A 110,629-nucleotide genomic window follows, 5' to 3' on the forward strand; every position below is an offset into this window, starting at 1 on the left:
TTTGCGGGCAGCTGTAGCCGCACCAGACGCGCCCGGCGAACACGGTGATGGCGAACAGGCCGAAGGCGCAGATGATCAGCAGCGCCGACAGCAGGATGAAGTCCTGCGGCCAGAAGGTGGTGCCAAAGATGTGGAACTTGCTTTCAGCCAAGTCCCACAGCACCGCCTGGCGACCGTTCCAGTTCAGCCAGGCTGTGCCAAAGAACAGGGCGAACAGCAAGCCGGCAAAACCGATACGCAGGTTGCGGTACAGGCCGGTGAAGCTGCGGGTGTGGATAGCGCCGTCGCTGTGGCTTTTGCTCTTGTCGACGGCGGGCGGGGTCACTTCGATAACTCGGTAGGCAATTTTCTCGCTCATGTCGCGTTGCTCATCAGGCTTCATCGGACCTGGGCACTATGGCCCTCGGTCTGTTTTCAGCACAGACTCAGCTAGCGTGATAAAAACCGTATCAGATTACCGATAGTAGCTCTCCAGCCCTTAGATTACCGAGCCTGGCTCGCTGGCTTTCAGATGCCTGCGGCTATCCACCGCACCTACCACCGTCAACGCATCGGCCTCCGCTTCGGTGATCGGCACGCGCTCTCCGGCGAGCACCGCGACCGACATGCGCAGCTGCTCATCCGTGAAGATCTCAACTTCCGGCCCTGTGCCTTCAATGCGCACATGATCGCCAATCAGGGTGCAATGGCCGGTACTTTCGTTCACTTCGACAGGCATGGTGCGTTCCTCCAGGTGGGGTCATTGGTTGTGACCGCAGCGGCACGCCGGTTGCTGCATCGTTCCGTCCAGCGGAGCGCATTGCACTTAGTCAGGTGCGCGCTGGTCAACCTTTTAGTGGATTGGCAGTGGAGCGTGTCGATGGACAGTGGCTGGGAAAAGATCTGGCAAACCGTGCAGGCCGAGTTCGCCGATGTCACCAACGAAGAAGAAGTGACGCGGATCCTCCTGCGCTTGCTGATGGCGGCGCTGCTCGGCGCGGTGCTGGGTTTCGAGCGTGAGCACAAGGGCAAGTCGGCTGGGGTACGTACGCACATGCTGGTGTCGATGGGCGCGGCGTTGTTCGTGCTGGCGCCGAGCATGGCCGGGGCTGATGAACAGGCCTTGAGCCGGGTGATTCAGGGCATCGTTGCGGGGATTGGGTTTCTTGGCGCGGGGACCATTCTCAAGGGCAATGGCAAGGACCCCAGCCATGTCAAAGGGCTGACCACCGCAGCGGGTTTATGGATGACCGCAGCGATTGGCACGGCGGCCGGGATGGGGCGTGAAGCGACGGCGCTGATTAGCACGGTGCTGGCGCTGCTGGTGTTGGCGACGATGCCGATCTTGGTAGACAAGGTCGAGGGCGAGAACGACGAGAAGCAGCAGGAGGAGGGCAGTGAGAAGCACTGAGGGGAGCCGAAGCTCCCCTCAAATCGTTGCTGCCTGCTCTTTTTTTATTATTGGAGACTGACTTTTTGTTGTTTTTGTAAGCCTGTCTTGGTGTTGCGAGCCGACCCCCATCCGGGGTCAAGAGCAAACGTATTTTTTTGAGCGCTGACCTGCTTTCATCATGACTGATCCGATCCTGACCGTTGCTACCTGAAGGTAGTTTTATTGTTCTGTGTCAGGCCGCGGGGCAACCCCCTGGAAGGCACGTCTACTCCAAAAAAATCTGCTTGCTACGCCTCTGCCGTGTTGTTCTTGTTATGTCAGAGCCGTTACCTGTTGTTTTTATTGGGTGTCACATTTTTGTTCTTGTTATGCCAGAGATAAAGCAGGTGCCGTGCCAACTTTGTAAAACCCTTTAAAATCAATGATTTGATGTTTTTCGAGATGAGCGGCGCTCGGGAAAATCTGTCGAAATGTTTCCCTGTTACCCGATTTATTGCTGGCAAGTGTGGGGGCGGTAACACCAGGCCCACACATTGATGACATTAGTGTGACTCATTGTGCGCTGCGTGCCCGGGCCACCCGCGAGCCGTTGGCACGGCCCAGCACCTGGCTGATGCGTTGACCGGCGGCGATCAGCTTGTCCAGGTCGATACCGGTTTCGATGCCCAGGCCCTGCAACAGGTACAACACGTCTTCAGTGGCGATGTTGCCGGTCGCGCCCTTGGCATAAGGGCAGCCGCCAAGGCCGGCCACGGAGCTGTCGAACACCCCGATGCCTTCGAGCAGGCTGGCGTAGACGTTGGCCAGGGCTTGGCCGTAGGTGTCATGGAAGTGTCCGGCCAGTTGCTCACGCGGCACCTGGGCGGCGACCACTTCGAACAGACGCCGAGTGTCACCGGCGGTGCCGGTACCGATGGTGTCACCCAGCGACACCTCATAGCAGCCCATGTCGTGCAGTGCCTTGGCCACCGGAGCGACCTGTTCGGCGCTGACCTTGCCTTCATAAGGGCAGCCAAGTACGCAGGAAACATAGCCGCGCACGCGCACGCCGTGGCTGCGCGCTGCCTCCATGATCGGTTCGAAACGCTGCAGGCTTGCGCTGATCGAGCAGTTGATGTTGCGTTGAGAGAACGCCTCGGAAGCGGCGGCAAACACCGCTACCTCTTTCACGCCAGCCGCCAGCGCATCTTCAAAACCGCGCAAGTTCGGCGCCAGGGCCGCGTAGGTGACACCTGGATGCTGGCGGATGGCGGCGAACACCTCGGCCGAACCTGCCATTTGCGGCACCCATTTGGGCGAGACGAAACTGCCCACTTCAATGTAGCGAAGGCCAGCCTCGGTCAAGTCATCGACCAGGCGTACCTTGTCGGCGACGCTGATCGGCTGGGCTTCGTTTTGCAGGCCGTCACGCGGGCCGACTTCGACCAGGCGGACGTACTTGGGCAATGACATGGCAAGGTTCCTGTGGCGGATCAACGGTTGGCGTTGTGCGGGTTATTGAGGGTGGCGGCCAGGGCCTGTTCGCAGCGCTCTTGAGCGGTGTCCAGCTCAAGGTGCATCTGCTGGATGTCGAGCATCTGCTGCTCAAGCTGGGCGCGCCGTTCGGCGATTTTGGCGAGCATGCTGTTGAGCTGTTTGAAGTTGCCGCCGCTGGGGTCGTACAGCTCGATCAGTTCGCGACACTCGGCCAGGGAGAAGCCGATGCGCTTGCCGCGCAGGATGAGCTTGAGGGTGACCTTATCGCGCGCCGTGTAGATGCGCTCGAGGCCACGACGCTCGGGGCTGAGCAGACCCTGCTCCTCGTAGAAGCGGATGGCGCGGGTGGTGATGTCCAGCTCGCGGGACAGGTCGGAGATGCTGTAGGTCTGGCTGCTCATGCTCGGGCTCGGAAGAGGAATAGCGGTAAGCTAAAGGCAGGTTGACGTTTACGTCAAGCCATCACCCATTCAGTGGCCCTGCAACGAGCGTCTGTAGCCATTAGGCGTTTCGCCGCTCAAGCGCTTGAAGAACCGCGCAAAGTAGGTTGGATCACTGAACCCCAGGCTGTCCGACAGCTGGCCAATGCTCATGCGCGTGTACACCAGACTGCGCCGCGCCTCGAGCAGCAGGCGTTGATGAATCACTTGCAAGGCGCTCTGGCCAGTAAGCTCGCGACACAGCTGATTGAGCTGCAGGCTGGTAATGCCCATGCGCGTGGCAAACGTCTCCACCGACAAATGCTCGCGATAATGCGCTTCGACCAGGCGCAGATACCGGCCGAGCAACTGCTGGTCACGCTCGTCACGATTGCGTGGTACCTGGCCCAGTTGCTGGCGGCGGCTGATCCACACCATCAGCGCGGTGACCAGCGCCTGCAACATCGCCCCGCGGGCCGGCGCAGTGCCCTGGTACTCCTGTTGCAGCGTGGAGATCAGCGCGTGCACGTGATGACGGTCCCTGCCCAGCGGGTAGCACCCGGCCGCGGTCAGTACGGCCAGTGGCGCCCCCAGGCGCAGTTCCACATCTGCCACCAGGGCCGGGCCAAAGGTCAGCACGTGCCCTTGGATATCGGCACTGAAGCGAAAGCCATGCACGGTCAGTGGCGGTACCACTTGCAGCGCCGCCTCGCTGATCTGGCGGCGCTGGCCTTCGATCTCGACCTGCGCCTGACCGCGCTGGACATACAGCAACTGAAACAGGTCGGCATGCCGGTGCGGCTTGATTTCCCAATGGTGCAGGCGGCTACGCGCGGGAATCGACTCGCAGTGCAACAGGTCCGTGCCGGGCCAGGCCTGGTTTTCGCCATAGAGCTGAAACAGCGGCACGCCGCCAAGGCTGGATTTCATCGAAATGCCTGTCCGGTAATCGAACGAATTTTGTAAAAGTGCAGGTTATTCACTGGATATCACACTTTTTACCCGTTTCTAGCGAGTAAAAATGCAGGGGCACACCCTAACAGCAGATGCGCGATCCCTGCCACTAGCGGTTCGGCATCTTTATCATGAGATAAAAACAATGAAAACTCAGGTTGCAATCATCGGCGCAGGTCCGTCTGGCTTGCTGCTCGGTCAGTTGCTGCACAACGCTGGCATCGACACCCTGATCGTCGAGCGCCAGACTCCGCAATACGTGCTCGGGCGGATTCGCGCAGGCGTACTGGAACAGGGCACCGTCGACTTGCTGCGCGAGGCCGGTGTCGCCGAGCGCATGGAGCGCGAGGGGCTGGTGCACGATGGCGTCGAACTACTGGTGGGCGGTCGCCGCCAGCGCCTGGACCTCAAGGCGCTGACCGGCGGCAAGACGGTCATGGTCTATGGCCAGACCGAAGTCACCCGTGACCTGATGCAAGCGCGGCAAGACTGCGGCGCGCCGATCATCTATTGCGCCAACAATGTACAACCCCATGAGCTCAAGGGCGAAAAGCCTTACCTGACCTTCGAGAAGGACGGCCAGGTGCAGCGCATCGACTGCGACTACATTGCCGGGTGCGACGGCTTTCACGGCGTCTCGCGCCAGAGCATTCCGCAGGAGGTCATCAAACAGTACGAGCGGGTCTATCCGTTCGGCTGGCTGGGGCTGTTGTCGGATACCCCGCCGGTCAATCATGAACTGATCTACGCCCACCACGAACGGGGGTTCGCCTTGTGCAGCCAACGCTCGGCAACCCGCAGCCGCTATTACCTGCAGGTGCCGCTGGATGAGCGTGTCGAAGCGTGGAGCGATCAGCGCTTCTGGAACGAGCTCAAGGCGCGCCTGCCGCAGGATGTTGCAGATCGGCTAGTCACTGGCCCTGCCCTGGAAAAAAGCATCGCGCCGCTGCGCAGTCTGGTGGTTGAGCCCATGCAGTATGGGCACTTGTTCCTGGTCGGCGATGCCGCGCACATCGTCCCGCCGACTGGCGCCAAAGGCCTCAACCTGGCCGCCTCGGACGTCAATTACATGTACCGGATTCTGCTCAAGGTGTACCGCGAGGGGCGTACCGATCTGCTGGAACAATACTCGCCGCTGGCGTTACGGCGGGTATGGAAGGGCGAGCGCTTCAGCTGGTTCATGACCCAACTGCTGCATGATTTTGGCGAGCACAAGGATGATTGGGATCGCAAGATGCAGGAGGCGGACCGCGAGTACTTCCTCAACTCGCCGGCGGGGTTGGTAAACATTGCCGAGAACTATGTGGGACTGCCGTTTGAGGCGGTGGAGTAATACTGCTGCCTGAATTGTCAGTGTTGGGCCGCTTTGCGGTCCTTCACGGCGCATCGGCGTCCCGGCAGGTCCACTTGCGCAGCGCTATGGATCGTTCGTTGTCAGCTGCGCTGCGTCGATGACGCCAACACCCGGATAAAACACTGCATTACAAAATTGTAATGTTGCCGCCACCGCGCCGATAACCGCGCCTCCCTACAGTCCCTCGCCACTGCTTGCCGACGAGGACCTGTACCGTGCCGTGGATCCGTGCCACCCCCCACAAGCGCCTTTTGCTCTGCCTGCTGCTGAGCGGCTTCGCCGCCACGGCGGTACAGGCGCAGAGCCTGAGCCTGTCGCAGGCGCTCGATGCTGCCTTCGCGCAGAACCCGGATTTAGCTGCCGCTGGGCGCGAGATCGGCATCGCCGAGGGTGAGCGCCGCCAGGCCGGCTTGCTGCCCAACCCGGAACTGTCCTGGGAAGTCGAGGACACCCGTCGCGACACCAGCACCACCACCGTCACCCTCAGCCAGCCCCTGGAATTGGGCGGCAAGCGCGGCGCGCGCATCGATGTCGCCAGCGCCGGGCAAAACCTTGCCCAACTGGAGCTCGAACGCCAGCGCAACGGCTTGCGCGCCGATGTGGTGCAGGCGTTTCATGCGGCCCTGCGGGCGCAGACAGCGCTGGAGTTGGCGCAGCAATCGCAGCGCCTGACCGAGCGTGGCCTGCGGGTAGTCGAGGGGCGCGTCAAGGCGGGCCAGTCATCGCCGGTCGAAGCCACCCGCGCACAGGTTCAGCTCGCCCAGGCGCAGGCCCAGGTACGCCGCGCCGAGTCCGAGCAGCGGGTGGCCTACCAGTCGCTGGCGCGGTTGATCGGCAGCCCGCTGGCCAACTTCGATGAGCTCGATGCCGCGAGCCTATCGCCGGGGCCCGCACCCCAGGCCGAAGCCTTGCTCGCAACACTCGAGCAAACCGCCGAATGGCGCCAGGCCCAGGCCCAAATCAGTCGCGGTGATGCCGCGCTCGGCTCGGAAAAGGCCCAGCGCATTCCCAACCTCACCGTCAGCGTCGGCAGCCAGTACAGCCGCGAGGACCGCGAGCGGGTCAACGTGGTGGGGCTGTCGATGCCGCTGCCATTGTTCGACCGCAACCAAGGCAATGTCCTCGCCGCGGCACGCCGTGCCGACCAAGCCCGCGACCTACGCAACGCCACCGAGCTGCGCCTGCGTAGCGATACGCGTAACGCGCTGAGCCAGTGGGCCATCGCCATGCATGAGGTGCAGGCCTACGACCGCACCATCCTGCCCTCGGCCCAACAAGCGGTAGACACCGCGACCCGGGGCTTTGAGATGGGCAAGTTCGCCTTCCTCGATGTGCTCGATGCCCAGCGCACGCTGATCGAAGCGCGCGGCTTGTACCTGGATGCGCTGGCGGCGGCCACCGATGCGCGGGCCCAGGTCGAGCGCATCTATGGCGACCTCGATGCGCTTGGCCGATCGGCACAGCCCTGAACGATTGAATCAATGCCTTGGGAGTGACAATGGACAATACACGCAAGATCGCCATCCTGGTCGCCACCGTCGCTGTGCTCGGCATCGGCGGCCTGGCCTGGACCGGTAACCTCAGCCCGGCAGCCAGCAGCCAGGCTGGCCACGATGAGCATGGCGAACAGGGCCATGGCCACGAGGAAGAGGCGGGCCATGCCCACGGCGAGGAAGGCGGCGAAGGGCATGAGCAGGAGGGCACGTTGCACCTCAGCGCGGCGCAGATCAGCGCAGCCGGCGTGCAATTGGTTGACGCCGGCCCACGCGCGCTGGGCACGGCGATCAGCTTCCCCGGAGAGATTCGCTTCGATGAAGATCGTACTGCCCACGTGGTACCCAGGGTGGCGGGGGTGGTGGAGTCGGTGCATGCCAATCTGGGCCAGGCAGTCAAGCGTGGCCAGGTCTTGGCGGTGATCGCCAGCCAGCAGATTTCCGAACTGCGTAGCGAACAGCAAGCCGCACAACGCCGACTGGAGCTGGCGCAGCTGACCTTCAAGCGTGAGCAGCAGCTGTGGCAGGAACGCATCAGTGCCGAGCAGGACTACCTGCAAGCGCGTCAAGCGCTGCAAGAGGCGCAGATTGCCCTGGCCAATGCCCGGCAGAAAGTCGCCGCAGTGGCTCCGGCCGGCGCCGGTAATCGGTATGAACTGCGCGCACCCTTCGATGCGATGGTGGTGGAAAAGCACCTGACCATGGGTGAGGTGGTCGACGAGACCAGCAATGCTTTCACCCTGTCCGACCTGAGCCGCGTCTGGGCCACCTTTGCCGTGGCGCCGCGTGATCTGGACAAGGTCGTCAGCGGCCGCACGGTCACGGTCAGCGCGCCTGACCTGGGCGCCCAGGTCGAAGGCACGGTCAATTACGTGGGCAGCCTGCTCGGCGAGCAGAACCGCGCCGCCACTGTCCGCGCCACCCTGGCCAACCCCAATGGCGCCTGGCGCCCAGGGTTGTTCGTCAACATCGCGGTCAACGTCGAGCGCTTCGACGCAGCCGTGGTGGTTCCGGACAGCGCCTTGCAAACCTGGGAGGCGCAGACCGTGGTGTTTGCCCGCACTGAAGAAGGCTTCGAGGCCCGCCCGGTGAAGACCGGCCGACGCGACGCCGGCCAGGTGGAAATCACCGAGGGGCTGAGCGCAGGGACCCAAGTGGCCGCCGCTGGCAGCTTCGTTCTGAAGTCCGAACTCGGCAAGGGTTCGGCCGAGCACAGCCATTGATTCGGGGACGCCAGCATGTTTGAACGCATCATCCAATTCGCCATCGAGCAGCGCTTGGTGGTGATGCTCGCCGTGCTGCTGATGGCGGCGGTAGGCATCCACAGCTACCAGAAGCTGCCGATCGACGCTGTACCCGATATCACCAACGTCCAGGTGCAGATCAATACCGCTGCCCCCGGTTATTCGCCGCTGGAAACCGAGCAGCGCATCACCTTTGCCATCGAGACGGCCATGGCCGGCTTGCCGGGGCTCAAGCAGACCCGTTCGCTGTCGCGCTCGGGCCTGTCGCAGGTGACGGTGATCTTCGCTGACAACACCGATATCTTCTTCGCCCGGCAATTGGTCAACGAGCGCCTGCAAGTGGCTCGCGCACAGTTGCCCGAGGGCATCGAGGCAGCCATGGGCCCAATCTCCACCGGCTTAGGCGAGATCTTCCTGTGGACGGTCGAGGTTCAGGAGGGCGCGCTCAAGGACGACGGTACGCCTTACAGCGCCACCGACCTGCGGGTGATCCAGGATTGGATCATCAAGCCGCAATTGCGCAACGTGCCAGGGGTGGCCGAAGTCAACAGTATTGGTGGGCATGCCAAGCAGTACCTGATTGCCCCGGACCTCAAGCGCCTGGCCACCTACAAGCTGACCCTCAATGACCTGATCGGTGCCCTGGAGCGCAACAATGCCAACGTCGGTGCAGGCTACATCGAGCGCAACGGTGAGCAACTGCTGATTCGTGCGCCGGGGCAAGTGGCCTCGGCCGAGGACATCGCCAATGTGGTGATCTCCAGCGCCGATGGCGCGCCCATCCGCGTCAGCCACGTCGCCGAAGTTGGCTTGGGCCAGGAGCTGCGCTCAGGCGCGGCTACCGAGAATGGCCGCGAAGTGGTGCTGGGCACGGTGTTCATGCTGATCGGCGAAAACAGCCGGGCGGTGTCCCAGGCCGTGGCAGCCAAGCTGGTAGAAATCAACCGCAGCCTGCCCAAGGGCGTGGTCGCAGTGACGGTTTACGATCGCACCAACCTGGTCGAGAAGGCTATCGCCACGGTCAAGAAAAACCTGGTCGAAGGCGCGATCCTGGTGATCGCCGTGCTGTTCCTGTTCCTGGGCAACATCCGCGCCGCGCTGATCACCGCCATGGTCATCCCGCTGTCGATGCTGTTCACCTTCACTGGCATGTTCAGCAACAAGGTCAGTGCCAACCTGATGAGCCTGGGCGCGCTGGACTTCGGCATCATCGTCGATGGCGCCGTGGTGATCGTCGAGAACGCCATTCGCCGCCTGGCCCATGCCCAGCAGCGCCATGGCCGCATGCTGAGCCGCAGCGAGCGCTTCCATGAAGTGTTCGCCGCCGCCCGCGAGGCGCGTCGGCCGCTGATCTTCGGCCAGTTGATCATCATGGTGGTGTACCTGCCGATCTTTGCCCTGACCGGGGTCGAGGGCAAGATGTTCCACCCCATGGCGTTCACCGTGGTATTGGCGCTGCTCGGGGCGATGATCCTCTCGGTGACCTTCGTGCCGGCGGCCATCGCGCTGTTCGTCACCGGCAAGGTCAAGGAAGAAGAGGGCGTGCTGATGCGCACTGCGCGCTTGCGCTATGCCCCGGTGCTGAGTTGGGTACTGGGCCATCGCAACCTGGCGTTTGCTGGCGCTGCGACCTTGGTGCTGCTGTCGGGGGTGATGGCTGGCCGCATGGGCAGCGAGTTCATCCCCAGCCTTAGCGAGGGCGACTTCGCCCTGCAAGCCCTGCGCGTGCCGGGGACCAGCTTGAGCGAGTCAGTGCAGATGCAGCAGCGTCTGGAAAAAGCCATCATCCAGCAGGTGCCGGAGGTTGAGCGCGTGTTCGCCCGTACCGGTACCGCCGAAATTGCCTCCGACCCGATGCCGCCGAACATCTCCGATGCCTATGTGATGCTCAAGCCGCGTGAGCAGTGGGCCGACCCTGGCAAGCCGCGAGATGAACTGATCGCCCAGGTACAACGTGCCGCTGCCGGTATCCCGGGCAGTAACTACGAGCTGTCCCAGCCCATCCAGCTGCGCTTCAACGAGCTGATCTCCGGGGTGCGCAGCGATGTCGCGGTGAAGGTCTACGGCGACGACATGGACACCCTCAACCGTACCGCCGCGCAGATTGCCGCGACCCTGCAACAGGTGCCCGGCGCATCGGAAGTGAAGACCGAGCAGACCACCGGCTTGCCGGTGCTGACCATCGCTATCGACCGCGACAAGGCCGCACGTTATGGCTTGAACGTCGGCGATGTGCAGGACGCCATCGCCATCGCCGTGGGTGGGCGTACGGCCGGCACGTTGTATGAAGGCGACCGCCGTTTCGACATGGTGGTGCGCTTAGCGGAAACCTTGCGCACCGATGTCGATGGCCTGCAGGACCTGCTTATTCCGGTGCCGGCGAGCGCGGCGGCGGGGCAGATTGGCTTCATTGCGCTGTCGCAGGTGGCGAGCCTGAACCTGGAACTGGGACCGAACCAGATCAGCCGCGAAGATGGCAAGCGGGTGGTGGTAGTCAGCGCCAATGTGCGTGGGCGTGACCTGGGCTCGTTCGTCGAGCAAGCCCAGCAGACCCTGATCGACAAGGTGCAGATTCCGCCCGGCTACTGGACCCGCTGGGGCGGGCAGTTCGAGCAGTTGCAGTCGGCTGCCGAGCGGTTGCAAGTGGTGGTGCCAGTGGCGCTGCTGCTGGTGATGGCACTGCTGCTGATGATGTTCAGCAACCTCAAGGACGGCCTGATCGTGTTCACCGGGATTCCGTTTGCCTTGACCGGTGGGGTGTTGGCGCTGTGGCTTAGGGATATCCCGCTGTCGATCTCGGCTGGGGTCGGTTTTATCGCCTTGTCTGGGGTGGCAGTGCTCAATGGCCTGGTGATGATAGCCTTCATCCGCAGCCTGCGCGAGGAAGGCCGCCCCCTGCGCGTGGCCATCGAAGAAGGCGCGCTGACCCGCTTGCGGCCAGTGTTGATGACTGCGCTGGTGGCGTCGCTGGGGTTCATTCCGATGGCCTTGGCGACCGGCACGGGTGCCGAGGTGCAGCGACCGCTGGCGACCGTGGTGATTGGCGGGATCCTGTCGTCCACCGCGTTGACCCTGCTGGTGTTGCCAGCGCTGTATCAGTGGGTGCATCGACGCGAAGAGTAAGACTGTCTGTTTGTGCTGTTTGATCTGGCCTCATCGCGGGACACGTCGCTGCTACGTGTCCTGCGATGAGGCCACAGCATTTTGCAACTACAGCGCAGGGCTGGGCTGTGCGCACGGTACTTCATCATGCAACGAGATGCGTGATGTTTCCGGCAACGCCAACCCGCCTAGCAACGCAATCAAGGCAATCACCACCAAGTAGAAGGCTGGCGCCAGGCTGCTGCCGGTCTGGCCGATCAGCCAGGTTGCCACCAGGGGTGCGGTCCCGCCGAACAAGGTGTAGGCCACGTTGTAGGTGATCGCCGAGGCGGTATAGCGGGTGCGAGTGGGGAAGCTCTCCGACAGCAGTGCGGCGGTTACCACGCCGCTCATCAGCGCGCCGATGGCCAGTAGAATCACCCCAAGCAACGCCCCCGTCATCGACCCGGAACTGGCCAGCCAGTAGGCCGGGAACACCGCAATCATCACCCACAGGCAGGTAAAGCCGATGGTCTTGCGCCGCCCCACGCGGTCGGAGAAGGCACCGGCCAGCGGGCATCCGGCAGCGGCGAACAGCAACGCGACGGTGGACACCAGCAGCGACTGGGCGCGGGTCAGGTTGCCAACCATCTGCAGGTAGGTGGCGAAGTAGGTGGTGAACATGTAGAACGACAGCGCCGTCAGCGAGATGAACGCGCCGAGGTTGCGAATGGCCCGGCCATGATTGCGCAGCGTCTGTTTGAGTGGCGAATGGGCGTGCTCCTTACCCTCGGCCATGGCCGCGCGAAAGGCTGGGGTTTCTTCCATGCGCCAGCGCAGGTAGAGGCCGACCAGGCCCAGCGGCGCGGCCACCAGAAACGGCACACGCCAACCCCAGGCATTCATCGCTGCTGCGCTCAGGCTGGCTTCCAGGGAGTAGGCGATCACGGCGGCGCAAGCAAATGCGGAGAAGGTCGAAACCGGCACGAAGCTGCCATAGAAGGCGCGTTTGTCGTTGGGTGCGTGCTCCATCAGGTAGGCGCAGGCACCGGCATATTCACCGCCCGCTGAGAAGCCTTGCAAGCAGCGCGCCAGGGTCAGCAAGATCGGCGCCGCCAGGCCAATGCTGGCGTAGGTGGGTAACAGGCCGATCAGGGTGGTGGAGCCGGCCATCAGCAAAATGGTCATCGACAATACGCGCTTGCGGCCTAGTCGGTCACCCAGTGCGCCGAACACGATGCCGCCTAGTGGCCGCAGGGCAAATGCCACGGCGAACACGGCAAAGGTCTTGAGTAGGCCGGCGCTGGGGTCGGAGCTGTCGAAGAACTGGCTGGCGATGAGGGTGGCGAGAAAGCCATAGACGGCGAAGTCGAACCACTCGACGAAATTGCCGACGGCCGATGCGGCGATTACCCGGCGCAAGGTGGCGGGGGAGACCTCATGGGGTGTGGACATACCGATACGCTCCGGTTTCCATTGGCAGCCTGGATGAGAGTGCCGCGGTCGCGCCGCGTCATCGTTATTGTGGCTGCCAGTAGACCGAGAGGTGGCTCGGTGCGCTTGGTTGTGGGCGACATTGAGATATCTATTTCCACCATTGCTGCTCTGGTGACAGCACCGGCCTCTTCGCGGGCAAGCCCGCTCCGACAGGGTTAGCGGTGATCTTAGGCATTTGTGTATTCAGCGCCATGCGCCATAGGCCTTGGCATAGCAAAGCTCTACCTGTCCACGCCGCCCCTGTGGAGATATCTATTTCCATCATTGCTGCTCTGGTGACAGCACCGGCCTCTTCGCGGGCAAGCCCGCTCCCACAGAGTTAGCGGTGATCTTAGGCATTTGTGTATTCAGAGCCATGCGCCATAGGCCTTGGCATAGCAAAGCTCTACCTGTCCACGCGGCCCCTGTGGAGATATCTATTTCCATCATTGCTGCTCTGGCGACAGCACCGGCGTCTTCGCGGGCAAGCCCGCTCCCACAGGGTTAGCGGTGATCTTAGGCATGTGTGTATTCAGCGCCATGCGCCATAGGCCTTGGCATAGCAAAGCTCTACCTGTCCACGCGGCCCCTGTGGAGATATCTATTTCCATCATTGCTGCTCTGGTGACAGCACCGGCCTCTTCGCGGGTAAGCCCGCTCCCACAGGGTTAGCGGTGATCTTAGGCATTTGTGTATTCAGAGCCATGAGCCATGAGCCATGAGCCATGAGCCATAGGCCTTGGCATAGCAAAGCTCTACCTGTCTACGCGGCCCCTGTGGAGATATCTATTTCCACCATTGCTGCTCTGGTGACAGCACCGGCGTCTTCGCGGGCAAGCCCGCTCCCACAGGGTTAGCGGTGATCTTAGGCATTTGTGTATTCAGAGCCATGAGCCATGAGCCATGAGCCATGCGCCATAGGCCTTGGCATAGCAAAGCCCTACCTGTCCACGCGGCCCCTGTGGGAGCGGGCTTGCCCGCGAAGAGGCCGGGACAGGCTCACCGCTGTCTTAAACGCAAAACACCACCCCGGTGCGCGACGCAGCATTGCGAATGTGCTCCTGCATCGCTCGCTGTGCCCCCACCTGCGAGCGTCGCGCCAGGGCGCGCAGGATCTTGTTGTGCTCCTGCCAGGTCTCCATCGCACGCTCAGGCCGTATGAACGGCAGCTTCTGGCTTTCCAGGAAAATATCCTGGCTGGCGGTGATCACATGCAGCATCGCGCGGTTGCCGCTGGCCTGCAGCAGCGCCTGGTGAAAGGCGAAATCAAGCCGCGCCGCTGCTTCGAAATTGCCTGCGCGTAACTCCTGGCGCATGGCGTCGACATTGTCTTGCAGGCGGTCGATGTCATCGGCGGTCAGGTTCAGCGCTGCTTGCCCGGCAGCGAAGCCTTCCAGGGCATAACGCAACTGGAAGGTATCGGCGGCCGAGACCTGTTCGGCATAGGGCCAGCTAAAGCCAGTTGGCGTCTGCGGTGCAGGTTCCTGAACGAAGACGCCCTTGCCCGGCTGGACACTGACCAAGCCCAAGGCACTCAGCGATGACAAGGCCTCGCGCAAGGACGCGCGGCTCACCCCCAGCTGCTCGGAGAGATCGCGCTGCGAGGGCAGGGCGTCGCCAGGCAGGTAGCCGCCGTCCTCGATCAGTTTGCGGATCGCCTGCAGGGCGATCTCCGGGACGGCGCGGGGGAGGGTGTCGAGCATGCTGTTCAGACCGGTAGGGGCGATGTCCGATCCTTTTACGGGCTCTGAGGCGCGCTGGCAAGCCTTGCCCCGGCCTGGCGCAAAGGCTGTGCCGGTTGCACGAATGCGGGGCGTCCGCTGACGCCGATAGGGCGTATGACGGTGCAACTGTTCAGACCAGTAAGACCGTGTCGCGCCGCGGCTTTTGCGTGTTTCAACTGGTTTTTCTTCATTCTGGCATGCCCCGTGCACTGCTCATCCGGACTGATCACCCCGGACCCACGCGAGGCTATTGCATGACCACCTTCCGCTCCCTGTTCCTGGCTTCCCTGTTCTGCGCCAGTGCCCTGGCTGTGACCCAGGCCCAGGCCGACGCCCTCGCTGACATCACCGCCCGTGGCGTGCTGAAAGTGGCCGTGCCGCAAGACTTTCCGCCATTCGGCTCGGTAGGCCCAGACCTCAAGCCGCGCGGCCTGGACATCGACACCGCGCAGCTGCTGGCTGACAAACTGGGCGTCAAGCTGGCGCTGACCCCGGTCAACAGCACCAACCGTATTCCGTTCCTCACCACCGGCAAGGTCGACCTGGTCATCTCAAGCCTGGGCAAGAACCCCGAGCGCGCTGCAGTGATCGATTTCTCCCGGCCGTATGCGCCGTTCTACCTGGCCGTGTTCGGGCCGGCCGAGGCGAACATCGACGGCATCGAGGCCATTGCCGGCAAGACCATCAGCGTCACCCGTGGCTCGATCGAAGACATGGAGCTCTCCGCCGTGGCCCCCAAGGGCGCCACCATCAAGCGCTTCGAGGACAACAACTCGACGATTGCCGCTTACCTGGCCGGCCAGGTCGAGCTGATCGCCAGCGGCAGCGTGGTGATGTCGGCGATCGCTGAGAAGAACCCGGCCAAAGTGCCGGTAATGAAGGTCAAGCTCAAGGACTCGCCGGTGTATGTCGGCCTGGCCAAGCAAGAGCCGGCGCTGTTGGACAAGGTCAACGCCACCCTGGATGCGGCCAAGGCCGATGGCAGCCTCAATCGCAATGCCGAGAAATGGCTCAAGCAGCCACTGCCGGCCGATCTTTGAGCGGCGCCTGGAGTGGTTGATCGATGGCTTACCAATTTGATTTCGCCCCGGTCTTGGCCCAGGCCGACCTGTTGCTCAAAGGGGCGCTGTTCACCCTGCAACTGACCGTGGTCGGCACCGTGCTCGGGCTGGCCATCGGGGTGCTTGGCGCGGTGGTGCGCGCCTGGCGGCTGCGGCCGTTCGATGCACTGTTTGGGATGTATGTGGAGCTGATCCGCAACACGCCGTTCATTGTGCAATTGTTCTTCATTTTCTTCGGCCTGCCGGCGCTGGGCGTACGCCTGACGGAATGGCAGGCAGCGGTGCTGGCGATGGTGATCAACCTGGGTGCCTACTCCACCGAGATCATCCGCGCAGGTATCGTGGCAATCCCCAAGGGCCAGCTGGAAGCGGCCGCGGCACTGGCCATGAGCCGCTTCGAAGCGTTCCGCCATGTGGTGCTGCAGCCCGCGCTGGCCAAGGTTTGGCCAGCGCTGAGCAGTCAGATCGTGATCGTCATGCTCGGCTCGGCGGTGTGTTCGCAGATCGCCACCGAAGAGCTGTCGTTTGCCGCCAACTTCATCCAGTCGCGCAACTTTCGCGCCTTCGAGACTTACCTGCTGACCACGCTGCTGTACCTGGTCATGGCGATTGTCGTGCGCCAATTGCTGGCCTGGCTCGGTCAGCGCTTGCTGATGGGGAGACGCTGAATGGATTTCACCTTGTGGGACATCGTGCGCAACCTGCTGATCGGCTTGCAGTGGACAGTGCTGCTGTCGCTGGTGGCGTTTGTCTGCGGCGGGATCGCCGGACTGTTATTGCTGGTGGCGCGGATCTCCGATAACGGCTTCTTGCGCGGTCTGGCCAGGGGCTATATCGAATTGTTCCAGGGCACGCCACTGCTGATGCAGCTGTTCATGGTGTTCTTTGGCATCGCCCTGTTCGGTATCGACGTTTCAGCCTGGATGGCCGCAGCGATTGCCCTGACCTTGTTCACCAGTGCGTTTCTTGCCGAGATCTGGCGCGGCTGCGTCGAATCGATCCCGCGTGGGCAGTGGGAGGCCTCGGGCAGCCTGGCGTTAAACCGGCTTGAACAATTGCGCCATGTGATCCTGCCGCAGGCCTTGCGCATTGCCATTGCGCCGACGGTGGGTTTCTCGGTGCAGGTGGTCAAGGGCACGGCGGTGACCTCGATCATCGGCTTCACCGAGCTGACCAAGACCGGCGGCATGCTGGCCAACGCCACCTTCGAACCGTTCCTGACCTACGGCCTGGTGGCCTTGGGTTACTTCATCCTGTGTTATCCGCTCTCGCTGAGCGCCCGTTATCTGGAAAGGAGGCTGCATGCCCCTGCTTAGAGTGTCCGCGCTGCACAAGTACTACGGCGACAACCATGTGCTCAAGGGCGTCGACCTGAGCATCGAGGAAGGCGAGGTGGTTGCCATCATCGGCCGCAGCGGCTCTGGCAAGAGCACCTTCCTGCGCACCCTCAATGGCCTGGAGTCGATCAGCGATGGGGTGATCGAGGTTGATGGCGAATACCTCGATGCCGCCCGCGCCGACCTGCGCTCGTTGCGCCAGAAGGTCGGTATGGTGTTCCAGCAGTTCAACCTGTTCCCGCATCTGACTGTGGGCGAAAACGTCATGCTGGCGCCGCAAGTGGTGAAAAAGACCAGCAAGGCCGAGGCCCGGCAACTGGCTCGACAGATGCTCGAACGGGTCGGTCTGGGGGAGAAGTTCGATGCCTACCCGGATCGTTTGTCGGGTGGCCAGCAGCAGCGCGTGGCGATCGCCCGCGCCTTGGCGATGTCGCCCAAAGTGCTGCTGTGCGACGAGATCACCTCGGCGCTCGACCCAGAATTGGTCAACGAAGTGCTCGGCGTAGTGCGTCAGCTGGCCAAGGAGGGCATGACCTTGATCATGGTCACCCATGAGATGCGCTTTGCCCGCGAGGTGGGGGACAAACTGGTGTTCATGCACCAGGGCAAGGTGCATGAAATGGGCAATCCACGCGAGGTGTTCGCCGCGCCGCAGACGCCGGAGTTGGCCAACTTCATTGGTGCGGTGGCCGAGGCTGGCTAGCGGTCGCGCACCAGGCAGCAGAGCGTGCTAGACCGAGCCGTGGCGAAAATGCGCTAGAGTTTGCCTTCCACCAGCACGGAGCAGGTTCATGGCGCAGAACATCTACGATAACGCCGATTTCTTCGCAGGTTACAGTCAATTGCCGCGTCAGGTGCTCGGCCTGGACGGTGCACCTGAGTGGCCGGCGATCCGCGCTTTGCTGCCTGAGCTTGGCGGCAAGCGGGTGGTCGACCTGGGTTGCGGCTTTGGCTGGGCCTCGCGCTGGTTGCGTGAGCATGGTGCGGCTTCGGTGCTGGGCTTGGACATTTCAAACAATATGATCGAGCGAGCCCGTCGTGACACCCAGGACAGGGCTATCGAGTACCGCATTGCCGATCTGGAAACGCTGCAATTGCCGCCTGCCGCATTCGAGCTGGCCTACAGCGCGCTGACCTTCCACTACATCGAGGACTTCGCCCGCTTGCTGCGCACCCTCTACCAGTCCCTCACCCCGGATGGGCACCTGGTGTTTACCTGTGACCACCCGATCTACATGGCTGCCGCGCATGCGCATTTCAGCCTTGACCAAGACGGGCGCAAGACCTGGCCGGTCAATGGCTACGCGCAAGAGGGCGAGCGGCGTACCGACTGGTTCGCCAAAGGCGTGCTGAAGTACCACAGGACCCTGGCCAGTACCCTCAATGCCCTGATCGAAACGGGGTTCCAGATCAGCCGGATAGAGGAATTCGCCCCCAGCAGTGAACAGGTCCTGGCCATGCCGGCGCTGGCCGAAGAGCTGGAGCGGCCAATGATGTTGCTGGTTGCAGCCCAGCGCGGATGACGGGCAGCAGGTGTGGTGGTGGCAACACGGGCCTCTTCGCGGGCAAGCCGGCTCCTACAGGCACCCCGTTGACCTCCAAGCCAGCGCGGTACCTGTGGGAGCGGTCTTGTCGGGGCGCCGAACCGCCGCGAAGGGCTGCACAGCAGCCCCATAACAGCTGGTCCCGCGATGAGGGCAGATGAAACCCTACCAACAACCAGCACTCAGAAACGCATATCCATCGCCACCTCGAATGTGCGCGGCGCACCCATGTAGTACTGCAAGCCATAGGCCTGCTTGGCATACACCTCATCGGTCAGGTTGCGCACCCGCGCAGTGATCGCCGTGTGCTCATCCAGGCGGTAGCGGGCAAACGCGCCGAACAAGGTGTAGGCCGGCGCCTTGAGGGTGTTGGCGTTATCGGCATACACCGAGTCGACATAGCGGCCATCCACCCCGGCCGACCACGCCGGACTGAAGCTGTAGGTCAGCCACAGGTTGGCAACGTTGGCCGGCACGTTTACTGGCGCGTTGCCTTTGCGCGAGACCGACACGCGGTTGACCGCTTCGTTGAACTCATCGTACTGCGCATCGACATAGGCATAGTTGGCCTCGGCGAGCAGCTTGGGCGTAACTTGCAAGCGGCCGGACAACTCGATGCCACGCGAGGTCTGTTGGCCAGCTTGCACGGTCAGGTTGGGATTGCTCGAGTCGCGCACGGCAAAGTCCTTGCGCACGATCTGGTACAGCGCCACGGTTGCCGCGCCGCGCCCGTCGAGGAAGTCGAACTTGCTGCCCGCTTCCCATTGCTCGCCTTTGGACAGGTCGAACAGACCGACGTTGGAATAGGTCGCCCCGGCCAGTGAACCGGCCGGCAGGTCGGCGGCGGTGCTGTACTGCACGTAGACGCTGGCGCTTGGGGTCAGTTCGTAGGTCAGGCCAATGCGCCCGCTCAGTGGCTCCCAGCGGCGTTCGAAGTAGGCCGGGCTGGTTGGCGTGACGGCGCCATAGTTGGTTACCTGCATATCCAGGTAGTCGTAACGCAGGCCAGTCAGCAGGGCCAGGCGATCGGTCAGTTGCAGACGGTTCTCGGCGAACAGGGCGCGGTTGGTGACCTGGTGGTGACGCTGTTTGGCCAAGCCGGCGTTGACCCCAGGAATATCCTCGAAGCTGCCGGGGTCGAAGTGGTCCGGGTCGACCACATCACTCCAGCTGCCGGAGGTTGGGTAGAGGTCCTGGCGCATGCGTGAGTAGTCCAGACCAACTGCCCATTGGCTGGCCAGGCCGAACAGGCTGTTGTCGTGCCGCAGTTCGATACGATCGCCTAGCACGGTTTGCTCGTGGCGCTGTAGATAAGGGCTTGAGCGCAGTACGTTGCCGTCTGCGTTGTAGCTGTAGCGCTCGAGGTTGCGGTAGTCGCGTTGGGCGTCGTAGTGATAAAGGGTGTTCTGCACGCTGGTGCTGTCGCTGATCTGATAGTCGAGGATCGAACGCAGCCAGCGCACACGCTGCTCATAGCGCCCGTCGGCGACGTTGTAGTTCTCGAAGCGGCGGCTGTTGTCGATCTTCATGGTGCTGCGACCTGGCAGAATCGGCGTGCCCCAGTAGGGGCTGCGTTCCTTGTCCTGCTGGTACTCGAAGGCGAGGGTGTGGGTCAGGTTAGGGGTCAGGTCGCTGAGCAGGGAGATCGCCAGGCTGTCGGTGTCGCGCTCATTGCGGTCGATGTAGCCGTTGCTGTGGCCACGGCTGAAATCCAGGCGCAGGAAGTGATGGGCGTCTGCCGGGTTGCTGGCCAGCGCCTGATTGATGCCAAAAGCGACTTCCGCCTCATCGAAGCTGCCATAGCGAATCCGCCCATCGATGATCTGCTCATCGCGGCTGGCCAGCTTGGTGATGTAGTTGATCGAGCCGCCCACGGCGCCTGCGCCATGCAGGAACGATGACGGCCCGCCGATCAGCTCGACCCGGTCGATCACCCAGGCGTCCACCGGCCGGGTGGCGCTGCTGTAGCCCAGGTTGATGCCGTTGTAGAGCTGAGTGACCTGGTTCTGGGTAAAGCCGCGGTAGGCGACGAAACCGCCGTAACCGGGGTTGGCCGAGGCGTTCACGCCGGTCATGGTGTTGATCACGTCCTGGGTGTCCTTGGCACCACGCTCTTCGATCACGCGCCGGTCCGAGACACTCACCGAGGCCGGCGTTTGCCGGGCGGTCAGGCCCAGCTTGGAACCGGTGCGGATCGGCTCGTCCAGTTGCACCCCGGAAGGCGCGGCGCGCTCGGCATCGATGGTGGTGGCGCTGAGTTCAACGGGCGAGTGGTCCGCCCAGGCGACGGTGCAGGTGCTTGCCAGAAGCACCAGGGAGGTATTACGGATCATGTTGTTGTAGGTTCCACGCAAAGGTCATGGCTGACCGCACGCGCACGGGCAAGCGTACCCGAACGGGGTCAGACGAAGGTTGCAGCTGCGGGGAACACGGCGGGGGAGGCGCGGGGGTTGATGGCAGGGCGTAGGTAGCGCGGTGGCGGTTGTGCCCAGCTGCGCACGACGATGGGTGAAGGGGCATTGCCCTGCACTCGGCTGAACGACCAGCCGCTGCTGGTCAGCGGCACGGCGAGGGCGAACGAGGAGCACACCGGGCAGTCGAGCTGGGCCATGTGCTGATCGCCGCCGGCGTGATCCAGGTCGATGGCCGGGCCATGTTCGCTTGTGATCGAGCAGAATCCACCTTCCAGCCCAGCCAGGCGCAATCCGCTCATCTGGCCGTGGTGCAGGCCACACAGCAATAGGCTGAACAGAACGCTGGCATACAGCGCCCAGGCAGTCAGCGAACGCGTCTGGCGGGTGGTTTTCATGGCGAGGAATCTACCACTTGGGTGGATTCTATGGGCGCTGCAATGGATGTGGTCGATTGTCGCAGTTGCTGCGCTGCCTGCGCTGGCCCAATCGCGGGACAAGCGCGGATCAATCCATCAGGCGGCCCGCTCCAGCACATCCAGCAAATCGACGAACTCGCGCGACAACTTGTGCCCCGGCGCCAGGTGCACCAATGGCACTGAGGCCTGGTGCGACTCACGCATCTTGATCGTAGTGCTCAAGTACACCGGCAGCACCGGCAGGCCTTCAGCGCGCAGCTGGTCGACCAGCGTCTGGTGCAACGCCGTGCGTGCGGCGAACTGGTTGACCACGATCCCTTCGACGTGCAACGCGGCGTTGTGGTCCTGGCGCAGCTCCTCAACCTCGGCCATGACGCTGAGCAGCGCCTGGCGCGAGAAGCTGTCGCAGTCGAACGGGATCAGTAGCCGCTCGGCCGCCAGCATGGCGCTGAAGGTGTAGAAGTTAAGCGCAGGCGGGGTGTCGATGTAGATCCGCTCGTAGTCCTCTGACAGCGCCACCAGCAACTTGCGCAGCTTGTTGATCTTGTACTTGCTCTCAAGCTTGCTCTGTAGCTCGGCAAGGTCAGGGCTGGCGGTGATCAGGTGCAGGTTGGCGTAGCGCGTTTCGGTGATCGCGACGCGGTTCTTCTTGCCTTCTGGCGTGGCGCACAAGGTTTGGCGGAAGAAGTCGGCGATGCCGGCTGGAATGTCGTCGTTGGCCAGCCCGGTCAGGTAGTAGGTGGCATTGGCCTGGGGGTCGAGATCGACCAGCAACGTCCGGTAACCTTCGCCAGCGCTGGCCGCAGCCAGGTTGCAGGCGATGCTGGACTTGCCGACGCCACCTTTCTGATTGAATACGACACGACGCATGGTGCAGTTCATCCCTGAGATGCGCCGCTCGGGCGGCGCGCTGAAAATGTCAGATCAGGGACAATCCTATGAAGGAAACATGACAGTATTAAGACAAGCCTTGTTACATTGTGCTGCGCCGTGGTCAGTCGCCAGCTTGACTTACGCTCACCTGATTTCGCCCAGCACGTTTGGCTGCGTAAAGCGCTCGATCGGCCTTGCTTAGGGTAGTTGCAGGTTGCTCAGCGCCACTGGCCTGCCACTGCGCCACACCCAGCGAAACGGTCACCCCGCCAACGGGTGCAATTGCGCTGTCTTGTACGCAGATTCGCAACCGCTGGGCGACGGTACTGGCGATTTCCAGCGGCGCGCCGGGCAGCAGTATCAGGAACTCTTCACCGCCTGTGCGGCACAGCACATCACCTTCGCGGCAGCAGCGGCGCATCAGCTCGGCCAAGCGGCGCAGCACCTGATCGCCAACATCGTGGCCAAAACCATCGTTGATCCGTTTGAAGTGGTCGACATCCATCACGATGACCGAGAAATCACGCCCCTCAGCCTCCAGCAGCGACAAGCTGAACTCCAGGCTGCGGCGGTTGCCCAGCCCGGTCAGCGGGTCGGTTTGGACGTCGCGGTTGAGTCGGCCGATGCGCTCTTGGAGCAGATTGAGGCCAAACAATAAGGCGCGCTTGAGCTCGGCAGCTTCGAAGTACCAAGCCTTGACCCGGTGCAGCCGCTCTGCGGTTTCGGCGCGGTCCAGTGCCCGCGCGCCGGCGGCCAACTGCCACAGCGGGCGGGTGATGGTCAGCGCCAGCCACCACAGCAACAGGCTGCCGACCAGCGCCAGCGGGACAGAGATAAAGATCACATTGAGGATCAGCTGGCGCAGCGGCGCTATGGTTTGCGCCAACGGCTGTTGCGCCACCACGCCCCAACCAGTGCTGGGCACTGTGGCAAAACCGGCCAGCATCTGCACGCCGACGCTGTTAGTCAGCTGACGGGTACCGTCCTTGAGGGTGGCGAGCTGATCGATCAGTTCATTGCCGTTGACTACCGTGCCCACCCGCTGCGCATCAGGGTGATAGAGCAGGCGCCGGTTGCGGTCGACGACATACAGGTAGGAGCCGTCCTGGTAATAGTGCCGGCCGAGCAAGCTATTGAGAATGTTGTGCTCGCGCAGGTACAGGCTGCCGCCGACATAGCCCAGGTAATTGCCCTGGCTGTCGAACATCGGCTGCGACAGCGCCACCACCAGATTGTTGGCGGATGACAGGAACGGCGTGGAGACCAGCGCCCGGCGTTCACGCAATGCCTCTTGCGAGCCTGGAGAATGAACCTTGGAGCCGAGCAAGTGGCGCAGTGAGGCGGGCGAAACCGCGCGCAGCACGCCTTGGGCATCGATGACGAACGTTGAGTTGAAGGCGCTGCTTTGGCGCAGCAAACGTTCGGTTTCTTCCAGCAGCGCTGCCTGGTGGTTCAGTTGCAACGCTTGAACCCCGGCGCTGAAACTCAGCTGTTGTAGGCCATTGCCCAGGAAGGTGTCGGTAATCGCCGCAAGCTTTGCGGCATACACCCGGTTGGACTCCAGTGAGTGGTCGATCAACAGCTGGCGCTGCACCCTGTAGCTGGCGAAGTAACTGGTCAGCAACATGAGCACGGCGGTAAGCGCCGAGAGCACGAGGATGAGTGTGCGCAGATCCAGGCGCAGTCCTTTTTTGGCGTGTGGCAATCCTGACCTCACTGACAGGCAGAGCGAGCAATAACCTTACTCGCTCTGCGCCATCGCAGCTACGTGGACGGTGAAACAAGAAAAAACTGATGGGGCGCGTGAGCAGCGGTTTCCAGAGAGCTCCGAAGTCACTGGCTCTGGTTCAATTCATCTTCCACTTGCTGCATGCGCTCCTGCGCCAGCGCTTGGACCTTTTCATCCCGGGCACTTTCGCGCATCAGCCCGGTGAGCTTCTCGCTCAGCCGCTTGCCCTCGGCAGTTTCCCCCAGTGCCTTGGCCTTGGCTGGATCCTGGGTGGCCTGGACGATGGTGTCGAACTCGGCATCGCTGAAGTTCTTTTCGCTGTACAGCTTGAACAGGTCGTTGCGTTGGTCTTCGACGGTCAGGTGTTTGCGCAGCACGACCTTGATCTGCTCTTGCGGCACCTGCGGATGGGTCATGGCGAGCAACGCGGCCATGCGCCCGATGTTGTGCTCATAGGCCTCCTGCAGTGGCAGCTTGGCAAGGATCTGCGCTTCACGAGTCGGTTTCTGGTCGCAAGCGGCGAGGGCGCCGAGCAGGAGCAGGGGCAGCAGCAGTTTGGGCAGGCGGATCATCGACAGGCAGGCCTTGGGCGCGGGAGAGGCGGCCAGTTTACCGGTTTTTTCCTCGCTAGCAGCACACGCCAGGCTGTCGGAATCAGGCCTTTTTTTCGGCTTGGATTAAACGCATGGTTTTTGACACGACCTGCCCGTATCCACCTGAATAGGCCGGAATCAGGGGGTTAGGCCCTCTTTGGCAATCGGGGAGAGACGCGATGAAAAGGTGCATGGTGCAGGGCGACATGCTTGCTGATCGGACATCGGAGCAGTATCCGATGGTCATACTGTGCGAGGCGTGCATTCGCGAGGACGAGCAGTCAGGGCCAAACCGGCAAATTCTTGTAGTCGAAGGCGCCAGCGACTGCGTGCTCGATGACACCTGTGAATGGTGCGGCACCGAAGCATGAAGCAAACCATTCTCGGTGGCGCTGACGGTGCGCGGCTGATTGCCAGACAGGGCCGCCAGCGCTCTGTGCTGTTTGTTTCTGCCGGCCTGCTGCAGCCAAAAAAACGCGATCACCCGTTGGCGCGACGGCAACTGTACTTGAACTACGGTGCCCTGGGCTTGGCCACGCTGTGTGAAGTCAATGGCCTGGATACGCTGATGGTGCATGGCGAGCATGAACACCCCTTGGCGCTGGTACAGCGCCTGTACCAGCAGGGACGGATCAGTGCTGATACCCAGGTGCTGCTGTCGATCCCAAGTTTCTATGCCCTGCAGTGGTCGCGTCTTTTCTGTGAGGCAGTCAAGCGTGCCGACCGGGGTGCACGGATTGTGGTCGGTGGACGCTGGGTTACAGGTCCGGACAAGGCTTGGCTGGAGGGATTGCTGCCGCACGCGGATCTGATCGTTCAGGGGGTGGGCGAGCCGCTCCTGTCCGAGCTGCTGGACTTCCAGGGGCGTTGGCAGGCGCCCGCTGATTGCGGGCTGAATCATCGCCTGGTCGAGGGCTACGCACGCTACCAGCCAAGCATTGAAACCTCTCGCGGCTGTGGCCGCGGCTGCGCGTTCTGCGAAGAGCGAGCGATACCCCTGGAAGACCTCAAGGCGCCAGCGCTGATCGTCAAGGAGCTGCAACGCATCATCGCCGACTATGGTGATCAAACGGTGCGCCCGTACTTTCAATCATCCTACTTGGTGCCCAAGCGAAGCTGGGCCGAGCGGCTTGCCGAGCAGGTACAACGCGCGGGCATCGATGTCGCCTGGCGCTGCGAAAGCCGGGTCGACAGCGTCAAGCCCAACGCCGTGGCCGCTCTGGCGTCCGCGGGCATGAAAGTGATCGACCTGGGGCTTGAGTCGGCTTCGCTGCAGCAGCTCAGGCACATGAACAAGGCTCCGGAGCCAAAGCGCTATCTCGACGCAGCCAGCGAGCTGCTCGAAACCTGCGCCAGCCACGGCATCTGGGTCAAGCTCAACGTGCTGCTGTATGCCGGTGAAACGGCGCGCACGCTGGATGAAACGCGGCGCTGGCTGGATGCCCATGCCCAGTACTTCAAAGGCCTGTCGGTGGGGCCGGTGGTGGTCTATGGGCCGAACAGCCATTGCGCAGATTTTCTACAAGAGTTGCGTGTGCTCGGCGCATCGCCGGTTGACCCTGCCAGTGCCCAGGCTGGTGGCGTGACCCAGATGCACCTGAGCGCTGAGCTCAGTTCCGAGCAGGCCGAGCTTGAGAGCCTGGCATTGTCCAGGCGCTACATGACGCAAACCGACTACTTTGATCTGAAGTGTTTTTCCTACTACCCACGCGATTACAGCCAAGCGCAGTTCGAACGTGATGTGGCCGCCTGTGATGCATCGCGGCTGCCTTTTCGCATGCCAGCGTGATTGGCACGCTACGGTTTGATTGATTAGCTAAGGATGAGCCCATGTACGAGAAAGATGTCAAAGACTATGCCCGCGAGCAGGAACAGCGGGTATCGCGGCTGGAATACCGGGTGGTTTCACACAACGATGGCCGTTCTGGCGGTCGCCAGGGTCTGATGCGCGACTATGCAAGGATTCTCTATTCTTCGTCGTTCCGTCGCCTGCAAGGCAAGATGCAGCTGCTGTGGATCGACGCCGGGCGCTTCAATCGCAATCGCTTGACCCACAGCCTTGAGGTCGCGCAGATCGCCCGCTCGATCGCCAGCGACCTGGAGCTCAAGGACACGGTGGTTGCCGAAGCCGCAGCGCTTGCCCACGATATCGGCAACCCGCCGTTTGGCCATCACGGTGAAACCGTGCTCAATGAGCTGTGCCAGAGCTGCGGCGGCTATGAAGGCAACGCCCAGGCGTTTCGCATCCTGCGCACCTTGGAGCGCAAGCACCATGCCTACGACGGATTGAACCTGAATGTGCGCACCCTGATGGGGGTGACCAAGTACTTCCATCTGCGCCAAGACGACCCGAAGAAATTTCTCTATGACGACGATCATGCGTTTTTGACTGGCGAGCTGGCCAAGCACGATGTGCAGATCGTCAAAAGCATCGATGCCGAAATCATGGACCTGGCCGACGAGATCGCCTACGCCGCGCATGATCTGGAAGATGCCTTGAGTTTCGGGTTGATCAGCCTTGGCGAGATCTTGCACGAGTTCAAGATCAGCGAAGACTTCTGCGGCGCCTACAGCACGTTTCAGGACCTGGCGGACGAGGTCGTGAAAGATGCCATGCAAGCCCATCGCTCGGGCTCGTCGGAAGAGTACGCGATGGTGCTGAAAAAGGAACTGACCTCCAAGATCGTCAATATCCTCTGCGAAGACATCGGCCTGGTCGGCGGCAAGCTGGGCTACAAGCAGCACGCCAAGCTGGCCGAAGGCCTGAAGAAACTGCTGTTCAAAGCCATCTTGCGCAAGAAGGATGTCCAGCTCTACGAAAAGCGTGGCGAGCAGGTCATCCGCAAGCTGTTCGAGGTATACACCGACAAGACCTACAACAAGGACAACATGCTCCTGCCTCCAGAGTTGCGCTGCGTGAAGGGCGATAGCAAGCGCCTGGTCACCGACTACATTGCCGGCATGATGGATCTGTATGCTGTGCAGGAGTACGAGCGCTACTTCGGCAAAGGCAGCCTCGACCGCTGTTACTTCGGCCCAAAGGAGAAGTGAACTCAGGTGAAGTATGAAAATGTCGAGCGGCCGTTGCTGGACTTTCTCCACAACCCGATGAAGCAACTTGACGCGATGACGGCTGCGCGTCCGGCGATACGCTGGTCGACCCGGTTGTTGTACCAGGTGCCCTGCCTGCGTCGGCTGATCTGCGCCGAGCAAGTGGCGGGGCTTGTGCTGGAAAAGCTGCTGCACGGGCTGCGAGCCGCCAGGCAATCGCTACCTGCCACGCTGTTCGAGGATCACTCGGTCGCCGACCAGCACGTGCTCGAAAGGTACATTGTCGAGGTAGAAAAGTACTTCTCGCTGGTCCATGTCAATATTGACCCGCAGGCCTTGAGCCCCGAGCAGCGCCAGGGCCTTGATCAGGTGCGAAAGGCGCATACCTTCGCCAAGCTCGAGTACACCTGCAACCGGGTCGCCGAAAGCCTGGAACTGCGTGAGGAACATAACCTGGCTATCTTGCGTAATGGTGGCTTGTGGCTTTCCTACTATGTGAGCGAGCTGTACTTTTTGATCGCCCACGGCATGATGCAAGCCCAGTTGCGCGGCAAGGTGCTGTACATCACCCCGACCCTTGAACTGCAACGCCGTCTGAAGGCCTATTGGCTTTCTGAGATCACTGAGGAAAACACCAAGTTCAGCGACATGCGCATGCTGATGGATGTCGCTCAGGTGCTGCAGCTGCGCAAGTACCTGCCTGCACCATTGAAGCAGCAGCTGATCAACGTGGTGATGGACAAGTGCCTGTCCCTGCATGTCGATTACGTATCGCCATCGATGCAGGCTGACCCGCAGTATGGCTTGATGCGCGAGGTGGTCTATTTTGCTGCGCACCTGGAGCTCAATGCGATGTTGGGGCGAGCCTCTACGCCGGTTCAGGAGATTCGCCAGCATGTGAGCGCTGCGACGCTGGACTTGATCAACGGCTGTCTGCAGGGTCGCCACGCCACCCTTGACAGCGCCAACAGCTTCGTCGAGTTACGCGGTGAGCAGTATCAGCGAGGGCCGGTGAAACTCAAGTATGGCGTGAAAAAGCTGATCGGCCAGCTGCTGCACAAACGCTTTGCCGGTGATCTGGGTAAGCGCTTTGAGGTCGATTATGTCCTCAATTACCTGCGTGACCTTGATGATCCGCGCTACGCCATCCATGCGGGATTCAAGGCCGAGACCGGGGCAAAGGTATTGGGCTATGACATCGATCTGGTTTTGCAGGATCTGGAAGAGGACATGTATTACTTCATTCAGGTCAAGTACAAGGTGTCCGAGCTGCCGGTGTACTTCTCCGAACAGTGTCGATTGATGGCTAATCCTGCGTTTCGTAATGGTTTTGACAGGCAGCTGGCGGTGCTCAGGGAAAACCTTGGCGAACCCAGCATTCGCCAAAAGCTTACCCAGCTAGGTCTTGGTGCCGCTCATGCGAGCAACAGCCACTTCGTCTTGCTGCACAACCTGCCGTTCCTGAATTTCTATGAACTGGACGGCATTTATTTCTACGAATGGAATCTGCTGCGCAACATCCTGCGTAACGGCAGGGTGCAGTACCGAAACAACGACGACATCGCCGAACGCTACGTGCTGAACAAAGCACGGCTGCATCGCCCGCAGGAAATGGTCGAGGCGTACTTCGAAGATGGCCAGGATGCGGCGCAGATGGAGCAGGCCTATCAGCTGTACCTAAGGACGCACTCGGTGTTCGCGTATGATGACCTGCAATTTGTCTGCAAGGTCCTCTGAGTCATGCCTAGCTGGAAAATCCACGCGCCGCAGCCGGCGTCTGTCGAGGAGGTGGTGGCCTTCGTCAATCAGGCGCGCCGCGAGCTGTTCCCGATGCTCAGCAGTGCGCCACTGCCCACCGATCTGGCCAGGTTCGCCGAGACCTATCTGCACGGCGAAGGGCAATTTCTCATTGCCCGTGATCAAGGCCGGTTGGTCGCAGCCATTGGCTATCTGCCTTACGACCAGCGCTTTGCCCAACTCGATTATCGCGGGGTGAAAACGGTGGAGATCGTCAGGTTGTTCGTCCTGCCGGACTATCGCCGCTGTGGTCTTGCTCAGGCGCTGTTCCAGGCGTTGCGCGAATGCGCGGTGAACGCCGGGGTCGAGCTGCTGTACCTGCATACTCATCCGTTCCTGCCGGGGGCGATCAGCTTCTGGGAGCGCCAGGGGTTCGAGATAATCGATATCGAACAGGATCCCCTTTGGCGTACCACCCATATGCAGTTGTCGCTAAGCTAGCGCTGCTTCAGAACCCACCCGTCAAAGGGAACTCGACCGCCAAGCGAATCTGATCGGCATCCAGCTCGGCCTGCGCGGTATTGCCCCGATGCACGTTGTGACGCAGCGAGAACGCAGTGCCTTTGGCCTTGCCGCTTTGCACCACGTAGCGTGCTTCCAGATCACGCTCCCAGTGCTTGCCGCCCCTGCCATAGCCCAGGTATGCATAGCCGCCCCGCTGATCGACATGGCTGCCATCGATATCGAAGCCACGTACATACAGCGCGGTCAGGTTCAGCCCGGGCACGCCATAGGCGCCCATGTTCAGGTCATAGCGCGCCTGCCACGACTTCTCGTTGGGGGCGTTGAAGTCGGACAGCTGCACCGCGTTGCTGATGAAAATCGCGCCGCGGGTGACATAGTCGAACGGGGTATTGCCATCGACCTGCTGCCAACCGAGGCTGAAGCCGTGCGGGCCGTGGTTGTAGCGCGAGACCAGGCTCCAGGTGGTGTTGTCGATCTGCCCGGAGAGGGCCTTGCCGGTGTCGGTGGTGCGGTACAGGTTGAGATCCAGGCTCAGGCTGCGCCGGTCATCCAGGGCGTGGCTGAGGGTGCTGCCCAGGTAGTGCTGGTTCCAGCTGTCTTCATAGCGCGAAGTGTAGAGACTGGCGCTGACTGCGCTGCTTGGGTTCCACACCGCACCAGCCAGGTCGAAGGCGTTGCCCTTGCGTGCATTGGAGTAATTCACCACGAAGCCTTGATCGTGACTGGAGGCGTTGCGGTCGGTGCTTTCAGTGAAATGCCCGGCGACCAGCTTGAGGGTTTCGATCTCGTTGCTGGTAAGGAACAGTCCGGTGGCGGTCTCGGGCAGCAGGCGGCTGTCGGAGGAGCTGAAAACGGGTGTCTTGACTCGCTGCTCACCGTAGGACAGCACTGTGTTGGACAGGCGCAGCTTGAGCGCCGCGCCGCCACGGCTATACTCGTTCTTCGGGTGGCCCTGGTTGTCCACGCCCAGCAGGCGCGCTTTGCCGGCGCGACCGCCGCCGCTGTCGAGCTGCACGCCGAGGTAGGCATGGGCGTCGACGCCGACGCCGATCAAACCTTGGGTGAAGCCGGACTGCACGCTGCCCATCAGGCCGTAGGCCCATTCCTCGGCTTTACCGCTGCGTTCGCTGCGCGGCTTGTAGGCGTTGCGCGCGCTGCTGTTGCTGGCGCCATGACGATAGTCGCGCTGGTCGAACACGCTGCGGTTGAGCAGGCTCCAGGTGCTGTCTTGGACAAAGCCGTTGGACTGCGACTGGGCAGACTCAGCCGCGGCCAGGGCGCTGAAGCCCAGCCAGGGCAGGGCCAGGGTCATGCGTAGCAAAGGGCTCATTGACCGGCCTCCAGTTTCGCCAGTTGCACCTGCAGGCGGGCTTTGGCGCGGGCGGGGAGGTTGTCTGGCAGCGACTGGGTGTGCCCGGTCGGCTTGCCGACCTGGATCAGCATGACCATGCCCATGGCCAGGTGTGGAATGCACTGGATGCCGTACAGCCCCGGTACCCTGAAGGTCTGCTCGACGGGCTGGTTGAGCTTGCTCTTGAACGGCTCGGCACCGGTGGGCAGCAGGGTGGCGATGCTGGCTGCGTTGTGCCCGTTCTGGGTAGGCAAGAAGCGCACGCTGTCGCCCGGCGCGATGTGCAGATGGTCTGGCTCGTAGACCATTGCGCCGTCGGCGCCACGGTTGAGCATTTTCACTTCATGGACTTCAGCCAAGGCCTGCGGGGCGAGCAGGGCGCTGGACAGCAGCAGGGCAAACGGGCGCAACAGCATGGCGAGAACTTCCAGGTTCAGGGGGCGCGAAAGCGCAGGATGCGCGCGCCGTCGTAAGGGTCGGTGAGGTAGTGGGCGTGCACGCCAAAGGTGCTCAGCAGACGCTCAGGGGTGAGCACCTCGAATGGCTTGCCAAGCGCGACCAGACGGCCCTGATCGAGCACTGCCAGCCGGTCGCAGGTCAGTGCCTGGTTGAGATCGTGCAGCGCGACCAGGGTGGTCACCGGCAGCGCCTGCACCTGTTGCAGCAGGCTCAACTGGTGTTGGATATCCAGGTGGTTGGTCGGCTCGTCGAGCAATAGCACCTGCGGTCGTTGCGCCAAGGCGCGGGCGATGTGCACGCGCTGGCGCTCGCCGCCCGACAGGCTATGCCAGAGGCGCTCGCGCAAGTGCAGCGCATCGAGGTTGAGCAAAGCCTGTTCGACGATGCTGCGGTCGTCTTTAGAGAACGGCGCGAGGGCCGACAACCACGGCGTGCGGCCGAGGGCCACAGCATCGTAGACGCTGATGGCGTCGCTGGTGTCGGCTTGTTGCTCGACCAGGGCCAGGCCCTGTGCAACCCGGCGCCGCGGCATGTGCGCCAGTGGCTCGCCGAGCAATTGCACCGTGCCGCTAGTGGGTTTGAGCAAGCCGGCCAGAAGCTTGAGCAGGGTCGACTTGCCCGAACCGTTGGGGCCGACCACGCCTAAGGTTTCGCCGGGGATCACTGCCAGGTCGATGTCTTGCAGCACCGTGCGCCCGCCCAGGCGCAAACTGAGGCCCAGGCAGGACAACGGCGCCACCTGCAAGGCTGTCATTACCGTCATGGGCGCCCCCTGCGGCTGACCAGAATCAACGCGAACACCGGCGCGCCAATCAGCGCCGTGACCACGCCCACCGGAATCACCTGGCCGCTGATCAGCGTGCGCGAGAGGATATCGGCGCTGATCAGGAACAGCGCCCCGCCCAGGGCACTGGCCGGCAGCAGGCGGTTATGCCCGGGGCCAAGCAGCAGGCGCAGGGCATGCGGGATGACCAGCCCGACAAAGCCGATGGCGCCGACGATCGACACCATCACGGCGGTCACCAGTGCTGCGCAGCTGATCAGCAGCAATTGCGTGCGCCGGACCGGGACGCCCAGCGAGGCAGCCGAGTCGGCGCCGAAGGTGAACGCGTCCAAGGCGCGCCGATGCCACAAGCACACCGCCAGCCCCAGCAGGGCGACTGGCAACGCCAGCCACACCGAAGGCCAGCGCACTCCGCTTAAGTTGCCCAGCAGCCAGAACAGAATGCCCCGCGCCTGTTCAGCGGTTGCCGACTTGGTAATGAGAAATGCTGTCAGCGCGCTGAACAGCTGCGAGCCTGCGATACCGGCAAGAATCACCTGGGCGTTGCTGCTACTGGGGCCACTGGCACGCGACAGCAGCAAGACCAGGCCAAAGGCGGCGAGGGCGCCGATAAAGGCGCCACCGGACATCGTCAGCGCCGCACCGCCCAGACCGAGCAGGCCGACTGCCACCGCGCCGGTCGAGGCCCCGGCCGATAGCCCCAGCAAATAGGGTTCGGCCAGCGGGTTGCGCAGCAATGCCTGGAGAATCACCCCGCAGGTTGCCAGCCCGGCGCCGCACGCCGCGGCGACCAGGGTGCGGGTGAGGCGATAGTTCCAGATGATGCCGGCATCGATCGGGTCGACCGGGTAGCCCGCGCTCCACAACTGGTTGGCCAGCACCTGATAGACCACGCTTGGCGACAGTGGCGTCTCACCGATGGCGATGCCCGCCAACAGGGCCGCGAACAGCGCGGCCAGGGCCAGGGCGGTGTAGGGCAGCAGGCGGATCATGGTTGCGCGGCTTTACCGGAGGCGAAGGCGCTGGACAGGGTTTCCAGGCCACGGAACAGGCGAATACCGGCCTGCATGGCGTCGGCGTCGAGAACGACGATACGCCCTTGCTTGACCGCATCCATGTTCTGCGTGACCGGGTCGTTGCGCAGGAACTCCAGCTTTTTCTGGTAGTCATCGGCTGGGAAGCGGCGACGGTCCATGCGCGCGATGATCAGCCAGGTCGGGTTGGCCTTGGCCAGGGTTTCCCAGCCGACCGTGGGCCACTCTTCGGTGGACTCGACCACGTTGCGCACCCCCAGGGTTTGCAGCATGAAGTCGGCCACGCCTTGGCGACCGGCGACGTACGGGTCGATATCCAGGTCGGCACTGGAGAACCAGAACAGCGCCGAGGTGTGCGACAGGTCCTTACCGGCCAACTGCTGCTTGGCGTTGTCCAGGCGCGCCTTGAGTTCGGCATTCAGTGCGCTGCCGCGCGCTTGCACGTCGAAGATCTCGGCCAGCTGGCTGACGCTCTTGTAGATGCTGTCGATCTGGAACGGTTGCAGGCGGGTGCCGTCGGCGCCGACCAGGTTGTCCTTGCCTTCGCAATCGGAGGGCAGCAGGTAGGTGGGAATGTTCAGTTCAGCAAATTGCTCACGGGTGCCGACCACGCCCTGGGCGCCGACCATCCACTCGAATTGTACCGCCACCAGTTGCGGGCGCTTGCCGACCACGGCCTCGAAGCTTGGGTCGTTGTCAGCCAGGCGTTCGACCTTGTCGTTCTGCGCTTTGTACTCAGGCAGGACATTGTTGAACCACAGCGAAGTGCCGGCCAATTTGTCGCCCAAGCCCAATGCGTAGAGCATCTCGGTGCCCGCCTGGCCGATGGTCACGGCGCGCTCGGGGGCCTGGGCAAAGGTCTGCGGTGCGCCACAGTTGTCGACCGTCAACGGGTAGTGGGTGGCGGCGGCTTGGGCCAGGCCGGTCAGACTCAGGCCGGCGAGCAGGGCGGCGAAACGAGGCAGCATGATGGGGCGATCTCCTATCGAACAGTTCACGGAATGAACGCACGGACAGGCATCGCCAAGCCCGTTGCGCAAGGCAACAGGCCACACCCTGGCCAGGGTGGAGATGACCATCCCGGACACCCCGCCGGTTGGAATATGTAGGCCGGCAGGTCTCCTGACTGATGCGTCTGCGCCCGGCTCCAGCCTTCCCGGATCAGCGGATCCAGTGGCATCGATGGAGCGGGCTCGGCACCTACAGTTGCGGGGGCAGTTCCAGTTGACCTGCGTGAGGGCAGGCCGGGGATTCCCTATTATTTCCGTGGTGGAAACCGGCGGGCGGCATGGTAGACCATCAGGCCGCCGGGTGAAACGCTTTTCACAGGTACTTGAGCCAGGCGATGTCGCGTCGGCGTGCCTTGAGCCGGGCGAACCAGCGCACTGGCAAGTACAGCGAGACCGCCAGCAGCAGCGCTGCCAGCCACACCGCGCCGATGCTGTCGAAGCCGAAGTAATCGCCGTGGTTCAGGCCAAACAGGGCCACACTGGCCAGGTACAGCAGCTTGAGCACGTACAGGTGCAGCAGGTAGAAGAACATCGGTGCGGCGCCGAACACCGCCAGCACGCTGATCCAGCGTGCCTGCCCGGCGCGCTCGAAACCACGCAACAGCAGCAGGCCGGCGCCCAGGGTCAGGGTCAGGAACAGCAGCGACGGCGGGTACTTGGTGATGTTGAAGAAGCTCATCAGCGTTTGCGTCAGCGTCGGGTAACTGCTCCAGGGCGCTTCGCCATAGCCGTTGAGCATGCGCAGTACGAGGAAACCCAACAGGGCCAACGCACCGGCCAGCAACAACCGGTGCTGTCGCTCGCCAGCATCGCTGCTGCGGGCAAACCATGGCCCCAGGCCATAGCCGAGCGCGATGACTCCAATCCACGGCAGAACCGGGTACGAGGTGCGCAGGCGCAGGCTGTCAGAAAACTCCAGCCAGCCGCGATCATGCAGGATCGCCCACGGCACATGCATCCACGACCCAGGCGCGAAGTGCAGGCCGTCGAGCAGGTTGTGCCCGGCGACGATCAGCGCGCCCAGGGCGATCAGGGCAGGGCGTGGCAGCCAGACCAGCAGCGACAGGGCGATCATGCTCACGCCAATGGCCCAGATCACTTGCATGTAGATCACGCTGGGTGGCAGTTGGAAGGTCCAGGCGAAGTTGACCAGGGTGAACTCCAGCACCACCAGAAACAGCCCACGCTTGAACAGGAACGCCGAGACAGCGCCACGGCCCTGGTATTTTTCGCCATACAGCCAGGCTGAAAGACCGGTCAGCAGGACGAACACCGGCGCGCACAGATGAGCCAGGGTCCGGCTGAAGAACAGCGATGGGTCGGTGGCGTCGATGGCCATTGGGTCGCTGACCTGGCGATGCAGGAAGAAGGTTTCACGCACGTGATCCAGGAGCATGAACACGATTACCAGGCCGCGCAGGGCATCGATGCTTTGCAGGCGCTGGGTGAGCAGGGTGGGGGTGGCGCTGGCGCTTGTCATGGGAGGGGTCGCAGGCAGGAATGGATATCAAATGAAACATTATCTTATAACTATTCGATTTGCGAGTGATAGGGATTTTTGTGCGGGTCTGGTGTTGGTGAGATGCGACAGGCGCTATCGCCCGCAAGCCCGCTCCTACAGGGCCAATGGCGCCCTCTGTAGGAGCGGGCTTGCCCGCGATGACGTCAGCACTGTCTCAAACGATCAGAAGCAGTAGTCCACCGTCGCAAAGTACGACCGCGGCGCCCCCAGCAACCACTGCTCGCCACTGTACGCCGACACTACATAATCGCGATTGAGCAGGTTGTTCAACTGTAGCCCCAGGCGCACATCTGGCAGCACCTGCCAGCCCAGGTTGGCATCGACCACGGTATACCCCGGGATGCGCTTGCTATTGGCCGTGTCGGCATACCGCGCATCGACATAACGCAGGCCAACACCGGCATCCAGCGCCTGACCAAAGCCTTTGCTCAACCACACATTGGCAGTGCGCCGTGGCACGTTGTCGGGACGGTTGCCACTGCGGTCCACCGCCACCCCTGCGACCACTTCATCGAAGTCATCGAACTTGGCGCGCACCAGCGAGGCGTTGGCCGAGACATGCCATTGGTTGGCCAAGGCCAGTTCCACGCTGGCTTCCAGGCCGTTTGAGCTTTGCCGGCCTGCCTGTTGTGGCTCGTGGGTGATCGGGTTGTCGACCAACAGCTTCTTCTTGACGATGTGATACGCCGCCAGGGTCCACTCACCGCGGCCGTCCCAGAAGCGCTGCTTGAGGCCCAGCTCGGTTTGCTTGGACTCGGTCAGGTCGTAGTCCATCTGCGTCGGGCTGAGGCTGACCAGGTTGTTCACGCCGTCCTCGCTGGTGGAGTACTGGCCATACAGCGACAGGTCGTCGGTCACGGCGAACACCAGGCCTGCGCGCCAGTTGCCGCCATTGAGGCTGCGGTCGCTGCGGCTGCCGTCGAGCAGGTTGTCGCGGTCGATGTGGTTCTGGTCGCGGCGAATCCCGGTGACCAACGACAGGCGCTCGGTCAGCTGGGTGCGGTTCTCGGCGAACAGGGCGAAGGTATGGGTAGTGCTGTGGGTGCGCGGGCGCAGCGGACTTTGGCTGTCGAACCAGCCGGGCGCTGGGGCCCACGGGTCGATGTAGTCGCCGCCGATGTCATTGTAGGGCGCATTGTTGGTGAGCTTGAAGCGGATCTTGTTGTACTCGGCGCCGACCACAGTCTTGCTGGCCAGGCCGAACAGCGAGTGATCGAAGGTGAAGCTCTGGCGATCGCCGATCTGCTCCTGATTGTGCTTGATCTCAAGGAAGCCATTGCGCAGCAGCTGGCCTTGGGCTGCGTCCCAGTTGTAGTTCTCGGCATTGCGCCAGTGTCGACGGCTCTTGATGTAGTACAGCTGGTTGCTGGCGTTGACGCTGTCGCTGAGGGTCCAGTCGGTGTTCAGGCGCGTCCACTCATCGTGGTAGCGCAGCACGTCGTTGCGCACGTTGTAGTTTTTCTTGCGCAGGCTGTCGCGGTAATGACCGTCGATCAATGGCGTGCCGAAGTAGTTCATCGGCTCGGCATCGCCGCGCTCGTGGGCGACGGTGAAGCTCAAATCGTCCGTGGCATCGAAGCGCAGTGCGGCGCTCAGGGCCAGGTTGCGCGAGTCGCCGCGGTCGACGTAACCGTTGCCCTGCTGTTGGTTCAGGGTCATCCGATAGCTCAGGCGTTGGCTCAGGCTGCCGCCGCTGTCCAGGCCAAGCTGGGTGCGGTCCCAGGAGCCATAGCCCAGGCGCAGGTGATTGCGGATCTTGCCTGCCAAGGGTTTTTTCGGCATCACGTTGACCACCGCACCGGTGGCGCCTTCACCGTACAGCACCGAGGCAGGGCCACGAATCACGTCGATACGCTCGACCATCCACGGATCGACCGGGAAGGTCTGGGTGCCTGCGCCGGTATACAGCCGGGCACCGTCGAACAGGGTCATTACCGAGCCGTGGCCGGTAAAGCCGCGTGCCGAGAGCGCGGTGCCGCCATCGCCTGGGTTGCCGATGAAGGTGATGCCGGGCGAACGGCTGACGGCGTCTTGCACGGTGAGGTTGCTGCGTTGCTGGATCTGTTCGGCGCTGATGCTGCTGGTGCTGGCCGGGGTTTCCAGGGCGCTCAGGCCCAGGCGTGAGCCTGCTTGGGTCGGCGTGGCCAGGTCGACGCGCGGTTCGTCGCGCACATCGGTGATCGCTGTCGAAGGCAGGGCCAGCACTGCGCGTTCAGGTTCATCGGCCAGGGCCGGAAGGGAAACGGCCAGGCAGGCCGCCAGGGTGTGAAGCTTGCTTGTACGGGACATGTCGTTCCACTGCTGCAGGAAGAAATGGTTCCCGGTGGAAACAACGCAAAGACGAGCACGCACGGGCGCAGGCGCGCACGCGCAAACCGGCCTGCGCCCGCCCACCGCGGGTTTGCCAACTGAAGCTTCAGGCCGGTCTCCGGGCTTGCGAGGATCAAGAAACCTTCACCTTCCCATGCATACGCACAGTGGTCTGTCGAAGATTTCGCTCGCTTACCGTTGCGGGGGCAGCGCCGGACTTGTCGTGAACACGACGCACCGGCTTCCCGTTTCACCCTGCGCACGGCGGCGCAGGACACCTGAAACTGGCGCGCATCTGACCACCGAATGCAGGGGGCGTCAACGCAACGCAGTAGGAAATTTCTGTGATGGGACGCAGGCTTACGAGTTTTTACTGTTTTTTTTTCGAACTTTTCACATTCAGCGTGCCTCGAAGCGAGCGATTCCCATCAACATTCACGTCATGGAGACTTCCGCGAATGTCCACCCGTAATCTGCTGCGTCACTCTTGCCTGCTTGCCCTGTTGGGCGCTCCCCTGGCGGCCTCTGCCGCGCCAAGCACCGATCCACTGTTCACCTTCGGTGTGCTGGGTAGCTACGACAAGTTCAAGTATGAGGGCGGCTCGCAGTCCGAGACCGATCACCTGGGCCAGGGCGGTGTGTTCGCCAACTTCGGCAACAAGATGACCGCTGAATCCGGCTTGATCTATCAGGTTGGCGCCGAGGCCAAATATGGCAAGAAGAACGACAACAAGCTCAAGGAAGCCCAGATCGACCTCGACCTGGGTTGGCGTGCTGCGCTGGATGCGCGCAACTTCGTCGACATCACCGTCGGCGGTGGCTATGACTGGTCGCGCTTTGAGCCTGAGCTCAACGACCTGGACACCGAGCTGACCTACAAGTCGCCGTTCGCCAAGGCTGCGCTGGGCTACAACCATCAGTTCGATGCCGCGACCCTGCGCGTTGAAGTGGGCGCACGGCACACGATCGATGGCCGCGCCAAGCTCAAGGTGGATGATTTTGGCAGCGACACTGTCGACATGAAGGACCGCACCAACCCGTATGCCGAGGTCAGCCTGCTGATGAACCAGCAAGGCGGCATGCCGATCTATGCCGGGGTTTACTACACCCGCACCGAGTACAAGCTCGATGAGGATTCGCCGGTAGCCGATAACACCAAGCTCAAGCGCGATGAGTTTGGTGTCAAGGTTGGTCTGGCGTTCTGAGTTAGGCGTCAGGTAGCTGTTGCCTGTACCGGCCTCTTCGCGGGCAAGCCCGCTCCCACAGGGTTCACCGCAAGCCCTGTGGAAGTGGGCTAACCGGAGAAGAGGCCAGACCCACAAGGTTCACAAGCCCTGTGGAAGTGGGCTAACCCAAGAAGAGGCCAGACCCACAAGGTTCACAAGCCCTGTGGAAGTAGGCTAATCCGAGAAGAGGCCAGACCCACAAGGTTCACAAGCCCTGTGGAAGTAGGTTAATCCGAGAAGAGGCCAGACCCACAAGGTTCAAAAGCCCTGTGGAAGTAGGCTAACTCGATAAGAGGCCACACCCACAAGATTCACCGCAAGCCCTGTGGAAGTAGGCTAACCCGAGAAGAGGCCAGACCCACAAGGTTCACAAGCCCTGTGGAAGTGGGCTAACCCAAGAAGAGGCCAGACCCACAAGGTTCACCACCAACCCTGTGGGAGCGGGCTTGCCCGCGAAGAGGCCGGTACAGACGGCGCAAATGCTGTTGTTAGCGTCCGCGCCGCCGCGACACCCGCGCCTCGATATTCTTGCGCCCGATCAACAGCGCAGGCTTCTCCACCACCGGCTCATCGGCCAGCCATTTGTACATCACCAAACAATCCACCAACCCTAGCCGGGCATGCCGATAGGCCTTTGGCAGGCGCCCGACCGTTTCGAACCCCAGCGTGTGCCAGAGCGCCACGGCCACCTCGTTAGTGGCCACCACCGAGTTGAACTGCAGGGCGAGAAAACCTTCCTGGCGCGCCAGTTTCTGCGAGTGCTCGCACATCAGCTTGGCCACCCCGCGCCCGCGTGCTGCCGGGCAGACCATGTAGCCGCAATTGCCCACGTGCGCGCCAGGGCCAGCGGCGTTGGCCTTGAGAAAATATGATCCGAGCAACTCACCGTCCTGCTCTGCCACCAACGTGCGCAGGGGCAGTTCCAGCCACAACTGGCGAGCCTGCTCGGCGCTCAGCTGCGGGTCGTAGGCATAGGTCTCGCGGGCTTGGACGATGCTCTGGAACGTCGGCCAGAAGCGCTCGAAGTCTTCCGGGGTCATGGGGCGGATGTGAATCATGGCGGTTCCTGCGCAGGCTTGGCCGCCAAGTCTGGTGTGCGCAGCGTCGCCGCGCAAGGGCGACGACGCTCGCTGTGGCTTAGTCGCTAAGCTTGCCCACCGCATCCAGCGCGCGCGCCGAGTAGACCAGCGCTGCACCTGCGTTCATCGCCACCGCCACCCCCAGCGCCTCGGCAATCTCCTCGCGGCTGGCGCCGTGCTTGACGGCCTGTTGCGAATGCACGGCGATACAGCCGTCGCAGCGGGTAGTCACGGCCACGGCCAGGGAGATCAGTTCGCGGGTCTTGGCGTCCAGGTGGTTGGTCTTGGCGCCGGCGCCGCTGGCGGTCATGTAGCCGGCCACAGTATCGGGCGACAGTTGCTTGAGATCGCCGATGCCGGCCATCAGCTGCTTACGGTAGGCGTCCCAGTCCATCATGCTCATTGTCTTCACCTTGTGGGGTTTACGGCAGGAGCTTTGAGGCTAGTCGAATGTGCGCGGCGAAGAGGGGGGAAGATGGTCGGAAAAAACTACGACTTACGAACCTGTCGACACCGTGGGAGCGGCTGAGTTGGCTCCCACGTTGCCCAGCAGGGGTTCAGATGTAGATGAACAGCAACAGCAATGCTGCCACCACTGCCCATTTCTCCAGGTAGTAGCGCATGCGATTACGCTTTTTCAGCGCCTTGCCGCGTTCACGGATCTTGTAGATGCGGGTGAACAGGCGGTTGATGCCGCCAGTCTTGTCATTGGCATTGTTGGGCGCCGCAGCAGCGGCCATGACGTTGCGGCTGAACCAGCGATTGAACGCGGTCGCCCAACGGTACTTGAGCGGCCGCTCGACGTCGCAGAACAGGATGATCCGGTTGTGCTCGGTGGTGTTGGCGGCGTAGTGGATGTAGGTCTCGTCGAACACCACGGCCTCGCCATCGCGCCAGGAATATTTCTCGCCGTCCACGTCGATGTAGCAGCCATCGTCGTTCGGCGTGTCCAGGCCCAGGTGGTAGCGGTACGAGCCGGCATACGGGTCGCGGTGACGCACCAGCTTGGCGCCGGGCGGCAGGGTGGCGAACATCGCCGCTTTAACCGTGCCGATACCCTGCAGCAGCTCGGTGGTGCGTGGGCACAGGTTCATAGCCGAGGGGTGGCTTTCGCCATACCACTTCAGGTAGAAGCGCTTCCAGCCGGTCTTGAAGAACGAGTTGAAACCGACATCGTCATAGTTATCGGATTTCTTGATCTCGCCCACGTGCAGCAACTGCTGGGCTTCCTCGCGGATTTCCTGCCAATGGTCCTTGAGCGGTTGCAGCTCGGGGAAAGACTCCACCGGCAGGTAAGGCTTGGCCGGGTGCTTGGAGAACAGGTACAGGAAGCTGTTGACCGGAGCCAGGAAACTTGAGTGATCGCCCAGTTGGCGAGTCAGCTTGTGTCGTACCCGACCGCGTAGGTGAACATAGGCGATCGAGAGAACGAAGATCAGTACGAGTGCAATTTTCATGAACGGATACTTGTCGAAAATGGCCATGCGCCATGGCGTAAGCGCGCCAGCATAAACAATCGTCGTAGGACTTTGTACCTCTTGTTACATCCAGTCGGGGTGACTTTGGTGCAATGGCCTACCGATTGCGCAAACGTTTCAACTGGTTTTTTGCCGATTGAGAGACTAGGGAAGCGGTACACTCAGGTTGCCTTCACCCATCAGGAATGCCCATGGCCAAGGACGCACGCCCCACTGGCAGCCCATTCAAACGTCTGTTTTTCGCCCTGTCACTGAGCGAGGCACAGCATCGCGCGATCGCGCAATGGCGACGTGAGCTGGGCTTGCGCAGCGGAAAACCGGTGCCGGCAGAAAACTTCCACCTGACCTTGCTGTTCCTGGGGGATGTCGACGCGGCGCAGCTGCCGGCGTTGTGTGCGGCAGTCGATAGCATTGCCCGTCCCCAGGCGCCGCTGCGCCTGGTGCTGGATCGGTTGCAGGTGTGGCCGCGCCCCGGCGTGTTGGTGCTCGAAGCTGAGCAAACCCCACCCGCACTGCGCCAATTGGTCTATGCGCTGGAGCAGGCGGCGTTAGCGCTGGGGATTGCCCGCGAGTCGCGCGAATACCGCCCGCACCTGACCTTGGCACGGGAGTTCCGCGGCCAGCTGCCAGAGGCCGCCAGCGCGCCGGAGTTTTTCCTCAGTACTCGCCACTTCACCTTGTACGAGTCGCGCAAGGGCCGCTACTGGCCACTGGCGCAGTGGCCCTTGCTGGACTGACCCAGGCCTCAGAACTGCGGCGTGTACTTGACCGTCAGCATGAAGTTGCGCGGCTCGCCGTAGTTGTTGCTGCCATTGAGCTGGTTGAAGCCCGCTACCCAGTACTTTTTGTCGAACAGGTTGTTGGCGTTGACCGCCAGGTTCACTTCCGGGGTCAGCTGATAGGCAACGCGTGCGCTCCACACGGTGTAGCCGGCCACGCTGTAGGTACGTTCGTAACCGAGGGTGTGGCTTTGCGTGGTGAAGCCCAGGCCGGTGCTCCAGCGCTGGTCATCCACCGGTAGCTGGTAGTCGGCCCAGGCGCGCAGCATGTGCTTGGGCGTCCACTGGCTGAACACGCGGCCTTCTTCGTCCGGGTCGTCAAGGAATTTGGTGGTGTTGTAGGTGTAGCCGGCAAACAACTGCAGGCCGCTGAGCACTTCGCCGCTGATCTCGGCTTCTACGCCCTGGCTGCGGACCTTGCCGGCGGCTGTGGAGCAGTACCAGTCGTCACAGGCAAAACCCGAGGCGGTATCGGTGACTGCGCGGTTTTCCTGATCGTAACGGAACAGCGCGATCGATGCGTTGACCCGTCCGTCGAGCAGCTCGGCCTTCAGGCCGGTTTCATAGTTACTGCCGATCACAGGCTTGAGCGGGGTATTGCCGACCGCGCGTTCGGTTTGCGGGATAAACACGTCGGTGTAGCTGGTGTACCAGGCCCACTCGCGAGTCAGGTCGTAGACAAAGCCCGCGTACGGGGTGACTTGCCCGGTTTCGGTCATGCGGCTGGTGGGATAACGATTGCCCGGATCGTTCGGGCCATTGAAGTCGATCGAGTCCCAGCTGTAGTCGAACCAGCTCACGCGGGTGCCCAGTACCAAGGTCAGGTCCTCGACTGGCTTGACTCGCCAGGCGCCGTACAGGCCCTTCTGACGGATGTCGTAACTGGCCTTGTTGGCGCGGCCCATGTTGCCTGCCAGCAAGCTGTCACGGCTGGGTTCCGGGCGGCCATGGTCGAGGTCGAAGATGCTGTCATCGGGGTCGGCAGCAAAATTGCGCCAGTAGGCATCGTCCGAGGTCAGCTTGGAGTAGTTGCCACCGACGGTCACTTCGTGTGCCACGGAGCCTGTGTCAAAGTGGCCGACCAGGTTCATGTCCAGGCCGATCTTGGTGTTGTGAAAGTCGGTGATCCAGTCGGCATAGGTGATGCCGGTGCCATCGGGGTTCAGGCCCTGGCCGGTGGTCTGTACGCGCTGATGGGTCGAGGTGTTGGTCTCGTCCATGCGAATGGCCGCGGCCTTGTAGGTCCAATCGTCGTTGAAGCGGTGCTCAAGGTCCAGGTAGTAGGTGGTGACGTCGGTCTCGGCGCGGCTCCAGCGGGCGCCGGTGTAGGTCGAACGCGACACGTTGGCCGGCTTGCCGTCGGCGTAGCGGGGAATGCCACGCAGCATCGGCCGGGATTGCTCGCGGCTGTAGCTGATACCGCCGCCAATGGTAGTGGCATCGTTCAGGTCGATGTCCAGGGCGCCATACAGCGAGTGGGTCTTGCCCCACTGGTAATCGATGAAACTGTCGCTCTGGTCTTCATCGAGCACCATCCGCCCGCGCACCTTGCCGTCGCTGGTCAACGGCCCGCCGGCGTCCAGCTGTAGGCCATAGTGATCCCAGGAACCGGCCTTGCCGGTAATCGCCACGGTGGGTTTGGCCTGGCCGCGCTTGCGTACCAGGTTGATCGCGCCACCGGGGCTGCCGGTGCCTTGCAGCAGGCCGGAGGCGCCGCGCAGGACTTCGACGCGGTCGAAGAACACCAGGTCCTGGGTCGCCCAGTTGCCCAGCGAGTAGTTGTTGCGCGGGATGGGTACGCCGTCGTACTGCCAGTCATCGATCTGGAAGCCGCGCGAGGTGATGACCATGCCCGGGCCGATGCCCTGGGCGCCGACCAGGCCGGTGGTGTGGTTGAGCGCGTCCTTGAGGTCGGTGATGCCCTGATCGTCGAGCTGCTTGCGGGTGATCACCGTCACCGACTGAGGGATTTCTTTAAGGGTGTGCGTGCCTTTGCCGAGGGTCACTGCGCGGGCCGCATAAGAGCCACTGCCTTCGCTGGTGGCGTCTAGATAGTGGTCGGTGACACTGGTCGCGCCCAGTTCCATCACGTCCTCGCCAGCGCTGGCCGGGGCCACGCTGAAGTGGCCACTGCCACTCACCCGCAACTGCAAGCCGCTACCGGCCAGGGCCGCCTGCATGGCCTGTTCGGCGCTCATCTGGCCGACCACGGCTGGGGCCTGCTTGCCGCGCACCAGCGCCGGTTCCAGGGCAATGATGTGGCCGCTCTGGCTGGCGATGCGATTGAGCGTGGTGGCCAGGCTCGCGGGCGGCAGGTTGAACGACAGGGTCTGCGCCTGGACCAAGGCACTGAAGCTGCTCATGGCGACGACGAGGGGCAGGGCGCGGGGCCAGTTGTTGTGCACGGTGTTCTCCCGATTAGAGGTTGGCTGTCAGGAGATAGGTGGGACGAGAATTGAAAACCGGACACCATTACGAATGATTTTCAAAAATATTTTCATTATTGGCGTTTTGGCCCGATCAAGGTCAGCCACGGACCATAGCGCTTGACCTCGATCGGCAAGGCCTCGCTGAGTGCGGCCAAGGCTTGTTGCGGCTGGTCCAGGGCGAATACCCCTTGTACGCGCAAGGTGGCGATATCCGGGGCCACGCGAATGTAGCCTCGCTGATAGGGGCGCAGCGCATCGACCACCGCCTGCAGCGGCTCGTCGAGCACTTCCAGGCGGCCATCGAGCCAGGCGGCGCGCTGCTGTTGCTCACTGGCCAGGGGTTCGATGCCGGTGGCGCGCAGCAGCGCAGCCTGGCCCTGTTGCACGTCCAGCTGACGGCCATCGACAAGGCTGGCGCGCACGCTGTGTTCAAGCACTACCACCCGCGTGGCGTCGAGCTCTTGGCTGACCAAAAAGCGTGTGCCAAGGGCCTGCACCTGGCCTTGCGCAGTGCGTACGCGCAGCGGCCGCTTAGGATCGGGCGCCACCTGGATCACCAGTTCACCGTGGCGCAGCACCAGCAGACGTTGTTCGGCGTCGAACAGCAGGTCGACGGCACTGGCGCTGTTCAGGCTCAGGCGGCTGCCATCGTCCAGGATGAAGCTGCGCCGTTCGCCCGCGCCGGTATGCAGATCGGCCATCCAGTCCTGGGCGGTGTCACTGCGCCAGCCGGCCCACAGGCCGCCACCCAGCAGGCCAAGGCCGGCCAGACCGCGCAGTACTTCGCGCCGCGACTGGGTGGGTTGCAGCAGCAGGCTACGTGCGGCACTGGCTTGGCCCGGCGCGCGTTGATCGAGCGTTCGCAGCGCCGCGCACGGGCGAGCCAGGCGCTGTTGCAGGCGATCCCAGGCCTGCTGGTGGCGTGGGTCCTGCTCCAGCCACTGCTGCAGGCGCAGCAGCAGGGCGGCATCGGGGCTGCGCGCATTGAGCTCGACCATCCAGTCGATGGCTTGTTCGCTGATGCTGTCCAGCGTGCGCGCGCTCATGGTTGCAGCTCGCACAGGTAGCACTGGCGCAGGGCCTGTTTCATGTAGCGGCTGACGGTACGCTCGGACAGCTGCAGCTTGCTGGCGATCTCGACGTAGCTCATGCCATCGAGTTGGCTGTAGAGGAAGGCGGTCTTGACGATCGCAGGCAGGCCATCGAGCACTTGGTCAATGGTCAGCAAGGCTTCGATCAAGAGCAGTTGCTCTTCGGCCGAAGGGGCGACCTGTTCGGGCAGCAGGGCCAGGCGTTCGAGGTAGGCCTGTTCCAGTTGCCGGCGGCGGTGGCGGTCGAAGATCAGCCGCCGGGCGATGGTCGAGAGGTAGGCGCGTGGTTGCTCGATGCTGTCCGGATCGACCCGCGCCCCGAGCATCTGGCAGAACGCTTCGGCCGCAGTGTCTTCGGCATCGGCGCGATTGCGCAGGCGCTTGTGGATGTGTTGGAGCAGCCAGCGGTGATGGTCGCTGAAAAAGAAGCCCAGCTTGCGGGTCGAGGAGCTGTCCAACGATTGATATCCGATCGTGAGTGTGAATCGTTCTCAATGGTAGCTGGGGAGGTTGTGCTCTCGCAATGGGAATCAATAGGGGCCGCAAAGCGGCCCCAGCGCTCCTGCGCTCAAGCCGCTGCCTCGACCCCCTCGAACAGCCGCAGCCCCAACTGACGCGCCCGCTGCAGATTGCCCGCATTGTCCCCGCTCTCACTGTCCGCCAACAGCGTCGAACCCAGCACCCGCGCGCCGCAGTAATCGAAAATGCCGTGCTCGATCTGGGTAACCATCGCCGGCCCATAACCATGGCGCTCGAAGGTCGCCGCATCGGCCCCGGCGACCCCAACCAGTTGCACCGGCAGCCCGCCCAGTTTCTTGATCAATTTGCCGTCGGGGTGATAGTCGAACGCCCAGCCATTGCTGAACACCCGTTCGACCCAGCCCTTGAGCAGCGCGGGTAGCGACCACCAGTAGATCGGGTACGCCAGCACCAGTGCATCCGCGCGCTCGATCCGCGCTTGCTCGAGCAGCACATCGGCCGGTGGCCCAGCCAAGCGGCGGTGCACCGCATGGTCAGCCAGGCCGAAGCGTGGATCGAAACCTTCCCTGGCCAGGTCGGCGATTTCACTGCAGTGTCCGGCGCGGGCCAGGCCTTCGGCGATCTGCCCGGCGAGGGCGTGGGTCAGCGAGGCGGGGTCGTGGTGGCCGATGACGATCAAGGCTTTCATGCTCGATTCTCCAGGATAGGGGTGCGCGCTAGCCACAGGGGCTATATACTCAAGGTAAGTTACGACTAGTAAGTTACTTTTGGTAGGTAAGCGATGTCAAGCGCCGAAAAAACCTCGCCGCGTAAACGCCTGTCGCGTGACGAACGTCGCCGCCAGTTGCTGGAGATGGCCTGGCAGTTGGTCCGCGAGGAGGGCACCGATGCGCTGAGCCTGGGCCGCCTGGCCGAGCAGGCGGGGGTCACCAAGCCGGTGGTGTATGACCATTTCGAAACCCGTACCGGCTTGTTGGCGGCGCTGTATCAGGAGTACGACGCGCGCCAGACGGCCATGCTCGATGCGGCATTGGCGCATTGCGAGCCGAACGTGCACAGTCGAGCGGCGGTGATTGCCCAGGCCTATGTCGATTGTGTGCTGAGCCAAGGGCGAGAGATTCCGGGCGTCAGCGCGGCCTTGGCGGGCTCGCCGGAAATGGAAGCGTTGAAGCGCGTCTATGAAGGGCCGTTTCTGGAGAAGTGTCGCCTGGCCCTGGTGCCGTTTGCCCCAGGTGGGGATGTTGGCGTGGCGGGGTTGCGGGTGTTGGTCGGTGCGGCAGATGCGCTGGCGCTGGCGGCAGCGGCGGGCGAGTTGACGGCGCAGCAGGCCAGGCAGGAGCTGCAGGCGACCATTGTGGCGATGGTGGGGCGTCAGTGAGCGTAGTTATGCCCCTGGGACCGCTGCGCGCTCCAACACAGGCTTTTGTAGGAGCGGGCTTGCCTGCGATGGAGCGCGCAGCGGTCCCAGGATCGATCACGCCACCGGAATCAACGGATCCGCCGCCGCCAACGCCGCAACCTTGTCTGCCGCTGGCGGATAGATCCACACCGAGTTGATCTGCTGCTTGAGTTGCTTGGCCTCGAATCGGTCCTCAGGCGGCGCCACCTGGCGATCCCAGCCCTCGGTATACACCGCGCCCCAGGCGCCCAGGTCCAGACAGGTCACGTACTTGGGCTGGCTGTAGGTCATCGGCGCCACGCCGATCAATTCGGCGGCGGCATTGTTGCCGGCATAACGCCCCAGCGGAATCGCGTGCTGGCAGGACATCACCGCATAGTTGCCGAACTCGTCGCACGCGGCATAGGCGACATCACCGGCGGCATAGACCGCGCCATTGCCCTTGACCTTGAGGTTGCCGTCGACATGCAGGCGGCCCTGGAGGTCGCGTTCGCCACGGATCTGCTCGGTGAGCGGGTTGGCCTTGAAGCCCACGGTCCAGATCACGGTCTTGGCCGGGATGCGCTGGCCATTGTCCAGCAGCACCCCATCGCCATCGACTGAGGCCACGGTGGCGCCGCAGATCCATTCGATGCCCAACTCGGTTGAAGCCGCCTCGATGGCCGGGCTGATCCCCGCGCCCAGCGCTGCGCCAATTTTCGCGCCGCGATCGACCACGACAATGCGCGGGGTGACCTGCTCACCGAAAATGGCGCGCAGCCGGGTCGGCAATTCGGTCGCGGTCTCGATGCCGGTAAAGCCGCCGCCGGCGACTACCACGGTATTGCGCGCTGGGCTGTCAGGCTGGGAGGCGAGCGACTTGAGGTGCTCTTCCAGGCGCGTCGCCGAGTCGATCTTGTCGACGTCGAAGGCGTGTTGATCGAAACCCTCCAGCGCGGGGCGGTTAAGCAGGCTGCCACAGGCCATGATCAGCCGGTCATAGCCAATGCTCAGCTCAGCCCCGGAAGGATCACGATAGGCCACCGACTGGCGGCCCTCATCGATGCGGTAGGCGGTGCCTTTGATGAAGCGCACGTTGACCGCGTCGAACAGCGCTTGCAGGGGGGCGGCCATGGTGTGCACGTCGGGCTCATAGAACCGCGGGCGCACGTGCAGCTCGGCTTTGGGCGCAAGTACGCTGATCTGCACATCGTCGCGGCCCTGCAGGTCAAGCAGGCGCGCGGCACCCAGGGCGCTCCATAGGCCGGCGAAGCCTGCGCCAATGACAAGAATCTGTTTCATCGTTGTGCTCCAGGTGATTATTGGAATTATCAGTGCGGGCACGGCACGTGAACGGCGCGCATAAAGCTCGCTCGAAACGCAGAGGGGGCGCCTTTCCAGTTGGCTGGCCGATGGAAATCATAGGCCCTCCTGGCAAGTGCGTGCCGTGCTCCGACAAACGCAGCAGCCCACGCAGGTGTTGAGTTTGTTGCGCTGGATGCTAGGCGCGCAGGGCGTTTGGCCCTAGGCCAAAGAACCCTGGATTTCGGCCAGGGGCACGCTGCGGGCGAAACGTGCGCGGTAGTCGCGTGGGGTCACTGCCAAGTGGCGCTGGAACGCCAGGCGCAGGCGTTCTTCGCTGCCGAACCCGCACTGACGGGCGATTTGCTCGATCTGCAGGTCAGTGTTTTCCAGCAGGCGCCGGGCCGCTTCCAGACGAAACACTTCAATGGCCTTGGCCGGAGTGCGTCCGGTTTTTTGTTTGTACACCCGCGTGAAGTTACGCAGGCTCATGCACGCTTGCCCAGCCAGGCGCTCGACACTCAGCTGTGGATCGTGCAAATGCTCATTGAGCCACAGGTGCAGTTCATCGAAGGCGGCGCTGTGCTCGCCCTGGGCCTTGAGCAACTCGCTGAACTGCGCCTGGCCGCCAGGGCGCTTGAGGAAAACCACCAGCTCGCGGGCCACCTGCATCGCCACCTCACGGCCGCAATCAGCCTCGACCAGGGCCAACGCCAAGTCGATGCCGGCGCTAACCCCGGCCGAGGTCCAGACCTGCTCTTGCTGCACGAAGATCGCCTCGGCATCCACCTCGATGGCAGGAAAGCGCTGGCGCAGGGCATCGCACATGGCCCAATGGGTGGCGGCCCGGCGTCCGTCGAGCAGGCCGGCGGCCGCCAGCAGGAAGGTGCCGCTGCACACCGAGGCGGTGCGCCGCGCCTTGGCGGCGACCTGACGCAGCCAACTGACCAGTTCGACGTGCTCAGGCAGGGTGCGCACGATCTCCGGCGCACCGGGCACCACCAGGGTGTCGATCTGTTCGAGCAGTAGTGGTTCAAGGGTCTCGGTGTGCACCCGCAGACCTTCGGCGGTTGCGATCAATCCACCCGGCACGCTGGCCGTACACACCCGATAACCGGCCAGGCCACGTTCGGCGCAGGCCTTGTTGGCGGCCCAGAACACCGTTTGTGCGCCGGTCAGGTCGAGCAGGCCCATGTGCGCATAGGCCAGAAACAGCACCAGGCGTGGTTGGCTCACGGACGTGGCGACAGTGTCGGGAACGTTGGCTGCGTGGGTCATGCTCAGGTGTCCGGAGCGGGTATCAGGGTGAGTGCGTATGTTACTCCAGGCTCGGGCTGTCGGGCCTTGCGCTTATCGCGTGTTGCACCAGCGCTAACAGCAGGCGCTTCGCCTAGCGCGGTGAGGGTGCAACGTGTCCAGTCGCTGGCCTAGCGGTCAGATCGACAAACGCACCAGGCGGTTATCCAGCGGTTGCTCCTGATTGCGGCGTTTGTTGACCACCAACTCGCCAATGGCGATCAGCCGGGTGCGGGTGACATTGCGTGATAAGCCGAGCAACTGCGCGGTGTGCACCTGGTTGTAATGGCAGAAGCGATAGGCCGAGCGCAGTAGGGCGTTCTCGACTTTCTCGTAAAGCTCGCCTGGCTGCTCTTCGTAGAGTCGACTGAAGGCCAGCTGCAACAGATCTTCGACCGCATCGCCGCTGGATGCGCGCGCGGTGCTCTCGTCCTGTCGTTCCAGGCGCAGGTTCGACAGACGCAGGTCTTGCGCCTGGATCTCGCCATTGCCGCAGGTCAGCAGGCTGTGGTGAATGACGTTTTCCAGCTCGCGAATATTGCCCGGCCAGCTGTATTCGACCAGCTTGGCCTGGGCGCGCGGGCTGAGCTCCACCTGGCCATAGCTCAGGCGTTCGCTGTAGCTGCGGATGAAGTGCCGCGCCAATGGCAGGATGTCGCCCGGCCGCTCGCGCAGTGGATGCAGCGACAAGGTCACCACGTTCAGGCGGTAATACAGGTCTTCGCGAAAGTGCCCGGCGTTGATGGCCTTTTCCAGTTGTACGTTGGTCGCTGCCAGCACTCGCACGTTGATCGGGATACTTTTGCGCGAGCCCAGGCGCACGACTTCCCGCTCCTGTAGCACGCGCAGCAACTTGACCTGGATCGGCAGCGGCAGGTCGCCGATCTCATCGAGAAACAGCGTGCCGCCGTTGGCTTCCTCGAACCAGCCAGCCTTCGCTGCCAAGGCGCCTGTGAAGGCGCCCTTGTCGTGGCCGAACAGCTCCGCTTCCACCAGCGATTCGGAGAACGCGCCGCAGTTGACCGCGACGAACGGCCCGTTGCGCCGGCCACTGAGGTTGTGGATATGGCGTGCGACCAGCTCCTTGCCCGTGCCGGTCTCGCCGATGATCAGGACGCTGGCCTCACTGGGGGCGACCTGTTGCAAGTGGGCGAGCAGCGCCTGCGACCTGGGGTCTTCGAAGACCTGTGCGGTCGCCCTGATCGAGGTAGCCAATGACGGTGACGGGGGGAGGGTCAGCAATTGCATGAGCGTGCCTTAAGAATAGAAAGACGGGACGGGACGCTTGCCGTTGAGGGCCCACTCGCCGAGCTCGTGGATGCGATAGTCCACAGGGTCGTGCAAGGTTTGCGTCCTCAGGTTGCGCCAATGGCGGTCGAAGCGCAGCGAGGCATGGGTCGCGCGGGCTCCGGTGACTTCGAACAGGCGGTTGCAGATATCCAGGCCATGGCGGGTGGCCGCGACCTTGGCGGTGCCGATGGCCAGCGCCAGGTCACCGCGCTCCTCGGCAGTCAGGGCATGCTCCTTGGCCCAGGCGCGGTCGAGCTGTTCGGCGGCGCGCTCGATCAACAGGCGCACGCTTTCCAGACCGACCCAGAACTCGCCGTAGTGGCGCAGGATATATGGGTCTTCGCTGCTGCTGGTGGCCTCGGAGCGGAACCACGGCCGGCTCTCCTTGAGGCTGTACTGGCGTGCTTCGGCGAAGGCGCCCTCGGCGATGCCGAGGAACAGGTTGGCAAAATGCAACTGGGCGATCAGTGGCCGCAAGGCTGCGAATGGCGTGCTCAGCGGGCCGGGGTCGAGCAGCAGTTCGTCATGCTCGACGCGCACACGCTCGAACGTGGCGCTGCCGCTGTCGGTCTGGCGCTGGCCGATATTGTTCCAGTCATTGTGCAGGGTGATGCCGGTGCGCCCGCTGGGGATCGCGGCAATCAGCAGCTTGCCGCCCGCACGCTCGTCCACCGCCGAGGCGATGAGCATTTCCGAGTCGCTGGCCCCTGAGCAAAAGCTCTTCTGCCCGGAAAACTCACACCAGCCGTCGAAGTGCTTGACCTGGGTGCGGGTATCCAACGGGTTCAGTGCGTTGCCCCAGAACCAGTGCTTGCGCGCGGTCTGTTCGAACCACGGTTGCCACTGATCAGGGCGGGAGAACAGCCGCACGGTGGCCAGCATCAGGTGATGAAAGCCAAACACGTGGGCGATCGAGCTGTCGACGCGGGCAAACTCGCGTACCACTTCAAAGGTGTCGCGCCAGTTGGCCCCTTGGCCGCCGTAGGCGCTCGGGATGGCCAGCGACAACAGGCCGCTGCTGCGCAGGGCATCGCGCTCGGCTTTGGGCGTGCCGCCGCGCTCGTCACGCTCGACGGCGGTCTGGGCAAACTGCCCGGCCAGTTCTTGGGCGATGGCCAGGGCAGGGCGTAGGGCAGGTTTCACGGGTGCATTCATGGCCGCTCCTCAGGCGCTTTTGCGCAGCGCATGGTGAGCCGCGAACAACGGCACGGCGCGCTCGGCGGCCAGTCGGATGCGCGCAGCCAAAGCTTCGCTGGTCACCCGGTAGTCGGCCAGCTCGTTCTGGCTGGCGTATACGCCGATGGGCAAGGTCAGCGCTTGCAGGAAGCTGAACAGTGGCCGCAGCTGATGATCGAGGACCAGCGCATGGCGTTCGCTGCCGCCGGTGGCTGCCAGCAGCACCGGCGTGTCGACCAGCGCATCCTGGCCGATCAAGTCGAACAGGTGCTTGAAGTGGCCAGGGAAGCTGCCGCGATAGACCGGCGTGGTCACCACCAGCAGGTCGGCCTTTTCCACCAGGCGCAGTTGTTGTTCGACGCTCTCGGGCAGCTCGCTGCGCCACAACGCCGCGCCCAGTGAGCGGGCGATATCGCCCAGTTCGATTAGCTGCGCCTTGATGTGCAGGTGCTGGCTCAGTTCAGCGAGGATGGCCTCGGTCAGGGCCAAGGTGCGCGAGGGGCGGCTGGTGCCACCGGACAAAGCGACGACGTTCAGCGGGGTGCTCATGGCAAGTCTCCAGGTCAGGTTGAGCGGGACTTTGCTTGAGCAATCGTCGTGCCTATTTTAAATGTCCATATAGATCAACAGGTTGCACCGTTTCATTGTGCAGCCGGTGTTGCCTTGTGGGCCTGGATGTTGATCAACTGTTGCGCTGCGAACAGTTGGCCTGGTGTTGGCGGCTGTGCAGTGGAGAGAGTTATAGAGGATTTGCGTCAGGATAAAAAAGAATAAGAAGTCATATTCTTATTCGTTTATACACTTTGATAGTAAGGTATTTTGCGCTGAGATGTACCGGCCTCTTCGCGGGGCAAGCCCGCTCCCACGGCAAGTGACCGTCCGGCATAGACGACCCAGGTCTTCAGCTATGCGGCGAGGTATGATCGCCACCGGCATACTGCGCCTTCAGATGCCCCTGCTCATCGAGCAGATAGGCATCCATCACCTCGCGCACAACAGGCCCGGCAACTCGGCCGCCGGCCTCACCGTTCTCGATCATCACCGCCACCACGATCGAGGGATGATCAGCCGGGGCAAAACCCACGAACAGCGCGTTATCGCGATGGCGCTCCAGGGTCTTGTTGCGGTTGTAGCGTTCACCCTGGCGGATTGCGACAACCTGTGCAGTACCGCTCTTGCCGGCAATCCGGTACTGCGCGCCGGCGGCAGATGCCCGGGCAATACCGCGTGGGTCGTGCATGACCATCTGCATGCCTTGGCTGACCTGATCCCAGGCGCGCTTGTCGTGCAAGACGATATCCGGCATCGGATGCGGATCGACCGGCTGCTCACCGGCGACGGTCATGGCCAGGTGCGGCCGGTGCCACACACCCTTGCTGGCCAGCAGGCTGGTGGCCTGGGCCAACTGCAACGGGGTGACCTGCATGTAGCCCTGGCCAATGCCAAGGATCAGCGTTTCGCCCGGGAACCAGGCCTGACGGCGGGTGGCACGTTTCCACTGGGCTGAAGGCATCAAGCCTGCGGCCTCTTCGAACATGTCCAGCGAGACCTTCTGGCCCAGGCCAAATTCGGCCATGTAGTCGTGCAGGCGATCGATGCCCAGTTTGTGCGCCAGGTCGTAGAAGTAGGTGTCGTTGGAGCGCATGATCGCGCTGTACATATCCACCCAGCCATCGCCGCTGCGGTTCCAATTGCGGTACTTGTGCGCATAGTTGGGCAGCTCGTAGTAGCCGGGGTCGAACACCCGGCTGGCCGGGGTGATGACGCCGCTGTCCAGGCCTGCGATGGCCACCTCTGGCTTGACCGTCGAGCCTGGCGCATACAGCCCGCGCAGCACCCGGTTGAACAGCGGGCGGTCGATCGAGTCGCGCAGGGCCGCGTACTGCTTGAAGCTGATGCCTTTGACGAACAGGTTGGGATCAAAGCTTGGCTTGCTGACCATCGCCAGCACATCGCCGCTGGCAGGGTCGAGCGCTACCACTGACCCGCGTCGGTCGCCCAGGGCCTTTTCAGCGGCCTGCTGCAAGTGCGCGTCGAGGGTCAGGATGATGTCCTTGCCGGGGGTCGGGTCCTGGTGACGCAGTACGCGCATGACCCGGCCCTGGGCGTTGGTCTCGACTTCCTCGTAGCCGACCTGGCCGTGCAGTTCGCGCTCGTAGAAGCGCTCGATACCGGTCTTGCCGATCGACTGGGTGCCGCGATACTCGGTGGCGTCGAGGCTCTTGGCTTCCTTCTCGTTGATCCGCCCGACATAGCCGACCGAGTGGGCAAAGTGCTCATTTAGCGGGTACTCGCGAATGAACTGCGCTTGGACCTCCAGCCCCGGCAAGCGGAACTGATTGACGGCGATCAGCGCGATCTGCTCCTCGGACAGCCCGACCATCAACGTCACCGGCTCGAACGGCTTGCGGCCACGGCGCAGGTCCTTGTCGAACTGGACACGATCATCCTCGCCCAACCCGAGTATCTGCGCCAGGGCATCGAGCACCTTGGCCGAATCACCGGCGCGTTCGCGGGTCATGGTCAGGTTGAAGCTGGGTTTGTTGTCGGCCAGCACCACGCCATTGCGGTCGTAGATCAGCCCGCGTTCAGGCGCGATGGGCAGCACGTGCACGCGGTTGTTTTCCGATACCGCGCTCTGCTGGTCGTGTTGCAGGACTTGCAGCACGTACAGCCGCCCGACCAGCACTGCCACCAGGCCCAGGGTCAGCCCGGCACAGACCAGCAACCGCCGGTTGACCAGGTGTTTTTCTTTGTCGTGGTCTTTGAGGGGGATGGGTTGGGGCATGCGCGCTCTTGAGGTTGAGTACCGCCACAACAAGGGCAGGTACGTTGACCGGGGCGGCGATGCTACGCAACCGATACGCCAGGCTCAAGGCGCACGCCGCCTGGCGCGGCGCAGGTTTGGCCTGTCCGGCCCGCTATCAGTAGCTTTACCGGACACATGAAGATTCGTTCATGTAAGGCAGCGAGCGATACCTCGGCATAGGCTGGCTGACTCATGCCGAGGTGAGGGCATGCTCAGCGACTGAAGTCGATCACCATGCGGCCTTTGATCTTGCCTTCTTGCATCTCGTCGAAAATCTGATTGATGTCTTCGACCGGGCGCAGGGTCACCTTGGGCACGACCTTGCCTTGCGCGGCGAACTCGAACGCCTCGTGCAAGTCTTGCCGGGTGCCAACCAACGAGCCGACCACTTCGATGCCATCGAGCACCAGCCGTGGAATGTCCAGGCTCATGGCTTCTGGCGGCAAGCCTACCGCGACCAGCCGGCCACCGGCACGCAGGGCATCGACCGCCGAGTTGAACGCCGCTTTGGCCACCGCCGTGACCACCGCAGCGTGGGCGCCGCCGGTCTTCTCCTGGATGATTTTCGCGGCATCCTCGCTCCGTGAGTTGATCACCAGATCCGCGCCCATCTCGCTGGCAAAGCGCAGTTGCTCATCGTTGACATCGATGGCGATGACCTTGGCGTTGAACACGTTCTTGGCGTACTGCAGGGCCAGGTTACCCAGCCCGCCGAGGCCGTAGATGGCGATCCATTGACCGGGGCGGATGTTGGAGATCTTCACCGCCTTGTAGGTGGTGACACCTGCGCAAGTGATGCTGCTGGCGGCGGCAGAGTCGAGCCCATCCGGGACTTTGACCGAGTAATCGGCGACCACGATGCACGACTCGGCCATCCCCCCGTCGACGGTATAGCCGGAGTTCTTCACCTCGCGGCACAGCGTCTCGTTACCGCTATTGCAGTACTCGCAGTGGCCGCAGCCTTGGAAGAACCAGGCCACGCTGGCGCGGTCGCCTGGCTTGAGCGAGGTCACGCCGGGGCCCACTTCCTGAACGATACCGATGCCTTCATGGCCGAGGATCACCCCGGTCTTGTCACCGAAATCGCCGTTCTTGACGTGCAGGTCGGTGTGGCAAACGCCGCAGCACTGCATTTTCAGCAGCGCTTCACCGTGTTTGAGCGGGCGCAGGGTTTTGTCCACGACCTCGACGCGACGCCCTTGGGCAACAACAGCAGCTTTCATACATGCCTCCGTGTAATGCTGAGTGAGCTTGAGTTATTGCAGGGTCAGCATAGCCAATACGCGTGAAGCGTCGGCTGCGCGCATGACCCTGCTCGGGTTTACATCCAGCCAAGCCAAGACCAGTAGGTGCTGGCGAACACCAGCAGCAGCGCATAGCCGATCGCCGTGACCCACAGGCCGACCCGGGCAAACTGGCGCGGGGTGAACGTGTCGGTGCCCAGGCAGACCATGTTCTGCGGGGCGTTGATCGGCAAGATGAAGCCAAAGCTGACCACAAAGCCGAGCAACATGGTCATGCCGATGCGGCTGAAGTCGCCCGGCAGGGTTTGCAGCACGGCGATCAAGATCGGCAGCAGCGCCGAGGTCAGCGCGGTGGCGCTGGCGAACCCCAGGTGGATGACGATCAAAAACGCGCCGAGCACCGCCAGCACGCCCAGCGAGCTGAGCTGATCCAGGCCTGTGTGCTGCACCACTTGCGCGCCCAGCCACTGCCCGGCCTGGGTGGTGAGCAAGGTGGTACCCAGGCTGATGCCGACGCCGAACACGATCACCGTGCCCCACGGGATGCGCGCTTGCACATCCTTCCAGGTCATCACGCCAAAGCGTGGCAGCAACAGCACCACCAGTCCGGCGTAGGTGGTGGTCGTGGTATCGAACGGGTGCAGGCGGCCTTCAGTGGCCCAGGCCAACAGCAATAGCAGCGAGACCACACCCAGGCGCTTTTGCGCGGCGCTCATCGGCCCCAGTTGGGCCAGGCTCTGGCTGACCCCGGCCATGCCGCCGGGCACGCTGTCGCTTTCCGGCGGCAGCAGCTTCAATACCAGCACGATCAGCACCACCGACATGATCAGCGCCCAAGGCGCGCCGGCGATCAGCCAGTCGAGCCACGACACCCGCTCGCCCAGCATCTTGTCCATGAAGCCGATGGTCAGCAGGTTCTGCGCCGCTGCGGTCTGGATACCGACGTTCCAGATGCTGGTGCCCTGGGCGACGATGATCATGATTCCTGCAGCGATATTGGAGCGCGCCGGCACTCCGAATGCGGCGATCACCCCCATCATGATCGGCACCACGCAGGCACTGCGCGCCGTTGCGCTGGGCACCACCAGGCTGAGCAGGACGATAACGATCATCGCCCCGAGCAATACCCGTCGGGTGCTGGCTCCGACCTTGGTCAGGGTGACCAGGGCGATGCGCTTGTCCAGCCCGGTATGGGTCATCGCCGCGGCGATGAACAATGCGCCGACCACCAGCGCCAACGCCGGGTTGGCAAAGCCTGACAACGCCATCGACACGCCTGCTGAAGAGCCGTAGCTGACCGAAGGGTCGGCCAGGGTCGGCGCGGTGCCCAGCAGCATGGCCATCAGCGAGGTGATCATGATCGCGCTGGCTTCGTAGGAAACCGCCTCGGTGATCCACACGATCACGGCAAATACCAGGATCGCCAGCATGCGCTGGCCTGCTACAGGCAAGGTGTCGGGAAACGGCAGGAATAAGACCCCAGCCAACGCCAGGCAGGCGATGATCAGCCCGGGTGGAAAGCGCACAGCAGCAGGCGAGGGCTGCTGTGAGGCATGGTCCGTCATGGTTCGCTCACTGACTGCAATAAAGGTGCTAGCCAGCATAGCGCGGGTTGCGCGCGGTAAAGCTGCTTCAGGTCATGGGTTGGCTGAGTGGTCAGCGCGACGCGCAAGCCAGCGCCCGAGGAGCCGCTGCGACCTGTCCCGCGAATTGGGCCGCAGCAGCCTAGTGAGGTGTCGCTGCTAGCAGGGCTGCGCCGCCAGACTGTTACTGACCTTGCGCCCCAGCACCAGCACCGTGACAAACCCGCAGCCGACCAGCGCCGTGGCCAGACTCAACAGCACCGAGCTGCCCAGCTGGTCGACGATCTGTCCGCCGAAGAACGAGCCCAGCGCGATAATCACCTGGAACATGGCTACGAACAGCGGCATGCCGCGTTCGACGTCCTTGGGCGCTACGACGAACATCCAGATGCTGGCGCAGGCCGGGAACGCGCCGAAGGCGAAGCCCCACAAAGCGATGAGCATCGCAGCGCCAGTCATGCCGGTCGCGAAATAGGGGAACAGCGCGGTGCTTACGCCAATCATCAACGCGACCAGCAACAAGGTGTGGCGCACGCTACGGTTAGCGGCAAATCCGGCGAAGATATTGCCCAGCACCCCGGCCACGCCATACAGCAACAACAGCGAGCCAATGGTCGGCCCATCGAAGCCTGCATTTTGTTTGAAGAATGGCGCGACATAGGTGTACGCGGCAAAGTGCGCCAGGCCAATCAGCAGCACCGCGATCAAGCCAACCCGCGCTTGTGGGTTGATGAACAATGCTGGCAGGTCACTGATGCGAATCGCTTTGTCGGGGTTGAGCCGCGGCAGCAGGAAGATCTGCGCCAACAGCACCGGTATGCCGACCAACGCGGTGACCAGGAAGGTCATGCGCCAGCCCATCAAGCCACTGAGCCAGGTGCCCACCGGCACACCCAGCACGGTGGCCAAGGTCACCCCGACCATGATGATCGAAGTGGCCTGGGCTACGCCGACCCCCTTGGGCGCCAAACGGCCGCTAAGGGCAATTGCCGTTGCCCAGAAACCGCCGATGCTGATGCCCAGTAGTACCCGGCCAAACAGCAGCAGGCTGAAGTCGCTGGCGTAGGCCACGACCGCGTTGGCGATGATCATGATCAGCGTCAGGCCGATCAGCAGGTAGCGCCGATCCAACGCGCCAATGCCCACCGACAGCAAGGGCGCGGCGAGGGCGGCCATGATGCCGGGCAGGGTAACCATCAGGCCGGCTTGGCCGGCGCTGATGCCCAGGTCGCTGGCGACATCGTTGAGCACCCCCACCGGGAGAAACTCGCTGGTGACCAGGGCAAAGGCGCCCACCGCGACCGAGAGAATCGCCAGCCACTGCTGGCTGACGCTCTGTTGATTATGTTCGAGAAGGCCTTCAGAGGCCTGGTTGACGCTTGGCATTGTGTAGAGTTCCAAGGTGCAAGGTCGCCTGCAGCAGGCGAGAAAACGCAGAAAATTGACGGCGATTATAGGAGCCGGGCTTGTCAGCCGATTAGGCAGGCGGCTCGATAGTAATAATCAGCGCAATCGATGAACCGCCCCGCGCAGAGCGCCCGCAGGCGTGTGTTCAGGAGTCGCTTGTACGCGCAACGCGAGGGGCGAGTGGCCGTCACGACGTCAACCGGGCAGCTTCATGTGCAGCAACGGGAACGGCCGCCCTTCACCATCGAGGGGGGAGCGACCAGTCTGAACGAAGCCGTAATGCAGATAAAAACCCACTGCCTGCGGATTTTGCTCGTTGACATCGACGCTCAGTGTTTTGCGCGACTCGCGCACAAAATCGAGCAGGGCACGGCCAGTGCCTTGACCGTGCAGATGCGGATCGATGAAGAGCATTTCCACGTGGTCTTGGTTGAGCCCAATGAAGCCCTGTGGCGAATCTTCGCTATCAACCGCAACCCACAGTTCGACTGCCGGTAAGTAGATATCGCGTAGCTGTGGGAGCAGGGCGTCTATGTCGGACGCTTGCAAAAAAGGGTGGGTTGCGCGAACGGCGCGCAGCCAAATGCTAAGCAGCAGCGGATGGTCCGCAGCATTAGCCTGACGAATGATCATGCAATCATCCTCATTCACTGGATGTCGGAAGCGTGGTGCGCCAGTGCCTGGCGACCGTGGGGGACTCGGCATCGTGTATGCCCGCTTCGCGAATTAACGCCTGGGCGGTGCACTGAAGAGGTGGCCGAAAAAGAAGGGGGTGGTGAATTTACTAAGTGCTTGTTGGGGCGTCAAGGTGCTGCGGCGATGCGCTGGCCCAGTTCAATGCCAGCGCACCGCTCCTGGCGCCGACTATCGAGCACGGGAGCGGGCACTGACAGATCGCGGTGAAGGGCTTAAACCTCAGAACGCTACTGGACCTGATGCAATTGAATCAAACTTTTCCATGCTGTTGGGCTCTGCTGAATAACACACCCCATTGAAGGACAACCGCCATGAAGCACACTGATCCCAAGCTGGCTGATCGTGAATTGGCAGACAAAGTGCCTCGGCCGATATCTTCAGACCAGGCGCAAAAGGGCGAGCCTTCGCCCGATCCGGTGCTGGAACAGCCAGATCCAGATACCGAAGCGGTAGACAAGGTGATCACGCCGACTTCGATCAAGCAGCAACAGCAGCAGACGCTTGAAATCGAGCGGCGCCTGGCTGAAGCAGAGAAGAAAAACCGGCCTTGAGAAGGGGATGCAGGCGAGTGCGGCTCACCTGCCCCGCAGCCTACAGTGCATGTACTGACTCTGAGGGTCTGTCCAAATGAAGGTCTTCTGCGCATCATTCGCAGCACACGACGAGTCACGACTGCGTGCGCTGGCTGCCTGGTATCAAATGCTCGAGGACTTGCAGCTGCGCATGGAGTGTCCGAACGACTACCACGACCAACTGCTCAGGCACGCGGACGAAATGGATCGATGCGGGCTGGTGAGTTGGCAAGAGTGGCGCGACTTGCGCATCGAGGCCGATCAACACTACCTGCTTGCCATCGCCGGAGCGGATTATTGGCCAAACGCAGGACGGCATGGCTGACAGGCAGCACGCGTAGCGCAAACCCGCTGCTGCAGCGCTTGTGAACCGCGAACTGCCGAGAGTGCGTGGGTCAAGCGCAGGGTGGGCGTGCGCCTATGCATCAGTCGCACGCACAACCTTAAAGCCGTCGCTCAAGCGGCACGTTGCTCGTTCTTGAGCAATTTTTTCTGCGCCAGCATCGCCTGGCCCATGCTCTCCAATGCATCTTTGCCCAGTAGCTTTTTCGCCGTTGGGAACAGCTCGCTCTCTTCTTCCTCGATGTGGTGCTCCAGCAGCTCCTTCATGACCTTCACCCGGCCAGCAAATTCGACGGTGTCGGTGGCGGTGTGAAGCAGGTCGGGGAGTACCAGTGAATCGACGGTGCGGTGTTCTTCCTTGGCCTCGTAGTACAGCTTCTCTTCTTCTCTGCCGCCAGCTTGCTTGATGGCCGGATAAAGAATCTGCTCTTCAAGCGCGGTATGGATCTGCAGCTCCTGCTCGATGCGTTGGAGCAGTTCGCCGCGTTTCTTGACCGCGCGTTCAGTGGTGGTGGATAGCTCCTCCAGGAGCTTTTTCACGAGCTTGTGATCTTGCGTCAGCAATTCGATAGCGTTCATTCGAAGACCTCATTGCAGGCGGGATAATAGGCATTACCTGCGGTGGAGTACGCGCTGAGCAACAGCGTTCAATAGCATTGACGGTTGGCATTGTCGGCGGCCAACCACAGCCAACCTACTCCTGCGGGATAATCGAAATCTTGCCGTTGCGCTCGACAACGGCAAATTTGATCTGCTCGACCCTCTCCAGGCCCTGGCTATCACGCGCCGATTCAAGAATATCGTCCTCGGTCAGTCGCGCCCGCCGCATTCGCTGGTGAAGAAAACGTCCGTGCTCGACCACCAAGGTCGCATGCCCGTCCAGTAGTCTTGCCAGCGGACGGGAGTTGAGCTTGGCCAATGACAGACCCACATCCAGCACGATCAAGGTGGCGATCACCAGCATTGCGTTGATGAACGAGAAGTCATCGCCCAGCAGCGCCTGTTGCGTTGCCTCGCCGATGATCAGCAGCAGGACGAAGTCGAAGGTCGTCAGGTCCGACAAAGAACGTCTGCCCGCTACCCGAAACAGCAACATCAAGGCCACGTACATGCCCGCGGCTCGAAGGATCGAGTCCATGCAGCGCTCCTAAGGAAAGAAAAACGTGGAAAAAGCAGCCGCGCTGCCGGGGCCCGATCTGACAACACCCTTCAGTCTCCCCACAGACTCGCTATGCAGTGTCAGGTACAAGGTGGCCACGCCATCTGCGCTGGTACCCAGCTCGAACAACAACGCTTGCCCGCGTGAGCGCGAGACCTGGGGCTCAGGTTGCAGCGTCTGGATGCTGACGTGCCTGAAAAATCCCCCGTCGAGCTCGACCGTCACCGGTGTTCCCGGCGTGCCGCGTATGCTGATGCGAAGGTTGTCTTGCGTGCCGCTGCGGCTGATGCGCTGGTAGTCGACCTGGACCCGACCGTCAGCACTGATCGATCGCCCATCGCTGAGCGGGCCGTTACCGAACAGACCCGCCAAACCCAGCGAAACGATCACCACCAGCGCGTACCAGCCGAGCCGTTCGAAACGCCAGACGCGCTGCTGCATGCGCATGTTTTCTTCAACCGGATGGTGCCTGGAACTCAGCTCATCGTTGTCCATTGCCACGCCCTCACGCGCGCTCGCCGCGCAGCCAGCGTTGGTGATAGTGAGCCAGGCGGGTAAGGCCAAACACCGCCCCCTGGTGCATCACCTCGGCACGTTCACCGAAAAAACGCTGGGTGCGGGTGAACACCGCGAACGGTTCACCGGCAAATGCCCAAGCGAAACATAGCGTACCCGGCGCTACGCCGGCTTCAGGCTCGGGGCCGGCTACCCCTGTGGTGGCGATAGCGACATTGGCAGTGCTGTCTTTCAAGGCACCGATTGCCATCTCCCAAGCAACGGCTTCGCTGGTCAGTCCGTAGCGCTCGATGGTTTGTGGGTTGACCCCGAGCAGGCGTTGCTTGGCGCTGGGCGAATACACCACATAGCCACTCTCGAGCACTTCGCCAGTCCCAGGAATCTCGGCCAGCAGGGCCACCATGAAACCGGCCGTACAGGATTCGGCCGTGGTCAATAGCAGTGCGTTATGCCTGAGGTAGTCGAGTGCAGCCACGACGGTGTCTTTAGGCATCTGAGGTGCTCGCCGGGTTGTTTAGCGGTGGACGTTAGCCGCCCTGCTTTGGTTCACGCCAATTGACGGTAACCGCGTATCTAGCTAGTGCATTGCTCCCCAGTAAACCCCGCGCAAGCCCTTAGCGCTGAGGCTAAGGGTTACCGATCACTCTGACTGAACTCTATGAGCCAGCGCTGCGTCCCCCGATTGAAGGCACTTCATCCGGCAGCCGCCGGCTGATCATTTGCGAGGGACATGACCATGGAACGCGATCAAGGCTCGGCGTCACCGCCGAGCAGCACCCAGGATCACCTGCACGCCATTACCGATGAAGCAGGGGCCCTGCTCAATGAGGCGAAGACTCAAGGCAATGAGCAGTTCGAGCATTACCGCGACACCGCCGCTGACCAGCTCGACTCGCTCAAGCAAGGTGCACGCTCGGCAGCGTCGGCGTTGCAAGGCGGCGATAGCCTGGGGCTGTCCCAGTACTTGGGTCAGGCCGCCGAGTGCATTGGCAGTTTCGCCGAACAAATCCGTCATGAGAGCGCCGAAGACCTGCTCCATCGAGGGTCTCGGTTGGCGCGGGATAATCCGGCGCTGTTTCTCGCCGGTAGTGTGGCGATCGGCTTTGCCTTGTCGCGGTTTCTCCGGGCCAGCGCCAACCCTGCTACAACCAACCCTGCGCCGACTCCAGCCTATGGTGCCAGCGAGCCCTATCAAAGCACGGCTGCGCACCCGGACCGCGCCAGCGATGTGTCTACCCACAAACCCTATACGCCGGTCGACCCGGTCGGCATGGGCGCCGGTACGCCGGTGAGCGGCGGGCCACTGGAGCGTGATCCGCTCAAAGGAGGTGAATGATGAACAAGGACCCTCTACAGGCGACCCCAGGGTTGCACACACCCGCTGACGATCCGGTCGGCGTAGGTGGCCTGCTGCGCCAGCTGATGCGCGAAGTCCCCGAGCTGTTCAGCAAGGAGCTGGCCCTGGCCAAGGCGGAGTTGCAGCACAACCTCAGTACCTTGAAGGCCGGCACTGCGGCGGTCGCTGCAGGTGCAATGGTGTTATTGGCAGGGCTGATCATCCTGCTACTGGCGGCAGTGTATGCCCTGGCCATGGTGGTAGAGCCTTGGCTGGCGGCGCTTATCGTCGGCGCCGTGACCGTGATTATCGGCTTCATCATGCTGCAATCGGGCAAGAAACAGTTCGAGCCCTCGCAGCTGACACCTGATCGCACGCTGCATGCCATGCAGCAGGACAAGGATGCGTTGAAGAGGAAACTGCCATGAATAGCTCATTCGAACAGGACACGCAAAAAGACCCTGACGTGCTCGAGCAGGAAATCAATGCCAAGCGCGAGCACATCAGCGATCTGGTCGATGCCTTGGAGCAGCGTCTGAGCCCCGGGCAACTGATGGATCAGCTGCTTGCCTACAGCAAGGGCAATGGCGGGGAATTTTTCCATAACCTGGGCACCACGCTGAAGAACAACCCGGTGCCCACCGCCCTTACGGTCTTAGGGCTGGCCTGGCTAGGCCTCAATCAGAATCGCCCGTTCAACCCCGGCCCTGCGCAGAGCGGAGCGGGATTGGGTGAAAAGCTCGGCGAGGCGGTCGACAGTGTAAAAGGTGCCTTTGCTCACGCAGGCGAGGCCTTGCACGATGCCAACCACAACATGCGCAGCAAGGCCCATGATCTGCGCGACCGGGTCGGCGAACTGGGCCAAGACGCGCGCGACTCGATGCAGGATTCGGCAGACTTTCTGCGCGGTAGCGCACATCAGCTCGGCGACCAGGCCACGGCCTTGAAGGGGCAATTCGATCATCTGCTCAAGGAACAGCCGTTGGTCCTGGCCGCGCTAGGGATCGCGCTGGGAGCAGCCTTGGGAGCGGCGTTACCCGGCACGCACAAAGAGGATCAGTTATTTGGCGCCAGCAGTGACCGCTTAACCGAGACTTTGAAGACCAAGGGTGCTCAAGCCAAGGAGGCTGTCCAGGAGACCGTCAGAGAAGCCACTGCCAAAGACGTACCCACTGCAACGCCCAGAACAGGGGAGAGCGACCTTTCCTCAGGCTTGGGCTTCCCGTCATGAGGTTTCACATCTAGCTGCCGCAGAGCAAACTGTGCGCAACGGCTCGGGGCGCTGCAGCCGCCTCGGTTGCGCTGACCAGAGGTGTATCCCCTGGTTGTTTCGGCAGGCGAGCCAACGCACCTGCTCAGCTAGGCAGCGCCGCCCGCAACGCAGCGGTCACGACGATGGCAAACAGCACCACCGGCAGGATCGAATACCGTGAAGCGGCATAGCCGGTGAGGGCCAGGGCAATCAGATCCGCTGGGTGGCCAGAGACGAACTTGGGCGCGATCACGGCGATCAGCACGCAGCCGGGTGCGGCGTTGAGCACCTGGCTCAGTTGCGGCCCCAAGGTGCGCTTGCGCAATAGCGCAAGGCCCATTGCGCGGGTCAGGTAGCTCGCCACGGCCATACCCAGGATGGTCACCAAGGGGGTTATATCGATCATGGCTTGGCCCACAAGTAGGCGCAGAGCAAACCCGCCAGGGTGCCCGCGAGCACATACCAGCCGCCGGGAATCATCAGGTAGAACAGCGCCGCAGTGATCAGGCTGAACAACCAGGGCAGGGCGGCATGTACGCCTTTCCACATCCCCTTGAGCAGCACCAGGAAGATCGCCGCGAAGGCCATGTCCAAACCGTAGCTGTGCAGGTCACCCAGCAGCGGCCCGAGCAGTACGCCGAGGGTGCTGAAACTGATCCAGGGGGTCCACAGGCACAGCGACATGCCCATGAAGTAAGGCAGGCTGAAGCCGCCACGCTGGCGGGCGTCGGCCAAACCCACTGCCCAGCTCTCGTCGCACATGAAGAACAGCGCGCCGAGCGCCTTCTTCAGGGGCAGGTGACGCAGGTGTGGCGCCAAGGTCGCACCCATCAGCAGGTGACGGCTGTTGACCAGCAGGGTCATGGCGACAATCACCAGCAGCGCTGGCGGCGACGTCCACAGCTCAATGGCGGCGAACTGCGAGCCACCGGCGAAATTGAGCCCGGTCATCAGCGCCACTTCGCCGGCCTTGAGCTGATGCTGCGAAGCTTGCGCGCCGAGCACCAGCGCCAGGGGTATGAAACCCAGCAGGACGGGCAGGGCAGCCAGCGCACCACGGCGCAGTTCGCTGTGCGGCGTGCTTGCGGGGGGATCGTTCAGTACGGATTCAAGGGTATTCATGGTCACCTCCAAGGGAGGAAAATTATTCCAATGAATCGCTGAAATCGGGTTGCGTAGTAGCGCCTCGGGCGTGAGTATTTGGCAGCTGCTACCACTAAATTGCACTCATGGGTTTTCTATGCCAATCAAGCTCGACGCCATCGATCGACGCATCCTGCGCGCGCTGCAACGCGACGGCAGGTTGCAAAACCAGGAACTGGCCAAACAAGTCGGCCTCTCCGCCTCGCCGTGCCTGCGGCGGGTGCGTTTGTTGGAAGAAGCGGGCGTTATCGAGCGTTATGTGGCGCTGGTGGACCCGGCCAAGGTGGCGCTGGGCCTGACCTTGTTCGTGCGCGTCTGGCTCAAGCGCCAGGATCAGGAGACGACTGATGAGTTCGTCGACGCCGTGCGGCAACTGCCGGAAGTGGTCGAGTGCCATGTAATGGCCGGTGACTGCGATCTGCTGCTGCGGGTAGTGGCGGCGGATCTAGAGGCCTATCGCAGGTTCCAGATCGCCCACCTGACCAGCTTGAGCGTGGTGCAGAACGTCAAGACCGAGGTGCCCATGGAGAAGATCAAGCTGACCACCGAGTTGCCGGTGTGAAGGAAGCTGCCCTGCGATAAACGAGTGTTGTGTGTTCTGATTTAGGCAACAACAAATGCATTTCAGAATATTGGAGTGGGTTCACCTGCTGGCCATACTGGCTGCGTACCGCTCGCAGCGGTGCGGCCCCCGGGTTTACTGGGGATCGCTGCGGACAGTCGGATAAAAACAAAGTGCTCGTCAGCAACCAACCTCCATGCCTGCCATGGATTTGCGATCTGCCCTGGGTACCGAAAGGTGCTCCCTGACAACAACACAACTATTGGGCCGCCGTCGCCGGGGCTCAGCAGGCAAGGGGACTCACATGCAACACACCGACACACTCGCCATGCGCGAAAACAGCGCGACTTCCGCCACGGTCAAGCTGTACATCTGGGCAGCGATCATCTTGATCGCGGCCGAACTGATCGGCGCTATCAGTATTCCCCTGGGGCCAGGCAAAGTGGTGTTGCTGCCGATGGTCTGGGCGCTGCTGATCGGCGCCGGTATCGGCATAATGAGCCGCCGCATGCCAGGCACCATCGGCGTCGACACCGGTGCGCAAGTGCGCGCTGCCTCCATTTTGCAACCTGCACTGCTGGTGTTCATCGCCAAACTTGGCCTGGTCGTCGGCGGTTCGCTGCCGGTGGTGTTCGCCTCGGGCTGGGCGCTGGTGTTTCAGGAATTCGGCCACTTCGTCGGCACGGTGATTCTCGGGTTGCCGGTAGCGTTGCTGCTGGGGATCAAGCGTGAAGCAGTGGGCGCGACCTTCTCGGTCGGCCGCGAGCCAAGCTTGGCCATCATCGGCGAGCGCTACGGCATGGACTCCCCAGAGGGCCGTGGCGTGCTGGCCGAGTACCTCACCGGTACCCTGTTCGGCGCGCTGTTCATCGCTATCGTTGCCGGCTTCATCACCAGCCTGGGGATCTTCCACCCCAATTCGCTGGCCATGGGCTCGGGCATCGGTTCGGGCAGCATGATGGCTGCCGCGGCAGGTGCCATCGCCGCCCAGCAAACGCCGGAAGTGGCCAAGGAAGTCATGGCCCTGGCCGCCGCTGCCAACCTGATCACCACCACCCTGGGCACCTACTTCACCCTGTTCATCTCGCTGCCGCTGGCGGTGTGGGGCTACCGTGTGCTGGAGCCGCTGATCGGCCGCACCACCAAGGCCTCGGTGATCGACCAAGGTCCAAGCAGCAGCGACGTGTCGCTGGAAAGCCACGAACTGGGCTGGGTCGGTCGCGTCAGCGCCTGGTTTGCCGCAGGTGCCCTGGCGCTGATGGCCAACTACGTCGGCTATCAGGTGTTGTCACCAGAAGCTTTCGCCGGCATGGCGATCATGATCGTCGCTGTGTTTGCCGGTGAAATGCTGTGCAGCCTGCTGGGGCGGAAAATTCCTGCAGTGTGCACGGTCTCGGTGGTTGCCATGTTCCTGACGTCGCCGCTGTGCCCATGGGCTGCTGAAGTGACCCGCCTGACCAACTCGATCAACATGCTGGCGGTGATCACGCCGATGCTGACGTTCGCCGGTCTGTCGATTGCCAAGGACCTGCCAGCGTTCCGCCGGCTGGGCTGGCGCATCGTGCTGGTATCGTTCCTGGCCAACTTCGGCACCTTCATTGGCGCGGTGCTAATCGCTGAGTTCTTCCACTGACAGTGCATTAACCGCTAGCCCACTTGCGCGGGCTACCTTAACGGCCGACTTCTGTCGGCCGTTTTGCTATCTGCCATTTGCCAATTGCTGGCGATGCCCAATGCCCAGGTCTGCGGCCAGAAGTGTTGCGTGGTAATGGTTTGAAGGTTGCCACGCTTTCCCTGCTGAAGTCGCGCAGTGGGTGGCGGCGCCTGGGCTGGTGTTCTCTGTTGAAAGTGTGAGGGTGAATGTTCTGGCCTCTTCGCGGGCAAGCCCGCTCCCACGGGGATAGCGCCGTTTTCAGGGGCGAGCGGTACCTGTGGGAATCCTGCCTGCACTGAAGCGTTCTCCATACGATGCTCACCGCTAGGTTTTGTGGTGTCAAAACCGGCCTCTTCGCGGGCAAGCCCGCTGCCACAGGCACCCCGTTGACCTCGAAGCCAGCGCGGTTCCTGTGGGAGCGGGCTTGCCCGCGAAGAGGCCGGGTCAAGCAACACTAAATAGAAAGTCAAAAGTTGGCTTCGACTAGCGCCAGATCTCGGTGATTCGCTGGCTCTTGATCTGACGCGCAGGTCCAGCCGACGCCGCGAAAAGCACAGGCATCTACGCAGCCATTTCGGTTGGTTCAAGGAGGGATAGGCAAGGTGTCATCAGGGCATGCGCAGCATGCCCTGATGCTGGAGGCTCAGAGAGCCGGTAGGTTCTGTTCGACCAGGGCGGTCCACACGGCAACGCCTGGTTCGATGACCTGGTCGTTGAAGTCGTAGTACGGGTTATGCAGGGCCGCCGATGGCTGCTCGCCGTCCACGCCCATCCAGATATAGGCACCCGGGCACGCCTGGAGCATAAAGGCGAAGTCTTCCGAAGCCATCGACGGTTGGCAGCCGAACTGCACCTTGTCTTCCCCCAGCGCCAACTGCGCGGCCTGGCTGATGACCTGCGCCTGCTGCACGTGATTTTCAGTCACCGGGTAGCCGACATTGTAGGTCAGCGCGCCGTGGACGCCGAAGGCGCTCGGCATCTGCTCGACGAACTCGCCAATCAGTTGCTGTACCTTCTCGCGCACCGGCGTTTGTAGGCAGCGCACGGTGCCGCGCAGGGTGGCAGTCTCGGGGATGACGTTGATCGCTTCGCCAGCATTGACCTGGGTCACGCTGATTACCGCGCTGTCCAGCGGCGACAGGCGCCGCGAGGTGATGGTCTGCAAGCCCAGGATCAGCTCTGCAGCAGCGACGATCGGGTCAAAGCCGCGGTCGGGCATGGCGGCGTGGGAGCCTTTGCCGGTCAGAGTGATCTCGAAGGTATCCAGCGAAGCCATCATCGGCCCCGGATTGACCAGCACCTTGCCGGCCGGGACGCCTGGCCAGTTGTGCAGGCCGTAGATCGACTGCATCGGGAACAGCTCGAACAAGCCGTCCTCGATCATCTTCTGCGCGCCCCCGAGGTTTTCTTCAGCTGGCTGGAACACGAAATACACGGTGCCGCTGAAGTTGCGCGTTTCGCTCAGGTGGCGTGCCGTGGCCAGCAGGATCGCCGTGTGCCCATCGTGGCCACAGGCATGCATACACCCTTTGTGCTTGGAGCTGTGGCCGCACTGGCCGAGCTCTTGGATCGGCAGCGCGTCCATGTCGGCGCGGATGCCGATACTGGGGCCTTCGCCGTTGCGCAGGGCACCGACCACGCCGGTACCGCCCAGGCCGCGATGCACTTCGATGCCGAAGCTGGTCAACAGCTCGGCGACCTTGTCGCTGGTCTGCACTTCCTGAAAGCCCAGCTCCGGCGCCGAGTGGAACTGACGCCGCCAGCCGGTGGCGTCTTTGATCAAGTTGGCTGAAATGCTCATGTTAGTTACTCCAGGCTCGCGCCGTAGCCAAAGCTTGCGGCGGGAACCGCAGCGGTTTCGACCCAGACGCTTTTCACCTCGCTGTACTCGCGCAGCGCGTCCAGGCCCGAAGAGCGGCCATAACCGCTTTCACCGTAGCCGCCAAAGGGCGAGCTGACATGGATGGTCTTGTAGCCGTTGATCCAGAAGGTACCGGCGCGCACCTGTCTGGCCACGCGGTGGGCACGGCCTACGTCGCGGGTCCAGACGCCACCGGCCAGGCCGAAGCGGCTGTCGTTGGCGATGCGAATGGCATCGGCTTCGTCTTCGAACGGGATGGCAACCACCACCGGGCCGAAGATTTCTTCCTGGGCGCAGTACAGCGCGTTGTTGCCCGCCAGTACGGTCGGGTTGATGTAGTAGCCAGGCTTGGCCGGGATCGGCTCGGCGCCTTCGCCAACCAGGCGGGCGCCATCTGCCAAGGCACGCTCGACCATGTTTTTTACATGGCTGTACTGCTTGGCGTTGTTGATCGGGCCGATCTGGGTGTGTGGGTCGCTCGGGTCGCCGACCGTGAACTGCTGGGCCGCCTTGGCCAGGGCCTGGGTGAACTTGTCGAAGATCGACGCTTGTACCAGCAGCCGCGACCCGGATACGCAGCTTTGCCCGGCACCGGAGAAGATCGCCGCCTGGGCGCCGCGCAGGGCGACCTCAAGGTCAGCGTCGGCGAAGACGATATTGGCCGACTTGCCGCCCAACTCCAGTACCGCAGGAATGCAGCGCTGCGCCGCCGCGACGGCGATGTGGCGGCCGGTAGCCGGCGAGCCGACGAACACCACCTTGCGAATATCGGCCTTGGCGATCAATTGCTGGCCGATGCTGTGGCCGTAGCCGGCCACCACGTTGACCAGGCCCTTGGGCACGCCAGCACGTTCGATCAGCACTGCGACCACCAGCGAGGACAGCGGGGTCAGCTCCGATGGCTTGAGGATGACTGCGTTACCGGCGGCAATGGCTGGGGCAATCTGCCATCCGCAGGTGAAGATCGGTGCGTTCCACGGGGTGATCTGCAACACGGTGCCCAGTGGTTCGTAGGTCACGTAGTTGAGGTGCGAGGTCGGCACCGGGATCACTTCGCCATGCAGCTTGTCGGCCCAGCCGGCGTAGTATTCGAACATCTCGGCGACCTTGGCCACTTCGACCTTGGCATCGCGAATCGGCTTGTTGGCGGTCAGCGATTCGATCTGTGCCAGGTTGTCGGCGTGTTGGCGAATCAGTGCGCCGATCTGGTACATGGCGCGTCCGCGCGCCTGGCCGGTCATGCCCCACCATTGGTGCTGGGCGGCCTTGGCGGCGCTGTCCGCCTGCGCCACCAATGCCTCGTCGGCGTCAGGGAAGCTCAGCATGAGGCTATCGTCGTGGGCGTTGCGCACCTCTACCGCTTGGCCATGGCCTTCGATGAACTCACCGCCCACGTAGCTGGCGATCACTTGCCGATCGCCCCAGAAGGGGCGCATCAGTTGGCTGATTGTTTCAGTGCTCATCGGTTATTCCCCACGGCCAAACAAAGCGTTGTCGGTGCGCTGCACGATGCAGCAGAAATCGTCGGAATCAGGCAGGGTCTGGCTGCTCTGTTGCCACAGTTGCGCGACCAGGCGCGACAGTGGCAGGTCAAGGTCCAGGCTGGCGGTCAGGTCGCAGGCCAAGCCGACGTCCTTGCGCATCAGGCCCATGGTGAAGCCTGAGTCATAGGCCTTGTTCAGCACCCAGGTCGGGAACATCACCTGGCTGGCGCCGCTACGGCCGGAACCGGCGTTCAGGCCTTGCAGCAGCTTCTCTGGATCGACGCCGGCCTTGGCCGCCATGCTGACGGCCTCGGCGGTGCTGATCAGGTGCGCGGCGGCGAGCATGTTGTTGGCGATCTTGGCAACGTTGCCAGCGCCGACACTGCCGATATGCACGCGGGTGCCACTCATGGCTTCAAGCACCGGCGTGACCTTGGCGAGGTCGCCAGGTTCGGCGCCGATCACCATCGACATGGTGCCAGTGGCAGCGCCTTTGGGGCCGCCGGAGACCGGTGCGTCGATAAAACCGATGCGCTTCTCGCGCAGGGCCGCGGCCACCTTGCGGCTGGTCTCGGGGGTAGAAGTGGTGGTGTCGATCACCACCAGGCCGGCACGGCCCAGCTCGAGGATGCCGTCATAACCCAGGCACACCGCTTCGACGTGTTCCGCTTTAGGCAGCGACAGGATCAGCACATCGACCGCAGGGATCAGCTCGGCGCATACGCCGACCGATTTCACCCCGAGGTTTTCCGCCTGGGCCAGGGCTGCGCCCGACAGGTCGAAACCACTCACGTCAAAGCCTTTCCCCGCCAGGGTCGCGGCCATGCCGCGGCCCATGTTGCCAAGCCCGATCACACCTACTTTCAACGTCATGGAGATACTCATCCTCGAATATGTGCCCGCATTGGGTGAAGCAACCCCGTCGGGCCGGTGTGCAAGCGCTGCCGACGTCGCCCTGGGCTGATGGGTCGAGTATGGACAGCCCTCTGCGATCGCAGCAATAATCAGTGAAATGAATTTCTGTTGCCTTTAGCGCAACACACAGGAGCCTTATGAGCGTGGTCCAGGATCGCCGCATTCTTTACTTCTTCGAGGCCGTTAAACTGGGTAGCGTGCGCGCCGCCGCCGATTACCTGGACGTGGCGCCGTCGGCGGTCAGCCGGCAGATCGCCCAGCTCGAACAGGAACTCGGTAGCCCGCTGCTGGAGCGGCATCGGCGTGGGGTCAAGCCCACCGAGGCTGGCGATCGGGTGCTGCATTACTACCGTCAGCGCCTCTCGCAGCAGGAAGTGTTGCTCGATTCGCTGCAGGCGCTGCGCGGCTTGCAGAGCGGTTCTGTGGTGCTGGCGGCGGGCGAGGGCTTCATCGATGGCTTGGCGGCGCCGCTTAGCCGGTTTTCCGAGCTGTATCCGCGCATCGACCTGCAGGTGAACGTGTGCGGCACCAATGAAGTGATTCGCCAGGTGGTCGAGGACGAAGCGCATCTGGGCCTGGTGTTCAACCCGCCAGGCGATCCGAAGATCCGCTCCCATGCCCACACCCAGCAACCGGTGTGCGTGGCCGTCAGCCCCGATCACCCGCTGGCCAAGGAAACCGCGCCGCTGCCGCTCAAGGGGCTGGACAACTACCGCTTGGCGCTACCCGAGGTGTCCTACGGCATTCGCCAGATCGTCACCCTGGCCGAGCATCGCCTGGGCATCACCCTCAAGCCAACGCTGACCTGCGGCACCTTCGCCATGCTCAAGCGCTTTTCGATGTACGGCGGGGTGACCTTGATGCCAACTTTCGTCATGGAAGAAGAGATTCGCAGCGGCCACCTGGTCGCCCTGGCGCTGCAAAGCGAAGTGTTCAGCTCCCCGGAAACCCACTTGATCAGCCGCCTGGGCCGGCAATTGAGCGTCGGCGCCAGTCGTTTATTGAGCATGCTTTTGCAGGACATGACCGCGTTCAAGGCGCAGCCTTGAACGCATCACTCTGCCAGGTAGTTGCGGGGCGGAGGGGGCAGCTCGGCTAGCAGCTGTTTCAAGCCATCGCTCCATTGCTGGCGAATTTGCCGGTAATAAGGGTCATCGCTGGTAATGCGCAAGCGCTCCATGGCCTGCAAGCGGTCTTTGCGATACACCAGCAGATCCAGTGGCATGCCCACCGAGAGGTTGCTGCGAATAGTGGAGTCGAACGAGATCAGGCCGCAGCGAAGCGCCTCATCCAGAGGGGTGCAATAGCTGAGGTTTCGATCGAGAATCGGCCTGCCGTACTTGCTCTCGCCCAGTTGCAGGAACGGCGTGTCCGGCGTGGCCTGGAAAAAATTGCCCTGCGCGTAGACGTTATAGATGCCCATCGGCGCGCCTGCGATCTGCCCACCGACGATGAACGAGCTGCTCAGCTCGATCTCCTCGGTCAGTACGCTGCGATCGCGCATCACCACTTCGCGCAGGGTTTCGGCGACCAGCACCGTGGCGTCGTAGAGCGTGGCGACATTCAGCAGGTGACTGCCAGTGCCGCGGGTCCGTTGTTCGAGCAGGTTGATCACCGATTGCGAGGTGGCCAGATTGCCAGCGGTTTGTAGCACGATCAGCCGATCGCCCGGCACGCTGAACACGAACAGTTTGCCGAAGGTGGAGATCTGGTCGATGCCTGCATTGGTGCGTGAGTCGCTGATGAAGACCAGCCCGTCCGCCAAGTGCATAGCGACGCAGTACGTCATGCTGTTTCCTTTGTTATCGAGATTGGATGATCCCGCCGTACTCGATGCGACGGGATCTGCTTGTGCAGCGACAGAGGGTTATTGGCGCTGCACCTGGACGTTGGCCATCATCGATTCGACCCCGCCACCACGGCGTACGCCCCTGACCGGGCAGGCATCGAGATAGTCCAAGCCAATCGCCAGCTTCAGGTGCCGTTCCGGTCGGGTCAGGCGATTAGTGATGTCGAAGCTGTACCAGGCCTCATCGACCCAAGCTTCGGCCCAGGCGTGGCTGGCCAGGTGGTCTTGGTCCTCGGTGCACAGATAACCGGAGACATAGCGTGCCGGGATACCCAGGCTGCGTGCGCAGGCCAGAAACGCATGGGTATGGTCCTGGCAGACCCCAGCAGCGCCAGCGAAGGCCTCGATGGCCGTGGTGCCCACCGAAGTCGCCCCCGGGCTATACGGCATGTGCTCGGCCAAGGCCTGCATCAGCGCGGTCAGTGCGGCCCGGTCGCGCTGAGCGCCGCAGTGCTGCACCGCGAACGCTTTTAGGGCATCGCAGGCTTGGGTCAGATGGCTGCTGCGCAGGAACGGCAGGGGCGACTGACTGCCAGCCTCCCATTCGCAATCCGGGTCGATCTCCACCCGGCCACTGGCCGTAAGGGCCAGGTGGCCATGGGGTTTGTCCAGGGTCAGCACATGCAGGATGTTGCCATAGGGGTCGATCTGGCTGTTGACCTTGCAGGGCAGGTCCAGCTGCCATTCGAGAATGCGCTGGCGCTCACTGCTGCGCGGGGTCAGGCGCAGGAACTGGATGCTGTTGCGCACGTCGCTGGCGTAGCTGTAGGTGGTGTCGTGGCGAATGGACAGTTTCATACGACCTCCAGATAGGAATTATGCACGCTTTGGCCGAGCCGGTTGATGCGCTCGATGAAATCGCTCAGCCACAGGTGCAGGCCGGCTTCGAGGATTTCATCGATTGCGGTGTAGCGCAGGCGGGCATTGAGTTCGGCGGCCATGCGCTGGGCGGCGCGCCCAGTGCTGCCGGGCAACCCTGCGAGGATCAGGTCGAGCTCTTCGATACAGGCGTGCAGCGAACGTGGCACGTCCACCCGCAGCAACAGCAGTTCGGATACCGGGCGGGCGCTGGGTGGGGCGCGATAGATCTCGTTGAAGGCTTCATACGAGGTCAGCGCGCGCAACAAGGCGCTCCATTGGTAGTAGCCGCGGGCGGAGTCGTCGCTGACTTCCTCGGAGGCTTCCCCGAACATCTCGTAGCGCGCATCGAGCAGGCGCAGGGTGTTGTCCGCCCGTTCGAGGAAGGTGCCCAGGCGGATGAAGCTATAGGCGTCGTTGCGCATGATGGTGCCGGAGGTCGCGCCACGGAACAGGTGCGAGCGTTCCTTGACCCAATCGCAGAACTGGCTGATGCCGTAGCGCCCCAGGCCATTGCTGGCAATGTTGCGCATCTCGATCCAGGTGGCGTTGATGTTTTCCCACATATCGGCGGTGATCCGGCCACGCACGGCATGGGCGTTGGTTCGGGCGGCCTGCAGGCAGCAGTAGATGCTGCTGGGGTTGGTCGCATCGAGCGCGAAGAAGTGCAGCATGCGCTCGGTGTCGAGCTCGGTATGGCGCCGGATGTAGTCGTCCAGGGTGCCGGAGGCCAGTAGCGACATGGCCAGCTCGGCGTGGCCATCGCTACGCCCGGCCTGGGGCATCAGCGACAGCGAATAGCTGACCTCGAGCATGCGCGCAAGGTTCTCGGCGCGTTCCAGGTAACGGGACATCCAGTACAGATCGGAAGCGGTTCTTGAGAGCATCGGTCAGTCCTCCACCACCCAGGTGTCCTTGGTGCCGCCGCCCTGCGACGAGTTGACCACCAGCGAGCCTTCTTGCAAGGCGACCCGGGTCAGGCCGCCAGGCACCAGGCGGGTTTCGCTGCCCGACAGGACGAACGGACGCAGGTCGATGTGGCGCGGCGCGATGCCGTTTTCGACGAAGGTCGGACAGGTCGACAAGCACAGCGTGGGCTGGGCGATGTAGGCGTGCGGGCGGGCCTTGATGCGGGCCCGAAAATCCTCGATCTGCGCAGCGCTCGCCGCCGGCCCGACCAACATGCCATAGCCACCGGAGCCCTGCGTCTCCTTGACCACCAACTGCGGCAGGTGCGCCAGCACGTGGGACAGGTCCTGCGGCTTGCGGCATTGCCAGGTGGGCACGTTGCGCAGAATCGGCTCCTCACTGAGGTAGAAGCGGATCATTTCGTCGACATAGGGGTAGATCGACTTGTCGTCGGCGACCCCAGTGCCGGCAGCATTGGCCAGGATCACGTTGCCCGCCCGGTACACGGCGATCAGCCCGGGCACGCCGAGCATCGAGTCGGGGTTGAACGACAAGGGGTCGAGGTACTCATCGTCCAGTCGCCGATAGATCACGTCCACTTGCTGGGGACCTGCCGTGGTGCGCATGTAGACATGGTCGTCGCGCACGAACAGGTCGGCGCCTTCGACCAGCTCGATGCCCATCTCGCGGGCCAGGAACGCATGCTCGAAGTAGGCGCTGTTGAAGCGCCCCGGGGTGAGCACCACTGCGGTAGGGTTATCCAGCGGGCTGGCGCTCTTGAGTGTGTCGAGCAGCAGATTGGGGTAGTGATCGATGGGCGCGATGCGCTGGGCGGCGAACAGCTCGGGGAACAAGCGCATCATCATCTTGCGGTCTTCGAGCATGTAGCTGACCCCGCTGGGGGTGCGCAGGTTGTCCTCCAGCACGTAGTAGGTGCCATCGCTGTCGCGAACCAGGTCGACCCCGGTGATATGCGCATAGAGGCCGCGATGCAGATGCAGGCCTTGCATGGCGACCTGGTAGCCCTCGTTGGCCAGCACCTGCTCAGGCGGGATGATGCCGGCCTTGAGGATGCGCTGGTCGTGGTAGATGTCCTGCAGGAACAGGTTCAGCGCCTGCACCCGCTGGATGCAGCCGCGCTCGACCGTGCGCCACTCGCTGGCGCGGATGCTGCGCGGGATGATGTCGAACGGGATCAGGCGTTCGGTGTCTTGCTTGTCGCCGTACAGCGTGAAAGTGATACCGGCACGATGAAACAGCAAGTCGGCCTCGCGCCGACGTTGCTCCAGCAGCTCCAGTGGGGTGTTCGCCAGCCAGCGGGCGAAGGCTTGATAATGTGGGCGGCAACTTCCGTTAGCCTCATACATTTCATTGAAAAACGCTCGGGACATACCCACTCCTTGCCACGTCTAGTCGGCATTCTTATCGTCGGCGGCGCTATTGCAGGGCGCTGCAGGTCAGCACTGCAATGACGATGCCGAAACGCCTGGGGCAGGGGGGGATAAGTGCAGAACGTGCAACAAACAGCCGATGTACGCTGTTTGCTATCAAAAAAGCGGACCTATTGAGTGGATTAATGGCCAATGGCCGGGGGTCGCCGGCTTAGCCAAGGCTTGGGCATTATTGAAAATGCATCAAAACAGAGCGCGGCGGTCGTTGCCTGTGAAGATGACCCTAAGTGGTGCCTGGCCTGAACCAAGATCAGGTCGAACGCCCTTGCTCAGCCCGCACCGCCGCCATGAACGTCTGCATCGCTGACGACTGCACGCGATTGCGCCGGGTGATCAATCCATAAGGCGGCAGGCGCGGCTCAAGCTGGATCGGCAGCACCGCCAGCAAGTGCCGCCCTGGGTAGTCGTCGACCACCGAACGCGGGGTGATGCCAATCATGTCGGTCTGCTGCAGCAATGACAGCAAGGTCATGATCGAGGTGGTCTCGACGATGCTGCTGGGCAAGTCGATCCGGGCGTTGTGGAACGCCTGGTTGACGATGGTGCGCATCGGGCTTGGATGCTGTTGCAGCACCCAGGTCATTTCCTGCAGCTCGGTCCAGGCGATCTTTTTCACCTTGGCCAGCGGGTGCTGGGCGCCGGTGATCACGCACAGCTCCTCTTCGCCGAGGCTGTCGAACTGCAAGTCGTCGGTACGCGCATTGCTCGGGATGCGCCCCAGCACTACATCCAGCTGGTCCTGTTGCAGGGCCTGGACCAGGACATCGCTGGTGTCCACCTGCAGGCTCATCGACAGCCGTGGGTGGCTCTGCTTGAGGGTGGCGATGGTGCGCGTCAGCAAGCCTGAGGCCAGCGCTGGAATGGCACCGATGGTGACCCGGCCGAGGTTGCCCGATTCCAGCGCGACCATTTCCTCGCGCATGCCCGACAGCTCGGCGAAGATCATCCGCGCATAGTAGATCAGCGTCTCGCCGAACGGTGTTGCACGCATGCCGCGGGCCAGCCGTTCGAACAGCTCGACGCCGAGCAGGTCCTCGGCTTCGTGGAGCATCTTGGTGGCGGCCGGTTGGGTCATGCCGATCTCTTCGGCGGCGCGGCGCAGCGAGCCGAGTTCGTCCAGGGCCAGCATCAGGCGCAGTTGCCGCAGGCGCAGCCGGCTGTGGATGATGTTGGCGTCGGGGATGCGGGACATGGTCTGGCTCGTGAGCATAGGGGAGGCCAAGATTGACAAGAAATGGAAGAGGGCGCCACCGCCGCGGGGCAGGCGCGCCCTCAAGGCGGTGGCGACTGCAAGGTTATGCCGGGCGCCGGGCCAGCTTGCGCCCGAGCACGCTACGCAGACCGGCGATGGCCTTGGCCAACAGCGGCCAGAACAGCATTACCAGGGCCGCGCTGCTCAGGCTGGCCACCAGCGGGTTGGACCAGAAGATCGCCAACTGCCCGTCGGAGAACAGCATCGACTGGCGGAAGGCGTCCTCGGCCTTGTCGCCCAATACTGCCGCCAGCACCAGCGGGGCGATCGGATAGCCGAGCTTCTTGAACAGATAGCCCAGCGCACCGAAGATCAGCATCAGGCCGACATCGGTCATCGAGTTGTGCACCGAATAGGCACCGATAGCGCAGACCATGATGATGATCGGCGCGATGATCGAAAACGGGATGCGCAGGATCGAGGCGAACAATGGCACCGTGGCCAGCACCACGATCAGGCTGACGACGTTGCCCAGGTACATGCTGGCGATCAGCCCCCAGACGAAGTCGTGCTGTTCGACGAACAGTGTCGGCCCTGGATGCAGCCCCCAGATCATCAGGCCACCGAGCATCACCGCTGCGGTTGCCGAGCCGGGGATGCCCAGTGTCAACATCGGTAGCAGGGCGCTGGTGCCGGCGCTGTGGTCGGCGGTTTCCGGGGCGATCACCCCTTCCACCTCGCCACTGCCAAAGCGCTCGCGGTTTTTCGAGAAGCGCCGCGCCAGGCTGTAGCTCATGAACGAGGCGGCGGTCGGCCCGCCAGGGGTGACGCCCATCCAGCAACCGACCAGTGCACTGCGCAGCCAGGTCAGCCAGTAGCGTGGCAGCTTGGCCCAGGTGCGCAGGATCACCATCGGCGTGATGCGCGCCCGTTCACCGCGAAACACCAGGCCCTCCTCCACTGTGCAAAGGATTTCGCCGATGCCGAACAGGCCGATCACCGCCACCTCGAAGCTGAGCCCCGAGAGCAGCCAGGGTTGCTCGAAGGTCAGGCGCAGTTCGCCGGACACAGTGTCCATGCCGACGGCCGCCATGCCGAAGCCGATCATCATCGCTACCAGGGTCTTGAGCGGTGGGTTCTTGCTCAGGCCGATGAAGGTGCAGAACGCCAGCAGATACACGGCAAAGAATTCCGGTGAGCTGAACTGTAAGGCGAAGCGGGCGATATGGGTCGACAGGAAGGTCAGCAGCAACACCCCGACCAGCGCGCCGAGCAGCGCCGAGGTGAACGCGGCGGTCAGCGCTTCGCCGGCCTGGCCGTTGCGCGCCATCGGGTAGCCGTCGAAGGTGGTCGCCACCGACGACGGCTCGCCGGGTATGTTGAACAGGATCGAGGTGATCGAGCCGCCGAACAACGCTCCCCAGTACATGCACGACAGCAGGATGATCGCCGACACCGGCTCCATGGTGAAGGTCAGCGGCAGCAGCAGGGCCACGCCATTCGGTGCGCCCAGCCCTGGCAGCACGCCGACCAGAATCCCCAGCAGCACGCCGACCACCATCAGCCCCAGGTGATGTGCGCTGAGGATCAGGCTCATGCCTTGCATCAACGAGTCGATTTCACTCATGGCCGCAGCCCTCCCAGTACATTGGCCACGTCACCCAGCAGGCCAGTTGGCAGCGGCACCTTGAACCACAACGCGAAGATCAGGTAGCTGGCCAGTGCGGCGCCGCAGGACACCAGCACCATGGTCAGCCAGCGATGGCCCTGACCTGCACGCCGTGCGCGCCACATGAACCAGGCGATGAACAGGATCGAGGCCAGGTAGATGCCGGTGAACGGTATGGCGGCGACAAAGCCCACGATCGGCAGGAACACCGCCAGCACCTGGCGAAACGCCTGGCGGCCGACGAAGGATTCGGCGACCGCTGGGCGGCGCAGCAATGCCAGCAGCAGATTGCCGAGGCTGGCGCAGCTCAGCAGCAGGCCGATGTAGAAGGGGAAGTAGCCGGCCTCGGGGCCGGCATCGCCCCAGCCGATGCCGATCGCCAGGCTGCCGTGCATGAGGATGGCGCCCAATGCGCCGGTGAACAGGGCAAGGCCGGTCTCCACCCAGCGGGTGGCAACCAGCGGTGTGTCTGAGGGGCTGGACATGGTGCTCTCCCTTGCAAGGTTCACTGGCGCAGCCAGCCGGCATCCTGGAACAGCGGGATGACCCGCTCACGGTCCTGTTCGATGTAGCTGACCAATGCCTGCCCCTCAAGGAAAGTCGGGGCCAGGGCCGAACGCTCGATATAGGCCTTGAACTCCGGGGTCTGGCTGACCTTGCGCAGCAGTTCGACATAGAAACTGCGTTGCGCCTCGCTGATCGCTCCCGGCAGGAACACCGTGCGCGGGAAGCGGTACTGATCGATGCCCAGGCCCTGCTCATGGCAGGTGGGGATGTCGGCCCAGGACTGCTCGGCGGTGACCTTTTCCTGGTAGATCATGCGTTCGTGGCTGAACACGCACAGCGGCCTGACCTGGCCGCCACGCCATTGGCTGAGGCTTTCGGCGGGGTTGTTGAGGTTGGCCGCGATGTGCTTGCCGGCCAGCTGGATCGAAGCCTCGCTGCCGCTCTTGAACGGGATGTAGGTGAGCTTGCTGCCGACTTGCTTGCCGATTAGCAGCGCCAGGGTCTGGTCGACATCTTTCGACTGGCTGCCACCGAAGCGCAGCTTGCCGCCATCAGCCAACGCGCCTTTGAACGCTGCGGCATCGGCCCAGGGTGCATCCTGATAGGTCCAGAGAATGAAGTCGTCCTCAGCCACCGCTGCCACTGGCGTCAGGTCGGTCCACTGGTAGCCGAGCTTGGCCACCAGCGGCAACAGGTACACATTGTTGGTGCCGATCACCAGTTTGTGCGCATCGCCCTGGGCCAGCTTCATGTCGAGAAAGGCTTCGGCGCCATTGCCGCCACCTTTGTTGAGCACCACGGTATTGACGTCCAGCAGCTGATGCTGGCTGATCGCCGACTGGATCAGCCGGGCCAGTTGATCGGTGCCGCCGCCCGGGCCTCCGGCGACCACGATCTCCACGTTCTTCTGGGGTTTCCAGGCCTCGGCGAGGGCGGGCAGGGCGGGGGCACTGAGCAGGGCGCAGGCGGCCAGGAACGACGACAGGTGACGCGCGTAGGCGTATCGCATGGGTGACCTCTTGTTGTCTTTGTTATGGGTAGCCGCAGTGTGCGAAGGGAACCGATAAGCGTCTATTCAAAGTTAGGCATACATCGATAGCCCTGGGTTATAGCTGAGCGATAACCTCAGGCAATGGCTGTATGAGCAGCTTTGATTAGACGGTTATCGTTGCGCCGGCCATAGTCGCTGTGCCGGCAACGACCGGATCACAACAATAACAAGCAGAGGTAGCTCCTATGGCTCAGGCACAAACGGCTGTGCTGCAAGCTGCGCATTCAGCCGATAAAGCTGTCGCGCTGAAGGCCAGCAACGTGCGCTGGCGCATCTTCGCCATCATCTTTGCACTGACGGTGATCAACTTGATCGACCGTGTTTCGCTGTCGATCGCCATGCCCACCATTGCCGCCGAATTCGAGCTTTCGCCGAGCATGCAAGGGCTGATTCTGAGTAGTTTCTTCTGGGCCTATGCGTTGTTGCAGATCCCTGGCGGCTGGTTGATCGATCGCTTTGGTCCGCGCCGGGTGATCGGCTGGTCAACGGGTTTGTGGGGGGCTTTCCAGACCCTCGCGGCATTCGCCACGGGCGGGTTGTCACTGATGTTCGCGCGGGTGGCGCTGGGCGCTGCGGAGGCGCCGTTGTTTCCCTCCGGCGGCAAACTCAATTCGCTCTGGCTCGGCCCCAGCGAGCGCAGCCGCGGCGCCGTGCTGATGGACTGCGGCGGCCCGCTGGGGGCTGCGCTTGGCGGGCTGATCATTGCCTACCTGATTGCTGTGCTCGGCTCCTGGCGCATCGCCTTTTTCGTCGCCGGCATCGCCACCCTGGCCATGGCCTGGCTGGCCTGGCACTACTTGCGCGACAACCCCGCCGAACATGCCTCGGTCAATGCCGCCGAGCTTGAGCAAATCAATGGTGGGCGCGCCGTACCGGCCGCTGAAGCGGCGCAGCGACAGGCTAAAGGCCTGGGCATCGCGCCACGCTCGCTGACCGGCATCCTGCTCGGGCGCGCCAGTTGGGCCATGGTGTTCTTTGGCCTGTTGACCTGGGGGCCGAGCTATCTGGCCCATGCCCGCGGTTTCGATATCAAAGGCATCGGCGCTGCTACCTTCATCATCTTCCTGTGCGGGGCGCTGGGTTCGCTGGTCGGTGGCTTCCTGTGCGACATGCTGATCCGCAAGGGCGTGCGCCGAGGCTTGGCGGCCAAGGGGCTACTGAGCTTTTCCGGCCTAGTGGCGCTGTGCGCGTTTCTCCTGCTGCCTGGCCTGAGCAATGCCTATGCCGCTGTAGCGCTGCTGTCGCTGACGGCGTTCTTCCTCATGTGGGGCAGCCTCTACTGGAGCTTCCCAGCATTGCTCGCCGCGCCCTCGCGGGTAGGCCTGATCGGCGGCGTGATGAACCTCGCCGGCAGCCTGGGCGGCATCGTCGTGCCGATTCTGGTCGGCGTTCTGTTGCAGCACCTTGGGGGCTACCCGGCGGTGCTCGGATTCTTTGCCCTGTGTTCGGCGCTGTTCATCGTCGGCACGTTGTTGATCGCTCTGGACAAAACCGAGGTTAACCATGGCTGAGTTGTACGACGGGCCAATCGTCGATGCCCATCATCATTTCTGGGACCCCGTGAACAACCCGCATCCGTGGTTGGCGGCGAGCGCCAATATCCCGTTTCGCTACGGCGACTACAGCGCGATCAAACGGCGTTACTTCCCGCAGGACTATTTTGCCGATGCCGGCGAGCACCAAGTGGTCGAGACGGTGTACGTGGAAACGGAGTGGGACTCAAACGACCCCATCGGCGAGTCCCGCTTCATTCATGCGCTGGCCGCCCGCTACGGCACGCCGAATGCGGTGGTTGCCCAGGCCTGGCTGGATGCCGACGATGCCCCTCAGGTGCTGGCAGCCCAAGCGGGCTTTGCGCGGGTACGCAGCGTTCGGCACAAACCGGGTGGGCCCACCCACCCCAACCAGGTTGGCCGTTCGCACAGCTTGATGAGCGATCAGCAGTGGCGCCGTGGCTACGCCGAGCTGGGCCGCCATGGTCTGCACTTCGACCTGCAGACGCCGTGGTGGAACCTCGACGAGGCGGTACGCCTGGCGCGGGATTTCCCCAATACCTTGCTGATTCTCAATCATGCCGGGCTGCCGTCCGATCGCAGCGCCCAGGGCCTGGCCGACTGGCAGGCGGCCATGGCGCGCTTCGCCCGTTGCGACAACGTCGCGGTAAAGATCTCCGGCATTGGCCAGGCCGGCAAGCCGTGGCGCGCCGAGGACAACGCCTGGATCGTGCGCCAGGTCATCGCCCTGTTCGGCAGCGAACGGGCGATGTTCGCCAGCAACTTCCCGGTCGATGGCCTGTGCGGCAGCTTCGATGAGATCTACCGCGGCTTCAAGCGCATCGTTGCCGACTTGCCGCCTACCACCCAGGAACAACTTTTTCTGCGCAATGCACGGCGGATCTACCGCACCGTGCCCGACACCCTGCGCCATGCCCAGCTATCGCCCGACATGAGGACTCCCGTATGAGCAAGCACACCCTTCCACGCCTGGCCATGGTGCTCGGCGATCCGGCCGGTATCGGCCCCGAGCTGATCGCCCGGCTGCTGGCCGAAGCGCAGGTACGCAGCCAGGCGCACGTGGTGTTGATCGCCGACGAGGACGAAGTGCGCCGCGGTATGCAGATCGCCGGTTGCGAGTTCCCCTATCGGCGGGTCGACTCGTTGCAGACCCTGGACTTCGCCGATGACACGCCGTTGCTCTACCCGTATCGCGGCCAGGCCCAGGGCGCCTTTGCGCGCAGCGAAGCTAGTGTGATTGGCGGACGCTACAGCTTGGATACCTTGGCCGTGGCGCTTGAGCTGACCCAGTCGGGCAAGACCGACGCGATACTGTTCGGGCCACTGAACAAGACCTCGCTGCACCTGGCAGGCATGGGCCACAGTGACGAGCTGCACTGGTTTGCCGAGCGCCTGGACTTCACCGGGCCGTTCTGCGAGTTCAACGTGCTCGATGCGTTGTGGACCTCGCGGGTTACCTCGCACGTGGCCCTGGCCGAGGTGCCGGGCCTGCTCAGCCAGCAGCGAGTGCTCGAAGCGATTGGCTTGATCGACACCGCACTCAAACGCAGCGGTCTCGTCCGCCCGCGTATCGGGGTGTGCGGCCTGAACCCGCACAATGGCGACAACGGCAGCTTTGGCCGTGAGGAGCTGGACATTATCGGCCCGGCAGTGCAGCGGGCGCGTGAGCAGGGCATCGATGCCGATGGCCCGTATCCTGGCGACACCATCTTCCTCAAGGTACAGGGCGATGCCAAGGCCTTCGACGCCGTCGTGACCATGTATCACGACCAAGGCCAGATCGCCATCAAGCTGATGGGCTTCTCGCGCGGCGTCACCGTACAGGGCGGCCTGCCGATCGCCATCACCACCCCAGCCCACGGTACCGCCTTCGACATCGCAGGGCAGGGCAAGGCCAATGTCGGTGCCACCCGCCAGGCCTTCGAAATTGCCTGTCGCATGGGCCGCAACGCCCGCTGAGTGCCCGGCGGCTTTGCCTGACACCACTCAATCCCCACGGGTTGTACAGGATTCTGTGGGAGCGGGCTTGCCCGCGAAGGCCGCACCACCCCCTCCCAGCCCTGCGCAACCCCATCACAGCTAATCATCCGGCGGCCCCGAGCAGGGCCGTCTCTAACTACGCTCCTAACTTCTCCAGCCAGCAGGCTGCACAGCCTGCTACCCGCACGTCCAGGTGATAACCCCAACGCGACCAACCGCGCGAAAGGTATTACCTCAGGCTATCGATGGATACGCATAAGTGATTATCCAGGCCGGCAAGGCCCCTCTAAAGTCGCCCCCAACACCAACAATAAAAACCTGCCTGGCCGCTTCCCTCAGCGCTCCAGGCAAACGCGGAGATCGCTCCATGAACGACCCTGCCAGCTCTCTGGCCTCGGCCATTTCTACCAGCCGTGCGCGGCTGCTGCCTTTTCTGATCCTGATGTACGTACTGGCCTTCATCGACCGTGCCAACGTCGGTTATGCCCGCGCCTACCTGCAGGCCGACACCGGCCTGAGCGACGCCGCGTTCGCCTTCGGTGCAAGCATCTTCTTCATCGGCTATGCCTGTTTCGAAGTGCCCAGCAACCTGATGCTGCACCGTCTCGGCGCCCGCGTCTGGCTGTGCCGGATCATGGTTACCTGGGGCCTGGTCAGCGCGGCGATGATGTTCGCCGACAACGCCACCACCTTCTATGTGCTGCGCTTGCTGCTGGGCGTTGCCGAGGCTGGCTTCTTCCCCGGGATCATCCTGTATCTCACCTACTGGTTCCCGGCCCGCAGCCGTGCTCAGGCCCTGGGCTTGTTCTACTTCGGTCTGCCTTTGGCGCTGGTGCTGGGCGGGCCGCTGTCGGGCTGGCTGCTGGAGTTCAAGGGGGTGTTCGGCATGGCCAACTGGCAGTGGCTGTTCGTCGTCGAGGGGCTGCTGGCGTCGCTGGTCGGGATTGCCGCGTATTTCTACCTGGTTGATCGCCCAGCCCAGGCCCGCTGGTTGAATGACGCGCAAAAACAGGCGCTGGAGCAGCAGCTGGCCGAAGAAGATGCGCAGAAACAGGGCCACGGACCGCATGGCTTTCTCGCTGCGTTACGCAATCGCCAGGTACTGAAGTTCTGCCTGGTGTATTTCACCGTGCAGATGAGCGTGTACGGCGTGGTGTTCTACCTGCCGACCCGCATCGCCAGCTTCCTCGACGGCCAGGTCAGCCTGAATGTCGGCCTCTACACCGCCATCCCTTGGGCGTGCGCCTTGGTGGTGACCCGCCTGGTGACCCGTTACGCCGACCGTAGCGGACTGCATCGGCAGCTGGCGGTGGTCATGCTGGCCATGGCGGCGGCGGGTATTGCCGCCTCGGCGCTGGCCGGCAGCCTGGCACTGGCGATTGTCGCCTTCTGTTTCGCCGCCGCCGGCTTCGTTGCCGTGCAACCGCTGTTCTGGACCCTGCCCACCGGCTACCTCAGCGGCGCCGCCGCCGCCAGTGGCATTGCCCTGATCAACTCGTTGGGCAATCTCGGCGGTTTCGTTGCGCCGAACCTCAAGACCCTGACCGAAACCCTGTTCGCCGACCCCCGCGCTGGCATGTTCGCCTTGGCCGTGGTCGGCGTGCTGGGGGCCTGCCTGCTGTCCCGACTGAAAGCTTCCCGACCCACCCCAGCCCCGCTCGAAGTTGCCCGGGCCGGCTGATCATCCCTTGTAGTGAGAGGACCTTCACCGATGAAAATCAAATCTGTCCGCACCCGTGTCTTTGAATGGAAAGGCAAAGTCGTGCCGCCCCAGGCGCACTTTTGCACCAACGCCAGCGACATCCTCTTCGAGCGTGGCGATGCCATGGGCTCATTCCGCTTCCATGGTTGGCTGGTGGTAGAAATCGAAACCGACACCGGCATCGTCGGCATCGGTAACTGCGCCCTGGCGCCGCGAGTGGCCAAGGAAATCATCGACCTGTACCTGGCACCGATCTGCATCGGCGAAGACCCCTTCGACAGCGAGTACATCTGGCAGAAGATGTACCGCCGCACCCATGCCTGGGGACGCAAGGGCATCGGCATGGCCGCCATTTCGGCCATCGACCTGGCGATCTGGGACATCATGGGCAAGGCCGTCAACAAACCGGTGTTCAAGCTGCTCGGCGGGCGCACCAAGGAAAAGATCTGGACCTACGCCTCCAAGCTCTACGCCAATGACAACCTCGACCTGTTCCTGGAAGAAGCCCAAGGCTATCTGAACCAAGGTTTCACCGCGCTGAAGATGCGCTTTGGCTACGGCCCAAAGGATGGCCCGGCCGGCATGCGCCGCAACATCGAGCAGGTGCGCGCGCTGCGTGAACTGGCCGGCCCGGATGTCGACATCATGCTCGAATGCTACATGGGCTGGACCCTGGAGTACGCCCGGCGGATGCTGCCCAAGCTGGCCGAATTCGAGCCGCGCTGGCTGGAAGAGCCGGTGATCGCCGATGACATCGAAGGTTATATCGAGTTGAAGAAGATGGGCATCATGCCGATCTCGGGCGGCGAGCACGAGTTCACCGGCCATGGTTTCAAGGACCTGCTCGAGCGCCGCGCGGTGGACGTCATCCAGTACGACACCAACCGCGTTGGCGGCATTACCGCCGCGCGCAAGATCAACGCCATGGCCGAAGCCTGGTCGGTACCGGTCATTCCCCATGCCGGGCAGATGCACAACTATCACCTGACCATGGCCAGCACCGCCTCGCCGATGGCCGAGTTCTTCCCGGTGTTCGACGTCGAGGTCGGCAACGAGTTGTTCTACTACGTGTTCAAGGGCGAGCCGCAACCGGTCAACGGCTACATCCAGCTGGACGACGACAAGCCGGGCCTGGGGCTGGAGATTTCCGAGCAATACCTCAACGACTTCAACATCATCGAATGATCGCGTCGGGCGCCGCCACGCGCTGGCGCCCGGCCTTGCGCAAGGGGAACGACACATGCGGTTGATTCAATTCGAAGACCAGGCCGGCCAGCGCCGCGTGGGGGTGATCGAAGGTGCTCAGGTGCGCACGTTGCGAGCAACCAGCAGCACCCGCGAACTGGCCTTGGCGGCGATCCGCAGCGGCCATGGCCTGGTTGAAGAGGTCCTGGCCCGTGGCAGTGACGCCGGCCCGGATTATGCCGGCCTGCTGCAGGCGGGCAGGGTATTGCCACCGCTGGACCATGAAGACCCGGCCCATTGCCTGGTCAGCGGCACTGGCCTGACCCACCTGGGCAGCGCCGCGACACGCGACAAGATGCACCAGCAGGGCGAGCCAGACGAGGCGACCCTGACCGACACCATGCGCATCTTCAAATGGGGGCTCGATGGCGGCAAGCCTGCGCAGGGGCAGGTTGGGGCGCAGCCAGAATGGTTCTACAAGGGCGACGGCAGCATCGTCGTCCGCCCCGGGGGTGACCTGCCGCTGCCGGCGTTCGCCGAGGACGCTGGCGAGGAGCCGGAGTTGGTCGGGCTGTATGTGATCGGCGATGACGGCCTGCCGCATCGGCTGGGCTATGCCTTGGGCAACGAGTTTTCCGACCATGTGATGGAGCGGCGCAACTACCTCTACCTGGCCCATTCCAAGCTACGTGCCTGCGCCTTTGGCCCGGAGCTGCGGGTCGGCGAGCTGCCAGCGCACCTGCAAGGTCGCAGCCGCATCCTGCGCGGCGCGCAAGTGCTGTGGGAGGGTGAATTCCTCTCGGGCGAGGGCAACATGTGCCACAGCCTGGCCAACCTTGAGTTCCATCACTTCAAGTACGCCCAGTTCCTGCGCCCCGGTGATGTCCACGTGCATTACTTCGGCACTGCCACGTTGTCCTTCGCCGACGGCATCAAGGCGGCGCCTGGCGACACCTTCGAAATCGCCATGGATGAATTCGGCGCGCCTTTGCGCAACGGCATCGTCGCTTGCGACGTGCCGATCCTGCCGGGGGCTGTCGCCCGTCTCTAGGATTGCTCGTCAGAAAGCCGGCCCAGACTCGGCCGGCTCACGCTTATGAGGTCGTTATGCTCAACTTGCTCGGTTACAACTACATTGGCGGCGCACGCTGCGCCGCGGGTGCGGTGGTATTGCACAGTTTTGACGCGCATACCGCGCAGGCACTGCCGTACCGTTTTACCCAGGCCACCGCTGAAGAGGTGGATGCCGCTGCACAGGCGGCAGCCGCTGCATTTGCCGCCTACCGCAGTACATCCCCCGATCGACGTGCAGCATTTCTTGAGGCCATCGCTGAGGAAATCGACTTGCTCGACGACAACTTCGTCAGCGTGGTCTGCCGCGAAACGGCGCTGCCTGAGGCGCGTATCAAGGGCGAACGGGCGCGCACCAGCGGCCAGATGCGCCTGTTCGCCGAGGTGCTGCGCCGCGGTGACTGGCTCGGCGCACGCATCGACCGTGCCCAGCCGGATCGCCAACCGCTGCCGCGCGTCGACCTTCGACAATGCCGAACCGGCGTCGGGCCAGTCGCAGTGTTTGGTGCCAGCAACTTTCCCCTGGCCTTCTCCACCGCCGGGGGCGACACCGCTGCAGCCTTGGCCGCCGGCTGCCCGGTAGTATTCAAGGCTCATTCCGGGCACATGGCTACAGCCGAGCTGGTCGCCGATGCGATCATGCGTGCAGTGCAGCGTTGCGCCATGCCCGACGGCACCTTCAACATGATCTACGGCGCTGGCGTGGGCGAGCAGCTGGTCAAGCACCCCGCGATTCAGGCGGTGGGCTTCACTGGCTCGCTCAAAGGCGGGCGCGCCCTGTGTGACATGGCGGCGGCGCGGCCCCAACCGATCCCGGTGTTCGCCGAGATGAGCAGCATCAACCCGGTGTTGCTGCTGCCCGCTGCCATCGCCCAGCGCGGCGAGGCGGTGGCAACCGAACTGACTGCCTCCGTGGTGCAAGGTTGCGGGCAGTTCTGCACCAACCCAGGGTTGATCATCGGCGTCCGCGCCCCGGCCTTCACCGAGTTCCTCGAACAGTTTGCTGCGCGCATGGCCGACCAGCCGGCGCAGACCATGCTCAATGCCGGCACCCTGGACAGCTATTGCAACGGCGTCGCCGCGTTGCACGGTCATCCTGGCGTCCGCCATCTGGCCGGCCGGACGCAACAAGGCCAGCAGGCGCAGCCGCAACTGTTCCAGGCGGATGCGCAGTTGCTGCTCGATGGCGATGCCAGGTTGCAGGAAGAGGTCTTCGGCCCTTGCACCCTCGTCGTCGAAGTGGCCGATGAGCCACAGCTGGTGGACGTAGTGCGGGCGTTGCATGGCCAGCTCACTGCGACCTTGATTGCCGAACCCGAGGACCTGCAGCAGTTCGCCAGGCTGGTGCCGGAGCTTGAGCGCAAAGCCGGGCGCCTGCTGCTCAACGGCTACCCAACTGGCGTTGAAGTGTGCGATGCGATGGTTCACGGCGGGCCTTACCCGGCCACCTCTGACGCCCGTGGCACCTCGGTTGGCAGCCTGGCGATCGACCGTTTCCTGCGTCCGGTGTGCTACCAGAACTACCCGGATGCGCTGTTGCCGGATGCGCTCAAGGATGCCAATCCGCTGGGCATCATGCGGCTCGTCGACAGTGGCTACACGCGAGCGCCACTGACGTCTGCCTGAATCAGGAAAAAACGTGGCAATGCCGGCTTGCGCTGTGGCCTGAACTTTATTGACCGTCAGGGCATCACTTGTTCAACGGGACACCGAGAGGGAGCAGGGCAAGCGATGAAAAAGCATAGCGAAGACAGCGTTGAAACACCGCCACCGGCCAAGCCGCAGGGTGAACAGGAGCGGGACAACGATGCCCATCGACCGGATGGTTCGTCAGGTACCGAGCATGATTCGACCGCGCAGAAGACGGCTCGCCAAGAACCGTCGAAAAAGCACTGAGGCCCGCACCCGCGGGCCTCAGCGTCGTGCTCAAAGAATCGGTTTGCCGCCGGTGACCGCGTAGCGCGAGCCGGAGATGTAGCTCGCTTCATCAGAAGCCAGCAGGACGTAGATCGGTGCAACCTCAACCGGTTGCCCTGGTCGTCCCATCGGGTAGCCCGAGCCGAAGTTCCTTACTGCCTCATCCGGCATGGTGGCGGGGATCAGCGGTGTCCAGATCGGCCCCGGCGCGACACTGTTGACCCGAATGCCTTGCTTGGCCAGCAATTGGGCAAGGCCTGCGCTGAAGTTGGCGATGGCACCCTTGGTAGCGGCATACGCCAACAGGCTAGGTGACGGATCATCGGAGTTGACCGAACTGGTATTGATGATCGAAGCACCTTTGCCCATCGACGGCAATGCCCGCTGGCAGATGCGAAAGATCGCCGTGATGTTGGTGTCGAAGGTCTTCACCCACTCATCATCGTCAATCTCGTCCAGGGTTTCATGGGCCATCTGGAACGCGGCGTTATTAACCAGGATGTCGATGCGACCGAACTGCGCCACGGTTTTGTCGACGATCTCGTAGCAGTGCTGTTTGTGCGCCAGGTCACCGGGTAGCAGCAGGCATTGGCGACCCGCCGCCTCGACCCAGCGCGCGGTTTCCTGGGCATCGTCGTGCTCATCGAGATAGGCGATGGCAACGTCTGCGCCTTCGCGGGCATAGGCAATCGCAACCGCTCGGCCGATGCCGCTGTCGGCACCGGTGATCAGGGCGATCTTGCCGTCGAGCCGATTGTGCCCGGTGTAGGTCTGTTCACCGCAGTCCGGATACGGCTCCATCTTGCGTTGTGAACCTGGAACGCTTTGCGCTTGGGAGGGGAATGGCGGAGTAGGGTAGTCGCTCATGGAACAAGGCTCCTGCAGTGGTATTCGTTGGAAGAGTAAAAATCAGCCTGCCAAGGCCTTGATCAACTGCTCATTGAAGGCCGGAATATCATCAGGTTGGCGGCTGCTGATCAGGTTGCCATCGACCACCACCTGCTCGTCGACCCAGATGCCACCGGCATTGCGAATATCGTCTTGCAAGGTTTTGTAGCTGGTCATGCGCTTGCCCTTGGCCAGGCCACTGGACACCAGCAGCCATGCGCCGTGACAGATCACCGCCAGCGGTCTGCCGGCTGAGTCATGGCTTTTCACCAGTTTTTGCGCGCCGGGGATCAACCGGATCGTGTCGGAGTTCTGCACCCCGCCTGGCAGCACCAGCGCGTCGTACAGGTCGAGCTGGGCGTTGTCGAATGTGGCATCTACCGTGAACGGGTCAGCGGGCTTGTCATGATTCCAGCCGCGGACCGTACCTGGCTTGTCACTCAGAATGTCGACGACCGCGCCGTTTTGTTCCAGGGCTTCGCGCGGGCCGGTCAGTTCCACCTGTTCGAACCCGTCGGTGACCAGAAACGCCACGCGCTTACCGTTCAATTGTGCACTCATGGGGGTAGCTCCTTTATCAGTAGACCTGAAGTAGGAGGCCCATCAGCACCGGGCAAAGTTCATGTGCAAAACCCGAACGGTCCAGGCTTAAGCGAATGATGATGTGTAGCGCAGGCCGTTGAGCCCTGCGCCCCGTGTGTTCAGGCAGTGTGTTCAGCGGTCTGCTCGACAGGCGTTTCCATCAACAGGGCTAACGTGTTGAGGAACAGGTCCATGTTGAGGATGCCGGTGGCGACGGTCGACAGTTCCAATGGTTGACAATCCAGTGCCTGGATTCATGGATGATGAGTCGAGACGGTATGTCCATCCGGTCGCCTTGAGTGGGGTTGGCGGGCTTAGCATCGCCGCAGATTGATGATGGCGGGCTAGCACGCTGCCCAGTGCATGAAAGAAGCAAAACTCCGATAGGCAAAGCAAGGTCGCCAAGGAGTCGAATGTCAAAAAGAGAGAAATTGGCACCGTCGAAAGCGACAACCAATTCCTGACTTGGAGACATCAAAATGACTGACTTCATCCCAACCCCAAACGAAGTGGCAGGCAAAGTGGTGCTGGTAACCGGCGCGGCTAGCGGCATCGGGAAGGCTATCGCCGAGCTCCTTCATAGCCGTGGAGCGAAAGTCATTGCCGAGGATATCGACCCGAAAGTCAACGCGCTTGAGCGTCCCGGCCTGGTTCCGTTCGTCGCCGATATCACCGTTGACGGCTCTGCCGAGCAAGCGGTGGCGCTGGCGGTGGAAAAGTTCGGCAAGCTGGACGTCCTGGTCAATAACGCCGGACGTATTCTGTACAAGCCCTTGGTCGAAATGACCCGCGAAGATTGGGAATGGCAGATGCAAACCAACGTGACAGGTGCGTTTCTTCACTCCCGAGAGGCGATGAAGGAGATGATGAAGAACAAGAGCGGCGCGATCGTGAATATCGCCTCGTACGCGTCTTACTTTGCATTCCCAGGTATCGCGGCCTATACCGCGTCCAAAGGTGCTTTGGCTCAGTTGACGCGTACTCAGGCGCTGGAAGCGATTGAACACGGCATTCGGGTCAATGCCATTGGCGTGGGGGATGTGGTGACCAACCTGTTGAACCACTTCATGGAAGACGGTCGTGGGTTCCTGCAAGAGCATGGTAAGTCCGCGCCGATCGGTCGAGCTGCAGCACCGGAAGAGATCGCCGAGATAGTCTCTTTCCTGGCTTCCGAGCGCGCCAGCTTTATTGTCGGTTCGGTGGTCATGGCCGATGGCGGCATGAGCGTCCCGGTAGGTTAATCCTTTGCCTCGTCCGCGTTGTGCTGCATGGGCAGCACAACGCGTTTTCTTGCTACCAGACCTGTTCAACGGAGCCGTCATGACCGCACTTCGAAAATCCGACTACCCTCTGATCGACGTTCGTCAGCATCTGGAAACCGGGCCCATCGTGCTCGTGACCTCAGCCTGGAACGGCGAAAGTAACATCATGACCATGGGCTGGCACATGATGATGCAATTCGATCCAGCCCTTTTTGGCTGCTACATCTGGTCGGGGAACCATAGCTACGAACTGATCCGCAACAGCCAGCAATGCGTGATCAACGTACCCACCCTGGAGCTGGCGGACCAAGTGGTCGCGGTGGGCAACAATACGGGCAGTGCCGTGGACAAGTTTGGCCAATTCGGTCTCACCCCGACAGCTGCGACGCGGGTTGAAGCGCCGCTGATAGCCGAGTGTTATGCCAGCTTCGAATGCCAGCTGTATGACGCTAAGCTGATCGACGAGTACGGTCTGTTCATCTGGGAAGTCGTCAAAGCGCACGTAGATCGCTCGGTCGAGCAGCCTAGAACGCTGCACTACAGGGGAGGCGGTCAATTCATGGTCGCGGGGGAAACCTTGGACTTTCGCCAGCAATTCCGTCCCCAGAACCTCTGACTGGCGTGGCCCACTCACTCTTTACGGTATTGAGTGGGCGTGACGCCAACCTCACGTTTGAACACCTGCGAAAAATGGCTTGGGCTGCTGTATCCGATCTCCAAGCCTATATCGATCACGCTCCGGTCCGTTTCGATCAGGAGCTGCCGGGCTTTTGCCATCCTCAGTCTGATAAAGAACTGCGACGGGGAATAACCAGCGGCTTTTTTGAACAGCCGGCTGAAGTGGTACTCACTCATCCCAGCTATTTCGGCCAAGTGCCCGAGATTGAATTCCTCAGCCAGATTCGCCTCCATCGCCGACAGCACACGGCGCAGCTTGTAAGCAGGCAATGCATTGCAGTGCACGATATCGTCCGCTGAGCTGTCCAGGTAGCTGCGCGCAAGGTGAATGGCGATGCACTGGGCCAGCCCCTGAAGATAAAGAGGGCTAGCCCTGTGCCCCGTCAGTTCCAGGCGAACTTGCTCCAGTAGAACGGACAACCCATCGTCACGCCCGCCTGAGACTTCACGTAGTCGAACCGCTTCCACAGACCCGCCCAAGACTTCATGGATGGCTTTTTCCAAAAGCGGGATGCCGAGGTAGATATGCATGACTGCAAAGGGTTCTACGCCGTCTACGTTCCAGCGCATCTCGTAAGGCTGTGCCGAGGTAGTCAAGAAGAAATCACCTTTGGACACCTGGCTACATTGCCAGTCGCCGTCAAGTTCACGCTCCTGAACGGCAGCATTCCCGGAGATGATCCACACGAGCAAGGGCTCAGCTACGGCGGGCACGATAAAGCGCTCTTCCTTACGCTCCCGGTTAAAGATCTGCACCAACATATCCCGATCGGCCAGAACGTCCGAGGCGGCAAGCCGCTCACCCCGAATGTATGCTTCCAAACCATGGGCTGAAGTCCGCTCTATGACATCCATGGGAATCGTCACCTCAGTCAGTACCCCTGCTCAAACGAGCCATCTCGGGCATTGGGCTCACAGGGTGGACTTGAAGTTCAAGCCTAGGCTTTCAACAGTGAAGGCCGTTCGCGGAGCCGTAGGGGATGTAAAGAACCCGCTCTGGATGCGTGTTCTGAAAGGTAAAGGTCGAAAAAAAGCCGGAATGTCTCCATTCCGGCCGGCCCCTCAACGCTCGGGATAGAGAATCATCCCTGCGTGATACAGCACGTTGCTGCGAAACTCCCCGTCGGCAGTAAACCCGGTGTCATCGACATACTCGATGTGATCACCCTCTAGCCAGTATCGACCTTGGTACGCGCTTTGGTGCCCTCCGCGGGCTTCGTCATAGCGGCCGCCCGGCAGGAGCTCATGGCGAATGCGACCATCAGCCGTCACCCACATGCCAACGTATTTGTCCTGATCTCCAAGTGGTTCACCCATGGCATTTCCTCGCTGTCGAGCGGACATTCAGAATGGACTTGCGGTTGGACGCACGATCAGCTCACTGACATCGACATCCGCAGGCTGATCCACGGCGTAGGCGATCGCCCGGGCAATCGCCGAGGCTGGAATCGCGATCTTGCGGAACTCGCGCATCTCGGCACGTCCGCCCTCATCGGAAATGCTGTCGGCCAGTTCTGACTCGGTGACGCCTGGGGCAATGACGGTGACCCGGATGTCACCGCCCACCTCCTGGCGCAAGCCCTCGGAAATGGCCCGTACGGCATATTTGGTAGCGCAGTACACCGCAGCGGTCGGGCTCACAGCGTAGGCTCCAATGGAGGCAATATTGATGATCTGACCGGCGCGCTGTTGTTGCATGACTGGCAGCGTTGCGGCAATGCCGTGCAGCACGCCGCGAATGTTCACATCGATCATCCGATTCCACTCATCGACCTTGAGCGCTTCGAGTTTCGAAAGCGGCATGACGCCGGCATTGTTGATTAGAACGTCGATGCGTCCGTGCAATTGGACAGCGAAGTCGATGAAGGACTGCATGCTATCCAGGTTGGTGACATCTAGCGCCAGGACATCAGCGATACCGCCTGCTGAACGAATCTCCATGGCCAACGTTTCCAGGCGATCGGTACGGCGGGCGCCCAAGACCACGCGAGCGCCTTTGCTGGCAAGCAGGCGGGCTGTTGCTTCGCCGATACCACTGCTGGCACCAGTGATCACGATGACTTTTTGTTCGATGCCGTGCATTTTCATACTCCTGTCTCTGGCTTTAGTGGCCACCTCCGGTACGTAGGTGGTGAAGCAAGAGTAAGAAGCCTGGGCTGGGCTGGGTTATCCGATTCCTGCTGGCAACATGCACGATCCTGCGTGAGCGGTCGGCGTTGAGCGTAATGCACTTACGCTGGGTGTCGAGGGCATTTGAAGGGTGTCCATTAAGCATCTACCCAAGAGGCTGCCGAGCAACTTATTCTTTGCAATAGAAACAGCTTGACGGGAGGGAATGGCAGTGGATGAGAGGGACGAGGAACTGACGCGTCTGAGGGCCGAACTAGCATCAACCATGCATCGTTACGCTCCGACCTACGGCGTGTTTCAGACGGGAATTGCTCCGCTGCATTTCATACGCAGTGATACTCCAACCGATGTGATCCACACTGTACATAAGCCGGGGCTATGCATCATTGTGCAGGGGCGTAAACAGGTGCAGTTGTGGGAAGAAAGCTATGTCTATGACCCTTTGAACTATCTGGTCGTCTCGGTAACTCTGCCTCTAGCGGGTCAGGTGACAGAGGCATCCCCAGAAAAGCCCTATTTCTGCATCCGCCTGGATATCGATCCGGCAGAAATCGCTCAGCTGATTGCAGACGTGAGTCCTATCGGCGTGCCGGGCCAACAGCCCCACCGAGGGCTATATCTGGATAAGATCGATAGCGCTTTGCTCGATGCAGTGCTGCGACTGGTACGTCTGTTGGATGTGCCATCGGATATCCCAGCGTTGGCGCCGCTAGCACTGAGAGAAATTTTCTACCGACTGCTCAAAGGCCAACAGGGTCAGCGTTTACATGAGATAGCCATAACCGATAGCCAGACCCATCGCGTCACTCGGGCCATTGAGTGGCTGAACAACAATTATTCACAGCCGTTGCACATTGATGAGCTAGCGAGCTATGTCAATTTGAGTAACTCCGCGCTTCACCATCGATTCAAGGCTGTCACCGCAATGAGTCCTTTGCAGTATCAAAAACAACTTCGCCTCCAGCATGCACGCAGGTTGATGATCTCAGAGGGTTTGGATGTGTCTACAGCCGGGTTCAAAGTGGGCTATGAAAGTCCGTCTCAGTTCAGCCGTGAATACAGCCGGATGTTTGGGGCTCCACCGAGCCGAGATATCGCGAAGCTTCGGTCTCTCGGGTAAAACGCTGCTTAAAACACCTGATGGCGGACGTCGATCAGAATGAGCTGAGGCGCCTCATCGGCCGCTCTGGGTCGAAAACTGCCGTTCGCGGGTGGCTGCTTTCGACCCATAGCGAACCTCTGTAAACGAAGCGGCTTCGCGGCCCATCGTCGGCAAGCGCGGCTCCCATAGGTCCAGCGCATGCTTGAAGACTGCTGATACTCTCGCCCGCGATGAGGCCGGTACTGACCAGAGCTTTGGAACGCTGCCTCCTCTGAAGTGGTAGGGGGCGGCCTTGAATGGCAGGCACTCCACATAGCAGACCACCAAGGTAGCGGACAGACGCTTTTGTGAACCGAAGGAAGTTTTGCTATAACACCCGGCCATCTCAAAGGAATGAACTTTATGACAACCAAATCTGTAATTTTTCTCACCGCTGCGCTTGCTTCAGGTTTCGCCATGGCGGCCGGTGAGCCTGATTATTCAGTGTCAGAAGAACATTGCACTCCTGAGTACTGGGAGAAGCTACCAGATGGCAAGAAGACGGAAGACCTGATCGATAAGTGCGATGATCTGGAGCCATCCGAGAACGGCGGTGCTGGGCAAAAAGCCCGCTGAGCGCGATCCGAAGAATAAGGAGCCCGTAGGCTCCTTATTGGCGATGTGGCTTGTCAGGCTAGGTTCTCAGAAATTGTCTTCTGGGCTTTTCTTGAATTCCCATTCGGTCATCTTCTTCGCGGCGAGGAAACTCTTGCAATTTGCGATGAACTCGTTACGGTTCGATTCTTTCGATAAGCTCGCCAGATTCATTTCGAACATCTTTGGAGCACAGTTGTCTGCTGTCGGCTCGGGCACTTTTTCCTCTGAGCAAGCTGCCAAAATCATGACTAATCCCATGGCTGCACCCAGCCGAGCCAATTTGATATCCATATTGTGAACCTTAGGTCATTGCGTTTAGCTTGGTGGTGGGCTCCCTCGAGCCCGGCGGTAGCCTAAAGCGTGGGGACGTGAAACTCCAGCTTCGAAGATTTCTCTCGCCATACACCAACGGCCGTTTTGGGTCGTAAGCGGTCTATAGCGAATGGCTGCTAACGACCCATAGCGGTCCTTCAGGAAATTGTCTTGGAGAGCCGTAGTACCTTAGTACCCCACCTATGCCGGAAAGGAGAGCTAGCGAGCGAAATCTACGAAGGCAGTACACGCCGAATTTAGCGGCACACAGTTCCGGCTAAGCCACCTGTTGCTGCCATGCCTGAGGCGTTAGGCCTTCGGATTTCATAAACGCTCGGCAGAAATGTGGCTGATCGTAGAAGCCGCACTCTAGGGCGATCTCGGCGAGCATCATCGTCGATGTCTCTAGCAGTTCTTTACTCTTCCTCAGCCGCTGCTCACGCAACCACTGCTGAGGAGAGACCTGTGTGGATTCCTTGAACCTGCGCGAGAAATAGCTGCGCGACAGTCCGCATGCTTCCGCAAGTGCGGTGACCGAAATGCCGATATCCAGATGATCCAACATCAGCTGCTTGGCCGTTTTGACTTGCCATGGTTTAAGCCGCCCCGTCGACTTAATCGCGACGTAGGCTATAACGATGCCTTTAGCACTGTTCATGGAGATCAATTCGTCCTGAAAAAATCTGAAGATGAATTGATCCGGGCGGCACTATTCGGTGAAGCATCTTCTGAAGCTTCAAGCACTCCGTCATGACTGATCGCCCGGATCGGTTCGTTCCGGCCCCGCTTGTTGAGCATAAAATCAACTTTGGGGCTGATCAGGTCTCAGATCGATGCGGCCTCGGGCGCCAAGGTAGGGCCGTGCTGAACACGCTCTGGCGCTTTGTGCACCATGGTGTAGGCGTAGTCGACGCCCATGCCGTAGGCACCCGAATGCTCTTTGACCAGTTCCATGACCGCATCGTAGGTGTCGCGGTTTTTCCAGTCGCGCTGCCACTCCAGCAGCACCTGTTGCCAGGTTACTGGCACTACGCCCGCCTGGATCATGCGCTGCATGGCGTAGTCGTGTGCTTCCTTGGTCGTGCCGCCGGAAGCGTCGGCAACCATGTAGATCTCGTAGCCCGCATCGTGCATGGCGGACAGTGCGAAGGTGGTGTTGCAGACCTCAGTCCACAGGCCCGAAACAATGATCTTGTTCCGACCGTTCTTTTTCAGCGCGTCGCGAACCTTCTGGTCGTCCCAGGAGTTCATGGAGGTGCGCTCCAGCAACGGCGCATCAGGGAATACCGCGAGCAGTTCGGGGTAGGTATGGCCGGAGAAACTCTCGGTTTCGACCGTGGTGAAGATGGTGGGGACATTGAAGATCTTGGCTGCTTTGGCCAGGCCCACGGTATTGTTCTTCAACGTCTGCCGGTCAATGCTTTGTACGCCAAAAGCCATCTGCGGTTGCTGATCGATGAAGATCAGTTGGCTGTTGAGCGGGGTGAGGACTTCAGTGTGTGGATTGCTCATTGTTCTTCCCTTTTGTTGAACGGTGGCGAGAGTTTCCCCGGCGGGTTGTCGCCGAGTGCCAGCACAAGATAGCGAAACACTCAGCGAAACGGTGGCGCATTTTTGCACTCTTGAGGGAGCATAACTGCACCACAGGTAGCGTCCAATCCGGTGCTAGGATCTCGGCCAGTCGGATCACGTCGATCCATTTTTCGCCAAGGAGAATCCAATGGCCGCTTCACGACCTTTCAACGACGACACCGCCTACTGGGGCGTTCCATGGGAAGAGGGCTACGGCTATCCGCAGGCGCGGCGAGTCGGGAACGAGATTTTCATCTCGGGGCAGTTCAACCATGACGAAGAAGGCAACCTGGTAGCGCCGGCGCCACTGGATGCTGACGGTCGTCCGAGCGATTTTTCGTCAATGGGCGAACAGATGCGGGTTTCCTACGACAACATTGCCAAGTTGCTCGCCCTGTATGGCGCCACGATGCAGGATGTCGTTGAGGAAACGCTGTATGTGCTGGACATGGACGCTGCTTTTGCGGTCGTCGGCAAGGTGCGTAAGGCAGCTTACGGCACAGAACGCCCGCAGGCGGCCAGCAATATCATTGGTGTATCGCGGCTCGCCCAGCGTCCCCAGCTGATTGAGATCGTGTGTCGAGCTGTCATCGGCGCCCACGCCAAATGAACGGTGCTCCCGGTTTCCGCTATGAAACCGGGATGGCCTGCTGACCTTCGACCAGCGGTTTGAGGTCGGCCACGGCAGCGGCGCAGAACGTCATGAATGCTTTCACCCGCCAGGATTTCCTGATGTCCTGGTGGGTAAGCAACCATAGCTCATCCTGAAGCTCCTGAACTACTTGGCCTGCCCGAACCAATCCTGGGGTAATGTCGCCCAGCATGCAGGGGAGGAAGCCAAAACCGAGACCTGCTGCAATAGCCGCGCTCGCAGCCGCCACGGAATCGGTGCGGTAGGAGATGAACTCAGAGGGCACCCGACATTCGACGTAGCTCGTTGCCTTCAATCCGCACAGGCCTCCCGAGTAGGATACCCACGACTGCCCCTCAGCGAAGGGGTCGGCAATCGCTGCCTGCTTGACGCTGCGATACGGCGCCCAGGCGATGTTGGCGAGCTTGCGACCCACTAGGGTATCTGCCGGTTTTTTGGTCGCACGTATCGCAATGTCCGACTCGTCCCTCGCCAAACTCAACGTCTGGTTGCCGACTAATACCTCAACGGTGATCCCCTCATTGAGGGCTTTGAAGTCCGCGATGATAGGCGTTAGAAAGTACAGCAGCAGCGAGTCGCTGGTGGTGATTCGCAGTTTCCCCAGCGGGCCTTGGCCGGCGCGAGAAACCCTGCGGGTGACACTGACGATGTCCAGTTCAACGCGCTCGGCCAGTGCACGCAGTTCGGCACCCTCGGCAGTCAGAAGATACCCCGCCTTACGATGATCGAACAGCGCGACCCCAAGCGTCTTCTCAACCTGCGCGACCCGGCGCGAGACGGTGGACACATTGATGCCGAGCTTCTTGGCCGTGGCCGCGCGGTTGCTACAGTCACTCAGCGTTTTGATGATACGCAAGTCGTCCCAGGAAAGCTGGCTTACAGCTTCTCCGGCATCCCATTTCGGTCCATTAGAATTCGATTGGATCGGCGAGACACTTCCAGGTGAAGGATTCACGAAAATCATTCCAGATGAGGAGGAGCAATGATACGAGAAGGGGATTAGTCTGCCCACCATTCTGGGAGTAAGTCACACTCATTCAATCCGAGACATATGCCAGCTTATTTTGAACGCAGTCAATCGCGAGCGTCCGCCTTCGACCCATTGCGGACGTCCGTCAGAGACTGCTTTCGGCTCATACCCGTCGTTCAGAAGGGGCCGCAAAGGCCTGAAACAGACTGTAGGCAATACTAGGGCGGTCTCTGAAGTACTGCGTTTGCATGTTGAGTCATAGGTCATCACGTTTTAGCGGCAGGTTTGAGTCGGAAGCTGACGCCCATACGGTTAAAAGCGTTCATTGCGGCAATGGCCGCTGTCAGGTCGACAAGGTCCTTTTCGGCAAACATTGCCGATGCTGCTGCGTAAGCTTCGTCGGATACATGTGTCTCGCTTACCCGCGTGACTTCTTCTGCCCAGGCCAATGCTGAGCGCTCCTGATCCGAGAACAAATAGTGCGCTTCATGCCATACCGGTACTAACAGCACTTTGTCCACTGAAATACCTGCTTTGATCAGATCGCGTGAGTGCAGATCGATGCAATGGGCGCAGCCGTTGATTTGAGACACCCTGAGAAACACGAGGTGAATCAACGGGGCTGGCAAATTTGTCGCGGTGGTCACGAAATGATGCAGCCCGCCAAGGGCCTTGGCTGCACCAGGCGAAGCTTCAAACCAATTGAGTCGACTCATGACTTCTTTTCCTGTCTTTGAGCAATGAAGAGGGTGACATGCGGATTGCCGCTTGACGGCACACCGCCCAGCTAATGTGCAAACCTATACGCTTGAATTCGATGATGTTCTTAAAGCGGGCTGCAGACTTGATCCACACCATGGCTATCCCTACCAAAGAACGTCTGCACCTCACCGTACCCTGTTTCCCTCCCAGTATTCAGTGACTCCACACCCTTGGCGGTACCTTCAACGGTGAAGTAGTACACGTGATTGAGACCGATGGTGGCGAGGACGGCGGACAGGTAGGGTCGCAGAAAGTCGGGTTGACGGGCATGCTGGCCGCTGATGTAGCCCCCGCAAGCTATTGCGACGTAAACCGGACGATCCGTCAGCGATCCGACTTTGCCTTTGGCGGTGCCCAGAAACGTTTTGCCCACGCGTACCACCTGGTCGATCCACATCTTGAGTGGGGCGGGCACGCTGTAGTTGTGCATCGGCGTGGCAATCAGCAGTACGTCGCATGCCTGCAGTTGGTCGATCAACTCGTCGGAACGGCTCAACGTACCCTCCTGACCGCTTGCTATGACTACGCGCTGATTGGCTAACGCCTGGGCGTAAGGCGCATCGACTGGGGCCAAGGAGTTGAGGTCTAAATTGGTCAACTGGATACCCCTTCTGCCGGCCTGACTGGCCAAGGCAAACAGGATCTGCTGGGACAGTTTCAGACTTTCCGAATCCTCTGCATTGGGGCTGGCGACCAGGCGAAGAATGCGCAAAGGAGCAAGTGGCTGTTGTGACGATGTCATGAGGTTCGCCTCCTTGGATGTGCGTGCGGGTTATGGCGTATCGAACTGTTTCTGAAAGCGCAGTGCACCCGTCAACAAGCCTTCACGGAAGTAGAAGCGTTGCGCGCGGGCGTTGGCCAAACCCGTGTCGAGCACCAGGCGTGCACAACCGCTGGCGCGGGCCAGTCGCTCCAAGGCTTGCAATAAGCGCGAGCCCCACTGACCTCCCCGCTGAGCCTCGGCGGTTACAAGGTCATCGACATACAGGAATGCGCCGTAGACCAGGTTTTCCTGTAAGCGGTAACCAGCCAGTGCCACAAGAACGCCTAAGTCATAAGCACCAATCAGGCGATAGCCTTCAACGCGCATACGCTCGATGCGGCTGACGAAGTCAGCTTCGCTCGTCAGATGAGGGCGCAATTGCTGCATTACCGGGAATGCGCTGCAGAGGTCATGGGTGCTGTCCAGGGGGCGCAGGGACGTGTCGGCCAGGTCGAGCACGCTGGGTATGAAGTTGTGCAAAGGGGATGTCATGGGAGTTGCCCTCATGAGTAGGTGATGGCGCTATATTGGACTACCATTGACCCACTTGATTGAGCCAAGAAATGGGATATGAACTAGGCCATGATGACCTCCCCTAAGCCGCCTTTTGCTCCCTTGGAAGAGCAGTCTGCCTTGCCTCTGTATCGTCAACTGTACGACCGCGTACTGGCCGCCGTTGCCGCAGGCACGTTGTCCCCCGGTGACCGCTTGCCGTCGGCGCGCGCCATGGCCAAGGAGCTGGGGGTGGCCCGTGGCACCGTCGAATTGGCCTATTCGCTGCTGGCCAGCGAGGGTTACCTCCTGGCGCTCGGGCAGAAAGGCACCGTAATCAATCCTGAACTGCAGAAGCCCGTGTCGGAGGCCACCGCATTACCAGTCAGCAGCCAAGTGATCGAAGACGCACCTGATTCGCTCTGGCGTCCACCGCAGCTGTTGCCGTTCCAGATGGGGGTACCGGCGCTGGATGCATTTCCGCGCAAGATATGGGCGCGTCTCGGTGCTCGGTATCTCCGTGGGATGCGTCTTGGAGATCTGGACTATCCGGCACCCCACGGCCTGGCAGCGTTGCGCAGCGCCATTGCTTCGTATCTGCAGGTGTCCCGAGGTATCGATTGCGGTGCCCATCAGGTGTTTATCACCAGCGGTTGGCGCAATAGCCTGTCCTTAGTCGCACATACCCTGTTGCAGCCAGGCGAGTGCGCCTGGGTGGAAGACCCGGGCTATCCCACTACGCGCCAGGTGCTTCGCCAGTTCGGCCTGGACCTGGAAGCGGTGCCGGTTGATGCCGAAGGCATGAACGTAGAACACGCCATCGCGGGTTCTCGGACTGCTCAGGTCGTCATGGTGACACCAGGGCATCAGAGCCCGCTGTCGATGGCACTGTCGCTGCCACGCCGGCAACTGCTACTCGATTGGGCTGCCCGCACCGGTGGCTGGATTGTCGAGGACGATTACGACGGCGAGTACCGCTACGTCAGCCGTCCACTTCCAGCGCTGGCCAGCTTGGATCGCCATGGGCGCGTGCTGTATGCCGGCACCTTCAGCAAGGTGCTGTTTCCCGGTATTCGCCTGGCTTATCTGGTGGTGCCGCAGGCGCAGGTGGCAGCGTTCGAGCGCGTCGGCCGGGCCTTGTTTGCTGCCGGGTCACCGTCAATTACCCAGGCTTTGGTGGCGGAGTTCGTTGCCGAGGGACACTTCGCTCGGCATATCCAACGCATGCGCCGCCTCTACAACGAGCGACGGGCATTGACCATCGAAGCACTGGACCGGAGTTTGCCGAAGGGTCTGCAGGTGGAACGCTCGCCAGGCGGCATGCACTTAGTACTGCGTTTGCCGGAGGACGTAAGCGACACCGCCCTGGCCGAGCAGGTGCTGGCCAGGGGTATGTCGGTACAAGCGTTGTCGCGCTGGGCTGCGTCATCGCAGCGTCAGTCAGGTCTGCTCCTGAGTTTTACCAACTGCGCCACGACGGCTCCAGGCGAGCAGCTTGGCGCGTTGATCAGCAAGTTACTCAGTTGAGGTTGGCCTTGTTCAGGCCGAACAGCTCATCGGACGAGCCGGGGATCGCCTGGAAGGCCACATTGAGGCGATTCCAGCCATTGATGGCGACGATTAGGAACGACAAATCCGACAGCTCCTGCTCGGAAAACTGCTCAAGCGCACTCGCATACAGGCTGTTGGAGATACCATGAGGCGGCAGTTGGGTTAGGGCTTCAGTCCACTCCAGCGCCGCCCGCTCTACTGGCGAAAACAGCCCTGACTCACGCCATACGGCCACGTGGTGAAGACGCAGCTCGCGCTCGCCATGGATCTTGGCCTCTTTCACATGCATATCCACGCAGAACGCACAGCCGTTGAGCTGCGAAGCGCGCAACATGATCAGGTGGGCAAGATCGGCCAGTGGCGGTTTCTTGCTCAGTTGTAGGGTGAGTTCCACCAGTTTGTTGGACGCTTGGGGAGACAGCTTGAAGTAATCAAGGCGGTTGTTCATGGGGCGTTGCTCGCAGTGGGTGGAGTTTGTTGGAGCCCACTGTAGCAACGCTTGGAATAGCCCCACAGGGCCAAGATGGTAGCTTCGAACTAGGCCATGTCTGTATCGAAGTACGCCATGAACACCCATCGAGCGGTATGGTCGAAGGGGCGCTATAGGCCGTTCATTGCCCTCCGCGAATGGCCGCAATGGGTCGATAGCGGTCTGTCGCGAACGGCAGCTATCGATCCAAAGGGAAGCGGAAATGGATTGGGTGCTCGCGTAATCCTGAAATAGGGTGGACTATTCACACTCAAAATGGCGCACGAGCAGTGAGCAATCCATGGAGCGAAAAGCAATCTCGTCAGCCACCACTGATTGGGTCATACGAAGCACAACACCTGGCAGTGTAGAGCGCATCGAAGCATGGTTTGGCGGCCATGGCTACGACCCGCATCGGCACGATACCTATTCGATAGGCCGTACCCTTGCCGGCGTTCAGAGCTTTCATTACAAGGGCGCGCTGTGCCACGGCGTGCCAGGCAACACGCTTGTGCTGCATCCCGACGAAGTGCATGACGGCATGGCTGGCACGGATGTGGGTTTTCGCTACCGGATGGCCTACATCGACCCGTCGCTGATACAGAACGTTCTCGGGGGAGAAGCGCTGCCGTTCATTGCTGGCGGAGTATCCTGCGACCCGCGCTTGTACCACGCCAGCGAGGCTTTCGTGCAGGCACTGGATCATCCTCTGGAAACACTAGAGGAACAGGACGCCGTTTATGACTTGGCAATGGCGCTTCGTGCAGTAGGCGGCAAGCCGCGTGGCCGCAAACGTCTGGATTACCGCTCTGCCGAGCGCGCCAGGGCGTTCATCATGGAGCATCTTCACGTGGGCATTACGCTGGAGATGCTCGAACAGGCGAGTGGGCGTGAGCAATGGAGCTTGTCGCGAGACTTCCGGGCCCTCTATGGCACCAGCCCATACCGTTTTGTCACGCTAAGGCGCTTGGACTGTTTCCGCAGACTGATTCTGGATGGCTTCACACTGGTCGATGCCGCCCTCGCCGCGGGCTTTCACGATCAGAGCCACATGACCCGGCACTTCACGCGCACCTACGGCGTGCCGCCTCTGCGTTGGCTGGAACGCTTACGCACTGTTCGCTAAGTTACAGGATCGTACAAGAACAGCGCGCTTCCCGTTCGATACGCTGGTCACTCCAATTTAGAGAGGATCAGCTATGTCCAGCATGCATCAACAATTGACAGCACAGCCTGTGAACCTGACTCATAAAGCGTCTTTGATCGAGCAGCAATGGAGTCCAAGGGTCGTCGCGGAAATGAACGACTACCAATTCAAGGTGGTACGCATCGAAGGTGAATTTATCTGGCATTCACACCCGGAAACCGATGAAGCTTTTCTTGTGCTCGAAGGCCTCTTGCGCATCGATCTCCCCGAGGGCTGCGTTCATGTGAAACCAGGCGAATTGTATGTCGTACCACGTGGTGTTGAGCACAGAACGGCGGCACAGACGGAAACAAAACTGATGATGATCGAGCCGCGAGGCGTGTTGAATACCGGTCACGAAGGCGGGAAGCGAACAGCGCTGAATGACGTCTGGATCTGAGTCGACATCGACAGCAGTGGCTAGCCTCATCAGGGCGTGAGGCGGACACCTATCCGAGACGGGCCGTGTCATGCCCATGTCGATGAGCAGGTCAAGACTGGCACCGCCTCGGATCGAGGTAAGCCGCGGCACTCAACACCCAGAATCGATAAGCCGTCAGGGCGCTCTACTGGTCCACGTCGGATTTACCTAGCGCTGTCAGTATCTGCCCCAGCGCTTGCAACGGTAGCTGGCAAAGTGCCTGGGCAACGCCCGAGCGGTCAGCGCGCTACCGCTGTTTGCGTTGCACGCGTCTGATGAACAGCCCAGCGACGAGCCCCAGCAGTGCCGCGCCGATCATGAGTGGTGCCTTGCTTTTAGGGTTTGGCCACCCGCCCAGGACACTTGAATCTTGCTCTTGGCAGTGCGTCAGCCGGTTTTCCGGCTCACGCTGCGATGGGTCGTGGGTAGTCTGACTCGCCAGCGTGGCACGGGCCTCGATCCTTGAAAGATCAAGGCGCGTTCCATCTATCAGGGTCAGCTTCAGGTCGTCGAGGGTCCCGGCTATCCGATCAGGAAAAACCGGGTCTCCCTGGGCATCCAAGCTGTCGTAGATGAACTGCCTACCTTCGAGCCAGCCCACAGCGGTCAGCAGCTCGGGCCCCAGGTAGTACTTGCCGTCTAGGAAGAACCCCGGAAACTGATGGGTGCGCTCGATGTTATCGACGCAGTAGCGCTCCCCTGGTTTCATACCGGTCGCTTTATCGAGCATGGTGCACCCCTCTTCAGTAGGCGGCAGACATTGTTCAGCCCTTGCTGTGTTCATCCGAAGTCGGTCCGGTGCCGCGTTTGATCCCGCGTGGGCCGGCGATACCCCAGATACCCAGGCCAACCAGGGGCAGCGCGAGAATCACCAAGGCCCAGAGCGCTTTGGTCGCATCGGATTTGTCGCTTCTGAACACACTGACGATGGCCCACAGGTCAACGAGCAAGACAATTGCCGCGACGGCAATCCAGTAGTACATGGCAAGATCGTTCATCAGTTGATCTCCTATGAGCGTGGCGTTACTGGGACTGCTTGCGGCCTGAAGCTGCGTGCAGCGGGCTGAGCGCGGAACCTGTGCCTTCGCCAGACGCTTGGTAACTCGCGCCCCCTGAACGGAAGGCCAGTGCAAACCAGTGAAAGTTCACACGAGGTTCCAAACGCCCGCCTCAGTCGCACAGGGGGCGAGTCAATCTGGGCTTAGCGCCTAGAGCACCTTGTCGAGGGTGATCGGAAACGCTCGGACCCGTATGCCGGTGGCATGGAAGACAGCATTGGCTATCGCCGCCGCCACGCCCACGATGCCAATTTCGCCCACCCCTTTGGAGCCCAGTTCATTGACGATGTCGTCCTGCTCTTCAACGAATATCACCTCGATCTCACCGCTGTCGGCATTCACCGGAATGTGGTACTCCGCCAGGTTGTGATTGAGAATGCGGCCCAGCCGATGATCGGTTAAGGTT

110 protein-coding genes, 1 pseudogene and 2 riboswitches (2 of these 113 only partly in view) are annotated in these 110,629 nt (G+C 62.0%); of the genes and pseudogenes, 42 read left to right on the forward strand and 69 right to left on the reverse strand.

Features of this window, described 5'->3' with window-relative positions:
* Window positions 1-358, reverse strand: partial view of a cytochrome c oxidase accessory protein CcoG gene (gene ccoG, locus OIU19_RS07440; protein WP_264234480.1) — the start only. Its footprint begins 1,052 nt before the window's first position; the window shows 358 of its 1,410 coding nt (coding positions 1-358); its start codon is at window positions 356-358; the stop codon falls past the left edge of the window.
* Window positions 359-478: 120 nt separating this feature from the next.
* On the reverse strand, window positions 479-718 hold the full coding sequence (locus OIU19_RS07445; RefSeq protein WP_264234481.1) for a DUF3203 family protein: 240 nt from the start codon (window positions 716-718) through the stop codon (window positions 479-481).
* A gap of 141 nt (window positions 719-859) precedes the next feature.
* On the opposite strand from OIU19_RS07445, the gene OIU19_RS07450 reads away from it, so the two are divergent.
* Window positions 860-1,390 (forward strand): MgtC/SapB family protein, encoded by a 531-nt coding sequence (locus OIU19_RS07450; protein WP_264234482.1) that lies wholly within the window; start codon window positions 860-862, stop codon window positions 1,388-1,390.
* 534 nt (window positions 1,391-1,924) lie between these two features.
* On the opposite strand, the gene OIU19_RS07455 is transcribed toward OIU19_RS07450, so the two are convergent.
* From OIU19_RS07455 to OIU19_RS07465, 3 genes are all read right to left on the reverse strand, one after another.
* Window positions 1,925-2,824, reverse strand: a complete 900-nt coding sequence (locus OIU19_RS07455; protein WP_264234483.1) for a hydroxymethylglutaryl-CoA lyase — start codon at window positions 2,822-2,824, stop codon at window positions 1,925-1,927.
* Window positions 2,825-2,844: 20 nt separating this feature from the next.
* Window positions 2,845-3,249 (reverse strand): MerR family DNA-binding transcriptional regulator, encoded by a 405-nt coding sequence (locus OIU19_RS07460; RefSeq protein WP_264234484.1) that lies wholly within the window; start codon window positions 3,247-3,249, stop codon window positions 2,845-2,847.
* Window positions 3,250-3,318: 69 nt separating this feature from the next.
* Complete coding sequence (locus tag OIU19_RS07465; protein ID WP_264234485.1) at window positions 3,319-4,197, reverse strand: helix-turn-helix domain-containing protein; 879 nt, start codon at window positions 4,195-4,197, stop codon at window positions 3,319-3,321.
* A gap of 169 nt (window positions 4,198-4,366) precedes the next feature.
* Here OIU19_RS07465 and pobA point away from each other — a divergent pair, with 169 nt between their 5' ends.
* The 4 genes from pobA (at window position 4,367) to OIU19_RS07485 (ending at window position 11,435) form a co-directional block, all read left to right on the forward strand.
* Window positions 4,367-5,554, forward strand: a complete 1,188-nt coding sequence (gene pobA / locus OIU19_RS07470) for a 4-hydroxybenzoate 3-monooxygenase (RefSeq protein ID WP_264234486.1) — start codon at window positions 4,367-4,369, stop codon at window positions 5,552-5,554.
* Between the two features lie 236 nt (window positions 5,555-5,790).
* A complete protein-coding gene (locus OIU19_RS07475) occupies window positions 5,791-7,044 on the forward strand; it encodes a TolC family protein (protein ID WP_372353295.1) in 1,254 nt (417 codons plus the stop codon).
* Window positions 7,045-7,073: 29 nt separating this feature from the next.
* Window positions 7,074-8,291, forward strand: coding sequence for an efflux RND transporter periplasmic adaptor subunit (locus OIU19_RS07480; protein WP_264234487.1), 1,218 nt, complete (start codon window positions 7,074-7,076; stop codon window positions 8,289-8,291).
* Window positions 8,292-8,306: 15 nt separating this feature from the next.
* Window positions 8,307-11,435 (forward strand): efflux RND transporter permease subunit, encoded by a 3,129-nt coding sequence (locus OIU19_RS07485; protein WP_264234488.1) that lies wholly within the window; start codon window positions 8,307-8,309, stop codon window positions 11,433-11,435.
* A gap of 87 nt (window positions 11,436-11,522) precedes the next feature.
* Here the strand turns inward: OIU19_RS07485 and OIU19_RS07490 are convergent, their stop codons facing one another.
* Window positions 11,523-12,848 (reverse strand): MFS transporter, encoded by a 1,326-nt coding sequence (locus tag OIU19_RS07490; RefSeq protein WP_264234489.1) that lies wholly within the window; start codon window positions 12,846-12,848, stop codon window positions 11,523-11,525.
* Between the two features lie 1,031 nt (window positions 12,849-13,879).
* A complete protein-coding gene (locus OIU19_RS07495; RefSeq protein WP_264234490.1) occupies window positions 13,880-14,572 on the reverse strand; it encodes a FadR/GntR family transcriptional regulator in 693 nt (230 codons plus the stop codon).
* A 275-nt stretch (window positions 14,573-14,847) separates the two neighbouring features.
* Here OIU19_RS07495 and OIU19_RS07500 point away from each other — a divergent pair, with 275 nt between their 5' ends.
* From OIU19_RS07500 to OIU19_RS07520, 5 genes are all read left to right on the forward strand, one after another.
* Window positions 14,848-15,633, forward strand: coding sequence for a transporter substrate-binding domain-containing protein (locus OIU19_RS07500; RefSeq protein ID WP_264234491.1), 786 nt, complete (start codon window positions 14,848-14,850; stop codon window positions 15,631-15,633).
* Window positions 15,634-15,656: 23 nt separating this feature from the next.
* Window positions 15,657-16,322, forward strand: a complete 666-nt coding sequence (locus OIU19_RS07505; protein WP_264234492.1) for an amino acid ABC transporter permease — start codon at window positions 15,657-15,659, stop codon at window positions 16,320-16,322.
* Window positions 16,323-16,970, forward strand: a complete 648-nt coding sequence (locus tag OIU19_RS07510; RefSeq protein WP_264234493.1) for an amino acid ABC transporter permease — start codon at window positions 16,323-16,325, stop codon at window positions 16,968-16,970.
* Entirely contained in the window at window positions 16,957-17,694 is a 738-nt protein-coding gene (locus tag OIU19_RS07515) for an amino acid ABC transporter ATP-binding protein (protein ID WP_264234494.1), read from the forward strand. The genes OIU19_RS07510 and OIU19_RS07515 overlap by 14 nt, the downstream gene beginning before the upstream one ends.
* An 88-nt stretch (window positions 17,695-17,782) precedes the next feature.
* The gene (locus OIU19_RS07520; protein ID WP_264234495.1) at window positions 17,783-18,514 is read left to right on the forward strand and encodes a bifunctional 2-polyprenyl-6-hydroxyphenol methylase/3-demethylubiquinol 3-O-methyltransferase UbiG; all 732 of its coding nucleotides are present in this window, start codon (window positions 17,783-17,785) and stop codon (window positions 18,512-18,514) included.
* Window positions 18,515-18,717: 203 nt separating this feature from the next.
* Here OIU19_RS07520 and OIU19_RS07525 read toward each other — a convergent pair whose 3' ends face one another.
* The 5 genes from OIU19_RS07525 to OIU19_RS07545 all read right to left on the reverse strand — a co-directional run bounded on the left by OIU19_RS07525 (window position 18,718) and on the right by OIU19_RS07545 (window position 24,539).
* Window positions 18,718-20,868 (reverse strand): TonB-dependent siderophore receptor, encoded by a 2,151-nt coding sequence (locus OIU19_RS07525; protein WP_264234496.1) that lies wholly within the window; start codon window positions 20,866-20,868, stop codon window positions 18,718-18,720.
* A gap of 68 nt (window positions 20,869-20,936) precedes the next feature.
* Complete coding sequence (locus OIU19_RS07530) at window positions 20,937-21,344, reverse strand: DUF2946 domain-containing protein (RefSeq protein ID WP_264234497.1); 408 nt, start codon at window positions 21,342-21,344, stop codon at window positions 20,937-20,939.
* Between the two features lie 117 nt (window positions 21,345-21,461).
* Window positions 21,462-22,235, reverse strand: a complete 774-nt coding sequence (locus tag OIU19_RS07535; protein WP_264234498.1) for a ParA family protein — start codon at window positions 22,233-22,235, stop codon at window positions 21,462-21,464.
* A 124-nt stretch (window positions 22,236-22,359) separates the two neighbouring features.
* On the reverse strand, window positions 22,360-23,943 hold the full coding sequence (locus tag OIU19_RS07540; protein WP_264234499.1) for a sensor domain-containing diguanylate cyclase: 1,584 nt from the start codon (window positions 23,941-23,943) through the stop codon (window positions 22,360-22,362).
* 128 nt (window positions 23,944-24,071) lie between these two features.
* Window positions 24,072-24,539, reverse strand: a complete 468-nt coding sequence (locus OIU19_RS07545) for a hypothetical protein (protein WP_264234500.1) — start codon at window positions 24,537-24,539, stop codon at window positions 24,072-24,074.
* A gap of 260 nt (window positions 24,540-24,799) precedes the next feature.
* Between OIU19_RS07545 and OIU19_RS07550 the strand changes: the two genes are divergently transcribed.
* From OIU19_RS07550 to OIU19_RS07570, 5 genes are read left to right on the forward strand one after another with little or no spacing between them, the layout of a single operon-like run.
* Window positions 24,800-24,931, forward strand: a complete 132-nt coding sequence (locus tag OIU19_RS07550) for a hypothetical protein (protein WP_264234501.1) — start codon at window positions 24,800-24,802, stop codon at window positions 24,929-24,931.
* On the forward strand, window positions 24,928-26,349 hold the full coding sequence (locus tag OIU19_RS07555) for a radical SAM protein (RefSeq protein ID WP_264234502.1): 1,422 nt from the start codon (window positions 24,928-24,930) through the stop codon (window positions 26,347-26,349). The genes OIU19_RS07550 and OIU19_RS07555 overlap by 4 nt, the downstream gene beginning before the upstream one ends.
* 41 nt (window positions 26,350-26,390) lie before the next feature.
* Window positions 26,391-27,611, forward strand: a complete 1,221-nt coding sequence (gene dgt, locus OIU19_RS07560) for a dGTP triphosphohydrolase (RefSeq protein WP_264234503.1) — start codon at window positions 26,391-26,393, stop codon at window positions 27,609-27,611.
* 6 nt (window positions 27,612-27,617) lie between these two features.
* Complete coding sequence (locus tag OIU19_RS07565) at window positions 27,618-29,348, forward strand: hypothetical protein (RefSeq protein WP_264234504.1); 1,731 nt, start codon at window positions 27,618-27,620, stop codon at window positions 29,346-29,348.
* A gap of 3 nt (window positions 29,349-29,351) precedes the next feature.
* The gene (locus tag OIU19_RS07570; RefSeq protein ID WP_264234505.1) at window positions 29,352-29,849 is read left to right on the forward strand and encodes a GNAT family N-acetyltransferase; all 498 of its coding nucleotides are present in this window, start codon (window positions 29,352-29,354) and stop codon (window positions 29,847-29,849) included.
* A 7-nt stretch (window positions 29,850-29,856) separates the two neighbouring features.
* Here OIU19_RS07570 and OIU19_RS07575 read toward each other — a convergent pair whose 3' ends face one another.
* The 7 genes from OIU19_RS07575 to OIU19_RS07605 form a co-directional block, all read right to left on the reverse strand.
* Window positions 29,857-31,203 (reverse strand): OprD family porin, encoded by a 1,347-nt coding sequence (locus OIU19_RS07575; protein ID WP_372353296.1) that lies wholly within the window; start codon window positions 31,201-31,203, stop codon window positions 29,857-29,859.
* Window positions 31,200-31,640, reverse strand: a complete 441-nt coding sequence (locus tag OIU19_RS07580; RefSeq protein WP_264234506.1) for a pseudoazurin — start codon at window positions 31,638-31,640, stop codon at window positions 31,200-31,202. Before OIU19_RS07580 ends, OIU19_RS07575 begins: the two co-directional genes overlap by 4 nt.
* A 17-nt stretch (window positions 31,641-31,657) precedes the next feature.
* Window positions 31,658-32,446, reverse strand: a complete 789-nt coding sequence (locus tag OIU19_RS07585; protein WP_264234507.1) for an ABC transporter ATP-binding protein — start codon at window positions 32,444-32,446, stop codon at window positions 31,658-31,660.
* Entirely contained in the window at window positions 32,443-33,459 is a 1,017-nt protein-coding gene (locus tag OIU19_RS07590; RefSeq protein WP_264234508.1) for an iron ABC transporter permease, read from the reverse strand. Before OIU19_RS07590 ends, OIU19_RS07585 begins: the two co-directional genes overlap by 4 nt.
* Entirely contained in the window at window positions 33,456-34,469 is a 1,014-nt protein-coding gene (locus tag OIU19_RS07595; RefSeq protein ID WP_264234509.1) for an ABC transporter substrate-binding protein, read from the reverse strand. Before OIU19_RS07595 ends, OIU19_RS07590 begins: the two co-directional genes overlap by 4 nt.
* Before the next feature lie 126 nt (window positions 34,470-34,595).
* A riboswitch (cobalamin riboswitch) is annotated at window positions 34,596-34,797 on the reverse strand.
* 27 nt (window positions 34,798-34,824) lie between these two features.
* Entirely contained in the window at window positions 34,825-35,991 is a 1,167-nt protein-coding gene (locus OIU19_RS07600; protein WP_264234510.1) for a DUF1624 domain-containing protein, read from the reverse strand.
* 204 nt (window positions 35,992-36,195) lie between these two features.
* On the reverse strand, window positions 36,196-38,322 hold the full coding sequence (locus tag OIU19_RS07605) for a TonB-dependent siderophore receptor (RefSeq protein WP_264234511.1): 2,127 nt from the start codon (window positions 38,320-38,322) through the stop codon (window positions 36,196-36,198).
* Window positions 38,323-38,434: 112 nt separating this feature from the next.
* Window positions 38,435-38,640: riboswitch (cobalamin riboswitch) on the reverse strand.
* A 161-nt stretch (window positions 38,641-38,801) separates the two neighbouring features.
* Between OIU19_RS07605 and OIU19_RS07610 the strand changes: the two genes are divergently transcribed.
* On the forward strand, window positions 38,802-39,548 hold the full coding sequence (locus OIU19_RS07610; RefSeq protein WP_186553382.1) for an outer membrane beta-barrel protein: 747 nt from the start codon (window positions 38,802-38,804) through the stop codon (window positions 39,546-39,548).
* A 509-nt stretch (window positions 39,549-40,057) separates the two neighbouring features.
* Here OIU19_RS07610 and OIU19_RS07615 read toward each other — a convergent pair.
* The 3 genes from OIU19_RS07615 to lpxO form a co-directional block, all read right to left on the reverse strand.
* Complete coding sequence (locus tag OIU19_RS07615) at window positions 40,058-40,627, reverse strand: GNAT family N-acetyltransferase (protein ID WP_264234512.1); 570 nt, start codon at window positions 40,625-40,627, stop codon at window positions 40,058-40,060.
* A 79-nt stretch (window positions 40,628-40,706) separates the two neighbouring features.
* Complete coding sequence (locus OIU19_RS07620) at window positions 40,707-41,051, reverse strand: carboxymuconolactone decarboxylase family protein (protein WP_264234513.1); 345 nt, start codon at window positions 41,049-41,051, stop codon at window positions 40,707-40,709.
* A 154-nt stretch (window positions 41,052-41,205) separates the two neighbouring features.
* Entirely contained in the window at window positions 41,206-42,105 is a 900-nt protein-coding gene (gene lpxO / locus OIU19_RS07625) for a lipid A hydroxylase LpxO (RefSeq protein WP_186553379.1), read from the reverse strand.
* 212 nt (window positions 42,106-42,317) lie between these two features.
* On the opposite strand from lpxO, the gene thpR reads away from it, so the two are divergent.
* Complete coding sequence (gene thpR / locus OIU19_RS07630) at window positions 42,318-42,863, forward strand: RNA 2',3'-cyclic phosphodiesterase (RefSeq protein WP_264234514.1); 546 nt, start codon at window positions 42,318-42,320, stop codon at window positions 42,861-42,863.
* 8 nt (window positions 42,864-42,871) lie between these two features.
* Here the strand turns inward: thpR and OIU19_RS07635 are convergent, their stop codons facing one another.
* The 4 genes from OIU19_RS07635 to OIU19_RS07650 form a co-directional block, all read right to left on the reverse strand.
* On the reverse strand, window positions 42,872-45,310 hold the full coding sequence (locus tag OIU19_RS07635; protein WP_264234515.1) for a TonB-dependent receptor: 2,439 nt from the start codon (window positions 45,308-45,310) through the stop codon (window positions 42,872-42,874).
* Window positions 45,311-45,405: 95 nt separating this feature from the next.
* Complete coding sequence (locus tag OIU19_RS07640) at window positions 45,406-46,380, reverse strand: FecR domain-containing protein (protein ID WP_264234516.1); 975 nt, start codon at window positions 46,378-46,380, stop codon at window positions 45,406-45,408.
* Complete coding sequence (locus tag OIU19_RS07645) at window positions 46,377-46,883, reverse strand: sigma-70 family RNA polymerase sigma factor (RefSeq protein WP_186553375.1); 507 nt, start codon at window positions 46,881-46,883, stop codon at window positions 46,377-46,379. The genes OIU19_RS07640 and OIU19_RS07645 overlap by 4 nt, the downstream gene beginning before the upstream one ends.
* A 110-nt stretch (window positions 46,884-46,993) precedes the next feature.
* On the reverse strand, window positions 46,994-47,593 hold the full coding sequence (locus OIU19_RS07650; protein ID WP_264234517.1) for an NAD(P)H-dependent oxidoreductase: 600 nt from the start codon (window positions 47,591-47,593) through the stop codon (window positions 46,994-46,996).
* Between the two features lie 93 nt (window positions 47,594-47,686).
* Between OIU19_RS07650 and OIU19_RS07655 the strand changes: the two genes are divergently transcribed.
* Window positions 47,687-48,283 (forward strand): TetR/AcrR family transcriptional regulator, encoded by a 597-nt coding sequence (locus OIU19_RS07655; RefSeq protein WP_264234518.1) that lies wholly within the window; start codon window positions 47,687-47,689, stop codon window positions 48,281-48,283.
* Between the two features lie 96 nt (window positions 48,284-48,379).
* On the opposite strand, the gene OIU19_RS07660 is transcribed toward OIU19_RS07655, so the two are convergent.
* The 10 genes from OIU19_RS07660 to OIU19_RS07705 form a co-directional block, all read right to left on the reverse strand.
* Window positions 48,380-49,585 carry an NAD(P)/FAD-dependent oxidoreductase gene (locus OIU19_RS07660; RefSeq protein WP_264234519.1) on the reverse strand — a complete coding sequence of 402 codons (1,206 nt, stop codon included), beginning with the start codon at window positions 49,583-49,585 and terminating at the stop codon, window positions 48,380-48,382.
* A 222-nt stretch (window positions 49,586-49,807) separates the two neighbouring features.
* Window positions 49,808-50,863 carry a GlxA family transcriptional regulator gene (locus OIU19_RS07665; RefSeq protein ID WP_264234520.1) on the reverse strand — a complete coding sequence of 352 codons (1,056 nt, stop codon included), beginning with the start codon at window positions 50,861-50,863 and terminating at the stop codon, window positions 49,808-49,810.
* Window positions 50,864-51,019: 156 nt separating this feature from the next.
* Window positions 51,020-52,129 (reverse strand): sigma-54-dependent Fis family transcriptional regulator, encoded by a 1,110-nt coding sequence (locus OIU19_RS07670; RefSeq protein ID WP_186553370.1) that lies wholly within the window; start codon window positions 52,127-52,129, stop codon window positions 51,020-51,022.
* A gap of 9 nt (window positions 52,130-52,138) precedes the next feature.
* A complete protein-coding gene (locus OIU19_RS07675) occupies window positions 52,139-53,326 on the reverse strand; it encodes an acyl-CoA dehydrogenase family protein (protein WP_264234521.1) in 1,188 nt (395 codons plus the stop codon).
* A 9-nt stretch (window positions 53,327-53,335) separates the two neighbouring features.
* Window positions 53,336-53,896, reverse strand: a complete 561-nt coding sequence (msuE, locus tag OIU19_RS07680) for an FMN reductase (protein WP_264234522.1) — start codon at window positions 53,894-53,896, stop codon at window positions 53,336-53,338.
* Window positions 53,897-54,248: 352 nt separating this feature from the next.
* Window positions 54,249-56,135: a penicillin-binding protein 2 gene (gene mrdA / locus OIU19_RS07685; protein ID WP_264234523.1), complete on the reverse strand. Its 1,887-nt coding sequence runs from the start codon at window positions 56,133-56,135 to the stop codon at window positions 54,249-54,251.
* Between the two features lie 233 nt (window positions 56,136-56,368).
* Window positions 56,369-57,379, reverse strand: a complete 1,011-nt coding sequence (gene adhP / locus OIU19_RS07690) for an alcohol dehydrogenase AdhP (RefSeq protein WP_264234524.1) — start codon at window positions 57,377-57,379, stop codon at window positions 56,369-56,371.
* 98 nt (window positions 57,380-57,477) lie between these two features.
* Window positions 57,478-58,965 (reverse strand): anion permease, encoded by a 1,488-nt coding sequence (locus OIU19_RS07695; protein ID WP_264234525.1) that lies wholly within the window; start codon window positions 58,963-58,965, stop codon window positions 57,478-57,480.
* 177 nt (window positions 58,966-59,142) lie between these two features.
* Window positions 59,143-60,369, reverse strand: a complete 1,227-nt coding sequence (locus OIU19_RS07700) for an MFS transporter (RefSeq protein WP_264234526.1) — start codon at window positions 60,367-60,369, stop codon at window positions 59,143-59,145.
* Between the two features lie 216 nt (window positions 60,370-60,585).
* A complete protein-coding gene (locus OIU19_RS07705; RefSeq protein WP_186553363.1) occupies window positions 60,586-61,023 on the reverse strand; it encodes an acetyltransferase in 438 nt (145 codons plus the stop codon).
* 374 nt (window positions 61,024-61,397) lie between these two features.
* Here OIU19_RS07705 and OIU19_RS07710 point away from each other — a divergent pair, with 374 nt between their 5' ends.
* Both OIU19_RS07710 and OIU19_RS07715 read left to right on the forward strand, forming a co-directional pair.
* Window positions 61,398-61,637, forward strand: a complete 240-nt coding sequence (locus tag OIU19_RS07710) for a hypothetical protein (RefSeq protein ID WP_264234527.1) — start codon at window positions 61,398-61,400, stop codon at window positions 61,635-61,637.
* Window positions 61,638-61,713: 76 nt separating this feature from the next.
* On the forward strand, window positions 61,714-61,983 hold the full coding sequence (locus OIU19_RS07715; RefSeq protein ID WP_264234528.1) for a hypothetical protein: 270 nt from the start codon (window positions 61,714-61,716) through the stop codon (window positions 61,981-61,983).
* Between the two features lie 131 nt (window positions 61,984-62,114).
* Here OIU19_RS07715 and OIU19_RS07720 read toward each other — a convergent pair whose 3' ends face one another.
* From OIU19_RS07720 to OIU19_RS07735, 4 genes are all read right to left on the reverse strand, one after another.
* A complete protein-coding gene (locus OIU19_RS07720; RefSeq protein WP_186553360.1) occupies window positions 62,115-62,579 on the reverse strand; it encodes a hemerythrin domain-containing protein in 465 nt (154 codons plus the stop codon).
* A gap of 115 nt (window positions 62,580-62,694) precedes the next feature.
* Window positions 62,695-63,138 (reverse strand): DUF421 domain-containing protein, encoded by a 444-nt coding sequence (locus OIU19_RS07725; RefSeq protein ID WP_264234529.1) that lies wholly within the window; start codon window positions 63,136-63,138, stop codon window positions 62,695-62,697.
* Window positions 63,139-63,147: 9 nt separating this feature from the next.
* On the reverse strand, window positions 63,148-63,654 hold the full coding sequence (locus OIU19_RS07730) for a hypothetical protein (RefSeq protein ID WP_264234530.1): 507 nt from the start codon (window positions 63,652-63,654) through the stop codon (window positions 63,148-63,150).
* A gap of 10 nt (window positions 63,655-63,664) precedes the next feature.
* Window positions 63,665-64,168: a CinA family protein gene (locus OIU19_RS07735; RefSeq protein WP_264234531.1), complete on the reverse strand. Its 504-nt coding sequence runs from the start codon at window positions 64,166-64,168 to the stop codon at window positions 63,665-63,667.
* Between the two features lie 243 nt (window positions 64,169-64,411).
* On the opposite strand from OIU19_RS07735, the gene OIU19_RS07740 reads away from it, so the two are divergent.
* Genes OIU19_RS07740 through OIU19_RS07750 form a run of 3 tightly spaced genes read left to right on the forward strand, consistent with a single transcriptional unit; the run spans window position 64,412 to window position 66,242 of the window.
* Complete coding sequence (locus tag OIU19_RS07740) at window positions 64,412-65,011, forward strand: hypothetical protein (protein WP_264234532.1); 600 nt, start codon at window positions 64,412-64,414, stop codon at window positions 65,009-65,011.
* Window positions 65,011-65,439, forward strand: coding sequence for a phage holin family protein (locus OIU19_RS07745; protein WP_264234533.1), 429 nt, complete (start codon window positions 65,011-65,013; stop codon window positions 65,437-65,439). The genes OIU19_RS07740 and OIU19_RS07745 overlap by 1 nt, the downstream gene beginning before the upstream one ends.
* Window positions 65,436-66,242: a DUF3618 domain-containing protein gene (locus tag OIU19_RS07750; RefSeq protein ID WP_264234534.1), complete on the forward strand. Its 807-nt coding sequence runs from the start codon at window positions 65,436-65,438 to the stop codon at window positions 66,240-66,242. Before OIU19_RS07745 ends, OIU19_RS07750 begins: the two co-directional genes overlap by 4 nt.
* A gap of 124 nt (window positions 66,243-66,366) precedes the next feature.
* On the opposite strand, the gene OIU19_RS07755 is transcribed toward OIU19_RS07750, so the two are convergent.
* Window positions 66,367-66,669: an AzlD family protein gene (locus tag OIU19_RS07755; RefSeq protein ID WP_264234535.1), complete on the reverse strand. Its 303-nt coding sequence runs from the start codon at window positions 66,667-66,669 to the stop codon at window positions 66,367-66,369.
* Entirely contained in the window at window positions 66,666-67,385 is a 720-nt protein-coding gene (locus OIU19_RS07760; protein WP_264234536.1) for an AzlC family ABC transporter permease, read from the reverse strand. Before OIU19_RS07760 ends, OIU19_RS07755 begins: the two co-directional genes overlap by 4 nt.
* 118 nt (window positions 67,386-67,503) lie before the next feature.
* Here OIU19_RS07760 and OIU19_RS07765 point away from each other — a divergent pair, with 118 nt between their 5' ends.
* On the forward strand, window positions 67,504-67,968 hold the full coding sequence (locus OIU19_RS07765; RefSeq protein WP_264234537.1) for an Lrp/AsnC family transcriptional regulator: 465 nt from the start codon (window positions 67,504-67,506) through the stop codon (window positions 67,966-67,968).
* A 304-nt stretch (window positions 67,969-68,272) separates the two neighbouring features.
* On the forward strand, window positions 68,273-69,601 hold the full coding sequence (locus tag OIU19_RS07770; protein ID WP_264234538.1) for a DUF3100 domain-containing protein: 1,329 nt from the start codon (window positions 68,273-68,275) through the stop codon (window positions 69,599-69,601).
* 664 nt (window positions 69,602-70,265) lie between these two features.
* Here the strand turns inward: OIU19_RS07770 and OIU19_RS07775 are convergent.
* Genes OIU19_RS07775 through OIU19_RS07785 form a run of 3 tightly spaced genes read right to left on the reverse strand, consistent with a single transcriptional unit; the run spans window position 70,266 to window position 73,840 of the window.
* Window positions 70,266-71,423 (reverse strand): M20 aminoacylase family protein, encoded by a 1,158-nt coding sequence (locus tag OIU19_RS07775; RefSeq protein ID WP_264234539.1) that lies wholly within the window; start codon window positions 71,421-71,423, stop codon window positions 70,266-70,268.
* Between the two features lie 5 nt (window positions 71,424-71,428).
* Window positions 71,429-72,946: an aldehyde dehydrogenase family protein gene (locus OIU19_RS07780; protein WP_264234540.1), complete on the reverse strand. Its 1,518-nt coding sequence runs from the start codon at window positions 72,944-72,946 to the stop codon at window positions 71,429-71,431.
* A 3-nt stretch (window positions 72,947-72,949) separates the two neighbouring features.
* Window positions 72,950-73,840: an NAD(P)-dependent oxidoreductase gene (locus tag OIU19_RS07785; RefSeq protein ID WP_264234541.1), complete on the reverse strand. Its 891-nt coding sequence runs from the start codon at window positions 73,838-73,840 to the stop codon at window positions 72,950-72,952.
* A 179-nt stretch (window positions 73,841-74,019) separates the two neighbouring features.
* Here OIU19_RS07785 and OIU19_RS07790 point away from each other — a divergent pair, with 179 nt between their 5' ends.
* Window positions 74,020-74,931: a LysR family transcriptional regulator gene (locus OIU19_RS07790; protein WP_186553349.1), complete on the forward strand. Its 912-nt coding sequence runs from the start codon at window positions 74,020-74,022 to the stop codon at window positions 74,929-74,931.
* A 5-nt stretch (window positions 74,932-74,936) separates the two neighbouring features.
* Here OIU19_RS07790 and OIU19_RS07795 read toward each other — a convergent pair whose 3' ends face one another.
* The 8 genes from OIU19_RS07795 to OIU19_RS07830 all read right to left on the reverse strand — a co-directional run bounded on the left by OIU19_RS07795 (window position 74,937) and on the right by OIU19_RS07830 (window position 83,326).
* Entirely contained in the window at window positions 74,937-75,671 is a 735-nt protein-coding gene (locus OIU19_RS07795; RefSeq protein ID WP_264234542.1) for a proteasome-type protease, read from the reverse strand.
* 78 nt (window positions 75,672-75,749) lie between these two features.
* Entirely contained in the window at window positions 75,750-76,529 is a 780-nt protein-coding gene (locus OIU19_RS07800) for a transglutaminase family protein (RefSeq protein WP_264234543.1), read from the reverse strand.
* A complete protein-coding gene (locus OIU19_RS07805; RefSeq protein WP_264234544.1) occupies window positions 76,526-77,476 on the reverse strand; it encodes an alpha-E domain-containing protein in 951 nt (316 codons plus the stop codon). Before OIU19_RS07805 ends, OIU19_RS07800 begins: the two co-directional genes overlap by 4 nt.
* A 3-nt stretch (window positions 77,477-77,479) precedes the next feature.
* A complete protein-coding gene (locus OIU19_RS07810) occupies window positions 77,480-78,889 on the reverse strand; it encodes a circularly permuted type 2 ATP-grasp protein (protein ID WP_186553345.1) in 1,410 nt (469 codons plus the stop codon).
* Between the two features lie 310 nt (window positions 78,890-79,199).
* Window positions 79,200-80,141, reverse strand: coding sequence for a LysR family transcriptional regulator (locus tag OIU19_RS07815; protein WP_186553344.1), 942 nt, complete (start codon window positions 80,139-80,141; stop codon window positions 79,200-79,202).
* A gap of 103 nt (window positions 80,142-80,244) precedes the next feature.
* Complete coding sequence (locus OIU19_RS07820; RefSeq protein ID WP_186553343.1) at window positions 80,245-81,768, reverse strand: tripartite tricarboxylate transporter permease; 1,524 nt, start codon at window positions 81,766-81,768, stop codon at window positions 80,245-80,247.
* Window positions 81,765-82,295: a tripartite tricarboxylate transporter TctB family protein gene (locus OIU19_RS07825; RefSeq protein WP_264234545.1), complete on the reverse strand. Its 531-nt coding sequence runs from the start codon at window positions 82,293-82,295 to the stop codon at window positions 81,765-81,767. The genes OIU19_RS07820 and OIU19_RS07825 overlap by 4 nt, the downstream gene beginning before the upstream one ends.
* A 20-nt stretch (window positions 82,296-82,315) precedes the next feature.
* Entirely contained in the window at window positions 82,316-83,326 is a 1,011-nt protein-coding gene (locus OIU19_RS07830) for a tripartite tricarboxylate transporter substrate binding protein (RefSeq protein WP_319004500.1), read from the reverse strand.
* A gap of 227 nt (window positions 83,327-83,553) precedes the next feature.
* Between OIU19_RS07830 and OIU19_RS07835 the strand changes: the two genes are divergently transcribed.
* From OIU19_RS07835 to OIU19_RS07870, 8 genes are all read left to right on the forward strand, one after another.
* A complete protein-coding gene (locus tag OIU19_RS07835) occupies window positions 83,554-84,879 on the forward strand; it encodes an MFS transporter (RefSeq protein ID WP_264234546.1) in 1,326 nt (441 codons plus the stop codon).
* Window positions 84,872-85,831 (forward strand): amidohydrolase, encoded by a 960-nt coding sequence (locus tag OIU19_RS07840; protein WP_264234547.1) that lies wholly within the window; start codon window positions 84,872-84,874, stop codon window positions 85,829-85,831. Before OIU19_RS07835 ends, OIU19_RS07840 begins: the two co-directional genes overlap by 8 nt.
* A complete protein-coding gene (locus OIU19_RS07845) occupies window positions 85,828-86,841 on the forward strand; it encodes a 4-hydroxythreonine-4-phosphate dehydrogenase PdxA (RefSeq protein ID WP_264234548.1) in 1,014 nt (337 codons plus the stop codon). The genes OIU19_RS07840 and OIU19_RS07845 overlap by 4 nt, the downstream gene beginning before the upstream one ends.
* Window positions 86,842-87,229: 388 nt before the next feature.
* Complete coding sequence (locus OIU19_RS07850) at window positions 87,230-88,543, forward strand: MFS transporter (RefSeq protein ID WP_264234549.1); 1,314 nt, start codon at window positions 87,230-87,232, stop codon at window positions 88,541-88,543.
* Between the two features lie 30 nt (window positions 88,544-88,573).
* Window positions 88,574-89,749, forward strand: coding sequence for an L-lyxonate dehydratase (locus OIU19_RS07855; protein WP_186553336.1), 1,176 nt, complete (start codon window positions 88,574-88,576; stop codon window positions 89,747-89,749).
* A gap of 55 nt (window positions 89,750-89,804) precedes the next feature.
* A complete protein-coding gene (gene araD1, locus OIU19_RS07860; RefSeq protein WP_264234550.1) occupies window positions 89,805-90,800 on the forward strand; it encodes an AraD1 family protein in 996 nt (331 codons plus the stop codon).
* Window positions 90,801-90,856: 56 nt separating this feature from the next.
* A complete protein-coding gene (locus OIU19_RS07865) occupies window positions 90,857-92,446 on the forward strand; it encodes an aldehyde dehydrogenase (NADP(+)) (RefSeq protein WP_264234551.1) in 1,590 nt (529 codons plus the stop codon).
* Window positions 92,447-92,551: 105 nt separating this feature from the next.
* Entirely contained in the window at window positions 92,552-92,716 is a 165-nt protein-coding gene (locus OIU19_RS07870) for a hypothetical protein (RefSeq protein ID WP_264234552.1), read from the forward strand.
* A 30-nt stretch (window positions 92,717-92,746) separates the two neighbouring features.
* On the opposite strand, the gene OIU19_RS07875 is transcribed toward OIU19_RS07870, so the two are convergent.
* Together OIU19_RS07875 and OIU19_RS07880 are read right to left on the reverse strand one after the other, a co-directional pair.
* Window positions 92,747-93,604 (reverse strand): SDR family oxidoreductase, encoded by an 858-nt coding sequence (locus tag OIU19_RS07875; protein ID WP_264234553.1) that lies wholly within the window; start codon window positions 93,602-93,604, stop codon window positions 92,747-92,749.
* A gap of 42 nt (window positions 93,605-93,646) precedes the next feature.
* On the reverse strand, window positions 93,647-94,186 hold the full coding sequence (locus OIU19_RS07880) for a type 1 glutamine amidotransferase domain-containing protein (RefSeq protein WP_264234554.1): 540 nt from the start codon (window positions 94,184-94,186) through the stop codon (window positions 93,647-93,649).
* 500 nt (window positions 94,187-94,686) lie between these two features.
* Here OIU19_RS07880 and OIU19_RS07885 point away from each other — a divergent pair, with 500 nt between their 5' ends.
* Both OIU19_RS07885 and OIU19_RS07890 read left to right on the forward strand, forming a co-directional pair.
* Window positions 94,687-95,448, forward strand: a complete 762-nt coding sequence (locus tag OIU19_RS07885; protein WP_027609281.1) for an SDR family NAD(P)-dependent oxidoreductase — start codon at window positions 94,687-94,689, stop codon at window positions 95,446-95,448.
* Window positions 95,449-95,527: 79 nt separating this feature from the next.
* A complete protein-coding gene (locus tag OIU19_RS07890; RefSeq protein ID WP_264234555.1) occupies window positions 95,528-96,085 on the forward strand; it encodes a flavin reductase family protein in 558 nt (185 codons plus the stop codon).
* A 14-nt stretch (window positions 96,086-96,099) separates the two neighbouring features.
* Here OIU19_RS07890 and OIU19_RS07895 read toward each other — a convergent pair whose 3' ends face one another.
* The 3 genes from OIU19_RS07895 to OIU19_RS07905 form a co-directional block, all read right to left on the reverse strand.
* On the reverse strand, window positions 96,100-97,002 hold the full coding sequence (locus OIU19_RS07895; protein WP_264234556.1) for an AraC family transcriptional regulator: 903 nt from the start codon (window positions 97,000-97,002) through the stop codon (window positions 96,100-96,102).
* Window positions 97,003-97,209: 207 nt separating this feature from the next.
* Window positions 97,210-97,464 carry an Atu4866 domain-containing protein gene (locus tag OIU19_RS07900; RefSeq protein WP_264234557.1) on the reverse strand — a complete coding sequence of 85 codons (255 nt, stop codon included), beginning with the start codon at window positions 97,462-97,464 and terminating at the stop codon, window positions 97,210-97,212.
* A 27-nt stretch (window positions 97,465-97,491) separates the two neighbouring features.
* A complete protein-coding gene (locus OIU19_RS07905) occupies window positions 97,492-98,229 on the reverse strand; it encodes an SDR family oxidoreductase (RefSeq protein ID WP_264234558.1) in 738 nt (245 codons plus the stop codon).
* 253 nt (window positions 98,230-98,482) lie between these two features.
* On the opposite strand from OIU19_RS07905, the gene OIU19_RS07910 reads away from it, so the two are divergent.
* Window positions 98,483-99,397: an AraC family transcriptional regulator gene (locus OIU19_RS07910; RefSeq protein WP_264234559.1), complete on the forward strand. Its 915-nt coding sequence runs from the start codon at window positions 98,483-98,485 to the stop codon at window positions 99,395-99,397.
* Between the two features lie 384 nt (window positions 99,398-99,781).
* On the forward strand, window positions 99,782-99,994 hold the full coding sequence (locus tag OIU19_RS07915; protein WP_264234560.1) for a hypothetical protein: 213 nt from the start codon (window positions 99,782-99,784) through the stop codon (window positions 99,992-99,994).
* A gap of 66 nt (window positions 99,995-100,060) precedes the next feature.
* Here OIU19_RS07915 and trbK read toward each other — a convergent pair whose 3' ends face one another.
* The 3 genes from trbK to OIU19_RS07930 form a co-directional block, all read right to left on the reverse strand.
* Complete coding sequence (gene trbK / locus OIU19_RS07920; protein ID WP_264234561.1) at window positions 100,061-100,306, reverse strand: entry exclusion lipoprotein TrbK; 246 nt, start codon at window positions 100,304-100,306, stop codon at window positions 100,061-100,063.
* Between the two features lie 298 nt (window positions 100,307-100,604).
* Window positions 100,605-100,985 carry a helix-turn-helix domain-containing protein gene (locus tag OIU19_RS07925; RefSeq protein ID WP_089230371.1) on the reverse strand — a complete coding sequence of 127 codons (381 nt, stop codon included), beginning with the start codon at window positions 100,983-100,985 and terminating at the stop codon, window positions 100,605-100,607.
* 167 nt (window positions 100,986-101,152) lie between these two features.
* Complete coding sequence (locus tag OIU19_RS07930) at window positions 101,153-101,839, reverse strand: hydrolase (protein ID WP_084296595.1); 687 nt, start codon at window positions 101,837-101,839, stop codon at window positions 101,153-101,155.
* Window positions 101,840-102,047: 208 nt separating this feature from the next.
* Here OIU19_RS07930 and OIU19_RS07935 point away from each other — a divergent pair, with 208 nt between their 5' ends.
* Window positions 102,048-102,509, forward strand: coding sequence for a RidA family protein (locus OIU19_RS07935; RefSeq protein ID WP_058133611.1), 462 nt, complete (start codon window positions 102,048-102,050; stop codon window positions 102,507-102,509).
* 19 nt (window positions 102,510-102,528) lie between these two features.
* Here the strand turns inward: OIU19_RS07935 and OIU19_RS07940 are convergent, their stop codons facing one another.
* The 4 genes from OIU19_RS07940 to OIU19_RS07955 form a co-directional block, all read right to left on the reverse strand.
* A complete protein-coding gene (locus tag OIU19_RS07940) occupies window positions 102,529-103,515 on the reverse strand; it encodes a LysR family transcriptional regulator (RefSeq protein ID WP_177408881.1) in 987 nt (328 codons plus the stop codon).
* A 272-nt stretch (window positions 103,516-103,787) separates the two neighbouring features.
* Window positions 103,788-104,237: a carboxymuconolactone decarboxylase family protein gene (locus tag OIU19_RS07945; protein ID WP_023532827.1), complete on the reverse strand. Its 450-nt coding sequence runs from the start codon at window positions 104,235-104,237 to the stop codon at window positions 103,788-103,790.
* 110 nt (window positions 104,238-104,347) lie between these two features.
* A complete protein-coding gene (locus tag OIU19_RS07950) occupies window positions 104,348-105,025 on the reverse strand; it encodes an FMN-dependent NADH-azoreductase (protein WP_264234562.1) in 678 nt (225 codons plus the stop codon).
* Between the two features lie 30 nt (window positions 105,026-105,055).
* Complete coding sequence (locus tag OIU19_RS07955) at window positions 105,056-105,538, reverse strand: GNAT family N-acetyltransferase (RefSeq protein ID WP_023532427.1); 483 nt, start codon at window positions 105,536-105,538, stop codon at window positions 105,056-105,058.
* Between the two features lie 90 nt (window positions 105,539-105,628).
* Between OIU19_RS07955 and OIU19_RS07960 the strand changes: the two genes are divergently transcribed.
* A complete protein-coding gene (locus OIU19_RS07960; protein ID WP_033728313.1) occupies window positions 105,629-107,065 on the forward strand; it encodes a PLP-dependent aminotransferase family protein in 1,437 nt (478 codons plus the stop codon).
* Here OIU19_RS07960 and OIU19_RS07965 read toward each other — a convergent pair.
* Window positions 107,058-107,537 carry a carboxymuconolactone decarboxylase family protein gene (locus tag OIU19_RS07965; RefSeq protein ID WP_023532684.1) on the reverse strand — a complete coding sequence of 160 codons (480 nt, stop codon included), beginning with the start codon at window positions 107,535-107,537 and terminating at the stop codon, window positions 107,058-107,060. The two genes, OIU19_RS07960 and OIU19_RS07965, sit on opposite strands and share 8 nt — an antisense overlap.
* A 322-nt stretch (window positions 107,538-107,859) precedes the next feature.
* Between OIU19_RS07965 and OIU19_RS07970 the strand changes: the two genes are divergently transcribed.
* Window positions 107,860-108,684: an AraC family transcriptional regulator gene (locus OIU19_RS07970; protein ID WP_264234563.1), complete on the forward strand. Its 825-nt coding sequence runs from the start codon at window positions 107,860-107,862 to the stop codon at window positions 108,682-108,684.
* A 73-nt stretch (window positions 108,685-108,757) separates the two neighbouring features.
* Window positions 108,758-109,144 carry a cupin domain-containing protein gene (locus OIU19_RS07975; protein WP_264234564.1) on the forward strand — a complete coding sequence of 129 codons (387 nt, stop codon included), beginning with the start codon at window positions 108,758-108,760 and terminating at the stop codon, window positions 109,142-109,144.
* A gap of 448 nt (window positions 109,145-109,592) precedes the next feature.
* Here the strand turns inward: OIU19_RS07975 and OIU19_RS07980 are convergent.
* From OIU19_RS07980 to OIU19_RS07990, 3 genes and pseudogenes are all read right to left on the reverse strand, one after another.
* A pseudogene (locus tag OIU19_RS07980) lies at window positions 109,593-109,895 on the reverse strand (short-chain dehydrogenase); the annotation flags it as partial.
* Between the two features lie 34 nt (window positions 109,896-109,929).
* The gene (locus tag OIU19_RS07985; protein ID WP_264234565.1) at window positions 109,930-110,163 is read right to left on the reverse strand and encodes a PLD nuclease N-terminal domain-containing protein; all 234 of its coding nucleotides are present in this window, start codon (window positions 110,161-110,163) and stop codon (window positions 109,930-109,932) included.
* Between the two features lie 210 nt (window positions 110,164-110,373).
* Window positions 110,374-110,629, reverse strand: partial view of a xanthine dehydrogenase family protein molybdopterin-binding subunit gene (locus tag OIU19_RS07990; RefSeq protein WP_264234566.1) — the final stretch only. Its footprint extends 1,943 nt past the window's final position; only the last 256 of its 2,199 coding nucleotides appear in the window; its start codon lies beyond the right edge, outside the window; it ends in the stop codon at window positions 110,374-110,376.

It is taken from the genome of Pseudomonas sp. BT-42-2, assembly GCF_025847435.2.
GTDB classification, from domain to species: Bacteria; Pseudomonadota; Gammaproteobacteria; order Pseudomonadales; family Pseudomonadaceae; genus Aquipseudomonas; species Aquipseudomonas urmiensis.

Bases quoted from the DNA above. Each gene is read 5' to 3' on its own strand.
- OIU19_RS07445 (WP_264234481.1), bottom strand. From the start codon at position 718: ATGCCTGTCGAAGTGAACGAAAGTACCGGCCATTGCACCCTGATTGGC.
- OIU19_RS07450 (WP_264234482.1), top strand. From the start codon at position 860: ATGGACAGTGGCTGGGAAAAGATCTGGCAAACCGTGCAGGCCGAGTTC.
- OIU19_RS07455 (WP_264234483.1), bottom strand. From the start codon at position 2,824: ATGTCATTGCCCAAGTACGTCCGCCTGGTCGAAGTCGGCCCGCGTGAC.
- OIU19_RS07460 (WP_264234484.1), bottom strand. From the start codon at position 3,249: ATGAGCAGCCAGACCTACAGCATCTCCGACCTGTCCCGCGAGCTGGAC.
- OIU19_RS07465 (WP_264234485.1), bottom strand. From the start codon at position 4,197: ATGAAATCCAGCCTTGGCGGCGTGCCGCTGTTTCAGCTCTATGGCGAA.
- pobA (WP_264234486.1), top strand. From the start codon at position 4,367: ATGAAAACTCAGGTTGCAATCATCGGCGCAGGTCCGTCTGGCTTGCTG.
- OIU19_RS07480 (WP_264234487.1), top strand. From the start codon at position 7,074: ATGGACAATACACGCAAGATCGCCATCCTGGTCGCCACCGTCGCTGTG.
- OIU19_RS07485 (WP_264234488.1), top strand. From the start codon at position 8,307: ATGTTTGAACGCATCATCCAATTCGCCATCGAGCAGCGCTTGGTGGTG.
- OIU19_RS07490 (WP_264234489.1), bottom strand. From the start codon at position 12,848: ATGTCCACACCCCATGAGGTCTCCCCCGCCACCTTGCGCCGGGTAATC.
- OIU19_RS07495 (WP_264234490.1), bottom strand. From the start codon at position 14,572: ATGCTCGACACCCTCCCCCGCGCCGTCCCGGAGATCGCCCTGCAGGCG.
- OIU19_RS07500 (WP_264234491.1), top strand. From the start codon at position 14,848: ATGACCACCTTCCGCTCCCTGTTCCTGGCTTCCCTGTTCTGCGCCAGT.
- OIU19_RS07505 (WP_264234492.1), top strand. From the start codon at position 15,657: ATGGCTTACCAATTTGATTTCGCCCCGGTCTTGGCCCAGGCCGACCTG.
- OIU19_RS07510 (WP_264234493.1), top strand. From the start codon at position 16,323: ATGGATTTCACCTTGTGGGACATCGTGCGCAACCTGCTGATCGGCTTG.
- OIU19_RS07515 (WP_264234494.1), top strand. From the start codon at position 16,957: ATGCCCCTGCTTAGAGTGTCCGCGCTGCACAAGTACTACGGCGACAAC.
- OIU19_RS07520 (WP_264234495.1), top strand. From the start codon at position 17,783: ATGGCGCAGAACATCTACGATAACGCCGATTTCTTCGCAGGTTACAGT.
- OIU19_RS07525 (WP_264234496.1), bottom strand. From the start codon at position 20,868: ATGATCCGTAATACCTCCCTGGTGCTTCTGGCAAGCACCTGCACCGTC.
- OIU19_RS07530 (WP_264234497.1), bottom strand. From the start codon at position 21,344: ATGAAAACCACCCGCCAGACGCGTTCGCTGACTGCCTGGGCGCTGTAT.
- OIU19_RS07535 (WP_264234498.1), bottom strand. From the start codon at position 22,235: ATGCGTCGTGTCGTATTCAATCAGAAAGGTGGCGTCGGCAAGTCCAGC.
- OIU19_RS07545 (WP_264234500.1), bottom strand. From the start codon at position 24,539: ATGATCCGCCTGCCCAAACTGCTGCTGCCCCTGCTCCTGCTCGGCGCC.
- OIU19_RS07550 (WP_264234501.1), top strand. From the start codon at position 24,800: ATGGTCATACTGTGCGAGGCGTGCATTCGCGAGGACGAGCAGTCAGGG.
- OIU19_RS07555 (WP_264234502.1), top strand. From the start codon at position 24,928: ATGAAGCAAACCATTCTCGGTGGCGCTGACGGTGCGCGGCTGATTGCC.
- dgt (WP_264234503.1), top strand. From the start codon at position 26,391: ATGTACGAGAAAGATGTCAAAGACTATGCCCGCGAGCAGGAACAGCGG.
- OIU19_RS07570 (WP_264234505.1), top strand. From the start codon at position 29,352: ATGCCTAGCTGGAAAATCCACGCGCCGCAGCCGGCGTCTGTCGAGGAG.
- OIU19_RS07575 (WP_372353296.1), bottom strand. From the start codon at position 31,203: ATGAGCCCTTTGCTACGCATGACCCTGGCCCTGCCCTGGCTGGGCTTC.
- OIU19_RS07580 (WP_264234506.1), bottom strand. From the start codon at position 31,640: ATGCTGTTGCGCCCGTTTGCCCTGCTGCTGTCCAGCGCCCTGCTCGCC.
- OIU19_RS07585 (WP_264234507.1), bottom strand. From the start codon at position 32,446: ATGACGGTAATGACAGCCTTGCAGGTGGCGCCGTTGTCCTGCCTGGGC.
- OIU19_RS07590 (WP_264234508.1), bottom strand. From the start codon at position 33,459: ATGATCCGCCTGCTGCCCTACACCGCCCTGGCCCTGGCCGCGCTGTTC.
- OIU19_RS07595 (WP_264234509.1), bottom strand. From the start codon at position 34,469: ATGCTGCCTCGTTTCGCCGCCCTGCTCGCCGGCCTGAGTCTGACCGGC.
- OIU19_RS07600 (WP_264234510.1), bottom strand. From the start codon at position 35,991: ATGACAAGCGCCAGCGCCACCCCCACCCTGCTCACCCAGCGCCTGCAA.
- OIU19_RS07605 (WP_264234511.1), bottom strand. From the start codon at position 38,322: ATGTCCCGTACAAGCAAGCTTCACACCCTGGCGGCCTGCCTGGCCGTT.
- OIU19_RS07610 (WP_186553382.1), top strand. From the start codon at position 38,802: ATGTCCACCCGTAATCTGCTGCGTCACTCTTGCCTGCTTGCCCTGTTG.
- OIU19_RS07615 (WP_264234512.1), bottom strand. From the start codon at position 40,627: ATGATTCACATCCGCCCCATGACCCCGGAAGACTTCGAGCGCTTCTGG.
- OIU19_RS07620 (WP_264234513.1), bottom strand. From the start codon at position 41,051: ATGAGCATGATGGACTGGGACGCCTACCGTAAGCAGCTGATGGCCGGC.
- lpxO (WP_186553379.1), bottom strand. From the start codon at position 42,105: ATGAAAATTGCACTCGTACTGATCTTCGTTCTCTCGATCGCCTATGTT.
- thpR (WP_264234514.1), top strand. From the start codon at position 42,318: ATGGCCAAGGACGCACGCCCCACTGGCAGCCCATTCAAACGTCTGTTT.
- OIU19_RS07640 (WP_264234516.1), bottom strand. From the start codon at position 46,380: ATGAGCGCGCGCACGCTGGACAGCATCAGCGAACAAGCCATCGACTGG.
- OIU19_RS07650 (WP_264234517.1), bottom strand. From the start codon at position 47,593: ATGAAAGCCTTGATCGTCATCGGCCACCACGACCCCGCCTCGCTGACC.
- OIU19_RS07655 (WP_264234518.1), top strand. From the start codon at position 47,687: ATGTCAAGCGCCGAAAAAACCTCGCCGCGTAAACGCCTGTCGCGTGAC.
- OIU19_RS07660 (WP_264234519.1), bottom strand. From the start codon at position 49,585: ATGAAACAGATTCTTGTCATTGGCGCAGGCTTCGCCGGCCTATGGAGC.
- OIU19_RS07665 (WP_264234520.1), bottom strand. From the start codon at position 50,863: ATGACCCACGCAGCCAACGTTCCCGACACTGTCGCCACGTCCGTGAGC.
- OIU19_RS07670 (WP_186553370.1), bottom strand. From the start codon at position 52,129: ATGCAATTGCTGACCCTCCCCCCGTCACCGTCATTGGCTACCTCGATC.
- OIU19_RS07675 (WP_264234521.1), bottom strand. From the start codon at position 53,326: ATGAATGCACCCGTGAAACCTGCCCTACGCCCTGCCCTGGCCATCGCC.
- msuE (WP_264234522.1), bottom strand. From the start codon at position 53,896: ATGAGCACCCCGCTGAACGTCGTCGCTTTGTCCGGTGGCACCAGCCGC.
- mrdA (WP_264234523.1), bottom strand. From the start codon at position 56,135: ATGCCCCAACCCATCCCCCTCAAAGACCACGACAAAGAAAAACACCTG.
- adhP (WP_264234524.1), bottom strand. From the start codon at position 57,379: ATGAAAGCTGCTGTTGTTGCCCAAGGGCGTCGCGTCGAGGTCGTGGAC.
- OIU19_RS07695 (WP_264234525.1), bottom strand. From the start codon at position 58,965: ATGACGGACCATGCCTCACAGCAGCCCTCGCCTGCTGCTGTGCGCTTT.
- OIU19_RS07700 (WP_264234526.1), bottom strand. From the start codon at position 60,369: ATGCCAAGCGTCAACCAGGCCTCTGAAGGCCTTCTCGAACATAATCAA.
- OIU19_RS07705 (WP_186553363.1), bottom strand. From the start codon at position 61,023: ATGATCATTCGTCAGGCTAATGCTGCGGACCATCCGCTGCTGCTTAGC.
- OIU19_RS07710 (WP_264234527.1), top strand. From the start codon at position 61,398: ATGAAGCACACTGATCCCAAGCTGGCTGATCGTGAATTGGCAGACAAA.
- OIU19_RS07715 (WP_264234528.1), top strand. From the start codon at position 61,714: ATGAAGGTCTTCTGCGCATCATTCGCAGCACACGACGAGTCACGACTG.
- OIU19_RS07720 (WP_186553360.1), bottom strand. From the start codon at position 62,579: ATGAACGCTATCGAATTGCTGACGCAAGATCACAAGCTCGTGAAAAAG.
- OIU19_RS07725 (WP_264234529.1), bottom strand. From the start codon at position 63,138: ATGGACTCGATCCTTCGAGCCGCGGGCATGTACGTGGCCTTGATGTTG.
- OIU19_RS07730 (WP_264234530.1), bottom strand. From the start codon at position 63,654: ATGGACAACGATGAGCTGAGTTCCAGGCACCATCCGGTTGAAGAAAAC.
- OIU19_RS07735 (WP_264234531.1), bottom strand. From the start codon at position 64,168: ATGCCTAAAGACACCGTCGTGGCTGCACTCGACTACCTCAGGCATAAC.
- OIU19_RS07740 (WP_264234532.1), top strand. From the start codon at position 64,412: ATGGAACGCGATCAAGGCTCGGCGTCACCGCCGAGCAGCACCCAGGAT.
- OIU19_RS07745 (WP_264234533.1), top strand. From the start codon at position 65,011: ATGAACAAGGACCCTCTACAGGCGACCCCAGGGTTGCACACACCCGCT.
- OIU19_RS07750 (WP_264234534.1), top strand. From the start codon at position 65,436: ATGAATAGCTCATTCGAACAGGACACGCAAAAAGACCCTGACGTGCTC.
- OIU19_RS07755 (WP_264234535.1), bottom strand. From the start codon at position 66,669: ATGATCGATATAACCCCCTTGGTGACCATCCTGGGTATGGCCGTGGCG.
- OIU19_RS07760 (WP_264234536.1), bottom strand. From the start codon at position 67,385: ATGAATACCCTTGAATCCGTACTGAACGATCCCCCCGCAAGCACGCCG.
- OIU19_RS07765 (WP_264234537.1), top strand. From the start codon at position 67,504: ATGCCAATCAAGCTCGACGCCATCGATCGACGCATCCTGCGCGCGCTG.
- OIU19_RS07770 (WP_264234538.1), top strand. From the start codon at position 68,273: ATGCAACACACCGACACACTCGCCATGCGCGAAAACAGCGCGACTTCC.
- OIU19_RS07775 (WP_264234539.1), bottom strand. From the start codon at position 71,423: ATGAGCATTTCAGCCAACTTGATCAAAGACGCCACCGGCTGGCGGCGT.
- OIU19_RS07780 (WP_264234540.1), bottom strand. From the start codon at position 72,946: ATGAGCACTGAAACAATCAGCCAACTGATGCGCCCCTTCTGGGGCGAT.
- OIU19_RS07785 (WP_264234541.1), bottom strand. From the start codon at position 73,840: ATGACGTTGAAAGTAGGTGTGATCGGGCTTGGCAACATGGGCCGCGGC.
- OIU19_RS07790 (WP_186553349.1), top strand. From the start codon at position 74,020: ATGAGCGTGGTCCAGGATCGCCGCATTCTTTACTTCTTCGAGGCCGTT.
- OIU19_RS07795 (WP_264234542.1), bottom strand. From the start codon at position 75,671: ATGACGTACTGCGTCGCTATGCACTTGGCGGACGGGCTGGTCTTCATC.
- OIU19_RS07800 (WP_264234543.1), bottom strand. From the start codon at position 76,529: ATGAAACTGTCCATTCGCCACGACACCACCTACAGCTACGCCAGCGAC.
- OIU19_RS07805 (WP_264234544.1), bottom strand. From the start codon at position 77,476: ATGCTCTCAAGAACCGCTTCCGATCTGTACTGGATGTCCCGTTACCTG.
- OIU19_RS07810 (WP_186553345.1), bottom strand. From the start codon at position 78,889: ATGTCCCGAGCGTTTTTCAATGAAATGTATGAGGCTAACGGAAGTTGC.
- OIU19_RS07815 (WP_186553344.1), bottom strand. From the start codon at position 80,141: ATGTCCCGCATCCCCGACGCCAACATCATCCACAGCCGGCTGCGCCTG.
- OIU19_RS07820 (WP_186553343.1), bottom strand. From the start codon at position 81,768: ATGAGTGAAATCGACTCGTTGATGCAAGGCATGAGCCTGATCCTCAGC.
- OIU19_RS07825 (WP_264234545.1), bottom strand. From the start codon at position 82,295: ATGTCCAGCCCCTCAGACACACCGCTGGTTGCCACCCGCTGGGTGGAG.
- OIU19_RS07830 (WP_319004500.1), bottom strand. From the start codon at position 83,326: ATGCGATACGCCTACGCGCGTCACCTGTCGTCGTTCCTGGCCGCCTGC.
- OIU19_RS07835 (WP_264234546.1), top strand. From the start codon at position 83,554: ATGGCTCAGGCACAAACGGCTGTGCTGCAAGCTGCGCATTCAGCCGAT.
- OIU19_RS07840 (WP_264234547.1), top strand. From the start codon at position 84,872: ATGGCTGAGTTGTACGACGGGCCAATCGTCGATGCCCATCATCATTTC.
- OIU19_RS07845 (WP_264234548.1), top strand. From the start codon at position 85,828: ATGAGCAAGCACACCCTTCCACGCCTGGCCATGGTGCTCGGCGATCCG.
- OIU19_RS07850 (WP_264234549.1), top strand. From the start codon at position 87,230: ATGAACGACCCTGCCAGCTCTCTGGCCTCGGCCATTTCTACCAGCCGT.
- OIU19_RS07855 (WP_186553336.1), top strand. From the start codon at position 88,574: ATGAAAATCAAATCTGTCCGCACCCGTGTCTTTGAATGGAAAGGCAAA.
- araD1 (WP_264234550.1), top strand. From the start codon at position 89,805: ATGCGGTTGATTCAATTCGAAGACCAGGCCGGCCAGCGCCGCGTGGGG.
- OIU19_RS07865 (WP_264234551.1), top strand. From the start codon at position 90,857: ATGCTCAACTTGCTCGGTTACAACTACATTGGCGGCGCACGCTGCGCC.
- OIU19_RS07870 (WP_264234552.1), top strand. From the start codon at position 92,552: ATGAAAAAGCATAGCGAAGACAGCGTTGAAACACCGCCACCGGCCAAG.
- OIU19_RS07875 (WP_264234553.1), bottom strand. From the start codon at position 93,604: ATGAGCGACTACCCTACTCCGCCATTCCCCTCCCAAGCGCAAAGCGTT.
- OIU19_RS07880 (WP_264234554.1), bottom strand. From the start codon at position 94,186: ATGAGTGCACAATTGAACGGTAAGCGCGTGGCGTTTCTGGTCACCGAC.
- OIU19_RS07885 (WP_027609281.1), top strand. From the start codon at position 94,687: ATGACTGACTTCATCCCAACCCCAAACGAAGTGGCAGGCAAAGTGGTG.
- OIU19_RS07890 (WP_264234555.1), top strand. From the start codon at position 95,528: ATGACCGCACTTCGAAAATCCGACTACCCTCTGATCGACGTTCGTCAG.
- OIU19_RS07895 (WP_264234556.1), bottom strand. From the start codon at position 97,002: ATGGATGTCATAGAGCGGACTTCAGCCCATGGTTTGGAAGCATACATT.
- OIU19_RS07900 (WP_264234557.1), bottom strand. From the start codon at position 97,464: ATGGGTGAACCACTTGGAGATCAGGACAAATACGTTGGCATGTGGGTG.
- OIU19_RS07905 (WP_264234558.1), bottom strand. From the start codon at position 98,229: ATGCACGGCATCGAACAAAAAGTCATCGTGATCACTGGTGCCAGCAGT.
- OIU19_RS07910 (WP_264234559.1), top strand. From the start codon at position 98,483: ATGGCAGTGGATGAGAGGGACGAGGAACTGACGCGTCTGAGGGCCGAA.
- OIU19_RS07915 (WP_264234560.1), top strand. From the start codon at position 99,782: ATGACAACCAAATCTGTAATTTTTCTCACCGCTGCGCTTGCTTCAGGT.
- trbK (WP_264234561.1), bottom strand. From the start codon at position 100,306: ATGGATATCAAATTGGCTCGGCTGGGTGCAGCCATGGGATTAGTCATG.
- OIU19_RS07925 (WP_089230371.1), bottom strand. From the start codon at position 100,985: ATGAACAGTGCTAAAGGCATCGTTATAGCCTACGTCGCGATTAAGTCG.
- OIU19_RS07930 (WP_084296595.1), bottom strand. From the start codon at position 101,839: ATGAGCAATCCACACACTGAAGTCCTCACCCCGCTCAACAGCCAACTG.
- OIU19_RS07935 (WP_058133611.1), top strand. From the start codon at position 102,048: ATGGCCGCTTCACGACCTTTCAACGACGACACCGCCTACTGGGGCGTT.
- OIU19_RS07940 (WP_177408881.1), bottom strand. From the start codon at position 103,515: ATGATTTTCGTGAATCCTTCACCTGGAAGTGTCTCGCCGATCCAATCG.
- OIU19_RS07945 (WP_023532827.1), bottom strand. From the start codon at position 104,237: ATGAGTCGACTCAATTGGTTTGAAGCTTCGCCTGGTGCAGCCAAGGCC.
- OIU19_RS07950 (WP_264234562.1), bottom strand. From the start codon at position 105,025: ATGACATCGTCACAACAGCCACTTGCTCCTTTGCGCATTCTTCGCCTG.
- OIU19_RS07955 (WP_023532427.1), bottom strand. From the start codon at position 105,538: ATGACATCCCCTTTGCACAACTTCATACCCAGCGTGCTCGACCTGGCC.
- OIU19_RS07960 (WP_033728313.1), top strand. From the start codon at position 105,629: ATGATGACCTCCCCTAAGCCGCCTTTTGCTCCCTTGGAAGAGCAGTCT.
- OIU19_RS07965 (WP_023532684.1), bottom strand. From the start codon at position 107,537: ATGAACAACCGCCTTGATTACTTCAAGCTGTCTCCCCAAGCGTCCAAC.
- OIU19_RS07970 (WP_264234563.1), top strand. From the start codon at position 107,860: ATGGAGCGAAAAGCAATCTCGTCAGCCACCACTGATTGGGTCATACGA.
- OIU19_RS07975 (WP_264234564.1), top strand. From the start codon at position 108,758: ATGTCCAGCATGCATCAACAATTGACAGCACAGCCTGTGAACCTGACT.
- OIU19_RS07985 (WP_264234565.1), bottom strand. From the start codon at position 110,163: ATGAACGATCTTGCCATGTACTACTGGATTGCCGTCGCGGCAATTGTC.